We start from the raw sequence: 84,360 nt of genomic DNA, 5'->3' as shown, positions 1-84,360 counted from the left end.
TAAGCCCGCCCGCGGCCGCCCGCGTCCGGCGGCTGCCGTTCTCCGTTTTCGCGAGGCGCTCACCTGTTCCCGCTCAATGAGTCTCCCCGGCCAAGGGCGTGCGCGCGGATCCGGGCCATCAACTCGGCCTGCTGCACCAGCGCTTGGTGGTGCGCCGGACGGGCCGCCGGATCGCGTACGGCGTCGTGGAACGCGGTGAACACGCCGAGGAACTGGTCCGACGCCGGGGCGGAGATCCTGCTCTCGCGGTCCTTCTGCTGGAGCCGCAGTACGGGACGGGCGTCCCGCGAGGGGGTGAACGCCCATTCCAGCGTCAGACGTCCCTCGCTCCCCCAGAGGTCGTAGGTCGACCGGTAGCTGTGGGACAGGCCGAAGGAGCAGTTCGCGGTGACGCCGGCGCCGTCACGCAGCAGCGCCACTCCGGAGACGTCCACGCCCAGTTCCGGATCGAACTCCAAGCCGGCCCCCAGGACTTGTGGCGACGACCCGAGGTACTCCTGGGCAGCGCGCACCGGATAGCAGCCGACCTCCCACAGCGCCCCGCCGCCGAGGTTCGCCTGGTACTTGATCCCGCGCGGGTCGGTCGGCGGAATGCCGAACACGCCGTTGTAGGCGCGGAGTTCCCCGATGGCTCCGTCGGCCACGAGGGACCGCGCCTGGTCGTGCTGGGGATGCCGGAGGAACGCGAAGTTCTCCATGACGAGCAGTCCGCGCTCCTCGGCGAGCGCGACGAGGGCCCGGGCGGTCTCCTCGCTGGCCACCGCCGGCTTCTCGATCAGGACGTGCTTTCCCGCGTCCAGCGCCCGACGCGCCCACTCGGCGTGCTCGCTGTTGGGCAGCGGGATGTAGACCGCGTCGACGTCGGGCAGTTCGAGGAGCCGGTCGTAGCCCGCGACGGCCTCGCAGTCGAACGAGGCCGCGACGCCCTTCGCCTTCTCCTGGGAACGGCTCGCGACCGCCACCAGGTGGAACGGCGACTCCCGGATCGCCGGGAGGGCTCGCCGTACGGCGATGTCGGCGCACCCGATGACGCCGACGCCGGCCCTCCGCTCGGATGCATGAACAGGTGTCAGGTCTTGTCTTTTCACAGCTCCACCTAAACGACGAGAGGAATTCGCGTGCCTGAACCGGGGATGGTGTCAGCCTGGACAGTCGGCGCTTTGTTCGTCAATACCCGCCGCTATTCGCGGATCTCGTGGCATCGAAGGTGACTTCCGGCCGCGTGTTCTCCCGATATAAAGTGCGGGCATCCGCCCAATGGGCGCGAATATACTGAGGAGGCGCCGCAATGAAGGGCATCATCCTGGCCGGCGGCAATGGTACGAGGCTCCATCCGATCACGCTCGGTGTCTCGAAGCAAATGCTCCCGGTCTACGACAAGCCAATGATTTACTACCCGCTGTCGGCCCTGATGCTGGCCGGGATCACCGAGATCGAGATCATCACCACCCCTGATGACCAGGAGATGTTCCGCCGGCTGCTGGGCGACGGTTCCTGGCTCGGAATCACCCTGACCTACGCGGAACAGGACAAGCCCCGAGGGCTCGCCGACGCGTTCCTGGTCTCCGCGGACCACATCGGTGACGACTCCGTCGCCCTGGTGCTGGGCGACAACATCTTCCACGGATACGAGTTCGGGCCCATGCTCCAGCGGGCCGCCCAGAACATCGAGGGTTGTGTCCTCTTCGGCTATCCGGTGCGCGACCCCGAACGCTATGGCGTCGGCACGCTCGACGAGCAGGGGAAACTCATCGCGCTCGAGGAGAAGCCCGCCCACCCGCAGACCAATCTGGCGATCACCGGCTTGTACCTCTACGACAACAAGGTGGTGGACCTCGCGCGGGAACTGCGGCCGTCGGAGCGCGGAGAACTGGAGATCACCGATCTCAACCGCGTCTACCTGGAGCGGGGCGAGGCCACGTTGATTCCGCTGGGCCGTGGCTTCGTCTGGTTGGACACCGGAACCCATGACGCGCTGATGGAGGCGGGCGACTATGTCCAGGTCCTGGAACACCGCCAGGGCGTGCGCATCGCCTGTCTCGAAGAGATCGCCTGGCGCATGGGATACATCGACCGGGAGACCTGTTACCGGCTCGGCAGCCGCCTCGCGAAATCTGCCTACGGTCAATACGTCATGGAAATGGCCCAGGCCGGCTGAGCCCGAATGAGGCCCCCGAAGCACCGAATCGACTCTCTCACCGGAAGAAGGCAATTCCCATGAAATTCCTGTTCACCGTCGGCGGCAGCCAGGCGGCCGTCTTCGGCGTCGCCCCCCTCACCGCGGCCGCGCGGAACGCGGGCCACGAGATCCTGCTGGCCGCCGACGAGCCGCTGATGGCGGCCGCGGAGTCCGTCGGGCTTCCCGCGGTCTGCATCACTCCCGAGCGCATGCGGTACGGCCAGGACTCCATGACGGCCACCGTCCGGCTCGACGCCCTGCTGGAGCTGACGCAGGCGTGGACCCCCGATGTGGTCGTCGGCGGTCTGTCCCATGTCCCGAGGGTGCTCGCTGCCCGCCTCAAGGTCCCCTACGTCCGTCACATCTGGCACATCGCCCCGATGGCGCGCCGGGACCGCAAGGCAGTGGAGGAGCTCCAGCCCGAGCTGGAGCGCCTGGGGCTGGCCGAGTTGCCGGCGCCCGACCTCTTCATCGACCTCTGCCCGCCGTCCCTGCGGCCGCCGGGAGCCCCCGCCGCGCGGTCGATGCGCTGGGTCCCCCGGGTGCGCCAGAGCCGGCTCGAGCCCTGGATGTACACCCGCACCGAGGGACGCCACCGGGTGCTGATCACCGCGGGAACCCGCAACCTCATGCTCGACACCCCCGGCAGCTCGCTGCGGAAGCTGGTGGACGAGCTGACCGGGGCGGGGGCCGAGGTGCTGATCGCGGCGCTGCCCGAGGCCGCCGAGCGGTTCGGCTCGGAACTGGGCGACGTACGCATCGGATGGATCCCCCTGGACGTGGTCGCCCCTACCTGTGATCTGGCGGTCCACCACGGCGGCGCGACGACCGCCATGACGCTGATCAACGCGGGCGTGCCCCAGCTGATCATCCCCGACAACGGCTACGGCAAGGCCGTCGCGGAGTCCGTGTCCGACTTCGGCGCCGCCCTGTTGGTGGACCGGCACCGGCCGGAGGCGGACCGGAATCCCGACGAGGTGATCGCCGCGGGCTGCCGGGAGATCCTGTCGGACCCCCGATACGCCGAGCGGACGCGGATACTCGCCGCGGAGACCGCGTCGCTGCCGACCCCCGCCGAGGTGCTGCGCGAGCTGGAAGCCCTCGCCGCTGCCTGATCACCGATGTGCCGGCCGGCAGCCCGACCGGCCGGGGAAACGCGAATCGCCCTGAAACCGACGGAGAAGGTCTCCGTGGTCTCAGGGCGATTCGCGTGGTCGGGAGGTGAATCTACCGAGAGGTCAGCGCCTCCAGCCTGGGCACGATCTGGGCGGGGGTGGGAAGCGTCGAGATCTCCTTGGCGAGGAACTGCGTCCGCTCGGTGTAGCTCGGGTTCTCGAGCAGTTCCCGGCAGGCCGCGGCGATCACTTCACCCGGCGCCTTGTCGGGCTCCTGCTCCTGCGGCCACAGCGTCTTGGCGGCGCCGAAGTCGCTGATGGCCTTGGCGATGGCCTCCCGGTGGTAGTTCGGGGGGAACTCCGGGGGGTTCTCGGGGATGATCAGCTGCGGCACCCCGTTGGCCATCAGGGTCGTGGCGGTGGTCGCGCCGCCGTGGTGGACCGCCAGGTCACAGGTGGCGGCGGCGACGTCGATCGGGATCCAGCCGACGCGCGCGTCGCCCAGCTCGGAGCCGAACCGCTCGGCGGCGCCGGGGGACGCCGCGATCAGCACCTCGGCCCCCAGCTGGTTCAGCTCGCTCACCAGCAGCGGCATGGACCAGCCCGGTTCGCGGAACATGAGGCTGCGGAAACCCGAGGTGATCAGCACGCGGCGGCGTCCCTCGGGGCGGGTGTACATCCAGCGCTCGAGCCGGCGCTGCGGGTTGCTCGGGATCCAGCGCAGCGGCTGTGCGGCGGGGTCGTGGGACGGCCGCAGCGACGGCGGGGTCGAGTCGAGGAGCAGGTCGGGCTTGAGCAGCCCGTCCAGGCCCAGCCGCTCCAACTCGGGCCGCAGCTCCTCCTCGGCGCCCGGATCGATGCCGGTGAGCGGGATCCCCAGGTATTCGACCTGGCGCACGTACGGGACCTTGAGGTGGGCGGCGAGCAGCATCGCCGCATAGCTCTGCGAGCTGCCGACGACCACGTCGGGGGTCCAGTCCTTCGCCAGCTCCAGCAGGGACTCCACTCCGGCCAGGCCCATCCGGGCGAAGCCACGGCCCTGGCCGAACATTTCCGCGTCCCCCAGTTCCCGGGGGAACCGCAGGCCCCTGCCCGGGTTGGTGATCCGCATGAAATGCCGGATCGGATCGACCGTGAAGCAGAACGTGGGAAGTCCAATGGCTTCCGCGGTTTCCACCCACGGTTCGTGCGCGGCCAATATGACCTGATGGCCCGCGTTCCGCGCGGCCGTCGCCAGCGGAGCGGCGGCATAGAAGGTGGCCTGACTGCCCGTGGTGATGAACAGGATTTTCATGGCACTCCGGATGCTTTTTTGTGGGACGCGGTCTGACGCACTTGTGAACTCCAGCGATATTCCCCAGCGCGCCCTTTTTCTGTCAAACACTCTTAAATGGCGGCCCTGTTCGATTGCGGATTTCGCGCACTTGAACAAGGAGAGCGGCGGTCCCCGTTCCACGGTTGCCCACCACGGCAACGTCGAAGATGTCGCCGTCGCCGGCGGCTGACCACCATGAGGTCAGACGTGCGGCGAGAAAGCCTCAGTAAAGCGGATACAGAAAGTCGGTGGCACACATGAACAATCTGATCTACAACGCCCGAATGGCTCTCCGGGACATCATGGAAGTGAACATCTTCACTCAGGGCAACGACAAGGTTTATCTGACCGTTTTCCCGGACCTGGTCTGGGAGGGCACCGAGGAGACGCACACGGAAAAGGTCGTCCTGTCCGTCATCGGCCGCCTCCACGACATGGACATGGACGTCGTCGGCGGCGATTCCGCCATCAAGACCCTCCTGGACGCCGGATCCGTGGAGATCGTCCGCAAGGTCGCCTGAAAGCCGGTGCGCCGTGCCTTCGTGCCCCGCGGGCCGGCGATCATTCCTGAGGAGGTTCGACGGTCGTGATATCGCGTTACGCATTACCCGAGATGGCGGAGCTCTGGTCCGATCAGGCCCGCTACGCCACCTGGGCCGAGGTGGAGGTGCTGGCCTCCGAGGCGCAGGCGCTGCTCGGCCGGGTTCCCGAGAACGCCCTGGCGGACATCCGGCGGGCCCCGGTGCCTTCGGCGGCGCATGTCGCGGAGCTGGAACGCGAGCGGGACCACGAGATCCTCTCCTTCCTCGCCGCCTTCTGCGAGGACATGCCGGACGACTCCGCCCGGTGGGTGCACCTCGGCATGACGAGCTACGACCTCGTGGACACCGCCCTCGGGCACACCCTCGCCCGGGCCTGCGACCTCCTGATCGGGGCCGCGGCACGGCTGCGCGGGGTGCTGGCGGACAAGGCGGTCGAGCACTGGGACACGGCGTGCATCGGGCGCACCCACGGCATGCACGCCGAGCCCACCACGTTCGGCCACAAACTCGCCGGATTCGCCTTCGCGATCGACCGCTCGGTCCGGAGGCTGACGGACGCGCGTGAGCAGGTCGCGGTGGGCACGATCTCCGGCTCCGTCGGGACCTACGCGCTGATCGATCCCTTCGTCGAGGAGCACGTGTGCGCGGCGCTCGGCCTCGGCGTGGAGCCGGCGCCGAGCCAGGTCGTGGCCCGCGACCGGCACGCCCAGCTCGTGCAGGCGATCGCGACGCTCGGCGCCTGCGTCGAGCAGATCGCCACCGAGGTACGGCTGCTGTCCCGCAGCGAGGTCCGCGAGGTGGAGGAGCCCCGGACGGCCGCCTACCAGGGGTCGAGTGCCATGCCGCACAAGCGCAACCCGACGACCAGCGAGCGCCTGGCCGGGCTGGCCAGGCTGCTGCGCGGGTACGCCGGGATGATGCTGGAGAACGTGGCGCTCTGGCACGAGCGGGACCTGTCCCACTCGTCCGTCGAACGGGTCGTCCTGCCGGATGCGCTGATCGTCGCGCACTACCAGGTGACCGCGGCGGCCGACCTCGTGCGGGGGCTGGAGGTGTTCCCCGGCCGGATGCGCGACACGATCGACCAGACCAACGGGCTGGCCTACAGCTCGGCGGTGCTCGCCGACCTGCTGGAGGGCGGCAGCGAGCGCGAGCGGACCTACCGGATGATCCAGGACGCCGCGAACGGAGAGGACTTCTTCACCCTGCTCAGGACCGAGGGGATCGAGGCCGATCTACTGGGCCCCGAGCGCTTCCTGGTAAACCATGACGTCATTTACAAGCGTTTGGAGAACCTTCGTGAGCTGGAGCATTGAGCGGGAGAACGGCCCTGACCTCGACCTTGAGGAGGTCGTGCGGGTCTACCGCGAGTCGGGCCTCGGCGAACGTCGGCCGGTCGAGGAGACCGAGCGCATGGCGGCGATGGTGCGCAACGCCAACCTGGTCGTCACCTGCCGTATCGACGGCGAGCTCGTGGGCATCGCGCGCAGCGTCTCGGACTTCTCCTACGTGACCTATCTTTCCGACATCGCCGTCGTCCGCGCCCACCAGCGCTCGGGCATCGGCAGGGAACTCATCGACGCGACCCGCAAGGAGGCGCCGCAGGCCAAGATCGTCCTGCTGTCGGCGCCCGCCGCGACGGAGTACTACCCGCACATCGGCTTCACCGCGCACCACTCCGCCTGGGTGCTGAACCCCTGAGCGCCTCCGCCCGCAGTGCCCGCGCCGGTCACCGGCGCGGGCACTGCGCGTCGCGTCAGTGGTGGCCGCCCGCGTGCATATGGGAGGCCGGGCTCACCACGAGGGGGCGCATCATGTGCTGTTCGTGCTCCAGCATGTGGCAGTGGTGGACGCCCCTGCCGACGACGGGGAACCGGACCGCCACGGTGACGAGCTCGCCCGGGGTGCCGTTCGGCCCGGGAGTGATCTGGCCCGCCGTCCCCACCCGGATGACGTCCTTCTCCCCGAGCTCGTGCGCTTCGAGCTCCGACACCGCCTTGAACGCGATCGGCTTGGTCGAGCCGCGGGTGACCCGGTCGAACGCGCTGACGTCGTAGTTCTCGCGGGACAGCACCTGGAAGTGGGCCAGGTGGATGTGCATGGGGTGGGGGGAGGCGGCGAGGTTGAGGTACTTCCAGATCTCGACGCCGTCGTGCTCCGCGATGAACGCGTTGCCGTCGTCGTAGGCCATCGACGTCCTGCGCAGTGTCATGACGGCGCCCTGGGCATCCCGGACCTGGACGACCCCGGCGGCCGGGAACGTGATTCCCGCCGGGTCGATCTCCTCCATCTCCCAGAGTTCGGGCATGTTCTCCGAGCCGGGACCCACCAGCACCACCCACCGGTGGGCGTGGTCGTGCGGAAGGTCGTCGTGGGTGAGCCGCTTGAAGGTGGGCGAGAGGACCGTGGGCAGCGTGAACCGGGTGCCCGGTTTGCGGTCGGAGACGCGGAATTGCATCACGTCGGGTTCCAGCAGGTCGTTGCGCTTGTCGGAAGCGCCGGGCGTGACTGCCTGCAGCGTGTTGACCAGCTTCAGAGCCTGTCCGCGGAACGCGCTGAAGTCGACCAGCACCTCGGCGCGTTCGCCGGGGGAGAGGTTGAGCGCCCCGTCGACCGGAATCGGCTTGTCGATCAGGCCCTGGTCGCCGCCGATCACCTGGAACGCCCCCGGCACGGGCCGGCCGTCCGCCAGCAGCATCAGCCGGTAGATCCGGGAGTTCGCGGTGTTGACGATCCGGAACCGGTACCAGCGCGGATCGACCTCGAGATAGGGCCATATCACCCCGTTGACCAGGGTGTACGGGCCCGCGTGCGGGCGCATGAGCCGCTGCGCGCCCACCATCTCCACCTTGTGGACCAACCGGCCGGTGAGGGCGCCCGACGCGTCCAGGCCGAAGTTGCGGTCGCTGAGGATCAGCGGCACCTCGAAGTCACCCCTGGGCAGGTCCAGCGCCCGCTCCTCCGCGTTGCGTGAGATGAACATGCCCGCGAGCCCGGCGAACACGCTGAAGCGGCTCACGTGGTGGGTGTGGTCGTGGTACCAGAGCGTCGTCGCGGCCTGCTTGTTCGGATAGGCCGACAGCTGCACGTCGCCGGGAGCGAGGAGGTTCTCCATCCAGCCGTCGTTGCCGCCACCGGTCAGCATGCCGTGCAGATGCACCGCGGCCCACGGCGGCAGGTCGGCCACGCCGGCGACCTCCTGGCAGCCGTCCGTGCCGGGGTAGTTGGAGAGCGGGTCGGGGGAGGGCCCTTTGGGCAGGCCGAAGTCGACGGCGGTGACCGGGATGTTCCCTGTCAGCCGGTTCTCCCAGACGACCCGGAGCGGACGGCCGCTGACCGTCTCGATCGTCGGACCCGGATAGACACCCTCGTAGGTCCACATCGTCACCGGCGGGAGCTCCGAGTGCAGGGTGACGTCGGCGGTGCGCATGCGCACGGTCAGCTCGCCGTGGTCGCCGTGGTCGTGGGGGCGGAGCACCGGCGGGATCTGCAGCGGATCCCTGAACTTGGTCAGCTTCAGTTCGGCCGCCGACGGCTCGGGACCGCCGGGGGCCGCGGCGGCCGCCGACCGCGACTTGGGGAAGACGGGGGCGGCGGCCATCAGGGCGCCCAGGCCGGCGATGGTGCCGCCGCGGAGCAGCGCCCGACGGTTCAGCCCGGGCAGGTCGGAAGTGCCGGCATCAGTAGGTTCCATTCGTCCGACGCTAGGGACGACCGCTCTCGTCGGGCTCGAGCTCGGCTTCAGTGCGACGGGCCGGCTGGGCCTACGTCACCGGCACTGGGCCGGCGGCGACCACCCTCTCGGCGTCCCGGTTGACGAGCGTCGCGTAGTGGCCGCCGAGAGCGAGCAACTCGTCGTGGGTGCCGCGTTCGGCGACTCTCCCCCGCTCCAGCACGATGATCTCGTCGGCGTCGCGGATGGTCGACAGTCGGTGGGCGACCGTGATGGTGGTGCGGCCCGCGCTCGCCGCGTCGATGGCCTCCTGGACGGCCTGCTCGGTCTGGGTGTCCAAGGCGCTGGTGGCCTCGTCGAGCACCAGGATGGGCGGGTCGCGCAGGATGGCGCGGGCGATCGCCAGCCGCTGCTTCTCCCCGCCGGAGAACCGGTATCCGCGCTCACCGACCACCGTGTCGTAGCCGTCGGGCAAGGACATCAGATAGTCGTGGATGTGCGCGATCCGCGCCGCCGCGACCAGTTCCTCGTCGGTCGCGTCGGGCTTGGCGAACCGGAGGTTGTCGGCGACCGAGGCGTGGAACAGATACGTCTCCTGGGAGACGACGCCGACCGCGGCGGCGAGCGTGGCGAAGGACAGGTCGCGCACGTCGACGCCGTCGATCGAGACGACGCCGGACGTGGCGTCGTACAGACGCGGGATGAGATAGCTGAGGGTGGTCTTGCCCGAGCCGGTCTCCCCGACGATCGCGAGGCTGCGCCCGGCCAGGAGGGTCACGTCGACGCCGTCCAGCGTCGGCCGCTGCGCCCCCGCGTAGGAGAAGCCGACCCCGCGCAGGCACACCTCGCCCCGCAGGTCGGCCGGCACGACGGGCCGCTCCGGCTCGGCGACGTCGACGGGCAGGTCGAGGTATTCGAAGATGCGGCCGAACAGTTCGAGTGAGCTCTGAATGTCCAGCCCGATGGTCAAAAGCCGCTGCGCCGGGCGGAACAGGCTCTGCTGAAGGGTGGTGAAGGCGACCAGGGCGCCGATGGAGATGGCCATGTGACCGCCGCGTCCGGTCAGTCCCGCCACCCAGTAGATCACCGCGGGCATGGAGGCCATGACGATCCAGATCGTGGACTGGTACCACAGGCCCGCCGTGCTCGAGCGGACCTCGATGTCGGTGAGCTTGCGGGACTGCTGGGCGAAGGTGTCGGTCAGCGAGCGGGAACGGCCCATGGTGTGGCCGAGCATGATCCCGCTGACCGACAGCGACTCCTGCACGATCGAGGAGAGATCGGCGAACTGACGCTGCCGGTCACGGGTGATGACGCGGCGTTCGTCCCCGACGTGGCGGCTCACCCAGACGAATGCCGGGAGCATGACCAGTGACGCGATCGTGAGCCGCCAGTCGAGCAGGGCCATGGCGCTGGTCGTGGCGATGACGATCGTCAGGTCCGACACCAGCGCCGTGGCGGTGGTCGTCACGGTGGCCTGCATCCCGCCGATGTCGTTGGCGATGCGTGACTGCACCTCGCCGGTACGGGTCCGGGTGAAGAAGGCCAGCGACATGCGCTGGAGGTGGGAGTACACGGCGGTGCGCAGATCGTGCATGACGAACTGGCCGACCTTGGCGGAGACATGGGTCTGCCAGACATTGATCGAGCTGGTGGCGACGGAAACGACGATCATGCCGAGGGCGAGCAGGGACAACAGACCCGTCCTGCCCTGCGGCAGCGCCACGTCCATGATCTCGCGGATCAGGAACGGGTTGACGAGGGAGACCAGGGAGGAGCCCGCGACCAGGAACGCGACGAACAGCAGGCTCCTCCGATACGGACGGAACAGCCCGAGGACGCGTCGCTTCTCTACGGGAAGATGAGCGGTGGCCGACCCGGTGGTGCTCACCCTGGTCTCCTTCACTTTCGGTCAGTTCCAATCGACGGAACGCAGGACGAGGGCGGAGTTGAAACCGCCATGGCCCCGCGCCAGGACGAGAGCCGTGGTCACGGGGATGTGCCGCGGCGTGGTGACCAGATCGAGGTCGTAGTCGGGGGAGAGGGTGACGTTCGCCGTCGGCGGGATCACCCCGTCCCGCATGGCCAGCAGGGCGGTGGCGACGTCCAGCGGGGCGGCCCCCGAGCCGAGCCTGCCCGTCATGGTCTTGGGCGCCGTGACGGGGACCGCCCGGGGCCCGAAGACCTCGGTGATCGTCGCCGCCTCGATCCGGTCGAGCTCCGGCGTGGCGGCCGCGTCGGCGAAGACGACGTCGATCTCGCCCGGCGACAGACCCGCGTCGTCCAGCGCGATCTCGATCGCCTTCCGCAGCGTCGGCTCCCGCCCGCTGTCCGAACGCGGGTCGAACGTGGATCCGTAGCCGCTGATCTCGCCGTAGACCTGGGTCACGCCGCGTCGGCGCGCGGCCTCGGCGTCCTCGAGGATCAGCAGAGCTCCGCCCTCGCCGGGCACGTACCCGGCCGCGTCGGCGTCGAAGGGGAGGTACGCCCGGTCGGGCCGCTCGTCGGTGCTCAGCTCTCCGGTGGTGAGCTGGGCCACCCACCCCCACGGGCAGATGGCGGCGTCGACGCCGCCGGACAGGATCAGATCGCTGCCCTTGCGGACCAGACGACGCGCGTGCGCGAGGGCGTCAAGGCCGCCCGCCTGGTCGCTGACCACCACGCCGCTGGGACCACGCAGACCGTGCCGTATCGAGATCTGGCCGGTGTTGACCGCGTAGAACCAGGCGAAGGACTGGTAGGCGCTGACGTACTGGCTGCCCTTGCTCCAGAGGTTCTGGAGCTGCCCCTGGCCGAACTCGAAGCCGCCGGAGGTGCTGGCGGTCATGACGCCCATGCCGAACTCGTCCGCCTCCTCCGTGCTCACCCCGGCGTCGGCCAGGGCGTGATCGGCGCCCACGAGGGCGAGCTGGGTCATGCGGTCGGTTTGCGGGATGAGCCGGCTCGGCAGGTGCTCTTCGACGGTGAACCCGTCCACCTCTCCGGCGAGCTTCGACGGGTAGCGCTCCGGATCGAAGCGCTTGATACGGCCGATGCCGCTCCTGGAGGCGCGGGTGGCGTCCCAGTAGTCGTCCACGCCGAAGCCGTTGGGGGACACGATGCCGATGCCGGTCACCACGACCTGGGAGCTCATGCCGTCGTGTTCCTGTCAGGTCGGGCGAGAACCATCGCGCTCTGGAAGCCGCCGAAACCGCTGCCGACCGTCAGCACCGTGTCGGTGCGCCAGTCGCGCGCGGTCAACGGCACGTAGTCGAGGTCGCATTCGGGATCGGGCTTGTGCAGGTTGGCTGTTGGGGGCACCACGTTGTTCTCCATGGCCAGGACGGAGGCGGCGATCTCGATCGAGCCGATCGCGCCGAGCGAGTGGCCGACCATCGACTTGATCGAGCTCACGGGGGTACGGCGGGCGTGGTCGCCGAGGCTGCGCTTGAAGGCGCTGGTCTCGTGCCGGTCGTTCTGCTTGGTTCCCGAGCCGTGCGCGTTGATGTAGTCGACGGCCTCGGGGTTGGTCCTCGCCTCGTCCAGCGCCGAGCGGATGGCCTCGGCCATCTCCCTGCCGTCGGGACGCAGCCCGGTCATGTGGAAGGCGTTGCACCGGCTGGCGTATCCGGCGATCTCGGCGTAGACGTGGGCCCCGCGCCGGCGCGCGGACTCCCACTCCTCCAGGACGAACATCGCGGAGCCCTCGCCCAGCACGAAGCCGTTGCGGGTGAGGTCGAAGGGCCGGGAGGCGTGCTCGGGGTCGTCGTTGCGCGGTGTGGTCGCCTTGATCGCGTCGAAGCACGCCACGGTGATCGGCGAGATCGGCGCGTCCGTGGCACCGGTGATCATTGCCTCGGCCGAGCCGTCGCGGATCAGTTCGGCCGCGTAGCCGACCGCGTCGATGCCCGAGGTGCAGCCGGTGGAGACCACGGTCGAGGGCCCCTCGGCGCCGACCGCCCAGGCGACCTCGGCGGCGAAGGAGCTCGGCACGAAGTAGTTGTAGAGGTGGGGAACGGCGTACTCGTGGTCGACGAGATCGAGTCGGCCGCCATCGCTGACCACCCGGTACTCCTGGTCGAGACCCATGGTGGCGCCCACGGCGCTGCCGACCGCCACCCCGACGCGATGGGGCGCGAAGCCGCGCAGGTCCAGTCCGCTGTCCGCCATGGCCTCACGTGCCGTGACGAGGGCGAACTGGGCGGCCCGGTCGGTGCGCCGGATCTCCTGCGGACCGAGCCCGTGCTCCGACGGTTCGAAGTCGATCTCGGCCGCGATCCGGGAACGGAACGGCGACGGATCGAAGAAGGTGATTGCCCTGGTCGCCGTCCGCCCCTCGCTGAGCAGACTCCAGAAGTTCTTGGCTCCGATTCCTCCCGGAGCCGCCACTCCGACTCCGGTGATGACCACACGCCGGCTCGTCACGGCGACTCCCAGGTGTAGAACCTCTGCGCCATGGCGTCCGCGGGTGAACGCCAGGTCGCCGGGTCATAGGCCTCGATGAACGGCTTGAGATCCTGGCTGATCCGAACGAAGCGCTGATCGGCCTTCGCCTGCTCGATGAGCTCTCCGCCGTTGTCCTCGTCGAAGTCCTGAAGATGGAAGTACAGACCGTTGAACATGAAGAGCTGGCGTCGCCGAGTCCCCATGCGATGCGGCATGTCGGTCTCGTCGAAAGCACTGAAAAGCCGAGCCACGTCAGCACTCGAACGAGAATCCATCCTGGCCACTATTAGATTGCTGTGCATTCGACCGCCTCCTCGAGGGTCTGCCGCGCCTGTCACAGATGCTTGACCAGTGCCGCCCATTCAGCGAGCTCCTCTTCCGACAACGGTGGCAGGCAGGGCTGGTCGGTAGGTGGGATGATGAAGTCCCTCCATTCGTAGGGAGGACACATTCCGCTCCACGCCCATCCCATCCACATCAGGCCCTCACCGATTTTTTTCCATATGGATCGCATGGCGGACCTGAGTCTCGCGCCCATGTCAATCTCCATTCGCCGGGGAACCGCCCATCGCCACTTTGTGCGACGTCCCTCAAGAAAGGGTCGGGAATACGTCGAATTCCACTGGAGACAAAAAAGGGCGGTTCCTGGAAGGAACCGCCCTTTCGGCCGGCGTGCACTGCACAGCGGTCCTCCAAGAAGGCGGGGTCCGCTCGACGAGATCGGCCGACCAGGCCGTGTTCACCTCATCGGCGAGACGACAGAGCTCCCTCTCGGCTTCGGTCCACCGCCCGCCGGGAGCCTTCGCCCGAACTCGGCTCCAGCGCCTCGCGTGGGCCGCCCACCGAGCCCAGCCGCCGACGATCGAGCGGCGAAGGACGACGGTCCAGCCGGGCCGAGAGCAGTTCGGCAGCCCGGTCGTCCTCGCCACCCGAGATCAGGGCATGCAGCAGGGTCTCCTCCACGACCTCGTGCTGTGCCTTGCTGCCGCCCACCCGGGCGATCAAAGGCAGCAGTGGCCGTAGCCGCAGTACCGCTTCCTGCCAGCACTGCCGGACCACCGCCGACAGCGCATCGCACAGCGGCGCTATGACCAGTGGGAAGACCTCCTGGCGGTTGGTCAGGGCGTGGGCCCGCAGCCGCCCCAGCCCGTCGAGGTCGGCAGATGCGGCGAAGGCCAGCGCGCTGTGCAGGGCGGCGAAGGCCGTCGCAGGTGCGTCCAGCCAGTGCTCTGGAGCCGCGTCCAACAGTTCGGCGAGCGGCAGCTCGCCACTCCAACTGCCCGTCATGCGCGAGCGCCACAACAGCGAGGCGGAATCGACCAGTAGCCGCCCTCCGCTCACCTGGGAGGCAACGAGCTCCCGGTGGTAGCGGCGCAGCAGCGCGGGACGGTCGTCGAGCGTCAGCTCGTGCAGGGCGGCATGCCAGGAGAGGTGGGAACGGTGGCCGGCTCCAGCCCCGTACCGGCGAATCCACTCGTCCAGCCAGTCCAGACCGGCGCGGTGCTCGCCGGTCTCGTAGAAAACGTGTGCCCGGGCGTGGACGGCGTGGCCGGCCGACGGGTGGGCGGCGAGCGCTCGGGTGGCCAGGGCCTCGGCCTCCTGCCAGCGCTCCTGCTCCTGCCGGACGAAGGCGAGCTGTCCCAGGTACCACCAGTCGTCACCGTAGGTTGCGGACAAACCCTCGACCAGAGCCCAGGCCTCCTCGGCGCAGGTGACACCGTTGAAGGAGACGGTCGGCACGGCCGCGCTCACCACCAGCGCGTCACGCGCATGCTCGGCGATGTGGCCCAGCAGGGCCGCCTTGCCCATCTCCTCGGTGCCCGTGAGGCGAGCATCCACCGCGGCGACCAGGCTGCGTTCGCGGTCGTCCGCCGAGCGGGACGCGGCCCGACGGGCGGCCGCGAGTGCGGAGGCCGTTTCCACGCCGGCCTCGCACTCGTGGCCGAGCAGTGCCAGTGCCGCATGGCCGGCGGCGAAGTCCGGGTCGGCGCCGACCGCTTCGGTCAGCAGTGCCTCAGCGCCCAGGTTGCCCGCCAAGATCCGTTCCAGGGCCTGGTTGTACAGCTCCGCCGCCTCGGGGGTCGTGCTCAGGCTCAGGCCGTAGCGGTCGGTCGGCCTGGACGCACGGCGGTCAGCTAGCGCCGTCAGCACGCTGTTCGCGACCTCGGCGGCCTGCGCGCGGATCTCCGGAATCGCCGTGCTCTCCAGCAGGTTCCCGCGCCGCCCCACCCCGATCGTCCACAGGCGCACAGCCGAGGTGCCGACCGCGGGCACCAGTCGTCCGTCGCTCCACGTGTCGAAACCCAGGTCGGCGGGGCCGGTCCGGGCGTAGCCGCGAACCAGCACACAGCGCACCAGGGGATCGGCTGTGCGGCGCAGGTCCGTCTGCGCTCCGGTGCAGTTGACCACCGCACCGACCCGAAGCTCCCGCCCGTCGCTCAGCCGCACAGATACCGCGCCTTCGCGCGGCGCGGCATGGACCACCTCCGCGGCACCGACCCGTAGTCGGCCCGAGGCCCGCAACTCGCGGATCACGGCGGCCGTCCCGGGCGCGATGCGGTGGCGGTGCACCTCCCAGGCCCGCAAGTCCTCCTGAAGGAAGCGGGTCCGGTCGGCCGTGGACAGTTGCTGCCACAGAGCCGCCGTCACCGGGCGCAGTCCGTCCATGCCGGGGCGCCAGTCGCCGCGGGCGCGGCGGCTCGCGGCGAGGTGTCGCCGAACATCCCGGCGCAGCGCGTCGAGACCGCGTGACCCGTCGAAGCTCGGCGGCTCGGCTGACGGGACCGCGTCGACCAGATGTTCCCGGGGAACGAGCCCGTGGCGGGACACCGCGTGCACCACCCGGTCCGGGCGGGCCAGCGTGACGGCCAGGTCCGCCATGGTCAGACCAGTGCCGACCAGCAGAACGTCCCCCTCCTCGGCCAGGGCGTCGAGTGCGCCGGGCGCCCAGGGGTCGGCGACAAAGCGACCGGATTCCCGCAGTTCGGTGCCGACCCAGTCCTGGCCGGGGGCGAAGTTACCCAGCGCGAGCACGGCCGCGTCCACCCGGAGCTTGCTGCCGCCGGCGAGCCGCAGCGTCAACCCGGGCCCCTGCTCGCGGGCGGCGATGACCCGTTCCCGCACCCGGTGCAGGCGGGTCCGTCGGCACTCTTCGGTGGTGCGCTCCAGCACCTCGGTCAGATATCGCCCGTACTCCTGACGGGGGACGTAGTCACCAGGCGCGGCGCGGGGGTGGCCGCCGGCGAGCCAGCGCAGGAAGTGCTCGGGTTCGTCGGGGAAGGCGCTCATCCGGCCGGCGGGCACATTGAGCAGATGGCGTGGGTCGGACGTCCCGTAGGCGACACCCGGGCCGGCCTGTTCGGCCGGGTCGATCAGCCATATCTCGAGCGTCCGACCGAGGCCCTCGGCCTGGCGCATCAGCTGAACCACCGTCAGTGCCCCTGCCGCACCGGCTCCGACGACTGCGATGTGGCGCGAGGGCGAATTCCAGCTCATGATTCACTCCCTGATTCATTCGACTTCAGCTCGCCGTTGCGATGCACCCGGTCTCCCGGACGCAGCGGGCGCTCCGAGAACCAGCGGACCGTTCCCTTCAGACCCCGGTGGGCACCGGAAGGTCGTCAGCCGCCACCAGCGATCGGCCAGAGACATGTCGACGTCCTCCGCCGGCCGGAACGTGATGGACCGCAACGCCTCGCTGGACATCAGACCCAGTCCTCCTGGTCGGAAGCGTCGGTGCGTACGGCCTCGAAGGCCTCGACCGCCATGCCGGCCGTGAGGGTGGTGCCGTCGGCCGGGTCGATCAGCAGGAACGAGCCCGTCCGGCGGTTGTCGGTGTAGCTGTCGAGCGCCAGCGGCTCGGCGGTGCGCAGCACCACGTGGCCGATGTCGTTGACCTTCAATCCCCCGGCGGCGGAGCGCTGTTCGAGAGTGCCGATGTCGATCCGGTACGAGATGTCCTTGACCAGCGCGCGCACGGTGCGGGTGGTGTGCTTGAGCAGCACCTTGGCGCCGATGCGCAGCGGGCGCTCGTTGAGGTGGCAGACGTTGGCCTCGATGTCCTTGGTGGGCACCGGGGTCGGGCCCCCGGCGGCGATCAGGTCCCCACGGGAGACGTCGAGGTCGTCGGCGAGCCGGACGGTGACCGACTGGGGCGCCCAGGCGATGTCCGCCTCCTTGCCGAGTACGTCGATGGCCCCGACGGTGGTGGTGTGTCCGGAGGGCAGGACGGTGACGGCGTCCCCGACCCGCAGCACGCCAGAGGCCAACTGGCCCGCGTAGCCGCGGTAGTCGTGGCACTCCGCGCTCTGCGGGCGGATCACGTACTGGACCGGGAAGCGCGCGGGCCCCTCGCTCGGGTCGCCGACGGCCGGGACGGTCTCCAGGTGCTCCAGCAGGGTCGGGCCGCCGTACCAGTCCATGTGGGCAGAGGGCTCGACCACGTTGTCACCGGCCAGTGCGGAGATCGGGATCGCCACGACTTCCTTGACCCCGAGGGAGGCCGCGTACGAGGTGAACTCCTCGGCGATGGCCGCGAAGGCGGGCTCCCGGTAGTCGACCAGGTCCATCTTGTTGACGGCCAGGACCACGTGCGGGACGCGCAGTAGCGCGGCGACGGCGGCGTGGCGGCGGGTCTGCTCGACCACGCCGTTGCGGGCGTCGACCAGGACGACGGCGAGCTCGGCGGTGGAGGCGCCGGTGACCATGTTCCGGGTGTACTGCACGTGGCCCGGCGTGTCGGCGAGGATGAACCGCCGCCGAGCGGTGGCGAAGTAGCGGTAGGCGACGTCGATGGTGATGCCCTGCTCGCGCTCGGCCCGCAGGCCGTCGGTGAGCAGCGCCAGGTCGGGCGTGTCTTGGCCGCGGTTGCGGGAGGCGTGCTCGACGGCCTCCAACTGGTCGGCCAGCACGGACTTGGAGTCGTGCAGCAGGCGGCCGACCAGGGTGGACTTGCCGTCGTCGACTGATCCGGCGGTGGCGAAGCGCAACAGCGCGGGAGCGGTGGCTCCCTGAGTGGTCGTCATGGCTAGAAGTACCCCTCGCGCTTGCGGTCTTCCATGGCGGCTTCGGAGAGCTTGTCGTCGGCCCGGGTGGCGCCGCGCTCGGTGAGGCGGCTGGCGGCGATCTCGGCGATGACGTCCGCGTTGGTGGCGGCGTCGGAGTCGACGGCCCCGGTGCAGGACATGTCGCCGACGGTGCGGTAGCGGATCAGCCGCCGCTGAGGCGTCTCGTGCTCCCTGGGGCCGCCCCACTCGCCGGCCGTCAGCCACATGCCGTTGCGGCGGAACACCTCGCGCTCGTGGGCGTAGTAGATCTCCGGGAGCTCGATGCCCTCGCGCTCGATGTACTGCCAGACGTCCAGCTCGGTCCAGTTGGAGAGCGGGAAGACGCGTACGTGCTCGCCGGGCGCGTGGTGGCCGTTGTAGAGCGACCACAGCTCGGGGCGCTGGCGGCGCGGGTCCCAGGCGCCGAACTCGTCGCGCAGCGAGAAGACGCGCTCCTTGGCGCGGGCCTTCTCCTCGTCGCGGCGGCCGCCGCCGAAGACCGCGTCGAAGCGGTGGGACTCGATGGCGTCCAGCAGCGGCACGGTCTGCAGCGGGTTGCGGGTGCCGTCCGGGCGCTCGCGCAGCCGGCCGTCGTCGATGAAGTCCTGGACGGAGGCGATGTGCAGGCGCAGGTTGTGCCGTGCCACCACCCGGTCGCGGTACTCGATGACTTCGGGGAAGTTGTGCCCGGTGTCGACATGCAGCAGCGAGAAGGGGACCGGCGCCGGGTGGAAGGCCTTGAGCGCCAGGTGCAGCATGACGATCGAGTCCTTGCCGCCGGAGAACAGGATCACAGCCCGCTCGAACTCACCGGCCACCTCGCGGAAGATGTGCACCGACTCCGCCTCGAGGGCGTCCAGGTGCGACAGCGCGAAGGGGTTCTCCGACGCCTCGATCGGACTCCGGGTCGCGGTCGTCATACCAGGCCCCTCTCGGTCAGGAAGGTGTGCAGCTCGGCGGCTGACTCGGCCACCGATCGGCCCTGCGTCCGGATACACAACTCCGGGTTCGCCGGGGCCTCGTACGGGTCGTCCACGCCGGTGAGACCGGAGATCTCACCAGCGGCCTGCCTGGCGTACAGGCCCTTCACGTCGCGCTCGGAGCAGAGCTCGGCGGGGGTGGCCACGTGGATCTCCAGGAACTCCGTGCCGCCCGCGGCGTGCCGCTCACGGACGGCGGCACGGGAGTCGGCGTACGGGGCGATGACCGGCGCCACGACCTTGACGCCGTGGGAGGCCGGCTTCTGCGCCACGAAGCCGACCCGGGTCACGTTGGTGTGCCGGTCCTCCTTGGTGAACCCCAGTCCCTCGGAGAGCAATTCGCGGATCTCGTCACCGTCCAGCACCTCGACCTTGTGGCCCTCGGCGCGCACGCGCTCGGCGAGGGCGAAGGCGAGGGTCTTGCCCGAGCTGGGCAGCCCGGTCAGCCACACGGTGGCGCCGCGCTCGCGGGTGTCGGCCGCGGAGGCCGCCTCCGCGGTGTCCCCGGCGGCCGGGGTGTGAGCTGTGGTCACGGCGATGTTCTCCTGGAGATGAGTTGACGGGCTGTCAGAGAGGCGTGCCGCATCGGCCTTGCCCGAGCCGGCCCAGCGGTCGGCCCCTCCGCTCTCGCCCCCGCCAGGCCTGGCGGTCACGTACGCGTCCACGTCCTCCTGAGGTCGACGGGCGATCGGCGCGATCTTGACCTTGCGGCGCTCGTGTCTCAGGCCGCCACAGGGGTGTCGGCGCCGGACGGAGACCCGTCGCGGCGCACAACGCCGCGGGCATCGGGCGCCGCATGCCGGAACTGATCCAGGACTTCACCGCCCGGGCCACCGTGGACGGCACCGAGTCCGGTTGCCGTAACGGCGTTCTGGACGAGCGAGCACGGCCGCCGCTACCCGAAGGCGCAGGCCGACGCGATCAGTGACCACGGTGTCGCGATGCGCCGTCTCCGCATCGTCGAAAACCGCGCCGCCAGAACGGAACCACCGCGCGACCCCCCGGCGATCGGCAAGACCGGTCGGCCGGGGTGGTGGGACCGCTCAGGTGGTGGCGAACTCGGCCAGGACCCGGCCGAGAACGTCCATATTGATCCGGTGCCAGGAACCGGGCAGTTCGAGTCCCCGGCCGTTGGGCAGGGCTGCCGTGGTCGCCTGCGCCGCCGCGCGCAGCCAGGCGCTGGTGCTGTCACTGTTGAGGACCAGGGTCTTTGTCAGGTAGCCGGCGAGCCGGTCGACCGGGACGCTGTAGTCGCCGCAGATCGCCGTGTCGTAGAGGAGCGTGTGGGCGTTCGCCTCGTTCATCGCCCAGATCGGGCCCTTCCGCCACTCCGCGACCGTGTCGGGGGTGAAGCCCAGGAAGCCGCCGAGGAAGTGCTCGACCGCCTCGTCACGTCGCTCTTCCGCCAGGAGGACCCGGAGCGTCTTCGCGAAGTTCCATACGGGCTTCGGGTACCCGTCGACCCGGAAGAACGGTTCGTGCAGCGCCAGCTTGGTGATCGGGGCACCGGTGAGCGCCGCCTCGAGCGCCAGGTTCGCGCCCGAGGACCCGGCGAACACCACCGCTGAGCCACCGGCCTCCTGGATCACCGCCTCGAGATCCTCGATCTCCCGCTCGACGGCGTACTCGGGGGAGTCGCCGCTCTCGCCGCGTCCTCGGCGGTCGTAGACATAGGTGGTGCAGTGCGGCGCCAGCTCGGGAACGAGCGCGTCGAAGATCGTGTGATCGCGGAACGAACCGTTGAGAAGCACGATCGGCGGGCCTTCGCCCGCCTTCTCATAAGCGATCGTCGTGCCGTCCCGGGAAACGACCTTGCGCATCACGCACTCCTCATGCCGAATGGAGGTGCTCTTACCTCGCCGTATGTCGGCATCTTCGAGCGCGTCGGTGGATCGCCGGTCGAGGGCCGGTCGCGGGTCGCCCGCGCCCCTCAGGGGAGCCGGCAGGCCTCGGTGGCGACGCGGACGGCGCCGCTCCGGTTGCGGGCGTTGAGCTTCACCACGGTCCTCGTCAGGTACTTGCGCCCATGCCGATCGACAGGTGGTGAGCCGTCGAGCAGCGGGCCCCTTCTGCATGGCGGCTCCGCAAAGGGCCGTTGTGCCTCGGTGCGGGACGAGGTCGGCCGCTTCGGTGCGAGACGAGATCGGCCGCCTCGCCCGGATGCTCTCGGCCCGCAGGTGTCGCCGGAATCCGATCGGCCGTTCGTCCGGGCGCATGGATGCCGCTCTCCCGCGCCGCATCCAGCCGGGGCGTCCGTCGCTGCGGTGATGGAAGTTTCCAGCCACCACCCCCGCGGGACGCCAGGCGCCGATTCAGGTTCCCCGTGTGAATTCTTCACACTGAGGAGATGTGCAGCTCAGTGGGCAACTCCCCGCTGTATAGGGATGCTTGGAATCGAGATCGATAGGTGCGATGCCTGGAGGAATGGAATGTCCGAAGGCCCTGAAAGGTACGACTCCGTCAACGCCGAGCAGCGGCCCGGGCCGCTGAGCGTCGGGCTGCTGGGCTCGCTGTCCCTGTATCTCGACGGGACGCCGGTGACGGCCAGCGCCCCCAAGCAGCGGCAGGTCCTGGCCCTGCTCGCACTGAACGCGGGCAGGGTGGTCACGGTGCCGGCGCTCATCGAGGAGCTGTGGGGGGACCGGCCCCCGCGCAGCCATGCCACCACCCTGCAGACCTACGTCCTGCAGCTGCGCAACGCGCTGGCAGCCGCCGACTCCGACCGTCCGGGCGTACGCCAGATACTCAGCACCTGCCACAGCGGTTACCTCCTCGAAGACGGCGCGTGCAAGACGGACGTCGAGGTGTTCGAGCGCCGGGTGCGCGCCGGCCGCGCGGCCTCCGAGGCCGGTGACCACCGCCGCGCCTCGGAGGAGCTGCGCCAGGCGTTGCAGTTGTGGCGCGGCCCCGCGCTGGTGGACGTCCGCAAGGGCAGCGTCCTGGAGATCGAGGCTGTGTCGCTGGAGGAGAGCAGGCTCGGCGCGCTCGAACGGCGCATCGAGTCGGATCTGGCCCTGGGACGCCACGCCGACCTGCTGGGCGAGCTGACGCGCGTGGTGGCGAGGAACTCGATGAACGAGAACCTCTGCGCCTATCTGATGATCGCCCTCTACCGGGCGGGACGTGTCGGACGCTCGCTGGAGGCGTTCCACCGGCTCAGGGCCGTGCTCAACCACGAGCTGGGTGTCGAGCCCTGTCCACGGCTGCAGAACCTGCAGACGGCGATCCTGTCAGGCAACCGGGCGCTGGACGTCTGGTCCGTGTCGTGGTCCCCCGAGGAGTTCGCCGCGAGCCGTCTCGCACGGGTCTCATGATCTGACCACGTTGCCGGGCGCTGGTGGTCGACTGCGGTAATGGAGGTTGCTGTACTCCCCTGCTGTACAGCAGGGATGGTGACCGGGGTGGGCGCTTGCCGTCACATCAGTCGGCTTCATTGGGCCGGGCCGAGTACCTCGTCGGCGCTGCGTGGCTCTGTGCGCGGTTGCTGGTTGAGCTTGTGGCGCTGGATGGAGGAGCGCCGGTAGACCTCTTTGCGGGCCCGCATGATGTTGCCCAGGGGTGCGTGCTCGGCGGTGACCCGCCAGGGCGTGAAGGACAGTGAGTCCATCTTCTCCAGGTTCTCCGGGCTGGAGATGTCCTGCTGCGGCAGCCGCAGCTTGGCCACGGTGACGGACGGCGAGAGCTGCTCGGGCCACTCCACGGTGGTGTCCTCCACCGGCATGCGCTCCAGGTCGGTGCAGAGCTGGACCTGGATGTCGAAGGCATAGGGCCGCTCCTGCAGCTCGGCCTGCAGGGCCGGTCGGAAGACTTCCTGCGCGGAGGCCGGGTCGATGTCGCGCCGGTCCACCGCGGCGGCGAAGGACGGATCGGGGGTGATGCGCACCTTGGCGATGTAGTCCCCGTGCCGGACCGCGCCCATCGTCCAGTAGGTCGACAGCAGCACGTTTGTGGGGGGGATCTTTGACAGGCGCAGGAAGGCCAGGAACTCGTCCCACGCCCAGTCGTCCTGGTCCAGCGTTCCCTTTCCGGTCACGAACTCGGTGAAGAAACGACGTGCGCCGGGTCGCCCCTGGGAGAAGTAGGCCGGCGCGTTCAGGAACAACTCCTGGATGAACAGGTAGTGCTCGACTGTGTTGCAGAAGAAGATCGGTCCGTTGATGTTGGCGTAGTCGAATGTGCCCGTGTCCGGCTCGTCTTCCAGCAGGGTCGGGCCGGGGATGTCGAAGATCTTCAGGGCCAGTCCGGTGGCGGAGCCCAGTCGCGCGTCGGCTCCGGCGTGAGGCGAGCCGTTGGAGAAGCGGATGAGCGCATCGTGGGTTCCCGGAGTCGCGTAGATGCCTTGGGCGTACTCGGGGGCAAGCCCGTCCAGGATCTCTACTTCCCCTCGGACCAGCCCGTAGCCCTTGGCGTGGGCGTCGCGGAGGGCCCGTCCGGTGCCACCGGCCTCGACCGACTCGGCGATGTAGCTCTCGGTCTTTTCGATCACCGTCTGCACGTTCTGCTCGAAGTCCGGGTCGTCGTCTTCGACGTCAGGCGTGTAGGGGACGAACTGTGCTGCCATGGCTTCGACCTCTCCTTGGAGAGCGTGGTGCGGCCTCAGGGGGCAGGAATTGCTCTCAGTCCTCCAGTTCGGCGAGCCAGTGCAGGGCGCGCAGACCCGGCAGGAAGCAGTACTCGCCGCCGCGGGTGACCACGAAGCTGGGCAGGTTCTGCAGTCGGCGCCGAAGCGGCTTCTCCGGGATGGTGGCGCTGCCGGTTCCGTCGTGATGTCCGGCTACCGGGTCCTTCTCGCCGGGGTAGCCGATGAAGTTGCCGTCGTTGACCCACTCGGCCTTGATGAACTCGAACTGCCGTTCAAGGTGGGCTCCGAGGAAGACTCCGACGAGGCCCCGGTCGACGCCGTCGTCTTCCAGCACCCCCTCGGGCAGCGGCGGGCCGTAGGTGGTGCCGCGGCGGATGAGGCGGTGCATCCGTGCGTCGCCGATGATGGTGGAATCGCGGGGGTTGTTGCGTCGGATGTGCGCACCGGCGGGGCACCGGAAGCCACGATCGTCGTTCTCCCGGTACAGGAAGTTGTTGATGCGGTGCGGATCTGCCGCCAGCTCCGGGTCATCGTGTTCCGGCGTCAGCGTCAGCGGTGCTCCGCTGGGCCAGCGCCCGATCATCTTCGCCGCCAGGAGCGCCTCTTCCTGGGCGCTGGAGGTGTTCGCGCTGAGGTACCGGCGCCAGGCCGCCACATTGGTATGGATCTTGCGCACGGCTGCGTAGGTACCGTTACGTCCCAGCACATCGGGGCTGGGCATGGCCGGCGGATTGCCGGTTTCGTCGGGATAGCCGAGGATGAACTCGCCGGCCTTGATGGGCACTTCCTGCGGGTTGGAGCCGGGCAGGCCGACGCCCTCGATGTTCGGGTGACTGATGCCGTCGCGGAAGCCAAGGGTGGTGCGCCCGGTCGGGAGCTGGTGAACGTCCTGCTGCCAGACCACCTGGACACCGGGCGTGTCCTCGTACGCGACACGGGTCCGCTCCAACTCCTTGTCCAGCTGCGCCGCGTTGGAAGACAGGGCGCTCAACGCGATATGGACATCGCCCGTTCCGAACGGTGCCTCCCAGTGGTCCGGGGCACTCTCACCGACGTCACCGATCAGCTCAGCCCGAGCTGCCATGCCCTCACGAAACGCCCGCGGAAAGCTGTCCAGCGACTCCTGGGGCACCCCCAGGGCCCTCAGGCCCTGGTAGGTGAACGCCACAGCCACCCAGGCATCCTGGCTCAGGTCCACGCTGGGCAGACCGCCGGAAGTCAGCGGGAGCAGTCGCCGCAGCAGGGCGCGCCCGGCATGGCGGTCGTCGACGCGCAGGAGGATGTACTTTCCTTCGTAGGGCACCGGCCGCGGACGCAATGCTCCGCTTTGGATGTCATCGATATCGACGCCCCCGCCGACTGGGCTGCTGCTGTCCGCCGCGTTCATGATCGCTCGTGCCTCCACATCGGTCTCTGACTGGGCAGCCCCGCAGCGACTGGTGCGGCCCGCCGACGCGGTCCACCGATGGTGGGTCGGCTCTGAGGGTCAGCTGTGCCCGGGTTCCCGGCCGAGGCTTCCTCCAGCAGCTTCCGGTAGGCCTAGGCCGAGGCTTCCTCCAACAGCTTTTGGAAGGCCGGCGTGGCCACCAACTCCGCGTTGGCCGGGTTCTCCAGCGCCGCCCGGAACTCAGGCGTGTCCAGCACATCCTGGAACGCCTCGTTCACACGCTGGTCCTTCCAGATCTGCTGAACCGTCAGATCGGGATACGAGCTGACGAAGACCCCCGCGGGCCCCTGCTGGGAAACAAACCAATCCTTTACCCCTGGATCGCTGATGCCAGGGAACCCCTCGGTGTGCGAGAAGACCTTGTCGAAGCGGTCCCCGATTGCCGTCTTGCCGAAGTCGTCGATATAGGTGTCCCAGGAGCCGTCAAAGACGCTGGCGAACATGTGCCGGGTGTCGTTGTCGAACAGCACATGGCGTGCGTCGTGCAGGGTGCCGATCTGGTGCAGCGCCGCACGGGCCTTCACGTCAGCCGACCCACTGGCGAGCGTGGCAAGATCCTCACGCATGGCATCGGCATGACCCGGCTTGATCTTGGTAAAGACGGTGAACTCGCTACACACCCCATCCGTCATGCCCGGGCGATCGGGCTGAGCTGACTGGTTTGAACCTGTCGTCGCAGTCATCGTGGGATTCTCCTGCCACGGATCGGTGCGGGTCACCAAGCGCTCGAATGTGAGGCGCCATCGCCCCCACTCCTCAACCGTGGGCGCACATGCACCGCCTCGCAACTTCGGCCCTGGGGGTGTGGAAAGCAGCCTCGGGTGCCGACTGGCTTGTCCAGTTTCTTGTCCAATTTCGTGAAGGCAGCAGAAGGTCAGGGCTAGATCCTCGCGTGCTGACGGGCTCCTGAGGACAGATCCGCAAAAGCGCAGGAGGATTGAACAGCGCAGGAGGATTTGAACGGGGTGCACCGAGTACGCCGTCTCCACGTTCCACGTTCCCGGGCAGCCGCTTCCGCGTGACCCCGAGAAGCCAGCTGTGTGGCCGCCGCGTAACAGCCCGTCCCTGGGCCCAGGCGCCGTACGCAACAGCCCGCCCCTGGGCCCAGGCGCCGTACCCGCCACACCATGAGCGGGTTTGATTGATGAAGGCGCTCAGCAGTCCGGAAAGTACGGATGGCTGCTGTCCGCTGGGGAGTTCGCCGTTCACAAGCGCAGCCTCCGGGACGGCGACGACCGCACTGGGGCCTTTCTGCAAGCCAGGGGCACGTGCACGACAGGCCCGCGGCTGCCCGCCCGGGCGGGTCGGGTCACCCACTCTCGCGAAGCCTTCCTCGACTCGATCGCCGCCCTGATCCACCTACCCGGAGGTAACCATGGGCAAAGTTCTCGGTGACGTGCTGGGTCTTGCGGCCGGCGTCGCAATCAGCCCGCTCCCGATCATCGCCATCATCCTCATCCTCGCCACGCCTCGGGGACGCCTCAATGGACTGCTGTTCGCAGTCGGCTGGATCCTGGGACTTTCGGCGCTGGGCGCGGTGATGCTGGCGATCGCTTCCCCCGCAGGTGCCTCGGCCCACAATCACCCCGCCACCTGGGTGGGAGCTCTCAAGCTCGCTCTGGGTGTGCTCCTGGTCTTCTTCGGCGCCCGACAGTGGCACCGGCGCCCGAAGGATCCGTCGCAAGCCCAGCTGCCGAAGTGGATGGGTGCCATCGACCGCCTCACGCCGGTCAAGGTCTTCGGACTCGGACTGGCCCTGGCCGCGCTCAACGCCAAGAACGCCCCGCTGACCATCGCCGCGGGCGCCGCGATCGGCTCAGCCGGACTGCCGATCGGGCAGCAGATCGCATCCCTGGCAATCTTCGTCCTCATCGCCACCCTCGGCCTGCTGGCCCCGCTGGGAGTCTTCCTGCTCGGGGGAGAGCGAGCCAAGACCACGCTCGGCAATTGGAAAGACTGGGCGGCCCAGCACAATGTCGCCGTGATGGCGGTCCTGTTCTTCGTTCTCGGGTTGAAACTGCTCGGCGACGGCATCGGCATCCTCACCTCCTGACGGGCTTACCCACGCGTGGCGGTGTGGTCCGATCACAGAACGTGCAACAGAGAACGTGCAACAGAGAAGGTCGACGGAGCGGCTTTGCCGGTGTAGGAGTCCACGAACACGGCGAGCGTGTGGTCGGCGTCTACGCCGTTCACGCCGGACAGCAGCACGCGTGTGGTCGCATCCGGCTTCGGAGACGGCCGGATGGCCGAGATGGTGCCTTCAGGGTGGGTCTTGCGGGCGGCGGCCACCTGTTCGGAGGTGGGCAGCTTGTGGTTGCCGACCGGGACGGTCAGCTCGTGGGCGTTGCGGGGGTCGGAGCACCCGCTGAACCGGGCGATCACGCGTACGCCCAACGAACCGTGCCGGAGGAGCCGTTGCCTGAGGTGAAGGACTTCAGCGCTGTACCCGAGCGGGGCGTACGCGGCCGGGTCGATGGACGACTGGTCGAAGTCCTCGCGCCGGACGACGCGTTGCCCGCGGCCCTGATCGAGGTCGGGGACGTCGTACGGCCCGACAGCTACCGTGCCCTGGACCGGCTGCGGCGCCTCGGTGTGCGGCCGGTGCTCGCCACGGGGGATCGGGAAGCACCGGCGCAGGCAGCGGCGTCGGCCATGGGCATCGATGAGGCGCACCCCCGCTGCACGCCCGAGGACAAGGCCGACCTGGTACGGGACTTGCAGGAACAGGGCTGTCGGGTCGCGGTCATCGGCGACGGCGTGAACGACGCCGCCGCGCTCGCCGGTGCCGACCTGGGCATCGCCATGGGCAGCGACACCGACGTGGCCATCGGAGCGTCCGAGGTGACGCCGGTGCGCGGTGACATCGAGGCCCTGGCTGACGCTGTCCGTCTTGCCCGGCGCGCTGGGCACCATCCGCACCAAGCTCGTGTGGGCGTTCCGCCTCAACCCGGGCCGACCAGCAGCGCTACCCGTGCTACGAGCTTGATCAATCCCGGGTGAAACCCGGCATCCGGCGGCAATCGGCCCGCAGCCCTGCCCGCAGTCACCCCAAGGGACCGAAACGTGCCGCCGAGGCACCGGCGAACCGTCACGAAGGGGGAAGGCTGGATGCCCCTATCGCCCCGTCGGCTGAACCAGCAGCCATAACCCACCGTCACACGCGGAAGGAATGCTGACCGCCACGTTGGCCTCTGTAAGGGGCGACATAGCGCCGCAGGGCGGCAGTTCGCTACCCCCATCTCATGTGGGCTAACCGACACCACGCACAGTGGTGTCGGTTCTCTGATCATTTCGCCCGATTAATCGTGAGGAGATGCCCGATTAATCCTGTTGCGAGAGCGAGGGCGCGCAGGTAAGTCCTCCCGGAGGGAGCGTCAGTTTTCGTACTTTCCTCGCTATGCTCACGCTCCGTGCCTACGGAAAGATCGTTTAACCACATCCGTCGCGGAGCAGGACTGCCGTTGCTGCTCGTGCAGGGGACAGCGGCAACGCATCTCCATTGGGGAGAGCGACTGATGTCGCTGCTCGCCGCTTCGTTCGACGTGGTGGCCTACGACCATCGCGGTGTTGGACACTCGGCGTTGGCGTGCGAGTCCTTCACCGTGGCTGATCTCGCCGACGATGCCGTTGGCCTGCTCGACGAGCTCGGTTGGCCGCGTGCGCACGTCATGGGGGTGTCGATGGGGGGCGTTGTCGCTCAGGAGTTGGCTCTGCGTCATCCGAACCGGGTGGAGAGTCTGCTGCTCGGCTGCACCCACACCGGCGGGGCCGGTTCACCGGCCCTTGCCTCGGATGTACTGGCTTCGGCCATCGTCCACGGCGACAAGCCGGCGACGCTGCGCAACATCTTTCGCGTCGGGGTGAAGGACCCGGAGCGGGTGCGCCGGGGCGCCTGGGATGAGTACCGCGATGCCACTCTGACACTGCCGGTGGACCCGCGGACGACCGCATTGCAGATTGGTGCAGTCGCCCTTCACAGCACCGCTGAGCGACTGCACCGAATCAATGTGCCGACGCACGTCGTACACGGCGACACCGATCGTCTCGTTCCTGTCGAGTCGGGTGAGAAGCTGGCCTCCGCGATCCCCGGCGCCCACTTCACGGTGCTGTCGGCCGGTCACTTTTTCTGGCTGGAACAACCCGAACAGACGGCCAAGTTGGTGGCGCAGACGTGCTCTGCACCATCGCGCGAGGAGGTCCCACTGTGACACATGGCAACTTGTGGCGGATGTTCCTCCGGGTCGCCGGTGCCCACCCCGACCGCGAGGCTTACGTTGGCCCGGAGGGGGCCCTCGACTACCGGCAACTGGCCGACGCCGCAGCCACGTTGGCGGACCGTCTGCGCATGCGGAAGGTCGGTGCGGGTGATCTCGTCGCAGTTGAGATGCCCGTCGGCTCGGGCTTCGTCGTCAGTGTGCTGGCCGCAGTGGCGGTCGGCGCGGCGTATCTCCCGGTCGATGTGTCGGGCCCCGCGAAGCGGCGTGAGCAGATCCTGGAGGACGCCCGGCCCTCGGTCGTTCTTCGGGCCCACGACGATGACCTGCGTGCGGCCCTGTGTCTGCTGGAGACGTCGGCCGCACCCGGATCACCGGGCCCGGAGCGGCACGATCCCTCCACGGAAGACGACGATCCCGCCTACGTCATCTACACCTCCGGTTCCACCGGCAGGCCCAAGGGCGTCGTTGTCCCGGCGCGCGGCGTTCACAACCTGCTCGCCGCGTTCCAGAGCCGCGCGCCGCTGAGCCCAGGAGCGCGGCACAGTTGGTGGACGTCGCCCGGGTTCGATGTCTCCGTGTACGAGATGTGGAGTGCGTTGTCGAACGGTGGGGCCGTGGTGCCTGTGCCGGACTCGCACCGCCGTGACATCGACGCCACGCTCGACTACTTGGCCGAGCAGCACGTCGACTCGGCGTACCTGCCTCCTCAGTTCCTCCCCTCGCTGCGCGACCGGGTCATGAACGGCGGTTCCGCCCCCCGGCTCCGGCGGCTGCTGACCGGCGTTGAGCCGATTCCCATCGGACTCCTGGTCGATCTGGGGTCGTTGATGCCCGAGGTGGTCGTCATCAACGGGTACGGGCCGACCGAGACCACGGTGTGCGCCACCCTGTACACGGTTCCCGACCGATGCGCCGAACCGCAGCAGCGGACCCCGATCGGATCGGTGATCGAAGGCAACCGCGGCTTTGTGCTCGACGATCGCCTCGCTCCGGTCGAGCCGGGACAGCCCGGGGAGCTGTGCGTCGCCGGCCGCGGCCTGGCCCTCGGCTACCTGCACGATCCGAGCCGAACCGCCGAGCGTTTCGTGCCCGCCGCCGACGGCGACGGCCTGATGTACCGGACCGGCGATCTCGTCGCCGCCGACGCCGCGGGCGAGTTGACCTTCCTCGGCAGGATCGACGACCAGCTCAAGATCGACGGCGTCCGCATCGAACCGGCGGAGACGGAGGTCGCGCTCAGGCGGCTCGACGAGATAGCGGACGTCGCCGTGCTCGCCCGCCCGGCCGGTCCCGCCGGACCGCTGGTGCTGACAGCGTTTGTGGTGCTTTCGGATGGTGCCGGCGAAGCCGGCGGCGACTTCTGGGCCGTGATCAGGGCGCGCCTGGCCGAGGAGCTGCCCGCGCAGGCCGTACCCCGGCGCTTCTTCGCGCTGGAACGGATACCCATGACCAGCGACGGCAAGCTCGACCGCGCCGCGCTTCCGCAGCCGGACGACTCGCCGGCGCGCCCGGCCCGCGACGAGTACGAGCGCGCCGTCGAGGACGCCTGCCGCGCGGTGCTGCCCCACACACCGGCTTCGGCACTGGACCTTGGGTTCGCCGAGGTGGGCGGCGACTCGCTGCAGGCGGCGCGGCTGTCCATCGCGCTGCGCTCGGCCACCGGCCGAACCGTTTCAGCCGTCCACGTTCTCGAAGCGGAGACCTTGGCCGACCTGGCGGCGAAGATATCGGCGATGCCCGTCGACGACGCGTCGGACGACGAGGAGACGGGACGGAACCCGGCGCCCGTGACTCCGGGCCAGGCCGGGATGTGGGCAGCTGAGCTGGTCGACGCTGCTCCCGGCGCCTTCCACGAGTCCGTGGCACTGGAGCTGACCGGAGCCGTGGACCCCGACCGGACGGCGCAGGAGCTGACAGCCGTACTCAACCGGCATTCCGTCTTCCGCGGACGTATCGACGAGACCGGCGCGCTCTTCGTGACCGACGGCGAACCGATCTCCGTCGAGGTGCGGTCCACGGTGCCCGGGGAGAGCCTCGACGATGCCTGGCAGCAGTTGCTTGCCGACCTGCAGCGCCCGGCCTTCGACGTCACACAGGCCCCGCTCGTCCGCGCCGCCGTGCTCACCACACCGGACTCGGTCCGCGTGCTGCTCGTCTGGCACCATCTCGTGATCGACGCATGGAGCGCTCGGGTCGTGCTCGAGGAGCTCGCGGCCGCGCTGAGCGGCAAGGCCCCTCGCCTCCCGGAGGAACACGGCCATGCCGACTACGCGCATAGACAGCGGCGTTACCTCGATTCCACGGAGGGCAAGCTGGCCGTGCGCGCTGCGGCCGACCGGGTAAGCGCCTGGCTGCCGCCGCAAGGCGGGCAGGAGAGCGGTCCGGTACAGAGCTCGTGCAGTATCACGGAACTGGCGGTTGGCCCAGGTGTCTGGTCCCGGGTGCGCGAGTGCGCGCGGCGCAACGGCACGACGGTGTTCGCGGTCACCCTGGCTGCCGTACTGGAGCCGGCGTGTCAACTCGCCGAGACCGACGGGCGGTTCGCTGTCGCCGCAGCAGACCGCGACGAAACCGCCGACGCCGACGCCGCGGGATACTTCCTCACGACCGTTCCCTTCGGCCCGGCTCCCGGAGACGGCCGCGACACACCTGGCCCGGAAGGCGCGCTGCGTCGCGCCCGCGAGGTGATCGCCGAGGCGCGCGAGTTGTCGAGAGTGCCTTTCCCGGCGCTGATGGCCGAACTGGGCCGGCGCGACACCCGATCCCTCGCGCCACTGGTTCTCGCGTGGGACCGCGATCCGGCCACCACGCTTTCCATCCCGGGTTGCACGGTGCGGTCCCTGCCCGTGAGCCCTCTGGGAGCGCGCTGGCCGTGGACCGTTCTGCTCACCGACCGTGGGGATCTCGGAATGTCCGGACGGATCGAGTTCCCGCCGTGGGTGCCCGGTGACCGGGTGGCGCGATTCAGCGCGGAATTGGAGTCCATGCTGGACGATTTCGCTTCCTCGGTATGAGGAACGCGCGACTCGACAGCATGGCGACCGTGTCCTTCGGGGGAGGAACACTGCGTACACAACGCACCGAACAGGGTGTGAACACGGGAGAGGTTGATTCAGTCGAGCTCTACCGGCTGATGATCCGTGTACAGGACCTGGAACTGTCCGAGGCAGCGGACATGCTGGGCTGGAGCGAGGGGCGCACCGCGGCGGCCGCCGAGTGGCTCAGCAGATACGAGCTGCTGGTCCCTCTGCTCGGAGAGGGGAGCGCCTTCGGCGTCTCCACTCCCCGTAGCGCGGTCTCCCGGCTGATGGCCCCACTGGACCAGCAGTTCGAACACCTCGAACGCGAGGCGGAACGGCTCCGCGCCGACCTGGGGCGCTATCAGGTCACGTACAGCGAGGCCATCCATGAAGCCGAGGACAGGAACGAGATCAGCACGATCCTCGGACTCGACGCCATCAACGCCGAGTTGGAGAGCGCGGCCGCGCGCTGCACGGAGGAAGTGCTCACCGTGCAGCCCGGTGGCGGCCGCAAGGCCGAGAGCCTGGCCGCGTCCTGGGAGCACACCCGCGCCATGCTGGAGCGCGGTGTCCAGATGCGCACCATCTACCAGCACTCCGCCCGCTTCCATTCAGCCACCCGGCAGTACGTCAAGCAGGTCTCCACGCACGGCGGGGCCGTGCGCAGCGTCGACGAGTGCACCGATCGGCTGATCATTTTCGATCGCGAGGTCGCCTTCATCCCGGCCCGCAGTGACCGTCAGATCGCGCTCGCCATCCATCAGCCGGCCGTCGTCGAGTTCCTCGTCTCGGTCTTCGAACGGTTCTGGAACGACGCGACACCGTTCTCGGCCCACAACCGGGCGCCCGAAGTGAAGACCCTGCTGTCCGGCGTTCGCATGTCCATCATCAAACTGCTCGCCGACGGGGAGACCGACAACGCCATCGCCCGCCGCTTGGGGGTGAGCGTGCGGACCTGCCGTGGCCATATCGCCAAGATCTATGAGGATTTCGGCGCGCGCAGCCGCTGCCAACTGGGAGTGCTGATTGCCGCCTCGGGGGTCCTGGACGCCGACGACGAAGAGGGGGACGCCGACGTCGATGGCTGACCCGGCGGGTTCAGGCCGGCCTCCCGGTGGGGAGGCCGAGGCGGTCGGCGAGGCCCGAGGTGTCACGCACCACGTACGTCGCCCGGCTCAGACGGTCGGCCGGAGTCAGGGTGGCGAAGCCGATGCTGGTCATGCCGGCGGCCACCGCGGCGTCGACTCCCGGCACGCTGTCCTCGATCACCACGGCGTGGGCGGGGTCGACGCCCATGCGCACGGCGGCGTGCAGGAAGAGGTCCGGGGCGGGCTTTCCCCGCAGGACGTCGCTCGCCGAATACACGCGGTGCCCGAAGTGGGGGGCGAGCCCGGTGACCGTCAGGGCGAGGTCGAGACGGTCTCGTGGTGAACTCGACGCGACGCAGAACGGGGTTCCGCGCTCACCCAGGGCGGCAAGGACGTCCTGTATGCCGGGGACGGGGCACAATTCCCGCTCGAACGCCGCCTTCAGCCGCTCCTGATAGCGCTGCGCGAAGTCGGCCGGGATCTCGCGTCCCGTCTCCGCGCGGACCAGGGCCCGCACACGGTCCAGGGTGCCGCCCATGTAGCGGCGGATGCTGACTTCGAAGGTGGTGGGGAACCCGGATTCGGTGAGCAGGGCGGCGAGCACCCGGTTGGCGATCGGCTCCGAGTCGACCAGCACGCCGTCGTTGTCGAAGATCACCAGCTCCGCGTCGGCGGGGTCCCGCGACAGTGTCGCGACAGGCGGGGGCGGCGCCCAGCCGGGATACGGATTCCCGTGCAGACGGGAGTTGTCGAAGCGGAGGTCCGTGGTGACCTCCTCGGCGATCCATGGGGGCAGGTCGGTGACGGCCTGGGCGTCGTCCGCCTCGAGTTCGGCGAGGACGAGGCCCGCGTTGGAGCCGTAGAACTCGTCCACGGTCCAGCCGTAGTACGGCCCGCCGAGGTAGTGCCGTACCTTCTCCACGAGCGGTTGCGGACACAGCCGCGCGAGGATCTCCCCGGCGTCGTCGAGGGGTACGGGGTACTCGAACTCGGGCCTGAGCGCGCCCTCGCGGGCGCCCTTGATGGTGAAGTGCGCGGACTGCCCGTCGGTGATCCGCACCCGCACGGCCCGGTCGGGATCGTCGGACAGATAGCCCTGGCGGATCTCCCGTGTCCGGACCACCGCCTCGCGCCAGCCGCGTCGCACCAAGAACTTGCGTTCCGTCTCCAATCCCATTAGGTGAGCCCGTTCAGTGCGGTGTCGAAGACCTCGGCGAACACGTCGAGTTCGCTCTCCCGGATGACCAGAGGCGGATGCACGTTGATGACGTCGGGTGCCATGCCGGTGGTGGCGACGAGGACCCCGGCCTTGGGGTGTGCCGAGCGGAAGAGGTGACGCAGCCGGCCGGCGTGCGGTCCGCCCAGGACGATACGAGCCGTGCCGCCCATGGCATCGACCTCGCGGACCAGGGCGGGGTGACGCTCCGCGACGGCGGTCAGCCGTTCCCGCATCGATTCCTCCAGCTGGAGGATGTCCTTGTCTACCGTCGTCCACTGCTCCCAGCGGTCCAGCACCGTGTCCACGACGGCCAGCGCGCTCGGGATGCCGATGTACGTGGAGGAGTGGCTGCCGGGCCGGTACTGGTCGGGACTGCCCAAGGGCTCGCGCGACCAGACCATGCTCAGCGCCGCACCGCCGTTGGTCAGGCCCTTGCTGGTCACCACGACGTCCGGAGTGATGCCGGCTCGCTGGAAGCCCCAGCGCGGTCCGACCCGGTGCATGCCGGTGAAGATCTCGTCTGCGATGACCACCGCGCCCTGCTCCCGAGCGTGGTCCACGGCGGAGCGCAGCAACTCGTGCTCGGGCTCCACCATGCCGCCGACGTTCTGTACGGACTCGAAGACGAACGCCGAGACCTTGCGCCGGAAGCCGTTGCCACCGACCCCGGTCAGCTCGGATCCCCAGCGGGCGACGGCCTCGCGGCAGCCGGTCGTACACGAGCCGCTGGCGGGGGAGTGCGGACACCGCCGGCAGTCCGGGCTGGGCAGCCGGACCACCTCGAGACCCCACGCGGCGAGCAGTTCGCGGTAGCGGGGGCTCGAACTGAGCATGCTCGTCACTCCGGAGCGGCCGTGGAAGGCCCCTTCGAAGACGACGACCGTGCCGGGCCCGTTGGCCGCGAAGGCTATGCGCAGCGCTGTCTCCATCGCTTGCGCGCCGCCGAGGTCCAGTTCCACGCGCCCGGGTGTGCCGAGGGCGCCCGAGACGAGTCGCTCCAGTCGGGACAGCACCTTCAGCCGCAGTTCGGACTCGCAGAAGGAGGGCAGAGCCGGCAGCTGCTCGCAGCGCGCCAGCGCCTCGCGCAGCAGTTCGGCGTCGTAGCCCCAGGCGACGGTGCCGTTGGCGGCTTCCGCGTCCAGGTACCGGCGTCCGTCGGCGGCGGTCAGCCAGCAGCCCTCGCCCGAGACGAACCGGGGCACCTCGGGCTCGCGGTAGACGAGGTTGCCCGCCCCGGCGAAGGCGGGAACGCGGGCTGAGATCTCGGGTCCGGTCATGCTGATGCTTCCTCGGTCATCCGCCGGCCGCCCAACGGCGTCGGCTGTCCGTCCACCAGGACGACGCGGCTGCCGTCAGGGTGTGTGCTGTCGCTGAGAGCGAGCCGCCCGGCCGCGAACGCTCGCACGGTCCACTGCAGGCAGGGGCGGTCGCTGCGGCTCTTCTGCTCCAACTCCTGCTGCCAGGCGTCCTCCGAGGTCGGCCGCCTTTCCCCCACGGGCACCTCCGGTCCCATGGCCAGCACCGCGCCGCCGTCCTGGGTCGGGTTGACCAGGAAGCAGGAGGTGCGCGTGGTGGGACGGCCCGCCGCCATGGCGAGCCGTACGGGGTCCCTGCCGATGAACTCCCGTGCGTCCTGGTCGGACAGGACCGAGAGGTCGGCCGGGTGCTGGTTGATCATGCGGCCCTGATAGCGCTCCAGGAGCCGGCCCTCGATCCAGCGGTGGTAGGCGAGGACTATCAGGTCCAGTTCGCCGTTGCGCCGCTCCCATTCGGCCAGTCGTGAGTCCAGACCGTCGTGCCACTCCCGGGCCCGGGCCCGGTAACGCGCGCGGGCCTCTGGGTCGGCCGCGGCCGACGCGGTGCCACAGTGGCGGTCGAAGTCGCCGGTCCACGCCTCGACGCCGGCCCGGCGTGCCACGTCCAGGGCCTTGACCCGCTCCCCGTGCGAGGCGACCAGACAGACCTGGAACTCCTCCGGGTGCGCGTCCTGCATGCCGAGCAGTGTGCTGAGGTTGGCGCCGGTCGCGGAGACCAGGACACCGATGCGCAACGGTCCGAAGACGGAGCGGCGGCTCAAGGGGACATGGGTACCGGTGGCGGGTGGAAGTACGGACAAGGGCGGTCTCTTCTCTCGGATTCTTCGACGCCGTGCGACAGCCGGATATGCGTTCTTCCACTGTGCGGTGCGGCGGTATGCCGGTCCATCACGGTCCGGCCCAGTTTGCTGAACTGCAGGAAGCTGAGGGACGGCATGCGTTCGCCAGCCATGCGTCGGACTGCGTTCATGTTCATGCAATGCATGGAGATGATGTCCGCGAGGCTGGAGTTCAGCGAGGGCCGGGAGCGAGTCTTGCGAAGCCGCCACAAGCGGCGTTCAGTCGGTTAGTAACGGTGGGAGAAAACAGATGCCCTCGCGCTCGCTCAAACGGTCCCGTTCCGCGCTCTTCACGTCGGAGTACGACATTCGCTGGGACCTGATCGTCCTCCTTCGCGTCGCTCAGCCCAAGCTCGGCTGAGAAGCGGCACGTTGACTGACATCGCGGGCTATACGGCGCTGGCCTGCCTGGTGGTGGTCGTCCCCGGAGCCGACACGCTCGTCGTGGTGCGCAACACCCTGAGCGGCGGCTCCGGGAGTGCTGTCCGGACCACGACCGGCGTCTGTACGGGGCTGGCAGCGTGGGCCCTGCTGTCCTCGGCGGGACTCGCGGCCGCCGTCGCCGCCTCTCCGACGCTCTTCGCCGTGCTCAGAGTGGCCGGCGCCGTCTATCTCGTCCTGCTCGGGGCGCAGGCGATCATCGCCGGGTCCCGGGTGGCGGAGCCCGAGCTGCCCGCCGGCCGGGACTGGCGGCAGGGCGCGCTGACGAACCTGGGAAACCCCAAAGTCGGCGTTTTCTACACGTCCCTGCTCCCTCAGTTCCTGCCCTCCCACGGGTCGACGCTCGGAGCCGCCGCGCTGCTGGCGTCGATTCACATTGCCCTGAGTTTCCTGTCGCTGCTCGCCTATGGCGTTCTCGCGGCGCGCATGGGCCACATCTTCCGCGAGGAGAGATGGCGAAAGGTCCTGGAGAGGTGCGCGGGGACCGCTTTGTGCGCTGTCGGACTGTGGCTGATGGTGTCCGCGGTGGCAGGCACTTGACACGGCCCGAGGCCGCCTCGAGGCGATCGGTGCCGAGGTCCTGCCCGGCGAGCCCGTCCTCGTCCAGCTGCTCCAGGTGGTCGTCTTCGAGACGCTGGTCACCTCGATCCTCAAGGACATACCGAAGGACCCCTCCGTGGTCGGCACCGTCCGCGAGATCGTCCGTGACCACGCCGAGGACGAAGGGCGCCACCACGCGTACTTCGCCGCGTTCTTCAAGGAGCTCTGCCAGGGCACGCCGGCGCTGCGCGTACGTGCCGCGCGCTGCCTGCCGGAGCTGGTGAGCCGCAGCCTCACGCCCGACCTGGTGCCGGTGCGCGGCTCGCTCGGCGCTGAGGGCTGGACGACGCGGCCGTGCGCGAGATCGTCGCCGACTGCTACGCCCCGAGCGACTGCGGGGCGGCGTCCGGGCTTCCGCACGGCACACCTTTCACTTGTTCGAATCTGTCGGAGTACTGAACGTGGCCGGGGCTCGGGACGCCTTCACGTCCGCGGGTTGCTCTGACGACGTCTATGAGGAGATGTGAGATGGCTGCAACAGGCCGATCCCTGCTGGGACTGCCTGAGCACGGTTCGGAGCTGGGGATCTTCTCCCTGGCCGACCTCGAGGACAAGGACCTCGACCAACTGGTGTGCCGGTCCCGTGCGTTCTTCGCCGACCGGACGGATCACGACGAGCCGTTGCGGGGGAAGATCGCGGGCATCCTGTTCACCAAGACGTCCACCCGCACCCGTACGGCCTTCACCACCGCCGCGCTGCGCCTCGGCGGCCAGGTCATCAGCTACGGCCCGCACGACCTCCAGCTGGAGACGGGCGAGTCCGTGGAGGACACCGGCCGCGTCTTCGGTCGTATGCTCGACATTCTGGTCGCGCGCACCGCGGGGCCCGTGGCCCAGTTGAAGACCCTCTCCCGGGTCGGCGGCCTCCCCGTGGTGAACGCCATGGGCCTGGAGGAGCACCCCACCCAGGGAATCTGCGACCTCGCGACCATGAGCCTGCACTTCGGCGCCCTGGACGGCATCAAGGTGCTGTATGTCGGTGAGGGCAACAACAGCGCCGTGGCGCTGGCGCACGGCCTGGCCCACTGCACCGGGATCGAGCTGACCCTGCTCACCCCGCCCGGCTACGGCGTGCCCGAGGCCGAAGTGGCCCGCGCCCGCGTCCGGGCCGCCGAACGCGGCTCCTCGATACGGCAGGTCCACGCGCTCGACGAGGCCCCCGACGCCGTCGACGTCGTGTACACGACCCGCTGGCAGACCACCGGGACGTCGAAGCCCAACGCGAACTGGCGCGAGGAATTCCGCTACTTGCACATCGACGCGGCATTCATGAGCCGCTGGCCGGATGCCGTGCTCATGCACGACCTGCCGGCCCATCGCGGTGACGAGATCTCCTCAGAGGTGCTGGAGGGCGACCGGTCGCTCGCCTGGACCCAGGCGGAGATGAAGCTCACCAGCGCCATGGCGGTTCTGGAGGCTCTGGTACAGCCGCGCCAGGCAAGCCAGTGATCAAGGATTCCGTTTGCGACCTTGTCACCGACGACGTCTTCCTGAGGTTTGGCGACGTCCTCCCGGGGAGCGAGCTGTATCTCAAGATCGAGGGACTGAATCCGGCCGGCTCCGTGAAGCTCAAGACGGCAGTCGGGCTGATCGAGGACGCCGAGCGGCGCGGGCTGCTGACTCCGGGCGGACGCGTCGTCGAGTCCTCGTCGGGGAACCTGGGCGTCGCCCTGGCCATGGTCTGCGCCGCGAAGGGCTACGCCTTCAGCTGCGTGACCGACGTCAACGCCGCACCGCACAACGTGGCGTTGATGCGTGCCCTTGGCGCGTCCGTCGCGGTGGTGGACCAGCGGGACGCGAACGGGGGCTTCCTGGGCATGCGCATCGCCCACATCGAGCGCATGCTGGCGGACGATCCCCTGCTGGTGTGGCCGAATCAGTACGCCAACCCCGCCAACCCGAGGGTCCACGAAACCCGTACAGCCGCATCCATTCTCGCCGAGATAGAGAACGTGGACTTCCTGTTCGTGGGCGCGGGCACGACCGGCACCCTGACCGGCTGTGCCACGTACTTCCGTGAGGTCTCGCCGCATACCAGGATCATCGCCGTCGACACGCTCGGCTCGGTCACCTTCGGCACCCCTGCGGGCCCCCGGCACATTCCCGGTCTGGGCACCAGCCGCCCACCTGAGATCTGCCGCCCCGACCTGGTCGACGAGGTCATGCTGATCGAGGAGACCGAGGCGGTGCGCACCTGCCGGATGCTCGCCCGGAGGCACGGTCTGCTGGCCGGCGGCTCGACCGGCTCGGTGTTCACGGCGGTGTACCGGGCCGCGCCCGAGATCCCCCCCGGCTCCCGGGTGGTGGCCATCGCACCGGACATGGGCGAGCGCTATCTCGACACCGTGTACGACGACGACTGGGCCGCCGCTCGTTTCGGCATCGACCCCACTCATCCTGTCGACGCGCTGACACGCCGGCAGAGCCCCGAGAAGGAGACACCTTGTTCGCGTTTGATGTAGTCAGCGGAAGGGCGGCTCGCGAGGTCATCTCCGAGTCACGGCAGGACATCCTCGACGTCGTGAAAGAGGCGTACCTGGCCCACGAGTCGGGGCAGTCGATCAACCCCAACAGCTACTTCCTGCGGTTCCCCGAGAAGCCCTCGGCACGGATCATCGCGCTGCCCGCGTACCTCGGGGGCGATCACGACGTGGCTGGCATCAAGTGGATCGCGAGCTTCCCGGACAACGTCGCACGCAACGTTCCCCGGGCCTCCGCCGTGCTCCTGCTGAACGACTACGCCACCGGGTATCCGTTCGCCTGCCTGGAGGCGTCCCAGATCAGCGCCGCCCGCACGGCGGCCTCCTGCGTCCTGGGCGCCTCGACCCTGCACGGGTCCACCCGCGCGCACCGGATCGCCGTCGTGGGCGCCGGTGTGATCGCGCGCAACATCCTGGAGTTCTTCACCGCCGGGCAGTGGGAGATCGGCGAGTTCGCGGTGTACGACCAGGTGTCCGGCTACGCGGATGAGCTGGTGTCGTACTCCCGCGAGACGCTGGGGGTCGCGGCGACCACGGCGGACAGCCTGGAGTCCGCGGTGCGCGGCGCGGACGTGGTCGTGCTGGCGACGACGGCTGCCACCCCGTACATCAGCGGCCTCGACGTCTTCTCCGCCCATCAGACGGTGCTGAACATCTCGCTGCGCGACATCGCCCCCGAGATCGTCCTGGCGTCGCACAACGTGGTCGACGACATCGACCACTGCCTGACCGCCCAGACCTCCCCACACCTGGCTGAACAGGCCTGCGGTCACCGCGACTTCATCGACGGGACGCTGGCCCAGGCCGTGCTCGGCAAGCTGGAGTTCGACGACAGCAAGCCGCGGATCTTCTCCCCCTTCGGGCTGGGCATCCTCGATCTGGCCGTCGGCTCCTTCATCTACCGGCGCGCGGTGGAGTCGGGGCGTACGACCCCGATCGACGGGTTCTTCGCGGAGACCGAGCGCTGGCAGAAGAAGTGAACCCCGCAGTCCACGATCCCGGGGCCCGGGAGCCCGGCAACGGGAGCCCGGGCCGCACTTCAGCCCGCTGCTGTCCGCGATCCTGATGATCCGCCGAACAGCGGCTGACGTACTGCCCGGGCAGTCACCCGGCCGCCGGCGGGGCTGCACGGCCTGGAGACCGAACGACGCCGATCCACGACGTCCAAGTCGCCACGCGTCCGGCGACGGTGCCTCACTCGGAGGCGGTACGGCCGCCGCGCCCGCCGGCGCCCCATCGGCGCCGGACGGGACACCCGCTCACGCGTCAGCCGGCACGGCTTCGACCGCAGCCTGTGAACGAGCCCAGATCCGCTCGACCAGCGCGCACACGAACCCCGCTGCCGCGACGATCACCCCGAGGATGATCCAGCCGGGCTTGCCCCAGTTGACGCACATCGCGATGACGACGATGGGCGCCACCGCCTCGGTCAAGCCGTATCCGAGACCGAACACGCCCTGGTACTGGCCATGGGCCTCCGGTCGAGCCAGGGCGAAGGAAAGCTCGAACGCGCCACCCGCCTGCCAGACTTCGGCCAGCGAGTGCACGACGACGCCTACGAGCAGCAGCGTGATCGCAAGCCACGCGGCGGGCCCGGACGCCATGGCGATGAGGATCCAGGACACCAGGAACAGCGGGCCGGACAGCGCGAGCAGCCGCGCCGCGGAGCGCGGCCCGTCGATGGAGCGCGTCGCGGGGACCTGAGTCGCCGCGACGATGGCCGCTTCGAAGAACAGGACGACGGCCGCTACCCATCGCGGCACCGCCGTGTGCAGGACGATCCACACGGGAAGGCCCGTGACCAGGACGAAATACTGCAGGCTCGCGACCGACGAAGCGGCGGTCAGCGCGAGGTAGGGCAGGTCGCGCAGCGCCACCCACCGGCGCTCCTTCTTGCGCTCGGCGCTGTCCTTTCCGGCGGAGCGAGTCGGAGGGATGTGCGGGAGCCGCGCCAGGATGCCGGCGCCGATCAGGAAAGTGATCGTGTCGGTGAGGATCATGCCCACGTACGCCGGTCGGGTGTCGACGGCCAGGACGACCGCGGCTCCGATGGTCCCGATGGCGAGCCCGACGTTGGTCACGGCACGCAGGTACGTACGCAGTTGCGCGCCCTTGCCCTCCTCGGCCAGCGCGCCGATCATCGCGCCGCGCGCGCTGCCTGTTCCCGAGCGGCCGACGGCAGCGGCGGCGGCCACGACCACCAGCGGCCACAGGCTGTGCACGAACAGGAGGCCGACGCTCGCCACAGCCTCCAGCAGCATGGATCCGATGACCACCTCCCGCGCGCCGCGTCGGTCCGCCTGGTCACCGATCAGCACTCCGGAGCCGAAGCCGATCAGCGACCCCACCGTGAGGCCGATACCTGCGTTCGTCGGACTCAACCCGGCGGACCTGATGAGGAAGATCGTCCCTGTGGACAGGAATATCCCCATGCCGATGGTGTTGACGACGGTCGACAGCGCGAGCAGCCGCTGGCGGGGATCCTGTGGACCACTCAGCGCGGTGCGGAGCTTGGTCAGCTGGTTCATGGTGCGACACCCTTGTTCACGTGGTTTCTCTCTTTTGAACTGCGCCCGGCGCAGGGGTGGTCAACCGGCGTCGCCGTGCTCACCGAGAGGTCTGTGGTGGCCCCTCGGCGAGCACGGCGACGCGGCATGGCAGGTCCCGCCAGTACGCTCAGGAAGCCGAAAGGAGGGCGTCCTCGAGCCGGACGAGGTGCGCCTGGGTCCATCGGGCCACGCGGCGGGCGCAGTCGCCGTCGGACTCCCCGGGACGGGCACCGTCCAGGACCATCGAGCGATATTCGTCGACCGTGATCCCGCATTCCGGCGTGCCTTCGAGACGGCGCAGCAGCCACTTCCTGCGCCGGCACAGCTGCCCGGCCAGAACCAGACTCGCGTCCGCCACGTGATCTGCCGCGATGTCGGCGGACACACGAGCCGACATGAAGTCACCGGAGTCGAGCTGACCTGCGACATCGGTGAAGGAGTTCTCTGCGTCGGCCTTGAGAAGGCGGGCGAGTGCCCGCTTGTACGACGAGCTGTCGAGCAGCTCGTTCATTTCCTGGAAGAATTTCTCGTTCTTCAGCGGAATACCGATGGAGAGTCGGTAGACGAAATCCTGGAGAAAGTCGCCCATGGAGCAGAACTCGACCTCGGTTTCGAGGTAGCGCGCCAGCGCCGTGGCGAGCGTGTTGGTCGGCCACACCTTCAGGTCGACGCGCGCGCCGTCGTAGACGCCCATCCAGTTGTGCCAGCGGATCCCGCTGGGGTCGGCGCCGGGCCAGGTCTCCATGGTCTCGTCGACCGGTAGAACGAGTTCCTTGTCGGAGAACACATAGAGGTCGATGTCGCTGAAGGTGTTGCCCCACCCGGCCGCCGTCGAGCCCGTCATACAGACGGCCTCGGCCTCGGCCAGTCCGGGAAAGTGCTTGAGGATGGCTTCGAAGGAAAGGTCCGGTGGAGTGAGGACCCTCGGCTGTGCGCAGATGACGTCGATGGTGGGATTAAACATTAGGATCTCCCGGATAGAAGGGATTCTCGGTTTGTGGAAATTCTGTTAGCTTCGTCACGCTGCGCCTTGAATGACGCAGAGGGTAGGATCTGTTTTATGAATATTCCAAAGCAATCCTCGACGCTGATTCCATGGAGTGCGGAAACAGGGAATGGAACCGCCTGTATATGTATTCCGTGGGCCGGTGCCGGGGCGGCTCCTTTCCGCGCCTGGGCTCCGGTGCTCGGCGACGCGGCCGACGTATACGGCGTCCGGCTCGCCGGCCGCGAGAGCCGGCAGACGGAGCCGCCGGCGACAGCCCTCGGTGACGTCGTCGACGAGCTGGTTCGGGAGCTGACCGAGCTGGGCGCACCCCGAGTCGCGCTGTTCGGCCACTGCTCCGGGGCGCTGCTGGCCTTTGAGCTGGCGCACGCGCTGCGCCGATCCGGCAGCGCCCCCGAGGTGGCTCACCTGTTCGTCGCGTCGCAACTTCCGCCGCGTCTCTTCCAGAACGCCCGCGTCGACAAGGATCAGGACCTCGCCCGCTACGTGCCCGAGGAGTTCCGGCGAGAACCCGAACTGCTCGAGGTGCTCCTCCCGATCCTCACCGCGGACATGAAACTGGTCTCGGACTACGCCCCTTCGGCGGACGCCCCCCTCGACGTGCCGCTCACCGTTGTGTACGGCGCATGCGACGTCGACCTCGGCGGCGCCGAGGTCGACGGCTGGCGCCACGAGACCACAGGCCCGACCGCGTTCCGTGAGATCGCCGGTGCCGATCATCTCTTCAGCGGCCCCGCGTGGCTGGAGCTCGCGGAGACGGTCCGTGCCGCGCTGACCTGAGCGGCCCGCCGCGCTCGGCTCACGCATCGCCGAGAAACGCCGCAAGCTGCGCGGGAGTCGGGTGGGAGAAGACGTGGACGATCTGCAGGCGCGGCCAGCGTCGGCGCAGGATGTGGACCACCCGCAGCACTGTCGCCGACGTGGCTCCCAGGTCGAAGAAGCCCGTGTCCGGGTCGACGGACTCCAGGTCGAGCACCTCGGCCCACACCGCCGCGATGACGTCGCCGGGGGCGCCTTCCAGAGCGAGGTGGTTCTCCGGGGCGCTGGTGCGCTCAGTCATCCATGGCCTCTCGCAGTGTCGTTCCGACCCGGTGCAGATGGTCGAGATCGCTGGCGTCGAGGACCGTGGCGATCACGCCGTCGACCCCGGCCGCGCGGTACTCCGCGACCTGGCGCCGCACCTCGGCGGGGGTGCCGCAGAGCGCGAGGCCTCGAGCCGCGCTCGGCGCCACGCCCAGCAGGGATCCCAGCCGTTCCAGCGCTTCCTGGAGCTCTGCCTCGGAATCGGTGACGATCGCGGTCCCCAGCCATGTCTTGCTGATCTCGCCGCTGTCGCGACCCACCGCGGCGCACGCCCGTTCGAGGACCTGGATTTTGTGGCGCACCGTGGCGGGTCCGCCGAAGAAATTGCACGCGTCCCCGTGCCGCGCCACCAGGGGGATGAGGACGCGTTCGCCGCCGCCGCCGATGAGGATCGGCGGACCGTCGGGATTGACCGGGCCGGGCACATTGAGCGCTTCGTCGACGCTGTGATACCGGCCGGAGAACCGCGCGGCGTGCTCGGTGAACATCGCCCGGCAGATCTGCACCGCGTCGTCGAGGCGTGCCAGACGTTCCCGGGGCGGCTGGAAGTCCATGCCGTAGGCGCGGCACTCCTCCTCGTGCCAGCCGGCGCCTATGCCGAGGACCGCACGACCGCCGCTGATGATGTCAATGGTCGTCACCATCTTCGCCAGCAGTGCCGGGTTGCGGAATCCATTGCATGAGACGAGCACGCCGAGGCGGGCGGCCGAGGTGACGGCCGCCAGCGCCGCGAGGGTGGTGTACGCCTCCAGGATCGGTTCGTCCGGCTCGCCGACCGACGCGATCTGGTGGACGTGGTCCATGGTCCACAGGCTGTCGAAGCCGGATGCCTCGGCAGCGTGCGCGATGTCCACAATGTGCTGGAAGAGCTTGTTGTCCATCACTCCCGGGAAGGAGTAGCCGGCCAGCTGCAGGCCGACCCGGGTGATCGCGGGGCGGCTCATCCGGCGACTGCCGACTGTGCGAGAGCTGCGGCATCGGCCGGCGTCAACTCCTCGACGAGACCGAGCTCCAGCAGCCGCTCGCAGAGGTCGTGCACCGGCCCGCGGACCTCCGCGGCGGACAGTCCCAGCTTCTCGGCCACGCCGTCGACCACCTGGGCGAGGTTCCGGCGCCCGTCGATGAGCAGCCAGACCACACGCCCGTCGCTGTCGATCACATAACGGCCGACCCAGGTCTCGAGCAGCACGCCGCCCTCGGTGCGCTCACTCAGTCCGGCCACCTGTCCGGTCATGCGGGCGGTCACGTCCAGCCGGCGGACCAGGGCGGTGTTGTCGTTGACAGTGCTCATGAGGTTGTCTCCATAGCTAGGGTCTGATCGAGGAAAGCTGCGCTGGCAGCGATCGTGGGAGCGACGAACGGGAGGTCGACCGGAATGTCGAGTCCGAGGCCCGCGTTCAGGCGGGCACCGATCTCCACCGCGTACAGGGAGTCGCCGCCGAGGTCGTCCACGAAGTGTGCGTCGTGCGCGATGTGCTGAACGCCCAGGACTTCGCACCAGACCTTCTCGACGTAGGCGACGACGCTCGTCGCGTCGGCGCTGCTCGAGCCACGCGGCTCGACGTGGTCCGGCTGGACCTCGGGGCGCTCGAGCCAGAACCGACGGCGCGTGAACGGATACGTCGGCAGCGGAACCCGGCCGCGCGGCTCGTCGCCGTAGTAGGCGGCCCAGTCGACACAGACTCCCGCTCGCCACGCCGCGGCCGCCACCTCGGCCAGGTCGAACGATGGGCCGACCAGGACCTGACCGGCCCGCTCGCGGATGGATCCGGCGTCGGCGCCGGTGCAGGCGTCGACAGCTGCAGCCAGTGACGCGGGATCAGCGCCGCCGGCAAGCCACTGCGCGGCCGGACGTGCCCAGTCCGGCGCGTCTATCCGGGAGAAGGTCAGCCCCAGGCGGCGCAGGATCCGGACAACGCCGAGCGCGGCCAGCGCGCCGGCCTGGTGCGGGGCGAGGTTTGTGAGCCCCGGCTGCCCGGTGAGCCCGGCTTCTTCCCTGAGCTCGGCGACCGCTGGGCCCAGTAGCGGCTCGGTGGCGAGAAGCCGCTCTCCCATTGCGGCCAACTCGTCGGGCGTCCCGTGGATTGCCAGGGACCACCGTGTGGTGGGCCTGCCGGCCTCGGCGGGGATGCGGAGCCGCGCGACGGCCTCGGCCCGGTCGGCGGCGACGGCCGCCCAGCGGCGGGTGAAGCGCGCCCGGCCCACCGCGAGCGTGTGCGCGGTGTCGGCCAGCGTGGACAGGTCCAGTGACGGCGCCGCCGCGAGCCGGTCGGCGAGTCGCTGCCGCATCCGCTCCAGCTCTTCGTCCGAGCGGGCCGACAGCGCGAGGACCTGACGCGAGCGCGCGGCGTCCGCGGCCGGAACGGCGGACACCGACTCGACAACCACGTGCGCGTTGGACCCCCCGAGGCCGAACGAGCTGACGCCCGCGACACGCGGTCCCTCGGCGTCCCAGGCCCGTGTCTCGGCGGTGACGGTGAAAGGGGTCGAGTCGAGGTCGATCTCGGGGTTCGGGGCGCGGAAGTGCAGTGTCCCCGGCATGACGGCCCGCTCGACCGCCAGGGTCGCCTTGATCAGCCCCGCGACGCCCGCCGCCGCGTCGGTGTGCCCGATGTTGGGCTTGACCGCACCCAACGTGAGGGTCCGAGGCTGTCGGTGGGGAGTCGCGAAGACGCGCCGGAGCGCCTCGAACTCGACCGGGTCGCCGATCGCGGTCCCGGTGCCGTGGGCTTCTACGTAGCCGACCTGCTCAGGTGTCATGTCCGCGCGCGCGAGCGCGGTGCGGATGACCGTTTCCTGGCCGTCGATGTTCGGGACGGTGAACCCGGCGCGTGATCCACCGTCGTTGTTGACCGCCCATCCACGGATCACAGCCCTGCGGCGGTCGCGACCGGCTTGCGCGTCGGCGTCGCGCCTGAGCACCACGATTCCGGCGCCGGAGCCCGGTATCGTGCCGGAAGCCCCGGCGTCGAAGGCGCGGCAGCGCCCGTCCGCCGACAGAATCCCGCCCTCCGTGTAGGTGTAGCCGTCGACGTCGGGCATGAGCAGGCTCACGCCACCGGCCAGGGCGATGTCGCAGTCGCCGGCTGCCAGCGACGCACAGGCGAGCGCCACAGCGCTGAGTGCCGTGGCGCAGCCGGTCTGCACGGTGATCGCGGGCCCGGTGAGACCGAGCTTGAAGGCGATTCGCGGAGCGAGGAAGTCCTTCTCGTTGGCCAGCGTGATGCGCACGTCGCCGCCGCGTCCCGCGCGGGCCTCCGTCGGGGCGACGTACTCGCGGAAGTAGTGGTTCTCACCGGAGCCGACGAACACACCGACGACCGCTTCACGTTCCCCGGCGTAGCCGGCGTCCTCCAGAGCCGCGGACGCCACCTCCAACAGCACGCGCTGCTGAGGGTCCATGGTGACGGCCTCTGCCGGCGGTACGCGGAAGTGGTCGGCGTCGAACGACTCGACGTCACCGACCTTCGCGACGGCGCGCACATAGCGGCCGTCGCTTACGCCGTCGTCCGGCACGGACTCACCCTCGTCCGGACGGCTGACCGACTCGACGCCGTTGACGAGGTTGGCCCAGTACTCCTCGACGTTGTCGGCTCCTGCGAAACGTGCCGCCATACCGATCACTGCGATGGGCCGTGCGTGAAGTGGCGTTGGCTGCATATGAGAACTCCTGGAGGATCGAGGTGCCCTGCGGCCACTCAGCGGGCGGCGGCAGCGCGACGTACGAAGACAAGCGTGAGAGACCACCCGGCCGCGAAAGGGGCCGGTCCGGTGGTGCCGGCGAGGCCTTCAGCGCGCGGGCTGACCGAATGGCCGCTCGACAGCGGTCGACGACACCGGCTCACCCCGCACTTCCGGCACGGACCCGCTCAACGAAGTCGGCGAGACGCGGTGCTTCGAACAGCGCGCGCACCGGTACGTCCGCGCCGAGTTCCCGGCGTGTGCGGCTGACGACCTTGATCACCATCAACGAGTGGCCGCCGAGAGCGAAGAAGTCGTCCGCGGACCTCACCTCGGCAACTCCGAGCTCCCCGGCCCAGATACCGGCCACTGCCGCTTCGAGGGAGTCGGTAGGGGGGTGCTGTCCCACGGCCGGGTCCACCACCCTCGTCACCGCACGGGCCTGGTCGAGCAGTGCCCGGCGATCGACCTTGCCGTTGGGTGTCAGCGGCATGCGGTCCAGGATGCGCAGTTCATTGGGGACCATGTGGCCGGGCAGCCGATCGCTCAGGAAGGCACGGAGCCCGTCCGCGTCCGGGCCGCCGGAGCGGACGGTCGCCCAGGCGAGGAGCCGGGACCCCACCGACTCGCCGGTGTCGGTCACGACGCAGGCGTCCACGACGTCCGGGTGAGCCTTGAGCGCCGCGCCGATCTCGCCGAGTTCGACTCGGTAGCCGCGGACCTTCACCTGCTCGTCGCGCCGCCCGACGTAGAAGAGCTGACCGTCGGCCCCCGCCCGTGCGAGATCGCCGCTGAGGTAGGTCCGGCGCTGGTCCCCGGGCCCCCAGGACGCTGTGCGGAAAGCACGTGCGGTGGCCTCGTCGTCGTTGAAGTAGCCGCGGGCCAAGCCGGGTCCCGAGACCCAGATCTCGCCGACCTCACCCACCGGGGTCGGCGCGCCCTGCTCGTCCCGCAGCGAAACGGCCAGGTCGGACAACGGCACACCGATGGGGCTGCCGGTGCCGGCGGCCGCGTCCTGCGCCGTGATCCGGCGGTGGGTGACGTGGACGGTCGTCTCGGTGATCCCGTACATGTTCACCACACGGGGGTGTTCGTCCCCTCGACGGCCGAACCATCCGCCGAGTGAGGGCGGGTCGAGCCGTTCACCGCCGAGGATGATCAATCGCAGGCGGTCGAGCCGGGCCGGTCGGCCCTCGTCGGCAGTGGCCAGTGCGGCCAGGGCCGAGGGCGTCTGGCTGAGGACCGTGACGCCCTCGCGGTCGATCAGGTGGAGAAGCTCGTCGGGCGTACGGGCCTTGTCGTCGTCGACGACGACAAGACGGCCGCCGAAGAGCAACGCCCCCCACATCTCCCACACCGAGAAATCGAAGGCGTAGGAGTGCAGCATCGTCCACACGTCGTCAGAGTCGGGACCATAAAGGTCTGCCGTCGCGGCCATGAGCCGGGTGACGTTGCGGTGGGTGACTTGCACGCCTTTAGGGGTTCCGGTCGATCCCGACGTGAACATCACGTAGGCGAGATCGTCCGGGTCCACCTGGACGCTCGCCGCCGGGCAGTCCCGATCCGAGGTCTCGCCGGCGAACACGAGCGGGCTCGGGTGCCATTTCCCAGCGCGACCGGCAAGCTCCTCATCGGTCAGAAGCACCCGGGGAGCCACCCGCTCGACCAGGCTCTCCAGGCGGGCGTCGGGATAGCGGGGGTCGAGCGGCACGTAGGCGGCGCCGGCCATGAGAACGCCGAGAATGGCCGGCACGACCTGGCGGCGGGCGACGAATACCGGCACCAGATCGCCCGGCCGCACACCGGCGGCGACCAGCCGACCAGCTATGCATCCGGCCAGGGTGTGGAGCTCCGCGTAGGACATCGAAGTTCCGCCGGCGGTGAGTGCCGTGGCCTCGGGGCTCGTGGCCGCTTGGCGGGAGAACCTGGAGTGCAGCGTATCGGCGGCTACCGCAAGGTCAGTCAATTCAAGTGTATTGATTTCCACTTCCGGCAACTTTTCCCTCGGATATCGAAGCTGGTCGGTTTGGGATCCTAGCCGATGGAAAACTTAGGGTCTTCTCAAAATGCGACGGCTCCTTTGGAGTTCTTCGAACTCATGGGTGTCCGCCGGTTCCTTTAAGGGGTGGCCGAATCGCTGCGACAACGGTAAGGGATCCCTTGCGAGTTGCACGCCTTCAGCATGATGCAGTGCAGGATGTTGACCTGGGTACGGTCTGGCTGCCGTATGTGCCCGTGGCTCACACTCAGTAGAAGCGCGACTTATTGGATTGGGAGTGTTCTCGTGGAATCCTCTGAAGCAAACTGGTTGTGGCCGTCGGGAGGCCATTCTGAGCTGCCACCCGTGGAGGTTCATTGCCACGGGTTCGGTGATGTCGACTTCTCGGACTTTACGAAGGTCGACCTCGACCGGCTCGAGGAATGGTGCGCACGCGAGGGCGTTCTGAGCCTGCCCACGATGTACCTCCACCGGTCCCAGCTGGCCGAGTTCGAGGCGTTCGTCCGCGAGTACCACCGCATGCGGGGCGACGGCCGGCTCCAGCACATCGCCGGCATCGCCCTGGAGGGCCCGCTGCTCGCCAGCCACGGCGGTACCCCTGCCGCGACGGTCTGGGCGCCCACGCGGCACGAGTGGGAGCGCCTCGCGGCGCTGGGGCCGTACGGTCTCATGTACACCGTGGTGTCGCCGGACGCGTTCTCGCCGGCCTCGGAGCTGACCGGTCAGCCCGGCGCCCAGGAGACCGGCTTCGACTGGATCGTCCCCCTGCTCATGGCCCACGGCATCCGCCCGGCACTCGGGCACTTCACCCGGGCCGACCCGGCGGCCAGCGCGGAACTCGTCGATGAGATAGCCGAGTTGGCCTGGCAGGCCGAGTGGGCGGGCAACGGTGTCCGGGTCGTCACCGACCACCTCTTCAACGACATGCCGCTCAACATCCGGCACGCGTTCCGCACATCACGGGCGCGCGCGGAGCGGGACGCGGTCATCGCCTCCTACGACTTGCCTTCGTGGACGCTCGACAGGATGGCGGAGATCGCCGGACCGGTGCCGGCGGCGATCATGCGCCAGGCGGCGGCGGGACGGATCGGCGCCTGCATCAACTTCGACGGCGAGCACGTCGACCTGGCCATCGCGGCCCGTGCGGTGCAGCTGATGGGCGCCGAGAACTCGATGATGATGACGGACCGCTGCGACTCGGCCCGGCTCGGCGGCCAGGGCCTGCACCACATCGAGGACAACGGCCTCTGGTACCAGCAGGACGGCATCGTCGCGGCAGGCTCCGTGCCCCTCGCCCGCCAGCAAGCCAACGCCCTGTCGCAGGGCCTCACGCCCGCGGAGGTCCAGGCCCTCGTGGCCGGCACGGCGCACCGGGTGTTCGGCATCTCCGCCATGAAGGATCTGCGCCTCCCCACCGCCTGACGAAACAAGGAGCCACCCATGCTGGAAGATCTCGACCGGCTGGTCGTCGACTGGTCGGACCTGCCCAAGGCCCGTGCACAGACCCGGGAGATCCTCACCGCGCTCGCCGAGGACAAGGCGACGCTGACCCAACTGCTGGAGCGCGCACGGGAGGAGGAGGACCTCTTCGACAAGTGCGAGCACCACCGGCTGCTCGACAAGCTGGTCATCTACGACGCCCTGGACCGCGGCTTCCGTATCCGCGTCCACGTCTCGACCGAGGACCACCGGGACCGGCCGCACGACCACCGGTTCACCTTCACGTCGCTGATCATGCGCGGACAGTACAAGCACGTGCGGCACGAACTGGTCGGGCGCCTCTCCGACGAAGACATCCCGCAGAGCGCCCAGGACGACTTCGACGCCGTCCCGACCGACCTGCGGGTCGTGCCCAGGTTCGTCACCAACGAGCAGGCGGGCAACTGCTACACGCTCCACCACAGCGAGATCCACACCACGTACACCACCCCCGACACCGTCTCCCTCTTCCTGCGCGGCCCCGCCGAGAAGGAGCGCTCGATCATCACCGAGCGCGAGACCGGCCGGGTGTGGTGGCGCTTCGGCGAGGGCAAGGAGAAGGCCGAGCGCCAGGGCAGCAAGCGCATCAGCAAGGACTACTTCGACGAACTCACCGGCCGCCTGCGTGCCATGGAGGTGCTGTGATGGCCACCCGCCCCGGCGACGACCTGCTGGACCTGACCCCCGCGATCCTGCTGGCGCCGCCCTCCGAGGCCGAAGTGACGAAGGCCGAGGCCCTGATGGCCTCGCTGCCCACCGTTCGCTGGGACGAACTCGAGCGCGCGGCAGAGATCACGGACGCGATCGCCCACCGCCTGGGCGACGACCGCGAGCTGCTGCGCACCCTGGTGGCCCGCGCCATCCGGACGCCCGAGCTGCGGCAGAAGTTCGAGTGCCACGCCCTGGACGACAAGATCGTCATCTGGGACGACCAGGAGAAGGGCCTGCGCATCCGGCTCCGGCTCGCCAACACCAACCAGTACGAGCGGGTGCACAACCACCGGTACAGCTTCACGGCGTACATCCTGCACGGCGCCTACCAGCACACGCTCTACGCGACGGACCAGCCGCTCGACGAGAGCGCCGACGTCTCCCGGTTCTGGCCGTACTTCGTGCGCGAGGAACCGGCCGGCCGGGTCATCACCCTCGACCACGATCAGCTGCACACCACCATCACCGAGCCCGAGACCATCTCCCTGATGATCCAGAGCCCGGCCCAGAAGCGCCGCGCCTTCATGATCCGGCGCGACAACGGGGACGTGTGGTACCGCTACGGCACCGCCGACGAGTCCGAGGAGCGCCGCTCCGAGGTGCTGATGTCCGACGAGCGGCTGCACCACTGGCTGTCGCGCCTCGAAGCGTTCGGCCTGCTGTGAGCATGTCCTACGGCCACCTCGGCTACGGTCCGTCGCACTGGCAGCGGATCGATCTGTACGGGCCCGCAGAGCCGGAGGAGACTGAGGCGACGGTGGCGGGAGCGGCCGCTTCGGCCGCCCCGGTGGTGCTGGTGCACGGCGGCTTCTGGCGGCACGACCGTACGGCGCAGGACCTGGAACCACTGGCCTGTGCCCTGGTCGGACGCGGTCACCGGGTCGCCGTGGTGGAGTATCGGCCGAGCTGGGACGGCGGCGTCTGGCCGGCCGCCGCCGACGACTGCCGTGCCGCGCTGCGGACGCTGGAGGAATCGGACGCGAGCTGGGCCGGTGCGACGCTCGTCGGGCACTCGGCCGGCTGCCATCTGCTGCTCGCCTCGATCGCCGGGACGGCCCGTGGAGCCACCGCGGTGCTGCTCGCCCCGGTGACCGACCTCGCCGAGGCATCCCGCCTCGGGGTGGGCGGCGGATCCGTGGACGACTTCCTCGCCGCCCATCTGGCGGCCGGGGGCAGCCACGAGCAGGCCACCCCCGAGCCGCACCCGGCCGATCTCGCTTCGCTCACCGTCGTGAGCGCCGAGCACGACCAAGCCGTGCCAAGGAAATTGACGGATCTTCAGTTGGATGACTGGGTCGGGCGTGGACTGCCTGTGACATCCGTGCAAGTGCCGGACGCCCGGCACATGCACCTGGTGAACCCGGAGCGCCCGGCCTGCTGCTCCGTCGTACTGCCGCTGCTGGCAGGCCACGCCTCGATCGTGGAGGAATGAGAGAACGATGACGGCGACCACCGCCGAGGCAGACCCGGGCACGCACCTCGTGCCGGAGACGAACATGTCCGCCGTCAGCCCCAGGGCGTTCGACTCCCTGTCCGCGGACCCGCGCAAGCGGGCCGCGTACCGGCTGGACCCCTACGCCCGTGAGGGGCTCGACCTGTTCCGCTCGCCCGGCGACCGCGCCTGGCTTTACAAGACCACCTTCGTGGTGATCAAGCCGGACGCGGTCGTCGGCCGGCGCGGCGGGCTGGTTCTGGACATCCTGGGGGAGGAGGGCTGGCAGCCGATCGCGGCCCGGCCGTTCACCTTCGACCCGCTGCTGACCCGGGAGATCTGGCGCTACCAGTTCAACGCCGCATCCCGGCAGCGGATCGCGGTGGTGGATCACCTGCTGGGATCGAGCCCCTCGCTGCTGGTTCTGCTGCGCGACACTCGCCGGGCGGACGGGCTGCCCGCCAGCGTCCGGCTGACCGCGGCGAAGGGGGGCGCCGATCCGCAGGCGGCTCACGCGCGCGATCTGCGTACCCGGTTCGGCAGGGTCAACGGCCTGTTCAACTTCATCCACACGGCTGATGAACCGGCCGATCTGGTACGGGAGTTGCGGCTGTTCTGCTACCGGACCGGCACCGACTGGCTCCGCGCCGCCCTCACCGCGACACCGTCGTCCGCCGGCGAGGAATGTCCGGCTCGAAGCCTGCTCACCGGCCTCGAGGCCGACGCTCCGACCCACGACCTGGACTCGGCGCAGAGCCTCACCCGGCTGGCCGTCCGCTCCGATGTCTGGGGGAGCCTCGCCCGCGAACACGGCACCCATGACGCCGTACGGCCGTGGCTGTCGGCCCTGGACGAGTCCGACCTCCCGTCGGGCACGGCCCGATGGGACGTCCTGTCGGTCCTGACAGACTGGATCGACTGCAACGAGCCAGGCGTCGCACCCCTGTTGGCGACCGTCTCGGCGACCGACTGGAGGAAAGAAGCGTGACGTCCCTTCCCCTCGCTCCACAAGCCGTCGTCTTCGACTGCGACGGGCTGCTGGTCGACACCGAGGTCTGCTGGACCAGAGCCGAGACCAAGATCTTCGCCGCGCACGGTCATGACTTCGGGCACGAGCAGAAGGCACTGGTGATCGGCCGTACGCTGGCGAGCGCGGGCGAGGCGATGGCCGACTACTTCGGCAGGCCCGCAGCCGGCCCCGAACTCGCCGCGGAGCTCTTCGAGCTCGTCCGGCAGGAACTGGCCGGCGGCGCCGAAGCCCTGCCCGGGGCGGCCGAGTTGGTCAAGGCCTGCGCCCGGGCCCTCCCGGTCGGGGTCGCCAGCAACAGCCCCCGCGAACTTCTGGACACCGCCCTCACCTCGGCCGGCCTCGCCGACTTCTTCCCGGTCTCCTTCGCGGCCGACGAGGTGGCGGACGCCAAGCCCGCCCCCGACCTCTATCTGAAGGCGTGCGACGCGTTGGGGGCGGCGCCGGAGGCCTCGGTGGCCTTCGAGGACTCGGCCACCGGGATCGCCTCGGCCCGGGCCGCGGGGCTGTTCGTGGCAGTGGTGCCGTCGCTGCCGGGGAGCGAACTCGACCACGACTGGCTCGGCGGCAGTCTGGCCGAACCCGAACTGGTGAGGTGGGCGGCGGGACTCGGGTATGACATCGCCCTGTGACCTGCTGGTCTGTCTGTGCTCCCGGGTGAGCGAGGGCGAGCTGATCGAGGCCATCCACGCCGGGCACCAGGACGTCGCCGCGCTGCGCGAGGCCACCGGGGCCAACACCGGCTGCGGCGACTGCCTGGAGGACCTGGAGGACCTGCTGGCCCACGAGGCGGAGGGAAACGGCTCGGAGGAAGGCGGCCCGCAGAAGCCTGCACTGCACCATCCTGAGGGCGGTCCCCTCTAGTCCGCGGCGAACGGCTGGGAGAGGGTGAGCCGGGAGGACGGCTCCGCGAGCGCGAGCCGTCGCCGCTCACCCGGCCGGCAGGCCGGACCCATGAACGGGTGGAGCGCTCGTCCCTCTCAGCCATTCGCATCGCTGCCCGCCCGCCCCCGCCCGCAGAGCATGGAAACGGCCTCCACTTGCATCGGCCGGGCCCGACCCGCGGGCCGTCGGCGCGACTTCGCAGGAAGGACATCACCATGGCTCTCGGCACCGACGGTTTCGCCGTCATCGACCTGCCCCCCACCCCGGCCGAGGTACTGGCCAGCTACGAGGACCTGCCGGTCGACGCCTACATGGGCCATGGCACCCGGTACAAGAAGTTCTCGCAGTACCGGCTGTCGGCGGCGCGGGACGGCGCGGGATGGGACTTCGAACGGCTGCCGCACCGGGACTACACCGCGCACCGGAAGTTCAACCCGGTCGGCGGCGGCAAGCGGCGCACCTATCTTCCGGTGGCGGTGGACTTCACGCCGCTGATCGACGCGGGGGCGCGGTCGCTCGGGCTGGACCGGGGCGAGGACTGGCAGACCAACCTGCACCAGAACCGCACCCGTGCCGCACCCGGACGCCCCGGTCCCCTCACCCCGGAGGGCGTGCACCACGACGGGCACGAATTCGTGATGATCGGCGTGTTGCGCCGGGAGCGGGTCGACGGCGGCGAGACCCGGCTGTGGCGGCCGGACGCCCCGCAGCCGTTCTGGACCGGTGTGATCCGGCCCGGCCAGGCCGTACTCCTCGACGACCGGGCGATCGCCCACGACGTCACCGATGTGGTGGCGGCCGGTGACGAGCCGGGCCACCGGGACATCTTCATCGTCGCCTTCTCCCGCTGGAGCGAGAAGTGGTACGGCGAGGAGCACGACGCGGCCGCCCTGACGGACAGCGAGAGCTGAGCAGCACAGAAACGGTTCTTCTCTGTATGGACACCATGGACACCGACTTCACGGCCCTGTTGGGCAACAGCCTGCCGGCCGTGCTCCAGGCACTGCTCGCCCTGCCCGCCGACGATCTGCGGCGCGCCAGTGAGGACTACGGCTTCCGCGGTGAACTGGCTGCCGCCTGCCGCACCCTGACGGCACGCGCGTACGGCAAGGCAGAGCGCGCCGCGCTGCAGGAGGTGCACGCGGTGCTGGCCCTCATCTACGACCGGGACTTCTCCGGGGTCGCGGTCACCGACACCGACCGCGAGGAACAGCCGATCCTGCGGGACGTCGCCGCCCTCCTGGAACACGCCGTACTGCGTCACGAGACGGAGCGCGTACCCGCCCGGGAGCTGACCGGCTACCCGGAGACGGGACCGGAGTACGTGCGCTGGCTCAAGGCGATGGTGAGCCGGCACCCCGCCGGCCGGCACCCGCTCTACCACCAGCACCTGGCCGAGCACGGCAGCGTCGAGGACCTGCGGCTGCTGCTCGCCCAGGAGACCAATCTCGACCCGCGCTTCGACGACATCCTCGCCGCGATGCAGATCGGCCGGCAGGGCGCGGAGAAGATGGAGATCGCCGCCAACTACTGGGACGAGATGGGCAACGGCGACCTCGCCCTGGTGCACACCACACTGTTCGGCCGGGCGCTGGAGGCCGTCGGCGCCGATCCGGACTACATATCCAAGACGTTCCTGCTGGAGGCCTCCGTCTCCGGCAACGTCTCCTCCTTGCTGGCGCTCTCCCGCCGCCACTACTACAAGGCGGTCGGCTACTTCGGGGTCACGGAGTACCTGGCTCCGCGGCGCTTCCGGTGCGTCGTCGACGCATGGCGCGGTCATGGCCTCGACGAGGTCGGCATCGTCTACCACGACCTGCACATCGGGGTGGACGCCGGTCATGCGGCCGGCTGGTTCAAGAACGTGGTCAGCCCGCTGGTGACCGCGGACCCGCGGGTCGGCCGGGAGATCGCGCTGGGCGCCGCGATCCGGCTCAACACCTCGCAGAACCACCTCGACGCCCTGCTGCGGCGCATGCACGCCACCGAGCGGGTCGCCGCCTCGGCGGCCTCCTGAAGGGAGGACCACCGGTGCGCCAAGTCACCTGGCAGCCCGCAGACTTCGTCAAATACGAGGCGCTGGGCAACGACTACGTCGTCGTCGACCCGCGGTACGCCGCCTTCGCACCACTGCCCGAGAACGTCCGGCGGGTGTGCGACCGGCACCGGGGCCTCGGCGCCGACGGCCTGCTGTACGGACCGCTGCCCGCCGCCGACGGCTTCCGGCTGCTGACCTTCAACGCGGACGGCTCCGAGTGCGGCGGCAGCGGCAACGGACTGCGGATCTTCGCCTGGTACCTGCGCGAATCCGGCCACACCGAAGCGGACGTGATGACCCTGCGCACACCCTCGGGGACGTCCACGGCGACGATCGTCGACGCGGACACCGGCGTCGTGCGCGTCGGCCTCGGCACCGCCCGCACCGACAGCGGCGCCGTCGGGGCGCGCGGTCCGGCCCGCACCATGCTGCGCGAGCCCCTGAACGCCGCGGGCCGGCGGTGGGAGGCCGGCTGCGTACGGCTGGGCAGCCCGCACTGCGTGCTCCCCCTCGCCGACGCTCCCGCCGACGCGGAGCTTGCGCGCCGGGTGGGCGCCGCGGTCAGCGGCCACGACCTCTTCCCCGACCGGATCAACGTGGAACTGCTGCACGTCACCGACCGCGACAACCTCAGCATCGAGGTCTTCGAGCGGGTGGCCGGCCACACGTCGGCCTCCGGCGCCGGCGCCGCCGCCGCGGCGTACGTGGCCCACGCGCGCGGCCTGTCCGGCCCCCGGGTCACGGTGCATATGCCCGGCGGCCGGGTCGCCGTGGACATCGGCGAGGACGGAGCGGTGTCCCTCACCGGCGAGGTCGGTCCGGTACTGCGCGGGCACTGGGCGCCGCGGCTCGCACGATCGCTGTCGGGGTGAGCCGATGACGACCGCGCTCACCGACGACGAGTACCCCATGCGCCGCTGGTTCTTCGAGGACGCGGCCGGCCGCTACGACGTGGACCTGGGCGACAGCTACATGGACTGCGGATCGGTGGACGACCTGCCCTACCCCGCCGGCCTGTCGCTGGACTACGGCAGCAACCGCGGCAGCGTCCCGCTGCGCGAGCTCGTCGCCGGCCGCTACGGCAGGGCCGCCGGCGACGTGGGCGTCACCCACGGCGCGCAGGAGGCGCTCTACCTGCTCCACCGGGTCCTGCTGCGCCCCGGCGACCACGTGGTGGCCTTCACCCCCGGGTGGCCGCAGGCCTGGGAGGTGCCCATCGAACTGGGCTGCCGGGTCGACCGCGTGGGCACCACTCCCGACGGCGACCCGGACATCGCGCACGCGGTGCGGCTGATCGGCCCGCGCACCAGGGCCGTGATGCTCAACTCCCCCTGCAATCCGACTGGACGGCGCGTGCCGGAGCGGGACGTGGCCTCGCTGCTCACCGCGCTGCGCGCGCACGGCAGCCACCTGATCCTGGACGAGGAGTACGTGGCCGACCTTGCCCGCGACTCGCTGCTCGGCCGCTACGAACGGGCCGTCTCGGTCTCCGGCGTCTCCAAGGTGTACGGCTTCCCGGGGCTGCGCACCGGGTGGATGTGCGGGCCCGCGAACCTGGTGGCGGCCGCCATGGAGCGCAAGCACTCCACCACCCTCGCCAACTCCGTGCTCACCGACGCCCTGGCGGCCGAGGTGCTGCGGCGGCACGACCACTACCTCGACCGCTACGTGCGGCTGACTTCCGGCGGCATCGAGGTGCTGCGCGACTGGGCGGCGCGGCACCAAGACGTCTTCCGGCTGCTGGAGCCGCAGGGCACGCCGTTCGCCTGGCTGGCGATGACCGGTGCCGGCACCTCCCTGGCCTTCTGCCGTGAAGTGCTGCGAGCGGGGGTGCTCCTGATGCCGGCGGAGGTCTTCGGCGCCGAGCGCGGGCTGCGGATCACCTTCGCCCGTGAGGAGTCCGTCCTGCGCGAGGGGCTGCGCCGCATCGACGCGGTGCTCGCCGGGCACAGCCCAAGCGCGGGGGCGGCGGACCGGTGACCACGGCACACTCCGCCGACCTGTGGCCGCGGCCGCTGCCGCCCTGCGACACGGCCGACGACCCGCGCGCGGCGGCCCAGCTGTTCGACGGCGTGAAGGGGGCCGACGGCCCCTGGCGTCCGGTGCGGCCGCTGCTGGTGGGCGCGGACACGTACCGGGACCTGGTCCAGCTGTCCCGGCGCGCGGCCGAACTGGTGCTGGCCGCCGCCCGGCGCCGGGCGGACACGGCCCGCGACCTGCTGGCGGCGCTCGGCTCCAGGCAGGAGGACTACCCACTGCTCGATCCCGGCGACCCGGTCGGGGACCGGCTGCTGACCGCGGTCCGCCCCGACATCCTCATGGAGGGCGGCGTCGCGCGATTCGTGGAGCTGAACGTCGACGGGGCGCTGGGCGGCGTACTCCAGGCCGATCTGCTCAGCGGCCGCTTTCTCGACCGCTACCATCGCAGCGGCCTCGTCGGCCGCCTCGGCCTGTCCGCGGCGCCGTCCGCCGTGCGGGCCAGGGCCGAGGCGCTGCGCACCTTCCTCGGACTGCCCCGGGACGCCGCCGCCCGGGTGCTCATGCCGCACTTCACCGGGGGCCATCTGCCGGGGCTCGACGACTGCGCCCGGTTCGCCGACTGGCTCGCGCCCGTCTTCCGGCACGCCCGGGACCACGGCATGCGGATGTTCTCCCATCCCCTGACCGCGCTGACCACCGCACCCGACGGGACCCTGCTGGCCGGCGGGAGAGCGGTCGACGCGGTGTTCCGGACCTTCGTCAGCCACGGGGAGCCGCCCAGCGCCGGACTGACGGCGCTCCGCCGGGCGTTGGACGCCGGCGCCGTGCGGATGTTCACCCCGGAGAGCACCATGCTGCTCACCAACAAGATCACGCTGGCCTGGCTCTGGGACGACCTGGACCTGCTCGACCCGGCGGACCGGCGGCTCGTCGAGACCCACGTGCCCAGGACCGTTCGGCTCCGCCCCGCCGACCGCGACACCCTGGGCCGCGCGGTGCGGGACCGCGCCGGCTGGGTGCTCAAGCCCGCCGACGGCTTCGGCGGCAGCGGCGTCGTCGTCGGCGCCGCTGCCGACGACGCGGACTGGCGGACGGCGCTCGACCACGCGGCACGGCAGGGCGGGCACGTGCTCCAGCGGTACGTCGACGCCGACCGGACGGCCATGCGGTTCGTGCGCACCGTGGACGGCGAGGTCGCCGACGCCGAGGTGCCGTACGTGCTCGGACCGTTCCTCTACGGACTGCGGGGCAGCGGTCTCCTGGTGCGGCACGGCACACCGGCCGCGGCCGACGTGCTCAACGCCGGCCGGGGAGCCGCCATGAACACCGCCCTGCTGGCCGGTGGCTAGCCGATGTCCCAAGGCCTGACAAGCCGTCCGAGGCACGCGCTGAGGCTGGACTTCCGGTTCCGTACCTTCCAGGTGTCGGTCCTCGGCTCGAACCTCGCGGACGGCATATACCTCGTCACCATCCCCCTGCTCGCCCTGTCGCTGACCGGTTCCGCGCTGGTTGTGAGCGCGGTCGGCGTGGCGCTGCGCGCGCCGTGGTTGCTGCTCACCCTGCCCGCCGGCGTGGTGGTGGACCGGTTCCCCCCGCTCACCGTGATGCGAGTGGCGTCCATGATCCGGCTGCCGCTGGTCGCGGTGCTGTGCGCGCTCGCCTGGGAGCGGCTGCTGCCCGTCTGGGGGCTGGTGACCGCGGCCTTCCTGATCGCCGGGTGCGGCACCTTCATCGACGTGGCAGCCCAGTCCCTGGTCCCGCGGATGGTCCCCAAGCCGCTGATCCCGCGGGCCAACGCCAACCTGCAGTCGGGCCTGACGCTGACCCAGCAGTTCGCCGGCCCCGCGCTGGGCGGTGTGCTGGCGGCGGTCACCGGCGCCGGGATCGCGGTGTCGACCACGCTGTACGCGGCGACCCTGTCCGGCCTGCAGGCGCTGCAACGGCGGCTGCCCGGGAGTGGCGACCGGCACGCGGGCGCCACGCCGGGCGGACGATTGACCCTGCGGGCGATGTTCCGGGACCTGGGCGAGGGCGCCCGGTACTTCCGCACCAGGCGCGATCTGATCGGCCTGGCGGTGGTCGCCGCGACCGGCAACCTGGCGTTCGCCTCGGTCACCACGATGCTGCCGCTGTGGGTGGTCGCCCCGGGCCGCTTGGGACTGCCCAAGTCGGCGCTGGGGTTCATCGCCGCGGCGCCCGCGGTGGGCGGTCTGCTCGCCGGGGCGGTGGCGGCGCGGATGCTGAGCCGGTTCGGTGCGCGCGCGGTGCTCGGCTTCTGCGCGCCGGCCGTCGGTCTGTGCTTCGTGCTGATCGCGGTGCCCAGCCCGTTCGCCGCCTTCGGGGCGATGGCGGGCTATGGGGGGTTCACCGTGGCGCTGAACGTGATGAGCATGTCGCACCGTCAGTCGACCATCCCGGAGCACCTGTTCGGCCGGGTCAACGCCGTCTACCGGTGGATCGTGCTGGGTGTCTCCCCGTTCGGCGCCGGGCTCGGCGGCCTGGTGGCCGACCACTTCGGGGTGGCGGCCGTCTTCCTGTGCGCCGGCGCGTTCGCCGGCGGCGCCGGGGTACTGCTGCCCGCCCTGCTCTTCCGCTCTTCACCTCCGGATCCGGCCCGGAGCCAGGACCCCGGACCGGATCTACGCACCGACGCACCGACAAGGACGTGACACATGACCGACCCGCTCCTCGAACTGCCCTCCGACTGGCAGCGCGCCCTGGCCATCGTCGCCCACCCGGACGACGTGGAGTACGCGGCCGCGGCCGCCGTCGCCACCTGGACCGACCAGGGCAAGGAGGTCGTCTACCTGATGGCCAGCCGGGGCGAGTGCGGCATCGTCGGCGTGGATCCGGAGAAGGCCAAGCCGGTCCGGGAGGCGGAGCAGCGGGCCAGCGCGGCGGTGGCCGGGGTGACCCGGGTCGAGTTCCTGGACCACCCCGACGGCCTGATCGAGTACGGCCCGCGGCTGCGCCGGGACTTCGCGCATGCCATCCGGCGGCACCGGCCGGATCTCCTGGTGACGCTCAATCACCACGACCACTGGCGGGGGGTGTCCTGGAACACGCCGGATCACCGCCACGTCGGCCGGGCCGCACTCGACGCGGTGGCGGACGCCGCCAACGAGCACCTGTTCCCGCAGGAGGGCCTGGCCCCGTGGGAAGGCGTGCGCTGGCAGGCGGTGGCCAACTCCCCATACCCGACCCACGCGGTGGACGTGACGTGGGCGGTGGAACGCGGCGTGCGGGCGGTGCTCGCCCACGAAACCTACCTGCGCGCCCTCACCGACGAGGACCCGGAGGAGTACGTACGCGCCTTCCTGGGGCGGAACCTGGCCGCCGCCGGCGCGCGGTTCGGCGGTCGGCCCGCGGTGCCGTTCGAGGTGTTCCACCGCGACCCCTACCGCGAGCGCGCCGGCCAGGTCCACTACCGCTGACCCGCGGCCACCTGTCCCGTCGGTCGAAGCCCGGGTCGTGGGGCCCCGAACCCGAAAGGAGCCGCGCTGTGCACATCGCGGTCGTAGACGCCAACCCCCCTTCGCTGCGGGCCCTCCGGCTCGCGAAGGCGGCCGGGCACCGAGTGACCTTCCTCCAGCCGCCGCTGACCCAGTACGCGCTCACCGGCGAGAACCTGAGCATCGTCCACTCTGTGGACACCCTCGTTGACGGGATCGACACCACAGACCCGGAGGCCGTGGTCGCCGCGCTCGCCGAGTGCCACGCGCGGCACCCGATCGACGTGGCCGTGGCATTCCAGGAGCTGGCGGCTGAGGCCGTCGCCCACGCCTGCCGCGAGCTGGGCCTGCGCGGCACGGCACCGGAGGCGGTCCTCATCGCACGGCGCAAGGACCGTTGCCGGGCAGCGCTGGAAGCCGCGGGGCTGGACTCCGCCGCCTACGAGCTCGCCGCCGACCAGGACGCCGCGCTCGCCGCGGCGGAGCGCATCGGCTACCCAGTGATTCTCAAGCCGCCGTCCGGCAGCGCCAGCCTGCTGTCCCACGTGGCCCGTGACGCGGCCTCGGCGCAGGAGGCCGCCGCCGACGTCCTGGCTGGCCTGGACGCGGTGCCACCGCACTGGCGCACCCAGTTCAGCAGGGGCGTTCTGGTCGAGGAGTTGCTGGTGGGCAGGTTGGTCTCGGTGGAGATCGGGGCCCGGGACGGCGCGTTCTTCCCGTTCTGCGTCACCGGCAGGTTCCGCTCGCCGCGCGACGAGGTGATCGAACTGGGGTCATGCGTCCCGGCGGACCTGGCTCCGGCGCAGAGCGCGGCGTGCGTGGCGTACGCCGAAGCGGTCTGTCGCGCGATCGGCGCCGACTTCGGCATCTTCCACCTGGAGATCATGCTGACCGAACGCGGCCCGGTGCTGGTCGAGTTCAACCCGCGCATCATGGGCGGCGGGCTGCCCAACGCCTACCGGCACGCGACCAGCCAGGAGATCTACGCCTCCTTCCTGGACCTGGTGACCGGCGCACCCGTTCGCGTCCCGGAAGGCTTCGCGGAGTGCACCGCCGTCTTCGTGGTCACCGCCGAGACCGGCGGGCGCCTGCCGGCGACGGCGTCCCTCGCCCCGCTGCACGACGACGACGGCGTGCTCGAGGTACTCGGCTTCGACACCTATCGGACCGGGCCCGGCCAGGTGGTCGTGCCAGGCCAGACCGTGGCCCGCTTCATCCTGCGCGCCCCGGACCGCAGGACGGTCGTCGCCCGGGGCACGCGGCTGCTGCACCGGCTGGAGGAGAGGCTGGGGCTGACCTTGATGACGGGAGACAAGGACAGCGAGGGCGGGACGGCGATGCTTCATGCCCCTCCCTCGCACTGCCGATCACACGCCTCAGCCGACGTGACGTGAAGGCTTCCGGGCGCCCCCGGCCGGTCAAGTCGGCGGGCAGCCCGCCGACGACCACCTGGCAGAGCTGGCAGCCACCTACCTTGAACGGCAGGCCGAACTTGGGATGACCGTGTTCGATTTCGCTTCGGGCTCACCGTCCTGGAAGCGATTGGTTCCGCCGAGGCCCCCGCCGCGCACAGCATCGTCGAGGATCTCCACCGCCGGACGACGGACGCCGAAAACGGCACAGCGTGGTGATCTCGTGCTTTCTTCCCAACGGGATGCCAGGCTCCGCCATCGATCGATCGCGGCGGAGAACTCCTGCCCCGGAGTCTTCGCCCACCATCCGGCAGCCGCGCGTGCGAGTTGTGCGATGACTCCCGGGTCGGATACGAGCAGCCCGGGAAGCAGGCAGTCCGCTGGTTCCGGCGCGCTCAGCACGGGGAAGCCGCGCTAGACAGCCGTGCAGCTGTTGCCGCGCTCCGCCCTGTTGTCCGCTATGACGATGCGGCTCATCGTTCCGGCGGGCCGGTCATTGAAACGCAGAGACCGGACGGAACCATGTGCAGTTTGCGTGGCAATACGCCTCAGGCTTTGAGCCGGGGTTCCCATGCCCTCACGCCTGTCGAGTCGATCTCCGGGGTCATGATGAGGACGGAGGTCTCGGCCTGCTCGACGGCTTGGTGTATGGCTGTTTGGAAGTCGTCCGTGCTCTGAAGCAAGGTCGTACTTCCGGGAGTAGAGCTGAGCTCCCACTCGTCCCAGGGGTCACCTGAGGCCACGCGCTCACCGGCGCGCCTCTTGATCTCAGCCAGCGGTCCACCGGTCACCACGTAGGCGCGCCACGGCTGGAGGTTCGATCCGGACGGCGCCCAGGCCGCGGCGGACAGCACCCGCTCCAGCACCTGCCTCGGGACGGGCCGGTCCGTGAATGCGCGCACCGCCCGTCGGCTCGTGACCGCCTCATAAACCCCCGGACAGGCCTGCCGGGCTGGGACGGGATACACAGGAGGCGGTGATGTCAGGAGAGCCAGTCGGTGTAGCGGGTGGGCGCGAGGTGGGCGTCCTTGTCGGTGAGGACGTCGCCCTTGACGACGGCGAACATGCCGGCGGTGGGGTCGGTGACGACGGTGCGGTGGTCGCCCGTGTGGGTCAGGGTGATCCGGCCCAGTTCGTCCAGGGTGAAGATGTCGGGTCCGGCGATGTTGCGGATGCCGTTCAGTGGGGCGCCCGCGGCGACCTCCGCCACCGCGGCGGCCACGTCCTTGGAGGCGATCGGCTGGATCGGAGTGGCGGGCAGCCGGACAGTGTCGGCGTCGGAGGTCCAGGACAGGACGGCGTCCATGAACTCCATGAACTGCGTCGCCCGGACGATCGAGTAGGGGATCGTCCCGGCGGCGAGGAGGTTCTCCTGGAGCGTCTTGGCCCGGTAGTAGTCCAGCTCCGGCACCTGGTCCGTGCCGACGATCGAGAGGATGACGACGTGGCCGACGCCGCCCTTGTGGGCCGCGGCCAGGAGGTTGTCCATCGAGGTCTGGAAGAAGGCCGGGGAGGCTTCGTCGAAGGTCGGGGAGTTCGTCAGGTTGACGACGACGTCGGCCCCCGCCACCGCCTCGTCCAGTCCCTGGCCGCTGATGACGTCGACGCCGGTGGACTTCGAGTGCGGTACGGCCTCGTGTCCGGCGGCGGTCAGGTTCTTGACGACCTGTGACCCGATGAGTCCGGTACCGCCGATGACTGCGATTTTCATGGCATGCCTTTCAGGGATTTTATGTGCGGAATATGGCATATGAATGGTTACGTGGGTGGGGCATGGAAGCGGCCCCTTGGTCGGCCGAGGAGGGGTGGCGTCACGTGCCGCCTCGGCCTTGCAGCACCAGCTTGGAAGATCGCGTATGCGGATGGCAGCTGACCTGGCGAGACGCTGACCTGCGGGGTCTCGGGAGCATCGCCGACGTTCCCCGTTGCTTCCCGCCGCTCGCCGTCCGATCGGGCACGCAGCGGGCACACATAGCCCTCTCCCGCTCTCGCGGGTCTTGGGGCCCCTGTTGGGCATCGTGCCATGCCCGCGCTCTGCATCGCCCCACTGCGCTGGCACCGGATGCGGCAGTCCGCTGCACGCGCCAAGGCGGGGGAGGAGTGGCAGGCGTCCGGCTACGTCTTCACCGCCCGCACCGGTCGCCAGGTCGAGCCGCGGAACGTCTACCGCTCGTTCACCCGCGTCGCCGAGTCCGCCGGCCTTCGCGTGATCCGGCTGCATGATGCTCGGCACGGCACGGCGACCCTCCTCACGGCGGCCGGAGTCGCGCCCGCGTCGTGATGGAGATCCTCGGGCACAGCCAGATCAGCATCACCATGGACGTGTACACGCACGTCGTGCAGGACACCCAGCGCGAGGCCATGAGCCACATGGATCGGCTACTCAGGAAGCGTCCCGGTGGTCACTGACCGTGCTCGTTGATGTCAATCGTGGATGTCAAAGGCCCCGGACCATGATCGGTCCGGGGCCTTTTGGCTGGTGCCCCCGGCAGGATTCGAACCTGCGACACCCGCTTTAGGAGAGCGGTGCTCTATCCCCTGAGCTACGAAGGCGTGCGGATCTCGTGGGATCCGGTGGCCAGCCTAGCGGATGTGGGACGGGGGCTGGGAGCGTTCCGGTTTGCGCAGGTGGGAGGGGGAGGGCGGGGCGGCCTGGGTGGGGGATGCGGATGGATCCTTTACGACTGGGTCGGCGTTCCCGGGGTCGGGCACGACGGTGTCTCGATCGGGCTTACCGGTTCGTGCGGGTTGTTCCGGAGACCGCCGGTGCCGCCCTGGCCCCGCTGACCGATGGCGGTGACGCGTGCCGGCTCTACAAGGAACTCTCCGCGAGCCCCTGGGCGAACCGGAACCCTGGGGGCCACCGGCCACCGGCCACCGGCCACCGGTCACGGGTCACCGGTCACGGGTCACCGGCCACCGGCCGCAGTGCCCCGCATCATGCCGTCCACAGCACCCCCGAGACCGGGAGCCCCCCAGTCTCCGACGTGCTGCGGACGGCGAACAGACGGCGAACAGGGCGGCCACGTCACCCCAGCAGTACCCGCCTGAAGCGCCCCGCCACGCGGAGGTCCGCCTCGATGCGGCCGGCCATGGCGTGCAGTTCCGGCAGGACGTCGCGGACGCATTCTTCGGGGGTGCGACGGCTGCTGTGCATGGCCACGTTCACCGCGGCCACGACCCGCCCGTCGGGCCCCCGTACCGGCACCGCGATGGACCGCAGTCCCTCCTCCAACTCCTCGTCGCTCAGGGCGTATCCGGCGTGCCGTACGCGGTCCAGTTCGGCCCTGAGTTTCCGCGGGTCGGTGAGGGTGCGCGGGGTCAGCGGGAGCAGGTCGGGAAGCGGGGGCTCGGGCAGGTCGGCCAGGATCACGCGGCCCAGCGAGGTCGCGTAGGCGGGCAGCCGGGTGCCGACGGTGATGTTGACGCTCATGACGCGGCTGGTGGCGACACGGCCCGTGTACTGGACCTCGTCGCCTGTCAGGACCGCGAGCGAGACCGAGTCGTGCAGCCGCTGGGAGAGTGCGGTGAGGTGGGGGGCCGCGATCTCGGGGAGTGAGGTCCGGGAGAGGGGTGGGAAGCCGAGGCCCAGGACCCGCGGCGTGAGCCGGAAGACACGGTCGTGCGTGGTGACGTATCCGAGGTGTTCCAGGGTGATCAGGGCGCGCCGGGCCGTCGCGCGGGCGAGGCCGGTGGCCTGGGCGACCTCCGTGAGGGTCAGCTCGGCGCGGCCCTCTCCGAAGGCGGTGATCACGGTGAGCCCGCGGGCCAGCGACTCGACGAACTCCCGCCCCAGCTCCTGCTTGGAGGTGCCGGTCCAGGAGGCCAGCCCGGCGGGGGCACCCGGGGCGCGCCGGTCCCCGCGCTCGGCGAGCGGCGCCTCCCGCAGCTCCCGTTCCATCGCCGCCACGGCCTTCCGCAGCCGGGGCAGCAACGTGTCCCGCAGATCGGCCGCGGTGTGCCGGCTGGTGTGACTCACCACGCTGACCACGCACGCGATCCGCCCCGCCTCGCGTACGGGCATCGAGACGGCGACCAGCCCCGGCTCGATCAGCTGATCGTCCAGCGCCCAGCCGGCCTCCCGCGCCCGGGCCGTCCGCAACTCGAAGCCGTCGTCACCGCCCCCGGCCTCGTCGGCCTCGTCACCGTCGAGCGGCCTGCTCCGCGCCGGTACGGCGGGGAATCCGCGGTCCTCCGGATCGGCCGCCCGGCGCTCGCGCCAGCGCGTCCAGTCCTCCTCGCCCCACTCGGTGGCGAACAGCGATCCGGGCGCGGTGCGTTCGGCGGGGAGCAGATCGCCGATGCGGAAGCTCAGGGACATGGCGCGGCGCCGTGTCGCCTGGTGGATGAAGCGGATGCCGTCCCGGTCGCCGACGGCCAGGGACACCGACTCGTCGAGTTCGTCGGCGAGTTCGTCGGCGTGCGCGTCGAGGAGGCGGGGGAGCCGCAGGGCGGCGAGGTAGGCGTTGCCGAGTTCCATCAGACGGGGGGCCAGCACGGCGTCCCGGCCGTCGAGGCGTACGTATCCCATGCGCGCGAGGGTCGCCGTGATCCGGTCGACGGTGGAACGCGCGAGCCCGGTGGCCCGCTCCAGCCCGCTCAGGCTGCACACCCCGTCGGCCTCGGTCAGCCGCCGGAGCACGGCGATCCCCCGGATGAGCGGGGTGACGGCCTCGGCGGGCACAGCGGTCCCGCTCCCCGTCCCGGGGGCCGGCACGACGTTCGATGACATGGGCTCTCCGTTGCGGCTCTCGGAACAGACACCGTAATGCCCGCCCGGCCGCCCCGCAGGTCGGCGGCACGGCAGCGCTGTGTCAGCGCCGGGTCACTGACACCCGGTAGTTCCCCGCGAGGTCCACGCCGGCGACCCGGACGGTGACTCCGGTCTTGGCGTCCTTGAAGGTCTCGCCGGGCGAGAGGGGCGCGTCGGAGAGTTCCGCGTGCACGTTGGGGGAGCGCGTGCAGCCGCCGCTGTCGGGGTGGGAGTCGTACACGGTGATGGGCCCGTTGCCGGTGTCGACGTCCGCCTCGACCTTGTAGACGAGGATGCCGGGGCGGCAGACCGCGGAGTCGTTGCCGCCACGGGTACGCAGTTCGAGGGCGTACCCGGTCTTGGCACTGGTGGGCACGAAGACGAGCTTCCTGCCGCCGGTCCTGGCCAGCGGGGTGAGGGTGTACTCGGTGGTGCCGCGCACCGCTGCGCAGCTGACCTGGGAGTCGTCGAGCCAGCCGAGCTTCCACTTGTGCCAGCCGAGCAGATCGTTGTCGGCCCCCCAGTCCTCGCTCATGATGTCCCAGTGGCCGACCGCGCCCCCGCCGTCCTGGGTGTAGAGGTCGGGCAGGCCGAAGGTGTGACTGTTCTCGTGGGGGAGCACCCGGTAGCCGGTGTCGGCGTAGGAGCCCGAGCCGTCGTCCTGGCGGCTGTAGACGAAGGACGCGTTGGAGACGGGGACGCCGTCGGCGACCGGTGCCTCGGTGTTGCCCGCGAAGGTCACGGACAGGACGGTGTCCAGCGCGGAGGGACCCGCGTTCGGCGTCACCAGGACGTTCAGGATGTCGTACGAGCGGAAGTCCACCGTGGGGTCGGCCGTGGCCACTATGTCCTGGACCAGATCGCGGTACCCGGGTTCGAAGGGCGCGCCCCGCTCTATGCCGTACGCCTTGAAGGGCTTGGGCAGGCGCAGCCAGTGCCGGATGGGGGCCGAGGGGCGGTAGTCGAGGCGGCCGTAGGAACCGGTGTGGAACCATTCCCGCGTCTTCGGGAAGAACTCGTCGTACCGGTCGAGTGCGCTGCCCTTGCCGGGCGCGTCGGAGAAGTCGACCATCAGCGTGAGAGCGCGGAGGGTGCCGGTGGCGCGGGCGTAGCCGGGCGCGGTCGGGATGCCTTCCCCCATCTGTACGCCCGCCGGACCGTTGATCATGCAGGGGCCGAGCGTCGTGGAGCGGCCCAGCGCGATGGAGCCTGCCGCCGTGGAGCCCGCCGTGAGGTGCCCGGTGCCGGCGGAGGTGCTGACTGCCAGCGTCAGCACGGTCACCGAGGCGAGGGCGGCCACACGGCGGGGGCGTATCCGACGGCTGGTCGGCTGCATGCGGGGGCCCTTCGCTCCACGGCAGCCGCCCGTCTCCGACTGCACCCTTGCGATCACCCTGTGTCGTGGGTGCGGCGGGCGCGCGCTGGATGAGCCCGATCGTGGGAGGCGCTTCCGGAGGGACAAGGCTCGCGATGTGACGCAGGTCACAAGAAGGCCGGGAAATAACCGGGGATCGTTTCCCCGTTTAGCCATACGTCCGAGCGAAACGGGGAGGGAATCCCCGGATAGCAACCCAGCCGTCACGTACGGCGTCTGTACCTACGAGGTACGGACGAGTACCGACGGGAAGATGAGGAGTACGCCGTGGAGACCGCCACCCCCGTGCAGCGCCGAGTGCCCCGGCCCCGCGCCGACGCCCTGCGCAACCGGGAGCGGATCGTCGCCGCGGCCCGGGAGATGTTCGTCGAGTTCGGCGCCGAGGTGCCGTTCGACGAGATCGCCCGCCGGGCCGGCGTCGGCAACGCCACGGTGTACCGCAACTTCCCCGATCGCGACGCCCTGGCGCGGGAGGTCGTCTGCGCGGTCATGGACCGCACGTCGGAGTGGGTCGAGGAGGCACTCGCCGAGGGGGGCGACGCCTTCCAGGCACTGAGCGGCTTCGTGCACTTCGCCGCGGACGAGCGGATCGGCGCCCTGTGCCCGATGCTCTCCGAGAGCTTCGACCAGAACCACCCCGATCTGCTCGCGGCCCGCGAGCGGATCACCGACCTGATCGAGCAGCTGATGGCCCGTGCCCGCGAGGCCGGACAGCTGCGCCCCGATGTCGAGTTCGGCGATCTGATGATTGCCGTCAGCCAGCTCACCAGGCCGCTGCCCGGTACCGCGTGCCAGGGCATCGACCGCTTCGTACACCGTCATCTGCAGCTGTTCCTGGACGGCATGCGGGCCCCGGCCCGCTCCGAACTGCCCGGAGTGGCCGCCACCGTGGAGGATCTGCGACGAGCGTGATCCATGAATTCGCCGCCGTGACCGATTAGTTCACAGCACGGCGCCAGTCAGTAGTCGTACACGACTTCCCACCAGTCAGTAGTCGCGCACGACTTCTCACCAGTCAGTAGTCGCGCACGACTTCCCACCAGTCAGTAGTCGCATACGACTTCCCACCAGTCAGTAGTCGTACGCGACTTCCGCCAGTAGTCGTGCACGACTTCCGTCACTCAGCAGTCGTACAAAGCTTCCGGCCGTCGCCGAGGACGAGCCGTTCCTTACTCTTCACCTTTTTTCGCTACGAAGTCCCGGAGTGGGTACCCCCATGTCTGAAACAGGAATCGCAAAGGCAATTCCCGACGCACACGCCAACCGCTGGAAAGCGCTCGTCTTCATCGCGCTCGCTCAGCTGATGGTCGTCCTCGACGCGACCATCGTGAACATCGCCCTGCCCTCGGCCCAGCAAGACCTGGGTATTTCGGACGGCAACAAGCAGTGGGTCATCACGGCCTACGCCCTCGCCTTCGGTGGTCTGCTGCTCTTCGGCGGACGGATCGCCGACCTGTGGGGCCGCAAGCGTGCCTTCGTCGTCGGCCTGACCGGATTCGCCGCGGCCTCCGCGCTCGGCGGCGCCGCCACCAACGAGGCGATGATGTTCGGCGCCCGCGCCCTCCAGGGCGTGTTCGGCGCGCTGCTCGCGCCCGCCGCGCTGTCCCTGCTCTCCGTGATGTTCACGGACGCCAAGGAGCGCGCCAAGGCCTTCGGCATCTACGGCGCGATCGCCGGTGGCGGTGGCGCCGTCGGCTTCATACTCGGCGGTGTGCTCACCGAGTACATGGACTGGCGCTGGACGTTCTTCGTCAACATCCCGTTCGCGATCGTCGCGGCCGCGGGCGCGTACTTCGTCATTCGTGAGCCGGAGGGCGGCCGCAACCGCTCGCCGCTCGACATCCCCGGTGTCGTCCTGTCCACCCTCGGTCTGGTCTCCCTCGTCTACGGCTTCACCCGCGCCGAGACCGACGGCTGGGGCGACTCCACGACGGTCGGCCTGTTCGTCGCTTCCGCGCTCCTGCTGGCCGGGTTCGTCTTCACCGAGTCCAAGGTCAAGGCCCCGCTGCTGCCCCTGCGGGTGATCACCGACCGCAACCGCGGCGGCGTCTACCTCTCCCTCGGCCTCGCGATCATCGCGATGTTCGGCACATTCCTCTTCCTGACCTACTACCTGCAGATCGTGAAGGGCTACTCGCCGATCTCGACCGGCTTCGCCTTCCTGCCGATGATCGCGGGCATGATCACGGGCTCCACCCAGATCGGCGCCCGCCTGATGACCCGGGTGGCGCCGCGGCTGCTGATGGGCCCCGGCTTCCTGGTCGCCGCGCTCGGCATGCTGCTGCTGGCCCAGCTGGAGATCGGTTCGTCGTACGCCTCCCTGGTGCTGCCGGCGATGGTGCTGCTCGGCCTCGGCATGGGTACGGCGTTCATGCCCGCGATGTCCCTGGCCACGCACGGCATCCAGCCGCGTGACGCCGGTGTCGCCTCCGCGATGGTCAACACCTCGCAGCAGGTCGGCGGCGCGATCGGTACGGCGCTGCTGAACACGATCGCCCTCTCGGCGACCACCTCGTACGTCAAGGACCACATCGCCGGCGCCGCCTCCAAGCCGCAGCAGCAGATGGTCCAGCTGCAGGGCATGGTGCACGGCTACACCAACGCGATCTGGTTCGCCGTCGGCATCCTCGTGGTCGCCGCCGGGATCGCCTTCACCCTCATCAACACCGGCCGCCCGGACATCGCTTCGGCCTCGGCCTCCGGTGCGGAGGCGGGCGAGGGCGTCGAGGACGAGGTGATGGTGCCGGTGATCGCCCACTGATCACCCGTACCCCTGCGGGTACTTCGCGTACGTACGAGGGGTGGGGACGCCTCGTACGTACGACTCCCAGGATCTGCCCTGGTTCCGAGCACGGTTTCCGAGCTCAGCGGAGCCAGGGCAGATCCGCGCCCGCGTCCTTCGGCTGGAGCCCCTCGGCGACGATCCGCATGGCCTCGCCGAGGGCCTTCTGCTGGTCCGCGCTGAGCCGCTCGAACACGGCCTGGCGTACGGCGGTCACATGGCCCGGCGCGGTGCGGCGCAGCACCTCGTAGCCGTCGTCCGTGAGGACGGCGAACTGTCCCCGCTTGTCGGAGGAGCAGTCCTCGCGCCGCACCCAGCCGTTCTTCTCCAGACGGGCGATGGCGTGCGAGAGCCGGGAGCGGGTGATCTTCGCGTTCATCGCCAGTTCGGTCATCCGCAGCCGTCTGCGCGGCGCCTCGGCGAGCTGCACGAGCAGCCCGTAGTAGATGTGCGGCATGCCCGCATCACGCTGGAGCTGACGGTCGAGATGGTCCTCGAGGAGGGTGGTGGCGTGCATGTAGGCACGCCAGATGCGCTGTTCCTCGTCGGTGAGCCAGCGCGGCTCTTGAGCGGATGCCGTGTTCATGTACTCCACTGTACGAGCCCCTTCTTGAAAATTAAACAAACCCGGCGTAAGGTGGCGCACCAGACTAGAGCTTGAGACTTCAAGTATTTAGTTTTGGGCCATACGATGGAACTGTCCGGAGGGAGCCGCCATGTCCGCCGCCACCGAGGAGCGTCCCGTGCTCCCGCGCATGCCCGCCCTCTACCTCAGCCATGGCGCCCCGCCGCTCGCCGACGATCCCATCTGGCCCGGCCAGCTCGCCGCCTGGTCCGCCGACCTGCCGCGCCCCAAGGCCGTCCTCATGGTCTCCGCCCACTGGGAAGAGGCCCCGCTCGCCCTCGGCGCGATCGAGACCGTCCCCCTCGTGTACGACTTCTGGGGCTTTCCCGAGCACTACTATCAGGTCACGTACGCGGCCCCCGGCGCCCCCCGGCTCGCCGAGTCCGTACGCAAGCTGCTGCGCGCGCCCGGCATGCCGGTGCAGGACATCCCGGACCGCGGGCTCGACCACGGTGCGTACGTTCCGCTCGTCGAGATGTTCCCCGAGGCCGACATCCCGGTCCTGCAGATCTCCATGCCGACCCTCGACCCGGTCCGCCTCTTCGAGATCGGCCGCAAGCTGGCCCCGCTGCGCGACGAGGGCGTCCTGATCGTCGGCTCCGGCTTCTTCACCCACAACCTCGCGGCCCTGCGGCACACCGGCGGGGGAGTCCCGTCCTGGTCGAGCGAGTTCGACGACTGGGGCCACCGCGCCCTGGACTCCGGCGACGTGGACGCGCTGCTCGACTTCGAGAGCAAGTCCCCGGCCGGTCGCCTCGCCCACCCGCGCACCGAGCACTTCGCCCCCCTCTTCGTGACCATGGGTGCGGCGGACGCGGCCGGTGAACTGGACGGCCAGAAGTCCGTGATCGACGGGTTCTGGATGGGGATGGCGAAGCGGTCGGTGCAGTTCGGCTGACCTGCCCTGACAGGCCTTAAGTGAGCTCCTTCTCGTACCAGGCCACATCCCAGTACCGCCCGAACTTGCGGCCCACCTCCCGATAGGTGCCGATGTGCCGGAACCCGAGGCGTTCATGCAGCCGCACGGACGCCTCGTTGGGTTGCGCGATGCCCGCGTACGCCCGGTGCAGGTCCTCGCTGGCCAGGGCCTCGAAGAGGGCCTGGTAGAGAAGGGTGCCGATGCCGCGACCACCGGTATCTGGGGCGACGTAGACGGTCACCTCGACAGAGGTCGCGTACGCGGGCTTGGGGCGAAAGGCGCTGGATGTGGCGTACCCAAGAATCCCCTGTGAGTCCGCGTCCGTGGCAACCATCAGGCGGTGCGGTCCGTCTTCAGGGTGGGAGAGCAGCCACGAGCGGCGCTCTTCCGGCGTGAAGACGGCGGTGTCAAAGGTGATGGGCGTCTCGCGCACATAGTGGTTGTAGATGTCTGTGAGGGCGCCGAGGTCACTCTCGACTCCCGGTCTGACCTGCACCTCTGTACGTTCCGACCGCATCCTGCCTCCCATGTGGCGGCACAGGGTACTGCATGATCAGAAAAATCGAGGGGCGGGTCGGGAATTCTGTCCGGATTCCAGTCGTTGTTTCCTTCGGATGCAGGGCACCCGGGAGGGTGAGGCCCAGTGTCCGGGACCGACCCGCAAGCCCACCATCGCAAGGGAGCACGCATGGCAACCCGTGCCGTCGCCCGTCGTAAGTCCGCCACCGGCGGGACCACCGACGCGGCACGCAGTGTTCGCGCCGTAGGCGGCGAGATCGCCGACCGCGACCTGGTCGGCATGTACCTCGACGAGATCGCGCGTACGCCACTGCTCGACGCCGCCAAGGAAGTCGAGCTTTCCCAGATGATCGAGGCCGGTGTCTTCGCGCGGCAGATCCTCGACGGTGAGGAGGAGGCCAGGGCGGATGTCACCCGCGACGAACTCGAGGCGCTGGTCGCCGACAGCGAGCGCGCGAAGGACATCTTCATCCGCTCGAACCTCCGGCTGGTCGTCGCCGTCGCCCGGCGCTATCCGCGCAGTGGTCTGCCCCTGCTCGACCTGATCCAGGAGGGCAACGCGGGTCTGGTCCGCGCCGTCGAGAAGTTCGACTACCGCAAGGGCTTCAAGTTCTCGACGTATGCGACGTGGTGGATCCGCCAGGCCATCACCCGCTCCATCGCCGACCAGTCGCGCACGATCCGCCTCCCCGTCCACCTGGTCGAGGAGCTGGGCCGGATCCGGCGCGTGCAGCGCGAGTTCAACCGCGAGCACGGGCGGGAGCCGGAGCACGCGGAGATCGCCGCCGAGCTCGGTTCGACGCCGGAGCGCGTAGGTGACGTCCTGGACTGGGCCCGCGACCCGGTCTCGCTGAACATGCCGGTGGACGACGAGGGCGAGACCCAGTTCGGCGACCTGCTCGAGGACACCTCGGCGGTCTCCCCCGAGCAGTCGGTGATGACCCTGCTGCGCAGCGAGGAGCTCGACGACCTGATCGGCCGCCTCGACCAGCGCACGGCGTCCATCATCAAGATGCGGTACGGCATCGAGGACGGCCGGGAGCGCACACTCACCGAGGTCGGCAAGGAGCACGGCCTCACGCGTGAGCGTATTCGCCAGATCGAGAAGCACGCGCTGCTCGAGCTGAAGAAGTTGGCGCGCGACACGGGGTTCGACGCGGCGGCGTAGGGCTCGTGATCTGACACCGTACGCACGTGGGTCCGTGTCGGTTCGTATCCCGGACGGACGCGTGCGTCACGTTGGCCGCAAGTCGACCAGACATGGCCATGTAAAGCCGCTTCAACCTGCTGGGCTCTGGGAACAAAACTTCAGGGCCCAGGGTTCAGGGTTCCGTCCCGGGCGTATCCTTCGCCCCCAGAACTGAGTCCCGACGCATCCCCCCCCCGCGCCGGGACTCTTCGAGAGCCGAGCTTCGGCGCCTTCCCCCCCCTGGCGCCGGGGCTCGGCTCCATTTTGTCCTCGGGGTGCTCTGGCCGGAGGGACCGCGGCGCCGTCTCCGGGCAGGTCGTGGGCGGGCCACCCCGAACCTGAACCCCGGGGTGACCCGAATGGCAGATTCTGCCACAGAGGCATAACCTGCCGTCCGTGACGGGTACCGAACGCGTGGGGCGCGGCTCCGCCGAGGGGGCGGCGACCGGTTCCCCCCGGCGGGCGACGGCCCCTGACGGCCGGAGCGCGACGACCGGTGGCGGCCGCGCGCCGGGTTCCGGCGGCCGTGGGGCGACCGCGTCCGGTGACGAGAGGGCACCGGGTGCCGAGGGCCGGTCGGCTGCGGACTCCGTGGATGTGAGGGCTGTGGGCACCGGCGGGCGGGGGGCCTCGGCTTCCGCGGGTCGGGCGGTCGCGGCTTCCGCACGGCGGGCCGCCTCGGCTTCCGCAGGTCGCGGGGGGTCGGCTTCAGCCGATGCGGGGCGTGCGGCCGTCGGTGGCCCCTCGCTCATTGAGCGGCGCAAGTCGGAGACCCGTATGGACATCGCCCGGGCCGCGGCGGGGCTGTTCATGCGACACGGTCTGCGGGGCACCCGCGCCGAGGACATCGCCCGGGCTGCCGGGGTCGCGCCGCGCACCTTCTACCGGTACTTCGCGAGCAAGGAGGAGGCGCTCGGCCCCCTCTTCGTGGCCGGTGTCCAGAAGTGGGCCGAGGCCGTCCGCGACGCCCCACCCCAACTGCCGGTCCCCGACGCCCTGCGTCACGCGATCGTCTCCACCCTGACCCCGGGCGTCGGCGTCAGGCACGAGTCCCTGGACTGGGTCCGCTCCCTCCTCCGCCTGGCCGAGAGCAACCCTGCCCTCCTACGGGTATGGGGCGAGGCCTGCCAGACGGCGGAGCGGACGCTGGCGGGGGTACTGGCGGCGAGGGTCTCGCCGGGTGCTGGGGAGGCGAAGGCTGGGCAGGCGACGGCTGCGCAGGCGCCCACCGGGCAGGCGGCGGCTTCCGCCGGGCAAGGCTCCGTCGGCCAAGGTTCCGCCGGGCAAGGTCCCGTCGGGCAAGCCCCCGCCGGGCAAGCGTCCGCCGGGCAAGCGTCCGCCGGGCAAGCCCCCGCCGGGCAAGCGTCGAAAGCCACCTCCGGCTCGCCGGCATCCCCTTCCCCGGCCCCTTCCCCCGACCTCCGTCTCAGTGCCGCCGTGGCCAGTGCGGCCGTCCGTGTCGCGGTGGAGGTCTGGGCGGCCGGGGACGACGCGGCGGGCGGTCCGGATGGCCCCGTCGCGCTCGCGGTACGCAATCTCGCGGCCCTTCGTGACTTCCCGTGGGGGGCCGACTGAGCAACGACCGTCCGGGGCGCCGTGGAAGGCGGCCCCGGCGATGAAATTCCGGACAGCGCAGGCAAGTTACGGACGGACCTGCGAGTCCGACTCACGGCGCGGCGAAGTCGACGTCCGTAGAGCCACCCCCCGCTCGCGTGAGGCGCCCACCCAAGTCCCGTACGAACCGCACCAGCTCCACCGGCTCCCGCACCACGAACTCGCAGTCGACCATCGCGATCCGCACCGCCAGCCACTCCACCGAGTCGCCGGCGGAGGAGCGCAGCCGGCAGCTGTGCTCGTCGATCGGCTCGAGCGCCCCGAGCCAGGCGGGCAGCCGCGCCGCGACGAACGCGGCGGGCGCGGCGAAGGTGACGTCGAACTCGTACGTCTCCTGGCGCCGGTACATCGACTGCCGCAAGTACTCGGCGGCGTTCCCCGTCGGCAGCTCGCGAGGAGTGAACCGGGCGCCCGTGGCGGAAGGTTCGGAGACCCGGTCGACGCGGAACGTACGCCAGTCCTCGCGGTCGAGGTCGTATGCGACGAGGTACCAGCGACGGCCGGTGGAGACAAGCCGGTACGGCTCGGTCAGCCGCCGCGACGGCGTCCCGTCACCCGAGCGGTACGCGAACCGCAGCCGCTCCCGCCCCGCCACGCTCGACGCCATCACGGTCAGTGTCTCGGGTGCGATGCTCGCCCCGTCCCCGCTGGTCAGCGGCGTGGTCGCGGCCTGCAACGTGGACACCCGGTGCCGCAGCCGGGACGGCAGCACCTGCTCCAGCTTCGCAAGAGCCCGTACGGAGGCCTCGTCCACGCCTTCGAGAGCGTGCCCTGCGCCGGCCCGCAGCCCCACCGCGATCGCCACGGCCTCCTCGTCGTCGAGCACGAGCGGCGGCATCGCCTTCCCCGCCACCAGCCGGTACCCGCCGTCGGCCCCCTTGGTCGCCTGCACCGGATAACCCAGTTCCCGGAGCCGGTCGATGTCCCGGCGGACGGTACGACGGGACACCCCGAGCCGCTCGGAGAGCTCGCCGCCCGGCCATTCGCGGGGGGTCTGCAGTAGGGAGAGGAGCTGGAGGAGCCGGGCCGGCGTATCCGTCGTCATGTTTTCCAGAGTGCCGCAGATCTAGGACATGAACTGACCTAATGACGGCCTACCTTTATTTCATGACCTCCACCGAGACCCCTCTCAGCATCCCGGACGGCGACCCGGCCGCGGCCGTCGTGGCCGACAGGCGGCGCTGGTTCGCCCTCGCCATCGTGATGACCGCGGCCTTCATGGACCTGGTCGACGTCACGATCGTCAACATCGCGATCCCGTCGATCCAGCGGGACGCGGGCGCCTCGTTCAGCCAGATCCAGTGGATTACGGCGGGCTACGCGCTGGCCTTCGCCGCCGGACTCATCACGGGCGGACGGCTCGGCGACATCCACGGCCGCAAGCGGCTCTTCCTCTTGGGCATAGGCGGCTTCACGATCGCCTCCGCGCTGTGCGGCTTCGCCGCGAACCCGGAGATGCTCGTCGCCTCGCGCATCCTGCAGGGCGGGATGGCCGCGATGATGGTGCCGCAGGTGCTGTCGATCGTGCACGCCACCTTCCCGGCGCACGAGCGGGGCAAGGTCTTCGGTCTGTTCGGCGCGATCATCGGCCTCGGGGCCGTCTCCGGTCCACTGCTCGGCGCACTGCTCACCGAGTGGAACCTGTTCGGCCTGGAATGGCGGCCGATCTTCCTCATCAACCTGCCGGTGGGCGTGGCCGCGCTGATCCTGGGCCGACAGTTCATCAGCGAGTCCAAGGCGCCGAAGGCCCTCAAGCTCGACCTCGTCGGCGTCACCCTCGTCACCCTCGGCCTGCTGATGCTGCTCTACCCGCTGACCCGCGGCCGGGAACTGGGCTGGCCGCTGTGGGGGTACGCGTCGATGGCCGGAGCCCTCGTCGTCTTCGGGGCGCTGGTCGCGTACGAGAGGCGCAAGACGGCGCGGGACGGTTCGCCGCTGGTCGAGCTGTCGCTGTTCAAGGTGAAGAGCTTCGCGGCGGGCATCGCCGTACAGACCGTCTTCGGTGTCGCGCTCGGCATCTTCTTCCTGGTCTGGACGCTGTACATGCAGGTCGGGCTGGGGTGGAGGCCGCTGCGGGCGGGGCTGACCGGGGTGCCGTTCTCGATCGCGGTGTCCGCGGCGGCGGGCATGTCGGTGCAGCTGCTGGTCCCGCGGTTCGGGCGCAAGGTGCTGCAGGCGGGCGCCCTGATCATGGCGCTCGGCGTGCTGCTCTACATCTGGGAGTCCGACCGGTACGGGATGTCCATCGCCTCCTGGCAGATGGCGCTTCCGCTGGTGGTCATGGGCGCCGGTATGGGATTCATCGTGGCCCCGCTGACGGACGCGGTGCTGTCGGAGGTCCCGCGCGAGCACTCGGGTTCGGCCTCCGGGCTGATCAACACCGTGCAGCAGATGGGCAACGCCCTGGGGCTCGGACTGGTCTCGGTCCTCTTCTTCGGCGAGATCAGCGACGGCCTGCGTACCGCCCAGCTGGGCCCGGCGTTCGTGAACGCCTTCCAGCACACGCTGTGGTGGGTGGCGGCGGTGATGGTGGTCATCTTCCTGCTGATGTTCGCGCTGCCGAAGCGGCCGGCACAGCATGTGGAGGGGGCTTCCGAGGGGGAGGTCGAGGTCGCGGCCGAGACCGGGGTGGCGAAGGAGTCCGAGCTCGTGGGCTGAGCCGACGCGGTGGCAAGGGGCCTGGCACCTGAGGTGCCGGGCCCCTTTGCGCTGCCTGGCATCTGAGGGGTGTGCCGGCCTCCTTCGCGCGCCCAGCGCCCGGCCTGAAGTCCGTTCATGCCCGAATCAAGCCCGAACCTGTTTACTTTCCGGAAATCCGGGCGTAGTGTCCTAGGGAAACCACAGGTTCGGGCATCAGTCGGAGGCGAACGGACATGTACGCACCGGAGCGGCAGCAGGAGATCCTCCGGCTCGCCCGTGACGGCGGCCGGGTGGACGTGCTGTCACTGGCTGACGAGTTCCAGGTCACCGCGGAGACCATCCGCCGGGACCTGAAGACCCTGGACCGCGCGGGTCTCGTACGCCGTGTGCACGGTGGTGCGATACCGGCCGGGCGCCTGGACTTCGAGCCCGACCTCGCCGAGCGCGAGTCCACCGCGGCCGACCAGAAGGACCGCATCGCCCAGGCCGCCGTGGCCGAACTGCCCAGTGACGGCACGGTGATCCTGGACGCCGGATCGACGATCTCCCGGCTCGCCGGAGCTCTCCCACTGGAGGCGACGCTCACCGTCGTCACCCACAGCCTGCCGATCGCGGCCCGCCTCGCGGACCACCCGGGCATCCAGCTCCATCTCGTCGGGGGGCGCGTGCGACACCGGACGCGCGCCGCCGTGGACGCCTGGGCGCTGCGTGCCTACAGCGAGATCCGCGCCGATGTGCTGTTCGTCGCGGCCAACGGATTCTCCCCCTCGTACGGGCTGACCACCCCCGACCTCGCCGAGGCCGCCGTCAAGCGCGCGGCCCTGCACGCCGCTCGCCGGGTGGTGCTGCTCGCCGACTCCTCCAAGAACGGTCAGGAGCACTTCGCCCGCTTCGGCGACCTGAGCGATGTGGACCTGCTGATCACCGACCGCGGGCTGAGCCCCGAAGACGCCACCGCCATCGAGCGCGGCGGCACCGAAGTGCTGTGTGTATAGAACCCGGCACGGAAGTGCTGTGTGTTGAGAAACGAGTGCGCATGATCCTCACCGTCACCCCCAACCCGTCCCTCGACCGTACGTATGAGGTCCCGTCGCTCGACCGCGGCGAGGTCATCCGGGCCACCGGCGAACGCATGGACCCGGGTGGCAAAGGCGTGAACGTCTCGCGCGCCGTCGCGGCCGCCGGGCAGCGCACGGTGGCCGTCCTGCCCCTGGGTGGTGCGCCCGGCGCACTCGTCGCCGACCTGCTCGACGCGCAGGGCATCGAGGTCGCCCCGGTCCCGATCGCCGGAGCCACCCGCTCGAACATCTCCGTCGCCGAACCCGACGGCACCCTGACGAAGATCAACGCGCCCGGCCCCGAACTCTCCGCCACCGAGGCCGAACTCCTGCTGGAGACCGTCCGTCGGCAGTACCGCTCAGGTGACACCGACTGGATCACCTGCTGCGGCAGCCTGCCGCGCGGGCTCGGTCCGGACTGGTACGCCGATCTCGTCGCGCGGGCGCACGCGGCGGGCGCCCGGATCGCGCTGGACACCTCCGGCCCCGCGCTGCTCGCGGCGCTGCGCGAGCGGCCCGACGTGGTGAAGCCCAACGCCGAGGAGCTCGCGGAAGCCGTCGGGCGCCCCCTCGCCACGGTGGGCGACGCGGTGAAGGCGGCCGAGGAGTTGCGCGAGCTGGGCGCACACGCCGTGCTCGCGAGCCTGGGCGCGGACGGGCAGTTGCTCGTGGACGGCGCGGGCGTCTGGTTCGGCAGCGCGCGAGTGGACACCGTACGCAGCAACGTCGGCGCCGGCGACTCCTCCCTCGCCGGCTTCCTGATCGCCGGCGGCAGCGGTCCCGAAGCCCTCGCCTCCGCCGTCGCCCACGGCGCCGCGGCCGTCCAGCTCCCCGGCAGCGTGATGCCGGGTCCCTCCGACCTCGAGCGCTCCGCCGTGATGGTCACGTCGCAGATCCCGCTGGACTTCGTACTGACGGAGCCGGTGTCATGAGCAACGGTTCGGTTCGGTACGGGGTGCGCGAGCCGCTGGCCCGCGGGGAATGCGGATGGCTCCCCCGAGGGAGGCGAGGTTTCCCCGGCCCCGTCTCTTGCCCGCACCTCACCCCTTTCACCTCTGTCCCCTCTGAGCGCAACACCCCCGTCCCCACCCCCGCCCACCACTCCCCCCGGGCGATACGCGTGCGAAGGAGCCCGCGATGAGCGAGATGATCACCGCGGACCTGGTCGACCTCGACCTGTCCGCCGATACCAAAGAGGCGGCGGCGCGCGCCCTCGCCGAGCGCATGGTCACCCTGGGCCGGGTGACCGACCTCGACGGCTTCCTCGCCGACGTGGCCGCCCGCGAGGCCCAGATGCCGACCGGCCTCGACGGCGGTATCGGCATCCCGCACTGCCGGAGCGTTCACGTCACCGAGCCGACGCTCGCCTTCGGCCGCAGCGGGGCCGGGATCGACTTCGGCGCGCCGGACGGGCCCGCCGACCTGATCTTCCTGATCGCCGCACCGGCGGGCGCGGACGACGCCCACCTCACGATCCTGTCGTCGCTCGCCCGGCAGCTGATGAACGCCGAGTTCACGTCCGCGCTGCGGGCCGTGGACGACGCGGCGGCCGCCGCGGCGCTCATCCGCGGCGACGAGCCCCCGGCGCCCGCGGGCGCCCCTGAGAACTCCGCGGCGGTGTCGAAC

At 70.0% G+C, this 84,360-nt stretch carries 72 protein-coding genes, 1 tRNA gene and 4 pseudogenes; 43 read left to right on the top strand and 34 right to left on the bottom strand.

The window, feature by feature from the left end; genetic code table 11:
* Positions 1 to 59 precede the first annotated feature (59 nt).
* The gene (locus AB0D27_RS21935) at positions 60 to 1,088 is read right to left on the bottom strand and encodes a Gfo/Idh/MocA family oxidoreductase (protein ID WP_362511219.1); all 1,029 of its coding nucleotides are present in this window, start codon (positions 1,086 to 1,088) and stop codon (positions 60 to 62) included.
* A gap of 200 nt (positions 1,089 to 1,288) precedes the next feature.
* On the opposite strand from AB0D27_RS21935, the gene rfbA reads away from it, so the two are divergent.
* Both rfbA and AB0D27_RS21925 read left to right on the top strand, forming a co-directional pair.
* Positions 1,289 to 2,158 (top strand): glucose-1-phosphate thymidylyltransferase RfbA, encoded by an 870-nt coding sequence (gene rfbA / locus AB0D27_RS21930; RefSeq protein ID WP_362511216.1) that lies wholly within the window; start codon positions 1,289 to 1,291, stop codon positions 2,156 to 2,158.
* Between the two features lie 59 nt (positions 2,159 to 2,217).
* Positions 2,218 to 3,294, top strand: a complete 1,077-nt coding sequence (locus AB0D27_RS21925) for a nucleotide disphospho-sugar-binding domain-containing protein (protein ID WP_362511213.1) — start codon at positions 2,218 to 2,220, stop codon at positions 3,292 to 3,294.
* 112 nt (positions 3,295 to 3,406) lie between these two features.
* On the opposite strand, the gene AB0D27_RS21920 is transcribed toward AB0D27_RS21925, so the two are convergent.
* Positions 3,407 to 4,588, bottom strand: coding sequence for a nucleotide disphospho-sugar-binding domain-containing protein (locus tag AB0D27_RS21920; protein WP_362511210.1), 1,182 nt, complete (start codon positions 4,586 to 4,588; stop codon positions 3,407 to 3,409).
* Between the two features lie 278 nt (positions 4,589 to 4,866).
* On the opposite strand from AB0D27_RS21920, the gene AB0D27_RS21915 reads away from it, so the two are divergent.
* The 3 genes from AB0D27_RS21915 (at position 4,867) to AB0D27_RS21905 (ending at position 6,852) form a co-directional block, all read left to right on the top strand.
* Entirely contained in the window at positions 4,867 to 5,130 is a 264-nt protein-coding gene (locus tag AB0D27_RS21915) for a hypothetical protein (protein ID WP_362511230.1), read from the top strand.
* Between the two features lie 65 nt (positions 5,131 to 5,195).
* Positions 5,196 to 6,467, top strand: a complete 1,272-nt coding sequence (gene purB / locus AB0D27_RS21910) for an adenylosuccinate lyase (RefSeq protein ID WP_362511207.1) — start codon at positions 5,196 to 5,198, stop codon at positions 6,465 to 6,467.
* A complete protein-coding gene (locus AB0D27_RS21905; RefSeq protein ID WP_362511204.1) occupies positions 6,451 to 6,852 on the top strand; it encodes a GNAT family N-acetyltransferase in 402 nt (133 codons plus the stop codon). Before purB ends, AB0D27_RS21905 begins: the two co-directional genes overlap by 17 nt.
* 55 nt (positions 6,853 to 6,907) lie before the next feature.
* Here AB0D27_RS21905 and AB0D27_RS21900 read toward each other — a convergent pair whose 3' ends face one another.
* From AB0D27_RS21900 to AB0D27_RS21855, 10 genes are all read right to left on the bottom strand, one after another.
* Complete coding sequence (locus tag AB0D27_RS21900) at positions 6,908 to 8,845, bottom strand: multicopper oxidase domain-containing protein (RefSeq protein ID WP_362511201.1); 1,938 nt, start codon at positions 8,843 to 8,845, stop codon at positions 6,908 to 6,910.
* A 70-nt stretch (positions 8,846 to 8,915) separates the two neighbouring features.
* Positions 8,916 to 10,715: an ABC transporter ATP-binding protein gene (locus AB0D27_RS21895; RefSeq protein WP_362511198.1), complete on the bottom strand. Its 1,800-nt coding sequence runs from the start codon at positions 10,713 to 10,715 to the stop codon at positions 8,916 to 8,918.
* Between the two features lie 21 nt (positions 10,716 to 10,736).
* Positions 10,737 to 11,957 (bottom strand): ketosynthase chain-length factor, encoded by a 1,221-nt coding sequence (locus AB0D27_RS21890; protein ID WP_362511195.1) that lies wholly within the window; start codon positions 11,955 to 11,957, stop codon positions 10,737 to 10,739.
* Positions 11,954 to 13,228 (bottom strand): beta-ketoacyl-[acyl-carrier-protein] synthase family protein, encoded by a 1,275-nt coding sequence (locus AB0D27_RS21885; RefSeq protein WP_362511192.1) that lies wholly within the window; start codon positions 13,226 to 13,228, stop codon positions 11,954 to 11,956. Before AB0D27_RS21885 ends, AB0D27_RS21890 begins: the two co-directional genes overlap by 4 nt.
* Positions 13,225 to 13,551: a TcmI family type II polyketide cyclase gene (locus tag AB0D27_RS21880; RefSeq protein ID WP_362511189.1), complete on the bottom strand. Its 327-nt coding sequence runs from the start codon at positions 13,549 to 13,551 to the stop codon at positions 13,225 to 13,227. The genes AB0D27_RS21885 and AB0D27_RS21880 overlap by 4 nt, the downstream gene beginning before the upstream one ends.
* A 442-nt stretch (positions 13,552 to 13,993) precedes the next feature.
* Positions 13,994 to 16,744, bottom strand: a complete 2,751-nt coding sequence (locus AB0D27_RS21875) for an FAD/NAD(P)-binding protein (RefSeq protein WP_362511187.1) — start codon at positions 16,742 to 16,744, stop codon at positions 13,994 to 13,996.
* Positions 16,745 to 16,953: 209 nt separating this feature from the next.
* On the bottom strand, positions 16,954 to 18,273 hold the full coding sequence (locus AB0D27_RS21870; protein WP_362511185.1) for a GTP-binding protein: 1,320 nt from the start codon (positions 18,271 to 18,273) through the stop codon (positions 16,954 to 16,956).
* 2 nt (positions 18,274 to 18,275) lie between these two features.
* Entirely contained in the window at positions 18,276 to 19,214 is a 939-nt protein-coding gene (gene cysD, locus AB0D27_RS21865; RefSeq protein WP_362511182.1) for a sulfate adenylyltransferase subunit CysD, read from the bottom strand.
* On the bottom strand, positions 19,211 to 19,807 hold the full coding sequence (cysC, locus tag AB0D27_RS21860; RefSeq protein WP_362511179.1) for an adenylyl-sulfate kinase: 597 nt from the start codon (positions 19,805 to 19,807) through the stop codon (positions 19,211 to 19,213). Before cysC ends, cysD begins: the two co-directional genes overlap by 4 nt.
* Before the next feature lie 510 nt (positions 19,808 to 20,317).
* Positions 20,318 to 21,094, bottom strand: coding sequence for an alpha/beta hydrolase (locus AB0D27_RS21855; protein WP_362511176.1), 777 nt, complete (start codon positions 21,092 to 21,094; stop codon positions 20,318 to 20,320).
* Between the two features lie 609 nt (positions 21,095 to 21,703).
* Between AB0D27_RS21855 and AB0D27_RS21850 the strand changes: the two genes are divergently transcribed.
* Entirely contained in the window at positions 21,704 to 22,588 is an 885-nt protein-coding gene (locus AB0D27_RS21850) for an AfsR/SARP family transcriptional regulator (RefSeq protein WP_362511173.1), read from the top strand.
* 116 nt (positions 22,589 to 22,704) lie between these two features.
* Here AB0D27_RS21850 and AB0D27_RS21845 read toward each other — a convergent pair whose 3' ends face one another.
* The 3 genes from AB0D27_RS21845 to AB0D27_RS21835 all read right to left on the bottom strand — a co-directional run bounded on the left by AB0D27_RS21845 (position 22,705) and on the right by AB0D27_RS21835 (position 26,022).
* Positions 22,705 to 23,835 (bottom strand): catalase family protein, encoded by a 1,131-nt coding sequence (locus AB0D27_RS21845; RefSeq protein ID WP_362511170.1) that lies wholly within the window; start codon positions 23,833 to 23,835, stop codon positions 22,705 to 22,707.
* Positions 23,836 to 23,890: 55 nt separating this feature from the next.
* Positions 23,891 to 25,159: a Dyp-type peroxidase gene (locus tag AB0D27_RS21840; RefSeq protein WP_362511167.1), complete on the bottom strand. Its 1,269-nt coding sequence runs from the start codon at positions 25,157 to 25,159 to the stop codon at positions 23,891 to 23,893.
* A gap of 236 nt (positions 25,160 to 25,395) precedes the next feature.
* Positions 25,396 to 26,022: a hypothetical protein gene (locus AB0D27_RS21835; protein ID WP_362511227.1), complete on the bottom strand. Its 627-nt coding sequence runs from the start codon at positions 26,020 to 26,022 to the stop codon at positions 25,396 to 25,398.
* Between the two features lie 656 nt (positions 26,023 to 26,678).
* Between AB0D27_RS21835 and AB0D27_RS21830 the strand changes: the two genes are divergently transcribed.
* On the top strand, positions 26,679 to 27,356 hold the full coding sequence (locus tag AB0D27_RS21830) for a GAP family protein (RefSeq protein WP_362511164.1): 678 nt from the start codon (positions 26,679 to 26,681) through the stop codon (positions 27,354 to 27,356).
* A gap of 83 nt (positions 27,357 to 27,439) precedes the next feature.
* Here the strand turns inward: AB0D27_RS21830 and AB0D27_RS21825 are convergent.
* A pseudogene (locus tag AB0D27_RS21825) lies at positions 27,440 to 27,649 on the bottom strand (PepSY domain-containing protein); the annotation flags it as partial.
* A gap of 7 nt (positions 27,650 to 27,656) precedes the next feature.
* On the opposite strand from AB0D27_RS21825, the pseudogene AB0D27_RS21820 reads away from it, so the two are divergent.
* From AB0D27_RS21820 to AB0D27_RS21805, 4 genes and pseudogenes are all read left to right on the top strand, one after another.
* Positions 27,657 to 28,244, top strand: a pseudogene (locus tag AB0D27_RS21820) (HAD-IC family P-type ATPase); the annotation flags it as partial.
* 472 nt (positions 28,245 to 28,716) lie between these two features.
* The gene (locus AB0D27_RS21815; RefSeq protein ID WP_362511162.1) at positions 28,717 to 29,514 is read left to right on the top strand and encodes an alpha/beta fold hydrolase; all 798 of its coding nucleotides are present in this window, start codon (positions 28,717 to 28,719) and stop codon (positions 29,512 to 29,514) included.
* Positions 29,511 to 32,537, top strand: a complete 3,027-nt coding sequence (locus tag AB0D27_RS21810) for an amino acid adenylation domain-containing protein (RefSeq protein ID WP_362511159.1) — start codon at positions 29,511 to 29,513, stop codon at positions 32,535 to 32,537. Before AB0D27_RS21815 ends, AB0D27_RS21810 begins: the two co-directional genes overlap by 4 nt.
* The gene (locus AB0D27_RS21805; protein ID WP_362511156.1) at positions 32,534 to 33,631 is read left to right on the top strand and encodes a helix-turn-helix transcriptional regulator; all 1,098 of its coding nucleotides are present in this window, start codon (positions 32,534 to 32,536) and stop codon (positions 33,629 to 33,631) included. The genes AB0D27_RS21810 and AB0D27_RS21805 overlap by 4 nt, the downstream gene beginning before the upstream one ends.
* Before the next feature lie 10 nt (positions 33,632 to 33,641).
* Here the strand turns inward: AB0D27_RS21805 and AB0D27_RS21800 are convergent, their stop codons facing one another.
* From AB0D27_RS21800 to AB0D27_RS21790, 3 genes are read right to left on the bottom strand one after another with little or no spacing between them, the layout of a single operon-like run.
* Positions 33,642 to 34,802 carry an HAD-IA family hydrolase gene (locus AB0D27_RS21800; protein WP_362511153.1) on the bottom strand — a complete coding sequence of 387 codons (1,161 nt, stop codon included), beginning with the start codon at positions 34,800 to 34,802 and terminating at the stop codon, positions 33,642 to 33,644.
* A gap of 5 nt (positions 34,803 to 34,807) precedes the next feature.
* Complete coding sequence (locus tag AB0D27_RS21795) at positions 34,808 to 36,127, bottom strand: aminotransferase class III-fold pyridoxal phosphate-dependent enzyme (RefSeq protein ID WP_362511150.1); 1,320 nt, start codon at positions 36,125 to 36,127, stop codon at positions 34,808 to 34,810.
* Positions 36,124 to 36,927: a formyltransferase family protein gene (locus AB0D27_RS21790; protein ID WP_362511147.1), complete on the bottom strand. Its 804-nt coding sequence runs from the start codon at positions 36,925 to 36,927 to the stop codon at positions 36,124 to 36,126. Before AB0D27_RS21790 ends, AB0D27_RS21795 begins: the two co-directional genes overlap by 4 nt.
* 450 nt (positions 36,928 to 37,377) lie before the next feature.
* Here AB0D27_RS21790 and AB0D27_RS21785 point away from each other — a divergent pair, with 450 nt between their 5' ends.
* From AB0D27_RS21785 to sbnB, 5 genes are read left to right on the top strand one after another with little or no spacing between them, the layout of a single operon-like run.
* The gene (locus AB0D27_RS21785) at positions 37,378 to 37,986 is read left to right on the top strand and encodes a LysE family translocator (RefSeq protein ID WP_362511144.1); all 609 of its coding nucleotides are present in this window, start codon (positions 37,378 to 37,380) and stop codon (positions 37,984 to 37,986) included.
* A gap of 25 nt (positions 37,987 to 38,011) precedes the next feature.
* Positions 38,012 to 38,491, top strand: coding sequence for a diiron oxygenase (locus tag AB0D27_RS21780; protein WP_362511225.1), 480 nt, complete (start codon positions 38,012 to 38,014; stop codon positions 38,489 to 38,491).
* A 23-nt stretch (positions 38,492 to 38,514) separates the two neighbouring features.
* The gene (locus AB0D27_RS21775) at positions 38,515 to 39,495 is read left to right on the top strand and encodes an ornithine carbamoyltransferase (RefSeq protein WP_362511141.1); all 981 of its coding nucleotides are present in this window, start codon (positions 38,515 to 38,517) and stop codon (positions 39,493 to 39,495) included.
* Positions 39,492 to 40,508 carry a 2,3-diaminopropionate biosynthesis protein SbnA gene (sbnA, locus tag AB0D27_RS21770; protein WP_362511138.1) on the top strand — a complete coding sequence of 339 codons (1,017 nt, stop codon included), beginning with the start codon at positions 39,492 to 39,494 and terminating at the stop codon, positions 40,506 to 40,508. Before AB0D27_RS21775 ends, sbnA begins: the two co-directional genes overlap by 4 nt.
* The gene (gene sbnB / locus AB0D27_RS21765; RefSeq protein ID WP_362511135.1) at positions 40,490 to 41,506 is read left to right on the top strand and encodes a 2,3-diaminopropionate biosynthesis protein SbnB; all 1,017 of its coding nucleotides are present in this window, start codon (positions 40,490 to 40,492) and stop codon (positions 41,504 to 41,506) included. Before sbnA ends, sbnB begins: the two co-directional genes overlap by 19 nt.
* 279 nt (positions 41,507 to 41,785) lie before the next feature.
* On the opposite strand, the gene AB0D27_RS21760 is transcribed toward sbnB, so the two are convergent.
* Positions 41,786 to 43,054 carry an MFS transporter gene (locus tag AB0D27_RS21760; protein WP_362511132.1) on the bottom strand — a complete coding sequence of 423 codons (1,269 nt, stop codon included), beginning with the start codon at positions 43,052 to 43,054 and terminating at the stop codon, positions 41,786 to 41,788.
* A gap of 148 nt (positions 43,055 to 43,202) precedes the next feature.
* The gene (locus AB0D27_RS21755) at positions 43,203 to 44,039 is read right to left on the bottom strand and encodes a hypothetical protein (RefSeq protein ID WP_362511129.1); all 837 of its coding nucleotides are present in this window, start codon (positions 44,037 to 44,039) and stop codon (positions 43,203 to 43,205) included.
* A gap of 96 nt (positions 44,040 to 44,135) precedes the next feature.
* Between AB0D27_RS21755 and AB0D27_RS21750 the strand changes: the two genes are divergently transcribed.
* On the top strand, positions 44,136 to 44,861 hold the full coding sequence (locus AB0D27_RS21750; RefSeq protein WP_362511127.1) for an alpha/beta fold hydrolase: 726 nt from the start codon (positions 44,136 to 44,138) through the stop codon (positions 44,859 to 44,861).
* A gap of 19 nt (positions 44,862 to 44,880) precedes the next feature.
* On the opposite strand, the gene AB0D27_RS21745 is transcribed toward AB0D27_RS21750, so the two are convergent.
* From AB0D27_RS21745 to AB0D27_RS21725, 5 genes are all read right to left on the bottom strand, one after another.
* A complete protein-coding gene (locus tag AB0D27_RS21745) occupies positions 44,881 to 45,141 on the bottom strand; it encodes an acyl carrier protein (protein WP_362511124.1) in 261 nt (86 codons plus the stop codon).
* The gene (locus AB0D27_RS21740) at positions 45,134 to 46,108 is read right to left on the bottom strand and encodes a TIGR03560 family F420-dependent LLM class oxidoreductase (protein WP_362511121.1); all 975 of its coding nucleotides are present in this window, start codon (positions 46,106 to 46,108) and stop codon (positions 45,134 to 45,136) included. The genes AB0D27_RS21745 and AB0D27_RS21740 overlap by 8 nt, the downstream gene beginning before the upstream one ends.
* Complete coding sequence (locus tag AB0D27_RS21735) at positions 46,105 to 46,455, bottom strand: PqqD family peptide modification chaperone (protein WP_362511118.1); 351 nt, start codon at positions 46,453 to 46,455, stop codon at positions 46,105 to 46,107. Before AB0D27_RS21735 ends, AB0D27_RS21740 begins: the two co-directional genes overlap by 4 nt.
* Positions 46,452 to 48,824, bottom strand: coding sequence for a beta-ketoacyl synthase N-terminal-like domain-containing protein (locus AB0D27_RS21730; RefSeq protein WP_362511115.1), 2,373 nt, complete (start codon positions 48,822 to 48,824; stop codon positions 46,452 to 46,454). The genes AB0D27_RS21735 and AB0D27_RS21730 overlap by 4 nt, the downstream gene beginning before the upstream one ends.
* 181 nt (positions 48,825 to 49,005) lie before the next feature.
* Positions 49,006 to 50,832 (bottom strand): amino acid adenylation domain-containing protein, encoded by a 1,827-nt coding sequence (locus tag AB0D27_RS21725; RefSeq protein ID WP_362511112.1) that lies wholly within the window; start codon positions 50,830 to 50,832, stop codon positions 49,006 to 49,008.
* Positions 50,833 to 51,189: 357 nt separating this feature from the next.
* Between AB0D27_RS21725 and AB0D27_RS21720 the strand changes: the two genes are divergently transcribed.
* From AB0D27_RS21720 to AB0D27_RS21645, 16 genes and pseudogenes are all read left to right on the top strand, one after another.
* Positions 51,190 to 52,266 (top strand): hypothetical protein, encoded by a 1,077-nt coding sequence (locus AB0D27_RS21720; protein ID WP_362511110.1) that lies wholly within the window; start codon positions 51,190 to 51,192, stop codon positions 52,264 to 52,266.
* An 18-nt stretch (positions 52,267 to 52,284) separates the two neighbouring features.
* A complete protein-coding gene (locus AB0D27_RS21715; protein WP_362511108.1) occupies positions 52,285 to 52,968 on the top strand; it encodes a hypothetical protein in 684 nt (227 codons plus the stop codon).
* Complete coding sequence (locus tag AB0D27_RS21710; protein WP_362511105.1) at positions 52,968 to 53,699, top strand: hypothetical protein; 732 nt, start codon at positions 52,968 to 52,970, stop codon at positions 53,697 to 53,699. The genes AB0D27_RS21715 and AB0D27_RS21710 overlap by 1 nt, the downstream gene beginning before the upstream one ends.
* A gap of 2 nt (positions 53,700 to 53,701) precedes the next feature.
* On the top strand, positions 53,702 to 54,466 hold the full coding sequence (locus tag AB0D27_RS21705) for an alpha/beta hydrolase (protein ID WP_362511103.1): 765 nt from the start codon (positions 53,702 to 53,704) through the stop codon (positions 54,464 to 54,466).
* Between the two features lie 7 nt (positions 54,467 to 54,473).
* Positions 54,474 to 55,454 carry a nucleoside-diphosphate kinase gene (locus tag AB0D27_RS21700; protein ID WP_362511100.1) on the top strand — a complete coding sequence of 327 codons (981 nt, stop codon included), beginning with the start codon at positions 54,474 to 54,476 and terminating at the stop codon, positions 55,452 to 55,454.
* Entirely contained in the window at positions 55,451 to 56,125 is a 675-nt protein-coding gene (locus tag AB0D27_RS21695) for an HAD family phosphatase (protein WP_362511097.1), read from the top strand. The genes AB0D27_RS21700 and AB0D27_RS21695 overlap by 4 nt, the downstream gene beginning before the upstream one ends.
* Entirely contained in the window at positions 56,109 to 56,357 is a 249-nt protein-coding gene (locus AB0D27_RS21690; protein ID WP_362511094.1) for a (2Fe-2S)-binding protein, read from the top strand. The genes AB0D27_RS21695 and AB0D27_RS21690 overlap by 17 nt, the downstream gene beginning before the upstream one ends.
* A 236-nt stretch (positions 56,358 to 56,593) precedes the next feature.
* A complete protein-coding gene (locus tag AB0D27_RS21685; protein ID WP_362511091.1) occupies positions 56,594 to 57,289 on the top strand; it encodes a 2OG-Fe dioxygenase family protein in 696 nt (231 codons plus the stop codon).
* Positions 57,290 to 57,315: 26 nt separating this feature from the next.
* On the top strand, positions 57,316 to 58,395 hold the full coding sequence (locus tag AB0D27_RS21680) for an iron-containing redox enzyme family protein (RefSeq protein WP_362511088.1): 1,080 nt from the start codon (positions 57,316 to 57,318) through the stop codon (positions 58,393 to 58,395).
* A gap of 14 nt (positions 58,396 to 58,409) precedes the next feature.
* Complete coding sequence (gene dapF, locus AB0D27_RS21675; protein ID WP_362511085.1) at positions 58,410 to 59,288, top strand: diaminopimelate epimerase; 879 nt, start codon at positions 58,410 to 58,412, stop codon at positions 59,286 to 59,288.
* 4 nt (positions 59,289 to 59,292) lie between these two features.
* Positions 59,293 to 60,396 carry a pyridoxal phosphate-dependent aminotransferase gene (locus AB0D27_RS21670; RefSeq protein WP_362511082.1) on the top strand — a complete coding sequence of 368 codons (1,104 nt, stop codon included), beginning with the start codon at positions 59,293 to 59,295 and terminating at the stop codon, positions 60,394 to 60,396.
* Positions 60,393 to 61,745, top strand: a complete 1,353-nt coding sequence (locus AB0D27_RS21665) for a hypothetical protein (protein ID WP_362511080.1) — start codon at positions 60,393 to 60,395, stop codon at positions 61,743 to 61,745. The genes AB0D27_RS21670 and AB0D27_RS21665 overlap by 4 nt, the downstream gene beginning before the upstream one ends.
* A 3-nt stretch (positions 61,746 to 61,748) precedes the next feature.
* Positions 61,749 to 63,065: an MFS transporter gene (locus AB0D27_RS21660; protein WP_362511077.1), complete on the top strand. Its 1,317-nt coding sequence runs from the start codon at positions 61,749 to 61,751 to the stop codon at positions 63,063 to 63,065.
* Positions 63,066 to 63,068: 3 nt separating this feature from the next.
* Positions 63,069 to 63,830 carry a PIG-L family deacetylase gene (locus tag AB0D27_RS21655; RefSeq protein ID WP_362511074.1) on the top strand — a complete coding sequence of 254 codons (762 nt, stop codon included), beginning with the start codon at positions 63,069 to 63,071 and terminating at the stop codon, positions 63,828 to 63,830.
* 68 nt (positions 63,831 to 63,898) lie between these two features.
* The gene (locus tag AB0D27_RS21650) at positions 63,899 to 65,242 is read left to right on the top strand and encodes an ATP-grasp domain-containing protein (protein ID WP_362511072.1); all 1,344 of its coding nucleotides are present in this window, start codon (positions 63,899 to 63,901) and stop codon (positions 65,240 to 65,242) included.
* 34 nt (positions 65,243 to 65,276) lie between these two features.
* Positions 65,277 to 65,473 (top strand): annotated as a pseudogene (locus tag AB0D27_RS21645) (hypothetical protein); the annotation flags it as partial.
* 335 nt (positions 65,474 to 65,808) lie between these two features.
* Here the strand turns inward: AB0D27_RS21645 and AB0D27_RS21640 are convergent.
* Both AB0D27_RS21640 and AB0D27_RS21635 read right to left on the bottom strand, forming a co-directional pair.
* Positions 65,809 to 66,228, bottom strand: coding sequence for a nitroreductase family protein (locus AB0D27_RS21640; RefSeq protein ID WP_362511069.1), 420 nt, complete (start codon positions 66,226 to 66,228; stop codon positions 65,809 to 65,811).
* 14 nt (positions 66,229 to 66,242) lie between these two features.
* Positions 66,243 to 66,971, bottom strand: coding sequence for an NAD(P)H-binding protein (locus tag AB0D27_RS21635; RefSeq protein ID WP_362511066.1), 729 nt, complete (start codon positions 66,969 to 66,971; stop codon positions 66,243 to 66,245).
* A gap of 312 nt (positions 66,972 to 67,283) precedes the next feature.
* Here AB0D27_RS21635 and AB0D27_RS21630 point away from each other — a divergent pair.
* Positions 67,284 to 67,669 (top strand): annotated as a pseudogene (locus AB0D27_RS21630) (site-specific integrase); the annotation flags it as partial.
* A 68-nt stretch (positions 67,670 to 67,737) separates the two neighbouring features.
* Here the strand turns inward: AB0D27_RS21630 and AB0D27_RS21625 are convergent.
* From AB0D27_RS21625 to AB0D27_RS21615, 3 genes are all read right to left on the bottom strand, one after another.
* Positions 67,738 to 67,813, bottom strand: a tRNA-Arg gene (locus tag AB0D27_RS21625).
* A 475-nt stretch (positions 67,814 to 68,288) separates the two neighbouring features.
* A complete protein-coding gene (locus AB0D27_RS21620) occupies positions 68,289 to 69,992 on the bottom strand; it encodes an IclR family transcriptional regulator C-terminal domain-containing protein (protein ID WP_362511063.1) in 1,704 nt (567 codons plus the stop codon).
* 82 nt (positions 69,993 to 70,074) lie between these two features.
* Positions 70,075 to 71,349 carry a M6 family metalloprotease domain-containing protein gene (locus AB0D27_RS21615; RefSeq protein WP_362511060.1) on the bottom strand — a complete coding sequence of 425 codons (1,275 nt, stop codon included), beginning with the start codon at positions 71,347 to 71,349 and terminating at the stop codon, positions 70,075 to 70,077.
* A 306-nt stretch (positions 71,350 to 71,655) separates the two neighbouring features.
* On the opposite strand from AB0D27_RS21615, the gene AB0D27_RS21610 reads away from it, so the two are divergent.
* Positions 71,656 to 72,300 carry a helix-turn-helix domain-containing protein gene (locus AB0D27_RS21610; protein ID WP_362511057.1) on the top strand — a complete coding sequence of 215 codons (645 nt, stop codon included), beginning with the start codon at positions 71,656 to 71,658 and terminating at the stop codon, positions 72,298 to 72,300.
* Positions 72,301 to 72,604: 304 nt separating this feature from the next.
* Positions 72,605 to 74,149 carry an MFS transporter gene (locus AB0D27_RS21605; protein WP_362511054.1) on the top strand — a complete coding sequence of 515 codons (1,545 nt, stop codon included), beginning with the start codon at positions 72,605 to 72,607 and terminating at the stop codon, positions 74,147 to 74,149.
* Positions 74,150 to 74,252: 103 nt separating this feature from the next.
* Here the strand turns inward: AB0D27_RS21605 and AB0D27_RS21600 are convergent, their stop codons facing one another.
* Positions 74,253 to 74,756 carry a MarR family transcriptional regulator gene (locus AB0D27_RS21600; RefSeq protein WP_362511051.1) on the bottom strand — a complete coding sequence of 168 codons (504 nt, stop codon included), beginning with the start codon at positions 74,754 to 74,756 and terminating at the stop codon, positions 74,253 to 74,255.
* 169 nt (positions 74,757 to 74,925) lie between these two features.
* Between AB0D27_RS21600 and AB0D27_RS21595 the strand changes: the two genes are divergently transcribed.
* Positions 74,926 to 75,693 (top strand): class III extradiol ring-cleavage dioxygenase, encoded by a 768-nt coding sequence (locus AB0D27_RS21595; RefSeq protein ID WP_362511222.1) that lies wholly within the window; start codon positions 74,926 to 74,928, stop codon positions 75,691 to 75,693.
* A 16-nt stretch (positions 75,694 to 75,709) separates the two neighbouring features.
* On the opposite strand, the gene AB0D27_RS21590 is transcribed toward AB0D27_RS21595, so the two are convergent.
* Complete coding sequence (locus AB0D27_RS21590; protein WP_362511048.1) at positions 75,710 to 76,231, bottom strand: N-acetyltransferase family protein; 522 nt, start codon at positions 76,229 to 76,231, stop codon at positions 75,710 to 75,712.
* A gap of 171 nt (positions 76,232 to 76,402) precedes the next feature.
* On the opposite strand from AB0D27_RS21590, the gene AB0D27_RS21585 reads away from it, so the two are divergent.
* Positions 76,403 to 77,401: a sigma-70 family RNA polymerase sigma factor gene (locus AB0D27_RS21585; RefSeq protein WP_362511045.1), complete on the top strand. Its 999-nt coding sequence runs from the start codon at positions 76,403 to 76,405 to the stop codon at positions 77,399 to 77,401.
* A 798-nt stretch (positions 77,402 to 78,199) separates the two neighbouring features.
* A complete protein-coding gene (locus AB0D27_RS21580) occupies positions 78,200 to 78,997 on the top strand; it encodes a TetR family transcriptional regulator (protein ID WP_362511042.1) in 798 nt (265 codons plus the stop codon).
* Between the two features lie 91 nt (positions 78,998 to 79,088).
* Here AB0D27_RS21580 and AB0D27_RS21575 read toward each other — a convergent pair whose 3' ends face one another.
* Complete coding sequence (locus AB0D27_RS21575; protein ID WP_362511039.1) at positions 79,089 to 80,081, bottom strand: YafY family protein; 993 nt, start codon at positions 80,079 to 80,081, stop codon at positions 79,089 to 79,091.
* Positions 80,082 to 80,143: 62 nt separating this feature from the next.
* Between AB0D27_RS21575 and AB0D27_RS21570 the strand changes: the two genes are divergently transcribed.
* From AB0D27_RS21570 to AB0D27_RS21555, 4 genes are all read left to right on the top strand, one after another.
* Positions 80,144 to 81,694 (top strand): MFS transporter, encoded by a 1,551-nt coding sequence (locus AB0D27_RS21570; protein ID WP_362511036.1) that lies wholly within the window; start codon positions 80,144 to 80,146, stop codon positions 81,692 to 81,694.
* A 215-nt stretch (positions 81,695 to 81,909) separates the two neighbouring features.
* On the top strand, positions 81,910 to 82,671 hold the full coding sequence (locus AB0D27_RS21565) for a DeoR/GlpR family DNA-binding transcription regulator (protein ID WP_362511033.1): 762 nt from the start codon (positions 81,910 to 81,912) through the stop codon (positions 82,669 to 82,671).
* A 41-nt stretch (positions 82,672 to 82,712) separates the two neighbouring features.
* Positions 82,713 to 83,666 (top strand): 1-phosphofructokinase, encoded by a 954-nt coding sequence (gene pfkB, locus AB0D27_RS21560; protein ID WP_362511030.1) that lies wholly within the window; start codon positions 82,713 to 82,715, stop codon positions 83,664 to 83,666.
* A 205-nt stretch (positions 83,667 to 83,871) separates the two neighbouring features.
* Positions 83,872 to 84,360 (top strand): fructose PTS transporter subunit IIA (locus AB0D27_RS21555; protein ID WP_362511027.1); only part of this gene is annotated, 489 nt, incomplete at its 3' end.

The sequence above is a fragment of the Streptomyces sp. NPDC048415 genome (assembly GCF_040651675.1).
Lineage (GTDB): Bacteria > Actinomycetota > Actinomycetes > Streptomycetales > Streptomycetaceae > Streptomyces.
This window is presented reverse-complemented; position numbering and strand designations above follow the sequence as displayed.

Excerpts from the sequence above, each read along its gene's own strand:
- AB0D27_RS21565 (WP_362511033.1), top strand. The coding sequence starts at position 81,910 with ATGTACGCACCGGAGCGGCAGCAGGAGATCCTCCGGCTCGCCCGTGAC.
- AB0D27_RS21570 (WP_362511036.1), top strand. The coding sequence starts at position 80,144 with ATGACCTCCACCGAGACCCCTCTCAGCATCCCGGACGGCGACCCGGCC.
- AB0D27_RS21605 (WP_362511054.1), top strand. The coding sequence starts at position 72,605 with ATGTCTGAAACAGGAATCGCAAAGGCAATTCCCGACGCACACGCCAAC.
- AB0D27_RS21855 (WP_362511176.1), bottom strand. The coding sequence starts at position 21,094 with ATGCGCAAGGTCGTTTCCCGGGACGGCACGACGATCGCTTATGAGAAG.
- AB0D27_RS21745 (WP_362511124.1), bottom strand. The coding sequence starts at position 45,141 with ATGACTGAGCGCACCAGCGCCCCGGAGAACCACCTCGCTCTGGAAGGC.
- AB0D27_RS21925 (WP_362511213.1), top strand. The coding sequence starts at position 2,218 with ATGAAATTCCTGTTCACCGTCGGCGGCAGCCAGGCGGCCGTCTTCGGC.
- rfbA (WP_362511216.1), top strand. The coding sequence starts at position 1,289 with ATGAAGGGCATCATCCTGGCCGGCGGCAATGGTACGAGGCTCCATCCG.
- AB0D27_RS21880 (WP_362511189.1), bottom strand. The coding sequence starts at position 13,551 with ATGCACAGCAATCTAATAGTGGCCAGGATGGATTCTCGTTCGAGTGCT.
- AB0D27_RS21915 (WP_362511230.1), top strand. The coding sequence starts at position 4,867 with ATGAACAATCTGATCTACAACGCCCGAATGGCTCTCCGGGACATCATG.
- AB0D27_RS21680 (WP_362511088.1), top strand. The coding sequence starts at position 57,316 with ATGGACACCATGGACACCGACTTCACGGCCCTGTTGGGCAACAGCCTG.
- AB0D27_RS21830 (WP_362511164.1), top strand. The coding sequence starts at position 26,679 with ATGGGCAAAGTTCTCGGTGACGTGCTGGGTCTTGCGGCCGGCGTCGCA.
- AB0D27_RS21600 (WP_362511051.1), bottom strand. The coding sequence starts at position 74,756 with ATGAACACGGCATCCGCTCAAGAGCCGCGCTGGCTCACCGACGAGGAA.
- AB0D27_RS21620 (WP_362511063.1), bottom strand. The coding sequence starts at position 69,992 with ATGTCATCGAACGTCGTGCCGGCCCCCGGGACGGGGAGCGGGACCGCT.
- AB0D27_RS21890 (WP_362511195.1), bottom strand. The coding sequence starts at position 11,957 with ATGAGCTCCCAGGTCGTGGTGACCGGCATCGGCATCGTGTCCCCCAAC.
- AB0D27_RS21735 (WP_362511118.1), bottom strand. The coding sequence starts at position 46,455 with ATGAGCACTGTCAACGACAACACCGCCCTGGTCCGCCGGCTGGACGTG.
- AB0D27_RS21875 (WP_362511187.1), bottom strand. The coding sequence starts at position 16,744 with ATGAGCTGGAATTCGCCCTCGCGCCACATCGCAGTCGTCGGAGCCGGT.
- AB0D27_RS21655 (WP_362511074.1), top strand. The coding sequence starts at position 63,069 with ATGACCGACCCGCTCCTCGAACTGCCCTCCGACTGGCAGCGCGCCCTG.
- AB0D27_RS21595 (WP_362511222.1), top strand. The coding sequence starts at position 74,926 with ATGCCCGCCCTCTACCTCAGCCATGGCGCCCCGCCGCTCGCCGACGAT.
- AB0D27_RS21740 (WP_362511121.1), bottom strand. The coding sequence starts at position 46,108 with ATGAGCCGCCCCGCGATCACCCGGGTCGGCCTGCAGCTGGCCGGCTAC.
- AB0D27_RS21670 (WP_362511082.1), top strand. The coding sequence starts at position 59,293 with ATGACGACCGCGCTCACCGACGACGAGTACCCCATGCGCCGCTGGTTC.
- AB0D27_RS21715 (WP_362511108.1), top strand. The coding sequence starts at position 52,285 with ATGCTGGAAGATCTCGACCGGCTGGTCGTCGACTGGTCGGACCTGCCC.
- pfkB (WP_362511030.1), top strand. The coding sequence starts at position 82,713 with ATGATCCTCACCGTCACCCCCAACCCGTCCCTCGACCGTACGTATGAG.
- AB0D27_RS21920 (WP_362511210.1), bottom strand. The coding sequence starts at position 4,588 with ATGAAAATCCTGTTCATCACCACGGGCAGTCAGGCCACCTTCTATGCC.
- AB0D27_RS21775 (WP_362511141.1), top strand. The coding sequence starts at position 38,515 with ATGGCTGCAACAGGCCGATCCCTGCTGGGACTGCCTGAGCACGGTTCG.
- AB0D27_RS21685 (WP_362511091.1), top strand. The coding sequence starts at position 56,594 with ATGGCTCTCGGCACCGACGGTTTCGCCGTCATCGACCTGCCCCCCACC.
- AB0D27_RS21900 (WP_362511201.1), bottom strand. The coding sequence starts at position 8,845 with ATGGAACCTACTGATGCCGGCACTTCCGACCTGCCCGGGCTGAACCGT.
- AB0D27_RS21870 (WP_362511185.1), bottom strand. The coding sequence starts at position 18,273 with ATGACGACCACTCAGGGAGCCACCGCTCCCGCGCTGTTGCGCTTCGCC.
- AB0D27_RS21700 (WP_362511100.1), top strand. The coding sequence starts at position 54,474 with ATGACGGCGACCACCGCCGAGGCAGACCCGGGCACGCACCTCGTGCCG.
- AB0D27_RS21690 (WP_362511094.1), top strand. The coding sequence starts at position 56,109 with ATGACATCGCCCTGTGACCTGCTGGTCTGTCTGTGCTCCCGGGTGAGC.
- AB0D27_RS21850 (WP_362511173.1), top strand. The coding sequence starts at position 21,704 with ATGTCCGAAGGCCCTGAAAGGTACGACTCCGTCAACGCCGAGCAGCGG.
- AB0D27_RS21705 (WP_362511103.1), top strand. The coding sequence starts at position 53,702 with ATGTCCTACGGCCACCTCGGCTACGGTCCGTCGCACTGGCAGCGGATC.
- AB0D27_RS21585 (WP_362511045.1), top strand. The coding sequence starts at position 76,403 with ATGGCAACCCGTGCCGTCGCCCGTCGTAAGTCCGCCACCGGCGGGACC.
- AB0D27_RS21710 (WP_362511105.1), top strand. The coding sequence starts at position 52,968 with ATGGCCACCCGCCCCGGCGACGACCTGCTGGACCTGACCCCCGCGATC.
- AB0D27_RS21590 (WP_362511048.1), bottom strand. The coding sequence starts at position 76,231 with ATGCGGTCGGAACGTACAGAGGTGCAGGTCAGACCGGGAGTCGAGAGT.
- AB0D27_RS21580 (WP_362511042.1), top strand. The coding sequence starts at position 78,200 with ATGGACATCGCCCGGGCCGCGGCGGGGCTGTTCATGCGACACGGTCTG.
- AB0D27_RS21635 (WP_362511066.1), bottom strand. The coding sequence starts at position 66,971 with ATGAAAATCGCAGTCATCGGCGGTACCGGACTCATCGGGTCACAGGTC.
- AB0D27_RS21750 (WP_362511127.1), top strand. The coding sequence starts at position 44,136 with ATGAATATTCCAAAGCAATCCTCGACGCTGATTCCATGGAGTGCGGAA.
- AB0D27_RS21760 (WP_362511132.1), bottom strand. The coding sequence starts at position 43,054 with ATGAACCAGCTGACCAAGCTCCGCACCGCGCTGAGTGGTCCACAGGAT.
- AB0D27_RS21845 (WP_362511170.1), bottom strand. The coding sequence starts at position 23,835 with ATGGCAGCACAGTTCGTCCCCTACACGCCTGACGTCGAAGACGACGAC.
- AB0D27_RS21795 (WP_362511150.1), bottom strand. The coding sequence starts at position 36,127 with ATGACCGGACCCGAGATCTCAGCCCGCGTTCCCGCCTTCGCCGGGGCG.
- AB0D27_RS21805 (WP_362511156.1), top strand. The coding sequence starts at position 32,534 with ATGAGGAACGCGCGACTCGACAGCATGGCGACCGTGTCCTTCGGGGGA.
- AB0D27_RS21730 (WP_362511115.1), bottom strand. The coding sequence starts at position 48,824 with ATGCAGCCAACGCCACTTCACGCACGGCCCATCGCAGTGATCGGTATG.
- AB0D27_RS21575 (WP_362511039.1), bottom strand. The coding sequence starts at position 80,081 with ATGACGACGGATACGCCGGCCCGGCTCCTCCAGCTCCTCTCCCTACTG.
- AB0D27_RS21615 (WP_362511060.1), bottom strand. The coding sequence starts at position 71,349 with ATGCAGCCGACCAGCCGTCGGATACGCCCCCGCCGTGTGGCCGCCCTC.
- AB0D27_RS21755 (WP_362511129.1), bottom strand. The coding sequence starts at position 44,039 with ATGTTTAATCCCACCATCGACGTCATCTGCGCACAGCCGAGGGTCCTC.
- AB0D27_RS21660 (WP_362511077.1), top strand. The coding sequence starts at position 61,749 with ATGTCCCAAGGCCTGACAAGCCGTCCGAGGCACGCGCTGAGGCTGGAC.
- cysD (WP_362511182.1), bottom strand. The coding sequence starts at position 19,214 with ATGACGACCGCGACCCGGAGTCCGATCGAGGCGTCGGAGAACCCCTTC.